100 protein-coding genes, 1 tRNA gene and 1 pseudogene (1 of these 102 running past the window's edge) are annotated in these 114663 nt (G+C 65.9%); 51 read left to right on the forward strand and 51 right to left on the reverse strand.

Annotation, left to right across the window (positions count from 1 at the left end):
* Positions 1-82 precede the first annotated feature (82 nt).
* The 10 genes from hemP to LNV28_RS08870 all read left to right on the forward strand — a co-directional run bounded on the left by hemP (position 83) and on the right by LNV28_RS08870 (position 11780).
* On the forward strand, positions 83-364 hold the full coding sequence (gene hemP, locus LNV28_RS25070) for a hemin uptake protein HemP (RefSeq protein WP_318013838.1): 282 nt from the start codon (positions 83-85) through the stop codon (positions 362-364).
* A gap of 166 nt (positions 365-530) precedes the next feature.
* Positions 531-2801 carry a TonB-dependent hemoglobin/transferrin/lactoferrin family receptor gene (locus LNV28_RS08830; protein ID WP_263518617.1) on the forward strand — a complete coding sequence of 757 codons (2271 nt, stop codon included), beginning with the start codon at positions 531-533 and terminating at the stop codon, positions 2799-2801.
* A gap of 42 nt (positions 2802-2843) precedes the next feature.
* Positions 2844-3947 carry a hemin-degrading factor gene (locus LNV28_RS08835; protein WP_263518619.1) on the forward strand — a complete coding sequence of 368 codons (1104 nt, stop codon included), beginning with the start codon at positions 2844-2846 and terminating at the stop codon, positions 3945-3947.
* Positions 3944-4846, forward strand: a complete 903-nt coding sequence (locus tag LNV28_RS08840; RefSeq protein WP_263518620.1) for a heme/hemin ABC transporter substrate-binding protein — start codon at positions 3944-3946, stop codon at positions 4844-4846. The genes LNV28_RS08835 and LNV28_RS08840 overlap by 4 nt, the downstream gene beginning before the upstream one ends.
* Positions 4843-5907 carry a FecCD family ABC transporter permease gene (locus LNV28_RS08845; RefSeq protein ID WP_263518622.1) on the forward strand — a complete coding sequence of 355 codons (1065 nt, stop codon included), beginning with the start codon at positions 4843-4845 and terminating at the stop codon, positions 5905-5907. Before LNV28_RS08840 ends, LNV28_RS08845 begins: the two co-directional genes overlap by 4 nt.
* Complete coding sequence (locus LNV28_RS08850; protein ID WP_263518624.1) at positions 5904-6719, forward strand: ATP-binding cassette domain-containing protein; 816 nt, start codon at positions 5904-5906, stop codon at positions 6717-6719. Before LNV28_RS08845 ends, LNV28_RS08850 begins: the two co-directional genes overlap by 4 nt.
* 33 nt (positions 6720-6752) lie before the next feature.
* Entirely contained in the window at positions 6753-7544 is a 792-nt protein-coding gene (locus LNV28_RS08855; RefSeq protein ID WP_263518626.1) for a TonB family protein, read from the forward strand.
* Between the two features lie 114 nt (positions 7545-7658).
* A complete protein-coding gene (locus LNV28_RS08860; RefSeq protein WP_263518628.1) occupies positions 7659-9008 on the forward strand; it encodes a DUF2325 domain-containing protein in 1350 nt (449 codons plus the stop codon).
* Positions 9009-9087: 79 nt separating this feature from the next.
* Positions 9088-10530, forward strand: coding sequence for an aldehyde dehydrogenase family protein (locus tag LNV28_RS08865; protein ID WP_263518630.1), 1443 nt, complete (start codon positions 9088-9090; stop codon positions 10528-10530).
* Between the two features lie 176 nt (positions 10531-10706).
* Positions 10707-11780 (forward strand): choice-of-anchor A family protein, encoded by a 1074-nt coding sequence (locus LNV28_RS08870; RefSeq protein WP_263518632.1) that lies wholly within the window; start codon positions 10707-10709, stop codon positions 11778-11780.
* A gap of 313 nt (positions 11781-12093) precedes the next feature.
* Here the strand turns inward: LNV28_RS08870 and LNV28_RS08875 are convergent, their stop codons facing one another.
* The 4 genes and pseudogenes from LNV28_RS08875 to secA form a co-directional block, all read right to left on the reverse strand.
* A complete protein-coding gene (locus tag LNV28_RS08875) occupies positions 12094-12783 on the reverse strand; it encodes a PEP-CTERM sorting domain-containing protein (RefSeq protein WP_263518635.1) in 690 nt (229 codons plus the stop codon).
* Between the two features lie 54 nt (positions 12784-12837).
* The gene (locus tag LNV28_RS08880) at positions 12838-13374 is read right to left on the reverse strand and encodes an FxDxF family PEP-CTERM protein (RefSeq protein ID WP_263518637.1); all 537 of its coding nucleotides are present in this window, start codon (positions 13372-13374) and stop codon (positions 12838-12840) included.
* Between the two features lie 309 nt (positions 13375-13683).
* Positions 13684-13803 carry an SEC-C metal-binding domain-containing protein gene (locus LNV28_RS25180; RefSeq protein ID WP_411910557.1) on the reverse strand — a complete coding sequence of 40 codons (120 nt, stop codon included), beginning with the start codon at positions 13801-13803 and terminating at the stop codon, positions 13684-13686.
* Between the two features lie 3 nt (positions 13804-13806).
* Positions 13807-16428 (reverse strand): annotated as a pseudogene (secA, locus tag LNV28_RS08885) (preprotein translocase subunit SecA); the annotation flags it as partial.
* Positions 16429-16736: 308 nt separating this feature from the next.
* Between secA and LNV28_RS08890 the strand changes: the two are divergent.
* Positions 16737-17099, forward strand: coding sequence for a hypothetical protein (locus LNV28_RS08890; RefSeq protein WP_263518641.1), 363 nt, complete (start codon positions 16737-16739; stop codon positions 17097-17099).
* A gap of 107 nt (positions 17100-17206) precedes the next feature.
* Here LNV28_RS08890 and LNV28_RS08895 read toward each other — a convergent pair.
* The 6 genes from LNV28_RS08895 to petA all read right to left on the reverse strand — a co-directional run bounded on the left by LNV28_RS08895 (position 17207) and on the right by petA (position 21622).
* Positions 17207-17282 (reverse strand) — tRNA-Thr (locus LNV28_RS08895).
* Positions 17283-17328: 46 nt separating this feature from the next.
* Complete coding sequence (locus LNV28_RS08900) at positions 17329-17946, reverse strand: ClpXP protease specificity-enhancing factor (RefSeq protein ID WP_263518643.1); 618 nt, start codon at positions 17944-17946, stop codon at positions 17329-17331.
* Positions 17947-17982: 36 nt separating this feature from the next.
* Entirely contained in the window at positions 17983-18600 is a 618-nt protein-coding gene (locus tag LNV28_RS08905; protein ID WP_137941068.1) for a glutathione S-transferase N-terminal domain-containing protein, read from the reverse strand.
* Between the two features lie 162 nt (positions 18601-18762).
* Entirely contained in the window at positions 18763-19545 is a 783-nt protein-coding gene (locus LNV28_RS08910; RefSeq protein WP_263518645.1) for a cytochrome c1, read from the reverse strand.
* A gap of 23 nt (positions 19546-19568) precedes the next feature.
* Positions 19569-20981 carry a cytochrome b gene (locus tag LNV28_RS08915; RefSeq protein WP_263518647.1) on the reverse strand — a complete coding sequence of 471 codons (1413 nt, stop codon included), beginning with the start codon at positions 20979-20981 and terminating at the stop codon, positions 19569-19571.
* 44 nt (positions 20982-21025) lie between these two features.
* The gene (gene petA / locus LNV28_RS08920; RefSeq protein WP_263518649.1) at positions 21026-21622 is read right to left on the reverse strand and encodes a ubiquinol-cytochrome c reductase iron-sulfur subunit; all 597 of its coding nucleotides are present in this window, start codon (positions 21620-21622) and stop codon (positions 21026-21028) included.
* A gap of 235 nt (positions 21623-21857) precedes the next feature.
* Here petA and mscL point away from each other — a divergent pair, with 235 nt between their 5' ends.
* Positions 21858-22298, forward strand: a complete 441-nt coding sequence (gene mscL, locus LNV28_RS08925; RefSeq protein WP_263518651.1) for a large conductance mechanosensitive channel protein MscL — start codon at positions 21858-21860, stop codon at positions 22296-22298.
* Between the two features lie 202 nt (positions 22299-22500).
* Positions 22501-24960: a DUF1631 family protein gene (locus LNV28_RS08930; RefSeq protein ID WP_263518653.1), complete on the forward strand. Its 2460-nt coding sequence runs from the start codon at positions 22501-22503 to the stop codon at positions 24958-24960.
* On the opposite strand, the gene pdxA is transcribed toward LNV28_RS08930, so the two are convergent.
* Positions 24957-26018, reverse strand: a complete 1062-nt coding sequence (pdxA, locus tag LNV28_RS08935; protein WP_263518655.1) for a 4-hydroxythreonine-4-phosphate dehydrogenase PdxA — start codon at positions 26016-26018, stop codon at positions 24957-24959. The two genes, LNV28_RS08930 and pdxA, sit on opposite strands and share 4 nt — an antisense overlap.
* Positions 26019-26020: 2 nt before the next feature.
* A complete protein-coding gene (locus LNV28_RS08940) occupies positions 26021-26770 on the reverse strand; it encodes a Nif3-like dinuclear metal center hexameric protein (RefSeq protein WP_263518657.1) in 750 nt (249 codons plus the stop codon).
* 33 nt (positions 26771-26803) lie between these two features.
* On the opposite strand from LNV28_RS08940, the gene LNV28_RS08945 reads away from it, so the two are divergent.
* The gene (locus LNV28_RS08945; protein ID WP_263518658.1) at positions 26804-28012 is read left to right on the forward strand and encodes a S1C family serine protease; all 1209 of its coding nucleotides are present in this window, start codon (positions 26804-26806) and stop codon (positions 28010-28012) included.
* 286 nt (positions 28013-28298) lie between these two features.
* Here the strand turns inward: LNV28_RS08945 and tatC are convergent, their stop codons facing one another.
* From tatC to argB, 13 genes are all read right to left on the reverse strand, one after another.
* Positions 28299-29075, reverse strand: a complete 777-nt coding sequence (tatC, locus tag LNV28_RS08950) for a twin-arginine translocase subunit TatC (RefSeq protein ID WP_263518660.1) — start codon at positions 29073-29075, stop codon at positions 28299-28301.
* Positions 29072-29551: a Sec-independent protein translocase protein TatB gene (gene tatB / locus LNV28_RS08955; RefSeq protein WP_263518662.1), complete on the reverse strand. Its 480-nt coding sequence runs from the start codon at positions 29549-29551 to the stop codon at positions 29072-29074. The genes tatC and tatB overlap by 4 nt, the downstream gene beginning before the upstream one ends.
* 52 nt (positions 29552-29603) lie before the next feature.
* Entirely contained in the window at positions 29604-29843 is a 240-nt protein-coding gene (tatA, locus tag LNV28_RS08960) for a Sec-independent protein translocase subunit TatA (protein WP_263518663.1), read from the reverse strand.
* A 76-nt stretch (positions 29844-29919) separates the two neighbouring features.
* On the reverse strand, positions 29920-30267 hold the full coding sequence (locus LNV28_RS08965; protein WP_263518664.1) for a histidine triad nucleotide-binding protein: 348 nt from the start codon (positions 30265-30267) through the stop codon (positions 29920-29922).
* A gap of 40 nt (positions 30268-30307) precedes the next feature.
* Entirely contained in the window at positions 30308-30700 is a 393-nt protein-coding gene (locus tag LNV28_RS08970; RefSeq protein ID WP_263518665.1) for a DUF4870 family protein, read from the reverse strand.
* The gene (locus tag LNV28_RS08975) at positions 30693-31067 is read right to left on the reverse strand and encodes a phosphoribosyl-ATP diphosphatase (protein ID WP_263518667.1); all 375 of its coding nucleotides are present in this window, start codon (positions 31065-31067) and stop codon (positions 30693-30695) included. The genes LNV28_RS08970 and LNV28_RS08975 overlap by 8 nt, the downstream gene beginning before the upstream one ends.
* Positions 31064-31459, reverse strand: coding sequence for a phosphoribosyl-AMP cyclohydrolase (hisI, locus tag LNV28_RS08980; RefSeq protein WP_263518669.1), 396 nt, complete (start codon positions 31457-31459; stop codon positions 31064-31066). The genes LNV28_RS08975 and hisI overlap by 4 nt, the downstream gene beginning before the upstream one ends.
* Before the next feature lie 26 nt (positions 31460-31485).
* Complete coding sequence (locus LNV28_RS08985; RefSeq protein WP_263518671.1) at positions 31486-31953, reverse strand: NUDIX domain-containing protein; 468 nt, start codon at positions 31951-31953, stop codon at positions 31486-31488.
* Positions 31946-32896, reverse strand: coding sequence for an ATP-binding protein (locus tag LNV28_RS08990; RefSeq protein WP_263518672.1), 951 nt, complete (start codon positions 32894-32896; stop codon positions 31946-31948). The genes LNV28_RS08985 and LNV28_RS08990 overlap by 8 nt, the downstream gene beginning before the upstream one ends.
* Before the next feature lie 46 nt (positions 32897-32942).
* Positions 32943-33614, reverse strand: a complete 672-nt coding sequence (slmA, locus tag LNV28_RS08995; protein ID WP_411969934.1) for a nucleoid occlusion factor SlmA — start codon at positions 33612-33614, stop codon at positions 32943-32945.
* Between the two features lie 125 nt (positions 33615-33739).
* On the reverse strand, positions 33740-34435 hold the full coding sequence (locus tag LNV28_RS09000) for a response regulator transcription factor (RefSeq protein ID WP_263518673.1): 696 nt from the start codon (positions 34433-34435) through the stop codon (positions 33740-33742).
* A gap of 119 nt (positions 34436-34554) precedes the next feature.
* Positions 34555-35289 (reverse strand): HAD-IA family hydrolase, encoded by a 735-nt coding sequence (locus tag LNV28_RS09005; protein WP_263518674.1) that lies wholly within the window; start codon positions 35287-35289, stop codon positions 34555-34557.
* Positions 35290-35298: 9 nt separating this feature from the next.
* The gene (gene argB, locus LNV28_RS09010) at positions 35299-36216 is read right to left on the reverse strand and encodes an acetylglutamate kinase (protein WP_263518677.1); all 918 of its coding nucleotides are present in this window, start codon (positions 36214-36216) and stop codon (positions 35299-35301) included.
* Positions 36217-36352: 136 nt separating this feature from the next.
* Between argB and LNV28_RS09015 the strand changes: the two genes are divergently transcribed.
* Together LNV28_RS09015 and dtd are read left to right on the forward strand one after the other, a co-directional pair.
* Positions 36353-37264 carry a cation diffusion facilitator family transporter gene (locus LNV28_RS09015; protein ID WP_263518679.1) on the forward strand — a complete coding sequence of 304 codons (912 nt, stop codon included), beginning with the start codon at positions 36353-36355 and terminating at the stop codon, positions 37262-37264.
* Positions 37261-37701 carry a D-aminoacyl-tRNA deacylase gene (dtd, locus tag LNV28_RS09020; RefSeq protein ID WP_263518680.1) on the forward strand — a complete coding sequence of 147 codons (441 nt, stop codon included), beginning with the start codon at positions 37261-37263 and terminating at the stop codon, positions 37699-37701. Before LNV28_RS09015 ends, dtd begins: the two co-directional genes overlap by 4 nt.
* A gap of 39 nt (positions 37702-37740) precedes the next feature.
* On the opposite strand, the gene LNV28_RS09025 is transcribed toward dtd, so the two are convergent.
* Positions 37741-38178 (reverse strand): MerR family transcriptional regulator, encoded by a 438-nt coding sequence (locus tag LNV28_RS09025; RefSeq protein WP_263518681.1) that lies wholly within the window; start codon positions 38176-38178, stop codon positions 37741-37743.
* Positions 38179-38307: 129 nt separating this feature from the next.
* Here LNV28_RS09025 and LNV28_RS09030 point away from each other — a divergent pair, with 129 nt between their 5' ends.
* On the forward strand, positions 38308-38775 hold the full coding sequence (locus LNV28_RS09030) for a (2Fe-2S)-binding protein (protein WP_263518683.1): 468 nt from the start codon (positions 38308-38310) through the stop codon (positions 38773-38775).
* On the forward strand, positions 38772-41033 hold the full coding sequence (locus LNV28_RS09035; protein WP_263518685.1) for a xanthine dehydrogenase family protein molybdopterin-binding subunit: 2262 nt from the start codon (positions 38772-38774) through the stop codon (positions 41031-41033). The genes LNV28_RS09030 and LNV28_RS09035 overlap by 4 nt, the downstream gene beginning before the upstream one ends.
* A gap of 13 nt (positions 41034-41046) precedes the next feature.
* Here LNV28_RS09035 and LNV28_RS09040 read toward each other — a convergent pair whose 3' ends face one another.
* Genes LNV28_RS09040 through LNV28_RS09050 form a run of 3 tightly spaced genes read right to left on the reverse strand, consistent with a single transcriptional unit; the run spans position 41047 to position 43086 of the window.
* Positions 41047-41718, reverse strand: coding sequence for a tellurite resistance TerB family protein (locus LNV28_RS09040; protein ID WP_263518687.1), 672 nt, complete (start codon positions 41716-41718; stop codon positions 41047-41049).
* 24 nt (positions 41719-41742) lie between these two features.
* Positions 41743-42618 carry a protease HtpX gene (htpX, locus tag LNV28_RS09045; protein ID WP_263518688.1) on the reverse strand — a complete coding sequence of 292 codons (876 nt, stop codon included), beginning with the start codon at positions 42616-42618 and terminating at the stop codon, positions 41743-41745.
* A gap of 42 nt (positions 42619-42660) precedes the next feature.
* Positions 42661-43086: a hypothetical protein gene (locus tag LNV28_RS09050; RefSeq protein WP_263518689.1), complete on the reverse strand. Its 426-nt coding sequence runs from the start codon at positions 43084-43086 to the stop codon at positions 42661-42663.
* 127 nt (positions 43087-43213) lie between these two features.
* Between LNV28_RS09050 and LNV28_RS09055 the strand changes: the two genes are divergently transcribed.
* On the forward strand, positions 43214-44101 hold the full coding sequence (locus LNV28_RS09055) for a LysR family transcriptional regulator (protein ID WP_263518691.1): 888 nt from the start codon (positions 43214-43216) through the stop codon (positions 44099-44101).
* A gap of 134 nt (positions 44102-44235) precedes the next feature.
* A complete protein-coding gene (locus LNV28_RS09060) occupies positions 44236-44772 on the forward strand; it encodes a GNAT family N-acetyltransferase (protein ID WP_263518692.1) in 537 nt (178 codons plus the stop codon).
* Between the two features lie 376 nt (positions 44773-45148).
* On the opposite strand, the gene LNV28_RS09065 is transcribed toward LNV28_RS09060, so the two are convergent.
* The 9 genes from LNV28_RS09065 to LNV28_RS09105 all read right to left on the reverse strand — a co-directional run bounded on the left by LNV28_RS09065 (position 45149) and on the right by LNV28_RS09105 (position 55512).
* Entirely contained in the window at positions 45149-46129 is a 981-nt protein-coding gene (locus LNV28_RS09065) for a tripartite tricarboxylate transporter substrate-binding protein (RefSeq protein WP_263518693.1), read from the reverse strand.
* A 364-nt stretch (positions 46130-46493) separates the two neighbouring features.
* Positions 46494-47816: a phenylacetate--CoA ligase family protein gene (locus tag LNV28_RS09070; RefSeq protein WP_263518695.1), complete on the reverse strand. Its 1323-nt coding sequence runs from the start codon at positions 47814-47816 to the stop codon at positions 46494-46496.
* On the reverse strand, positions 47813-48112 hold the full coding sequence (locus LNV28_RS09075; RefSeq protein ID WP_263518696.1) for a hypothetical protein: 300 nt from the start codon (positions 48110-48112) through the stop codon (positions 47813-47815). Before LNV28_RS09075 ends, LNV28_RS09070 begins: the two co-directional genes overlap by 4 nt.
* Before the next feature lie 42 nt (positions 48113-48154).
* Entirely contained in the window at positions 48155-48964 is an 810-nt protein-coding gene (locus tag LNV28_RS09080; protein WP_263518697.1) for an ABC transporter ATP-binding protein, read from the reverse strand.
* Positions 48965-49116: 152 nt separating this feature from the next.
* Entirely contained in the window at positions 49117-50445 is a 1329-nt protein-coding gene (locus LNV28_RS09085; protein WP_263518698.1) for an ABC transporter substrate-binding protein, read from the reverse strand.
* Positions 50446-50525: 80 nt separating this feature from the next.
* Positions 50526-51590 carry a branched-chain amino acid ABC transporter permease gene (locus LNV28_RS09090; RefSeq protein WP_263518700.1) on the reverse strand — a complete coding sequence of 355 codons (1065 nt, stop codon included), beginning with the start codon at positions 51588-51590 and terminating at the stop codon, positions 50526-50528.
* Positions 51591-51667: 77 nt separating this feature from the next.
* Complete coding sequence (locus tag LNV28_RS09095) at positions 51668-52597, reverse strand: branched-chain amino acid ABC transporter permease (RefSeq protein WP_263518702.1); 930 nt, start codon at positions 52595-52597, stop codon at positions 51668-51670.
* 135 nt (positions 52598-52732) lie between these two features.
* On the reverse strand, positions 52733-53557 hold the full coding sequence (locus LNV28_RS09100; RefSeq protein ID WP_263518704.1) for an ABC transporter ATP-binding protein: 825 nt from the start codon (positions 53555-53557) through the stop codon (positions 52733-52735).
* A gap of 8 nt (positions 53558-53565) precedes the next feature.
* Positions 53566-55512, reverse strand: a complete 1947-nt coding sequence (locus LNV28_RS09105) for an AMP-dependent synthetase/ligase (protein ID WP_263518705.1) — start codon at positions 55510-55512, stop codon at positions 53566-53568.
* 192 nt (positions 55513-55704) lie between these two features.
* On the opposite strand from LNV28_RS09105, the gene LNV28_RS09110 reads away from it, so the two are divergent.
* Together LNV28_RS09110 and LNV28_RS09115 are read left to right on the forward strand one after the other, a co-directional pair.
* Entirely contained in the window at positions 55705-56469 is a 765-nt protein-coding gene (locus LNV28_RS09110) for a Crp/Fnr family transcriptional regulator (RefSeq protein WP_263568791.1), read from the forward strand.
* A 75-nt stretch (positions 56470-56544) separates the two neighbouring features.
* Positions 56545-58584: a sensor histidine kinase gene (locus LNV28_RS09115; protein ID WP_263518707.1), complete on the forward strand. Its 2040-nt coding sequence runs from the start codon at positions 56545-56547 to the stop codon at positions 58582-58584.
* 57 nt (positions 58585-58641) lie between these two features.
* On the opposite strand, the gene LNV28_RS09120 is transcribed toward LNV28_RS09115, so the two are convergent.
* The 6 genes from LNV28_RS09120 to LNV28_RS09145 form a co-directional block, all read right to left on the reverse strand.
* Positions 58642-60240 carry a di-heme oxidoredictase family protein gene (locus LNV28_RS09120; RefSeq protein ID WP_263518708.1) on the reverse strand — a complete coding sequence of 533 codons (1599 nt, stop codon included), beginning with the start codon at positions 60238-60240 and terminating at the stop codon, positions 58642-58644.
* Between the two features lie 40 nt (positions 60241-60280).
* Positions 60281-63964, reverse strand: coding sequence for an NIDO-like domain-containing protein (locus LNV28_RS09125; protein ID WP_263518709.1), 3684 nt, complete (start codon positions 63962-63964; stop codon positions 60281-60283).
* 42 nt (positions 63965-64006) lie between these two features.
* Complete coding sequence (locus tag LNV28_RS09130) at positions 64007-65104, reverse strand: hypothetical protein (RefSeq protein WP_263518711.1); 1098 nt, start codon at positions 65102-65104, stop codon at positions 64007-64009.
* A gap of 10 nt (positions 65105-65114) precedes the next feature.
* Complete coding sequence (locus tag LNV28_RS09135) at positions 65115-68735, reverse strand: hypothetical protein (protein ID WP_263518713.1); 3621 nt, start codon at positions 68733-68735, stop codon at positions 65115-65117.
* A gap of 101 nt (positions 68736-68836) precedes the next feature.
* Positions 68837-69460: a PEP-CTERM sorting domain-containing protein gene (locus LNV28_RS09140; protein ID WP_263518714.1), complete on the reverse strand. Its 624-nt coding sequence runs from the start codon at positions 69458-69460 to the stop codon at positions 68837-68839.
* Positions 69461-69842: 382 nt separating this feature from the next.
* Positions 69843-70454 carry a GNAT family N-acetyltransferase gene (locus LNV28_RS09145; RefSeq protein ID WP_263518716.1) on the reverse strand — a complete coding sequence of 204 codons (612 nt, stop codon included), beginning with the start codon at positions 70452-70454 and terminating at the stop codon, positions 69843-69845.
* A gap of 232 nt (positions 70455-70686) precedes the next feature.
* Here LNV28_RS09145 and LNV28_RS09150 point away from each other — a divergent pair, with 232 nt between their 5' ends.
* The 8 genes from LNV28_RS09150 (at position 70687) to LNV28_RS09185 (ending at position 82526) form a co-directional block, all read left to right on the forward strand.
* Positions 70687-71628, forward strand: coding sequence for an ImuA family protein (locus LNV28_RS09150; RefSeq protein WP_263518718.1), 942 nt, complete (start codon positions 70687-70689; stop codon positions 71626-71628).
* On the forward strand, positions 71585-72991 hold the full coding sequence (locus LNV28_RS09155) for a DNA polymerase Y subunit UmuC family protein (protein ID WP_263518720.1): 1407 nt from the start codon (positions 71585-71587) through the stop codon (positions 72989-72991). Before LNV28_RS09150 ends, LNV28_RS09155 begins: the two co-directional genes overlap by 44 nt.
* On the forward strand, positions 72988-76254 hold the full coding sequence (locus tag LNV28_RS09160) for an error-prone DNA polymerase (RefSeq protein WP_263518721.1): 3267 nt from the start codon (positions 72988-72990) through the stop codon (positions 76252-76254). Before LNV28_RS09155 ends, LNV28_RS09160 begins: the two co-directional genes overlap by 4 nt.
* Before the next feature lie 192 nt (positions 76255-76446).
* Positions 76447-77070 carry a PEP-CTERM sorting domain-containing protein gene (locus LNV28_RS09165; RefSeq protein WP_263518723.1) on the forward strand — a complete coding sequence of 208 codons (624 nt, stop codon included), beginning with the start codon at positions 76447-76449 and terminating at the stop codon, positions 77068-77070.
* 107 nt (positions 77071-77177) lie between these two features.
* On the forward strand, positions 77178-79562 hold the full coding sequence (locus tag LNV28_RS09170; RefSeq protein WP_263518725.1) for a M4 family metallopeptidase: 2385 nt from the start codon (positions 77178-77180) through the stop codon (positions 79560-79562).
* 155 nt (positions 79563-79717) lie between these two features.
* Positions 79718-80155, forward strand: a complete 438-nt coding sequence (locus LNV28_RS09175; RefSeq protein ID WP_263518726.1) for a PaaI family thioesterase — start codon at positions 79718-79720, stop codon at positions 80153-80155.
* Positions 80156-80343: 188 nt separating this feature from the next.
* Entirely contained in the window at positions 80344-81909 is a 1566-nt protein-coding gene (locus tag LNV28_RS09180; RefSeq protein WP_263518728.1) for a methyl-accepting chemotaxis protein, read from the forward strand.
* 164 nt (positions 81910-82073) lie between these two features.
* Positions 82074-82526 carry a GyrI-like domain-containing protein gene (locus LNV28_RS09185; RefSeq protein ID WP_263518730.1) on the forward strand — a complete coding sequence of 151 codons (453 nt, stop codon included), beginning with the start codon at positions 82074-82076 and terminating at the stop codon, positions 82524-82526.
* 19 nt (positions 82527-82545) lie between these two features.
* Here LNV28_RS09185 and LNV28_RS09190 read toward each other — a convergent pair whose 3' ends face one another.
* Complete coding sequence (locus LNV28_RS09190; protein ID WP_263518731.1) at positions 82546-84549, reverse strand: SDR family oxidoreductase; 2004 nt, start codon at positions 84547-84549, stop codon at positions 82546-82548.
* A 227-nt stretch (positions 84550-84776) separates the two neighbouring features.
* On the opposite strand from LNV28_RS09190, the gene LNV28_RS09195 reads away from it, so the two are divergent.
* From LNV28_RS09195 to LNV28_RS09205, 3 genes are all read left to right on the forward strand, one after another.
* Positions 84777-85577 (forward strand): phasin family protein, encoded by an 801-nt coding sequence (locus LNV28_RS09195; RefSeq protein ID WP_263518733.1) that lies wholly within the window; start codon positions 84777-84779, stop codon positions 85575-85577.
* A gap of 32 nt (positions 85578-85609) precedes the next feature.
* A complete protein-coding gene (locus tag LNV28_RS09200; RefSeq protein WP_263518735.1) occupies positions 85610-86857 on the forward strand; it encodes a patatin-like phospholipase family protein in 1248 nt (415 codons plus the stop codon).
* A gap of 133 nt (positions 86858-86990) precedes the next feature.
* Entirely contained in the window at positions 86991-87605 is a 615-nt protein-coding gene (locus LNV28_RS09205; protein ID WP_263518737.1) for a PEP-CTERM sorting domain-containing protein, read from the forward strand.
* 240 nt (positions 87606-87845) lie between these two features.
* Here LNV28_RS09205 and LNV28_RS09210 read toward each other — a convergent pair whose 3' ends face one another.
* Complete coding sequence (locus LNV28_RS09210; RefSeq protein ID WP_263518738.1) at positions 87846-89333, reverse strand: carboxypeptidase M32; 1488 nt, start codon at positions 89331-89333, stop codon at positions 87846-87848.
* Between the two features lie 64 nt (positions 89334-89397).
* Positions 89398-89892: a YqaA family protein gene (locus LNV28_RS09215; protein WP_263518739.1), complete on the reverse strand. Its 495-nt coding sequence runs from the start codon at positions 89890-89892 to the stop codon at positions 89398-89400.
* 24 nt (positions 89893-89916) lie between these two features.
* Here LNV28_RS09215 and LNV28_RS09220 point away from each other — a divergent pair, with 24 nt between their 5' ends.
* From LNV28_RS09220 to LNV28_RS09255, 8 genes are all read left to right on the forward strand, one after another.
* Positions 89917-90777 (forward strand): substrate-binding periplasmic protein, encoded by an 861-nt coding sequence (locus LNV28_RS09220; protein WP_263518741.1) that lies wholly within the window; start codon positions 89917-89919, stop codon positions 90775-90777.
* A 120-nt stretch (positions 90778-90897) separates the two neighbouring features.
* Positions 90898-91995, forward strand: a complete 1098-nt coding sequence (gene dusB / locus LNV28_RS09225) for a tRNA dihydrouridine synthase DusB (protein WP_263518742.1) — start codon at positions 90898-90900, stop codon at positions 91993-91995.
* Entirely contained in the window at positions 91992-92231 is a 240-nt protein-coding gene (locus tag LNV28_RS09230) for a helix-turn-helix domain-containing protein (RefSeq protein ID WP_263518744.1), read from the forward strand. The genes dusB and LNV28_RS09230 overlap by 4 nt, the downstream gene beginning before the upstream one ends.
* A 61-nt stretch (positions 92232-92292) precedes the next feature.
* On the forward strand, positions 92293-93882 hold the full coding sequence (purH, locus tag LNV28_RS09235; RefSeq protein ID WP_263518746.1) for a bifunctional phosphoribosylaminoimidazolecarboxamide formyltransferase/IMP cyclohydrolase: 1590 nt from the start codon (positions 92293-92295) through the stop codon (positions 93880-93882).
* A 204-nt stretch (positions 93883-94086) separates the two neighbouring features.
* On the forward strand, positions 94087-95496 hold the full coding sequence (locus LNV28_RS09240) for a coniferyl aldehyde dehydrogenase (protein ID WP_263518748.1): 1410 nt from the start codon (positions 94087-94089) through the stop codon (positions 95494-95496).
* Positions 95493-96032 (forward strand): hypothetical protein, encoded by a 540-nt coding sequence (locus tag LNV28_RS09245; protein ID WP_263518750.1) that lies wholly within the window; start codon positions 95493-95495, stop codon positions 96030-96032. The genes LNV28_RS09240 and LNV28_RS09245 overlap by 4 nt, the downstream gene beginning before the upstream one ends.
* 2 nt (positions 96033-96034) lie before the next feature.
* A complete protein-coding gene (locus LNV28_RS09250; RefSeq protein ID WP_263518752.1) occupies positions 96035-97702 on the forward strand; it encodes a GMC family oxidoreductase in 1668 nt (555 codons plus the stop codon).
* Between the two features lie 64 nt (positions 97703-97766).
* Entirely contained in the window at positions 97767-98249 is a 483-nt protein-coding gene (locus LNV28_RS09255; protein ID WP_263518754.1) for a low molecular weight protein-tyrosine-phosphatase, read from the forward strand.
* 231 nt (positions 98250-98480) lie between these two features.
* On the opposite strand, the gene LNV28_RS09260 is transcribed toward LNV28_RS09255, so the two are convergent.
* Positions 98481-99182: a class I SAM-dependent methyltransferase gene (locus tag LNV28_RS09260; RefSeq protein ID WP_263518756.1), complete on the reverse strand. Its 702-nt coding sequence runs from the start codon at positions 99180-99182 to the stop codon at positions 98481-98483.
* 103 nt (positions 99183-99285) lie between these two features.
* Between LNV28_RS09260 and LNV28_RS09265 the strand changes: the two genes are divergently transcribed.
* From LNV28_RS09265 to LNV28_RS09290, 6 genes are all read left to right on the forward strand, one after another.
* The gene (locus tag LNV28_RS09265) at positions 99286-100167 is read left to right on the forward strand and encodes a LysR family transcriptional regulator (RefSeq protein ID WP_263518758.1); all 882 of its coding nucleotides are present in this window, start codon (positions 99286-99288) and stop codon (positions 100165-100167) included.
* Between the two features lie 205 nt (positions 100168-100372).
* Positions 100373-102034 (forward strand): M28 family peptidase, encoded by a 1662-nt coding sequence (locus tag LNV28_RS09270; protein ID WP_263518759.1) that lies wholly within the window; start codon positions 100373-100375, stop codon positions 102032-102034.
* Between the two features lie 6 nt (positions 102035-102040).
* Positions 102041-102358 carry a hypothetical protein gene (locus LNV28_RS09275; RefSeq protein ID WP_263518761.1) on the forward strand — a complete coding sequence of 106 codons (318 nt, stop codon included), beginning with the start codon at positions 102041-102043 and terminating at the stop codon, positions 102356-102358.
* Between the two features lie 42 nt (positions 102359-102400).
* Positions 102401-103045, forward strand: coding sequence for a lysophospholipid acyltransferase family protein (locus LNV28_RS09280; protein ID WP_263518762.1), 645 nt, complete (start codon positions 102401-102403; stop codon positions 103043-103045).
* On the forward strand, positions 103045-104106 hold the full coding sequence (locus tag LNV28_RS09285; protein WP_263518805.1) for a phosphatidate cytidylyltransferase: 1062 nt from the start codon (positions 103045-103047) through the stop codon (positions 104104-104106). Before LNV28_RS09280 ends, LNV28_RS09285 begins: the two co-directional genes overlap by 1 nt.
* A gap of 85 nt (positions 104107-104191) precedes the next feature.
* Complete coding sequence (locus LNV28_RS09290) at positions 104192-105019, forward strand: substrate-binding periplasmic protein (protein ID WP_263518764.1); 828 nt, start codon at positions 104192-104194, stop codon at positions 105017-105019.
* A gap of 113 nt (positions 105020-105132) precedes the next feature.
* Here the strand turns inward: LNV28_RS09290 and LNV28_RS09295 are convergent, their stop codons facing one another.
* Entirely contained in the window at positions 105133-106707 is a 1575-nt protein-coding gene (locus LNV28_RS09295) for a methyl-accepting chemotaxis protein (protein ID WP_263518767.1), read from the reverse strand.
* Positions 106708-107134: 427 nt separating this feature from the next.
* Here LNV28_RS09295 and ruvC point away from each other — a divergent pair, with 427 nt between their 5' ends.
* Positions 107135-107683, forward strand: a complete 549-nt coding sequence (ruvC, locus tag LNV28_RS09300) for a crossover junction endodeoxyribonuclease RuvC (RefSeq protein WP_263518770.1) — start codon at positions 107135-107137, stop codon at positions 107681-107683.
* Between the two features lie 213 nt (positions 107684-107896).
* A complete protein-coding gene (locus LNV28_RS09305) occupies positions 107897-108511 on the forward strand; it encodes a LysE family translocator (RefSeq protein ID WP_263518772.1) in 615 nt (204 codons plus the stop codon).
* A 13-nt stretch (positions 108512-108524) separates the two neighbouring features.
* Here the strand turns inward: LNV28_RS09305 and LNV28_RS09310 are convergent, their stop codons facing one another.
* Together LNV28_RS09310 and LNV28_RS09320 are read right to left on the reverse strand one after the other, a co-directional pair.
* Positions 108525-109037, reverse strand: a complete 513-nt coding sequence (locus LNV28_RS09310; RefSeq protein ID WP_263518773.1) for a PEP-CTERM sorting domain-containing protein — start codon at positions 109035-109037, stop codon at positions 108525-108527.
* Between the two features lie 62 nt (positions 109038-109099).
* Entirely contained in the window at positions 109100-112138 is a 3039-nt protein-coding gene (locus LNV28_RS09320; RefSeq protein ID WP_318013839.1) for an ExeM/NucH family extracellular endonuclease, read from the reverse strand.
* A gap of 368 nt (positions 112139-112506) precedes the next feature.
* On the opposite strand from LNV28_RS09320, the gene LNV28_RS09325 reads away from it, so the two are divergent.
* Both LNV28_RS09325 and LNV28_RS09330 read left to right on the forward strand, forming a co-directional pair.
* Entirely contained in the window at positions 112507-114294 is a 1788-nt protein-coding gene (locus LNV28_RS09325) for an ABC transporter transmembrane domain-containing protein (RefSeq protein ID WP_263518774.1), read from the forward strand.
* Between the two features lie 85 nt (positions 114295-114379).
* Positions 114380-114663: the 5' end (the start) of an ABC transporter ATP-binding protein gene (locus LNV28_RS09330; RefSeq protein ID WP_263518806.1), read on the forward strand. It continues 1435 nt past the right edge of the window; only the first 284 of its 1719 coding nucleotides appear in the window; its start codon is at positions 114380-114382; its stop codon lies off the right edge, out of view.

A 114663-nucleotide genomic window follows, 5' to 3' on the forward strand; every position in this document is an offset into this window, starting at 1 on the left:
CGACTGCGACGCGCACAGGATAGTCGCGGCTGCGCTCGAAAGAGATTGCAATTACGAATCGTTCTCATTTAAGATGCAAGCCATGTCATCCTCTTCCATCCGTCCCGCCAGCCTGCTGGCTGCCAGCCTGGCGCTGGAAACCGAAGCCCCGGGCACGCTGTCGGCCACGCGGCCCACGCCCGCCGTTTCGCCTGCATCGCCCGCTTCGCTGGCAGCCCTGTCGTCGGCACGCCCCGGCGCTGCGCCGCGCCGCCTCAGCAGCGAAACCTTGCTGGCCGACCGCCGAGAGGTCGAGATCGAACATGCCGGACAGATCTACCGGCTGCGCGTCACCTCGCTGGGCAAGCTGATCCTGACCAAGTAGCGCCGACGCCGCCCTCCACCGTCCCGCCTGCCCACCCGAACGACTTCCTTTTTGCCGCTTTCTTTCCAGATCCCTTCGCTTTTTTCATTTCTGTTTCGCACCAGCCAGCCTCGCCCCGCGCCAGCCCGCCCGTGCCAGTCCCTTTTCCAGACAAGGACTCACGACCATGCTGCGCACGCACGCTGCCGCCTCGATTTCCTCGCGCCCATTTTTCTCTGGCGCTGAAGTAAGCCATTACCCAAGCACGCTACGACCCATCGCCCTGGCGGTGGCCCTGATGGCAACGCCTGGGCTCGGCCTGGCCCAGAGCGGCTCGCCGAAGCCCGACCAGGCGACGCAAGCCGGCGCGGTGACGGCCTTGCCCGAGATCACCATCAGCGCCACCCGCACCGAGCGGGCCAGTGACAAGGTGCCCAACACCGTCACCGTGATCGACCGCGCCGCCCTGCTCAAGCGTGAGGCGCGCAACCTCAAGGATCTGCTCGATGACGAAGTCGACCTGGCCGTGCGCAGCGCCGCCACCCGCTTCAGCGCCGCTGGCAGCTCGCTCGGCCGCGCCGGCAACGAGGGCCTGAACATCCGTGGCTTGGAGGGCAACCAGGTGCTGATGATGGTGGACGGCATCCGCCTGCCGCAGGCCTTCAGCTTCGGTGCCTTTGCCAGCGGCCGCGCCGACCAGGTGGACCTCGATGCGCTGAGCCGCGCCGAGGTGCTGCGCGGCCCGGCCTCGGCCCAGTTCGGCAGCGACGGTCTGGCCGGCGCCCTGAGCCTGAGCAGCCTCTCGCCCGAAGACCTGCTCAAGGACGGCAAGACCCAGGCCGGCCTGCTGCGCAGCAGCCTGGCCACGGTGGACCGCTCGCAGCGGCTCAGCGGCGCCTTTGCATTCCAACAAGGCGAATGGCAGCACCTGCTGCAGCTGAGCCTGGCGCGCGGCCATGAAACCCAGAACCGCGGCGAGCGCAAGGATCTCAACAGCCTGCGCACTGCGCCCAACCCGGCCGACATCCACAGCGAGAACCTGCTGGCCAAAACTGCCCTGCGCCTGAGCCCCAGCCAGCGCCTGCAAGCGACGCTGGAGTTGCGCCAGCGCCGCCAGGACACGGAAGTGCTGTCGGGCCGCGCCCCCGTGGTCAACGACAAGACACCCTCGGCCGTGATCGACCTCGACGCCCAAGACCGCCTGAACCGCCGCCGCGTCTCGTTGGAACACCGCTACGACGACCTGAACGGCGAATGGCTGCAGTCCCTGCACAGCCAGATCTATGTGCAGCACAGCGAGACCCGCCAGCGCAGCGTGGAAGACCGCCACCAGTCGCCCGACCGCATCCGCGAAGGTTACTACCGAGAGGAACTGATCGGCTTCAGCAGCCAGGCGCAGACACAGCTCAGCGGCCAGCGCCTGAGCTACGGCATCGACCTCAGCCGCAACCGAATCAGCGGCCTGCGCGATGGCACCGTGCCGCCGGCCGGCGAGAGCTTCCCAAGCAAGCCCTTCCCCGACACCGACGCCAGCCAGATCGGCGCCTTTGTGCAAAGCGAGATCGAGACCGGCAGCCTGAGCCTGATTCCGGGCCTGCGCTACGAGCGCTATCGGCTCAGCCCCAAGAGCAGCGGCTACAGCGGCGCCGTGGTCAGCCTCAGCGACCAGGCGCTGACACCGCGCCTGGGCCTGGTCTGGCGCGCCAGCGAAACGGTCCAGCCCTATGCGCAATGGGCGCTGGGCTTTCGCGCACCCACGGCCGATCAGGTCAACAACGGCTTTGCCAACCCCGTGCATGGCTATGAAAGCATCGGCAACCCGGACCTGAAAGCCGAACGCGCGCAAAGCCTGGAGCTGGGCCTGCGCGGCCGCGTGGCCGAGCAGTTGCGCTGGCAGCTCAGCGCCTACCGCAACCGCTACCGCGATTTCATCAGCCAGCAGGTGGTGCGCGGCAGCGGCAAACCCAAAGACCCGCTGATCTTTCAGTCGATCAATTTGAACCAGGCGCGCATCCAGGGCGTGGAGGCCCGTGTGTTCTGGCAGGCCCAGCCCGGCCTGGAGCTGAGCGCCGCCCTGGCCCGCAGCCGCGGCCACAGCGAGCAAAACGGGGAGCGCAGCCCGCTCGACACCGTGCAGCCCGACCGCGCCCAGCTGGGCGCGCGCTGGGAGCGCGGCGACTGGAGCTGGAGTGCCAACTGGCAGCTGGCCGCCGCCAAGCGCGCCCAGGACAGCAGCGTCGCCAGCCAGTTCCTCACGCCCCGCTACCAGGTCCTGGACCTGGGCCTGGGCTGGCGTGTCCAGCCCGGCTGGCGCCTGCAGGCCCAGCTGAACAACGTGGGCAACAGCCGCTACTGGCGCTGGGCTGATGTGCGCGGCCTGGCCGCCAACAACACCGAGCTGGACGCCTACACCGCGCCCGGCCGCCAGCTGCAGGTCTCGCTGGCCGCCGAGTTCTGAGCCCGCGCCCTTTTCCACACCCAACACCCGGAGAGTTTCACCATGCAAGCCAGCTTCAGCCGCCTGCGCCAGGCCTTTGGCCACGCCCGCCTCAGCCCCGCCGCCGGCCAGCCTGCCCGCCACCGCGACATCGCCCTCAAGCTGCAGATCAGCGAAGGTGAGCTGGTCGCCGCCCATCTCGGTGCATTCACCGCCGAGGAGTCCCCGCTGCGCGCCCAGCGCTTGCAGCCGCTCTGGCCCGAGCTGATCGAAGCCTGCGAGGCCCTGGGCGAGCTGATGGCGCTGACCCGCAACGAGTCCTGCGTGCACGAGAAGACCGGGCCCTACCGCAGCGCCAGCGCGCAAGGCGGCGTTGGCCTGGTGCTGGGCGGGGCCATCGATCTGCGCCTGTTCTACCGCGCCTGGGCCCATGGTTTCGCGCTCAGCGAGCGCCTGGCCGATGGCGCCGAGCAGCGCAGCCTGCAGTTCTTCGACGCCAGCGGTCAGGCCATCCACAAGATCTTCTTGCGCCCGGAGAGCAATCAAGCGGCCTACCAGGCCCTGCTGCAGCGCTTCGCGCACGAAGACCAGGCGCCCGGCATCCAGATCGAGGCCGCGCCTGCCGAGCCGGCGGAGAAGCCCGATGCCGAGATCGACCTAGCCGGCTTCCACGCCGCCTGGGCCTCGCTGCGCGACACCCATGATTTCTTCGCCCTGCTGCGCCGCTTCGGCCTCAGCCGCACCCAAGCCCTGCGCCTGGCTGAGCCGCAGTTTGCCCAAGCCCTGCCCCTGGCCGCGGCCCAGGAGCTGCTCAGCCGGGCGGCGCAGGAGGTCGTGCCCCTCATGGTGTTCACCGGCAATGCCGGCGCCATCCAGATCCACAGCGGCCCGATCCAGCGCGTGGCGGTGATGGGCCCCTGGCTCAATGTGCTGGACCCCGGCTTCAATCTGCATCTGCGCGAAGACCACATCGCCCAGGCCTGGCTGGTGCGCAAGCCCACGGTGGACGGCCTGGTCTGCTCGCTCGAGCTGTTCGACGCCCAGGGCCGCAACATCGCCATGCTGTTTGGCGAACGCAAGCCCGGCCAGGCCGAGCGTTGCGACTGGCGCACCCTGCTGGAAAGCCTGGCTGACCGTCAGGCCGCCGCTGTGGAGTCCTGCCCGTGAAGCGCCGCCAGTTCAGCGCCGGGGCAGGCCTGGGCCTGCTGATGGCCGCCGGGGCGACGCCTCTGTGCGCTGCGCCCAGCCCGCAGCGCCTGATGAGCATCGGCGGCGCGCTGACCGAGCTGGTCTATGCCCTGGGTGCGGAGGCCAGCCTGGTCGGCGTGGACAGCACCTCGCTCTACCCGCCGCAAGCCCAACGCCTGCCCAATGTCGGCTACGCCCGCACCCTGGCCACCGAAGGCCTGCTGGCCCTGCAAGCCCAGCTCATCATCGCCACCGAAGACGCCGGCCCACCGGCCGTGCTGCGCCAGCTGGAAGCGGCCGGCATGAACCTGCAGGTGCTGCGCGCCGAGCACCGCTTCGAAGGCCTGCTGGCGCGCACGCGCCGCCTCGGCGAGCTGCTGAACAGGCGCAGCGAGGCAGCCGCCCTGTGCGAGCGCCTGGAGCGCGACTGGCAGGCCAGCCTGCGCGGGGTGGCCCAGCGCAGCGCCCTGCCCGGTGGCGGGCGGCGCTCACCGCGCGTGCTCTTCATCCTCTCGCACGGCATGGGCCAGGTACGCATCGCCGGCCAGGATACGGCTGCCGATGCCATGCTCAGTTATGCCGGCGCACGCAATGCCTTGCAGGGCGTGAGCGGCTACAAGCCCTTGACGCCGGAAGCGGTGATCGCCGCCGCCCCTGAGCACATCCTCCTGACCGAGCAAGGCCTGGCTGCGGCCGGCGGCCTGGAGGCCTTGCTCAAGCTGCCCGGCCTGGCCCAGACCCCGGCCGGCCAGCAGCGCCGCGTGCTTGCGCTGGATGCCCTGGAACTGCTGGGCTTTGGCCCGCGCCTGCCCCAGGCCCTGAGCCGGCTGGCGCACGGCCTGTACCCCGAGCCCGGCCGCGCTGGGGCCGGCGCATGAATCCCTGGCTGAGCACGCCCGCCCAGCAACGGACACAGCGGCCACAGCTCTCAGCCACCGGACTGCTGGGCCTGGCCCTGCTGCTGGGCAGCGCCCTGGCCCTGCATCTGGGCGCGGTGCAGATCGCACCGGGCGACTGGCTGCTCTGGCCGGGTGGCGAAGCGCCGCTGAGCGGCGGCGCCCATGTGCTCTGGCATCTGCGCCTGCCGCGTGTGGGTTTGAGCCTCGCGGTGGGCGCGGCCCTGGGCCTGGCCGGCTGCCTGAGCCAGGCTTTGTTTCGCAACCCCATGGCCGACCCCGGCCTGCTGGGCATCAGCGCCGGCGCAGCCGCCGCCGTGGCCCTGTGCCTGACCCTGTTCGCCGGCCTGCAGTTCCAGCTGCCGCCGGCCTGGCGGATCTGGCTGCTGCCGGTGGCGGGCTTTGCCGGGGCGCTGGGCGTGTGCTGGGCGCTGGAGCGCCTGGCGCGCTGGCTGGCGCCGGGCTCGGTGTCGGCCCTGCTGCTCTGCGGCCTGGCGGTACAGGCCCTGGCCTTCGCCCTGGTGGGCTTGTGCAGCCATCTGGCCACCGATGAACAGCTGCGCGCCCTGAGCTTCTGGAGCCTGGGCTCGCTGGCCGGGGCCAATGGCTGGCTGCTGCTGATGATGGGCGCGGCCCTGCTGGCCGTGGCGCTGCAGGCCCGGCGCTGGGCCCAGCCCTTGAATGCCCTGGCCCTGGGGCGCGAGCAGGCGGCCCATGTCGGCGTCGATGTGCAGGGCCTGCGGCGGCGCAGCGTGCTGGGCATTGCCCTGCTCTCGGCCCTGGCCGTGTCGGCCTGCGGCAGCATCGGCTTCATCGGCCTGATGGCGCCGCATCTGGCGCGGCAGTTGGTCGGGCCCGATCTGCGCCGCTTGATGCCCTGCGCCATGCTGAGCGGCGCCCTCTTGCTGCTGCTGGCCGACACCCTGGCGCGCACCCTGGCCGTGCCGGCCGAGATCCCGGTCGGCATCTTCAGCGCTCTGCTCGGTGCGCCCTGTTTCTTGTGGCTGCTGCGCCAGTCCCTGCGCCACGGAGCTGTCGCATGAGCCGCCTGCTGCAAATGGACCAGCTGGGCCTGCGCCTGGGCTCGGGGCCGGGTGCGCCCGAGCTGGGCCCCTTCAGCCTGACTCTGCAGGCGGGCGAGCGCGTCGCCATCCTCGGCCCCAGCGGCGCTGGCAAATCCAGCCTGCTCCGACTGATAGCCGGCGAGTTGCGCCCGCAGCGCGGCCAGCTGCGCCTGGACGGCCGGCCGCTGCAGGACTGGCCAGCCGCGGAGCTGGCCCTGCGGCGCGCGGTGCTGCCGCAGCAACACGCTGTGGCCTTTGGCCTGCCGGTGGAGCTGGTGGTGTCGCTGGGCCGGGTGGCGCAAGCCACGCGCGATGGCGACCCGCAGCAGGCACAGATCGTCGCCACCGCCCTGCAGCAGGCCCAGGCCGGGCACCTGGCCGGCCGGCGCTTCGACAGCCTCTCGGGCGGCGAGCAGGCGCGGGTGCAGATGGCGCGCGTGTTCGCCCAGGCCTGGGACAGCGAGGCTGGCCTGCTGCTGGTGGACGAGCCCCTGGCCGCCCTGGACCCGGGCCTGGCCCTGGAGCTGATGGAGCGCTGGCGCCGCTTTGCCGCCGCACGCGGCCATGCCTTGGTGGCGGTGCTGCACGACCTGAACCTGGCGATGCAGAACTTCGAGCGCCTCTGGCTGCTGCAAGCCGGGCGCCTGCTGGCCGACTGCGGCGCCGTGCCCGCCGCTCTGCCCTTGCTGGAGCAGCTCTACGGCGTGCGCCTGCGCCTGCTGCGCGATGGCGAGGGTTCGGCCCTGGTGGCCAGCCTGGCGCCTGCGGCCGCGCCGCGGCGCGTGGCCTGAAGCTTCAACGGCCAGCGCCAGGAGCCCATGTCGATGAACAAGCCGCCCGCCCTCGCCACACCGCGCCGCCCGGCTGTGCTGGGCCTGGTGCTGACGGCCCATCTGAGCGGTGTGTTGGGCCTGGCCTGGGCCTTGCACGGGCGGCCGGCCAACCCGCCTGCGGTGCGGCCGATGACGGTTGCCGTGTCGCTGCTGCCGCAGAGGATTCCGCAGGCGAAGGACTCGGCTCCGGCGCCCCGACCTGGGCGGGCGCCGAGGCCACCCCTGGCTGCCGCAACCACCTTGCCCGTGTTGCAGGCGATGCCACAGGCCCCCTCTCTCGTCAGTGCCCCTGTGACGCTCGAAGCCGAAGCCAGCAAGGCCCGTGCAGACCTGCCTCTGCTGGCCGCAGTGGCCCAGCACGTGGCAGCCAGCCCTGTCAGCGCCCGGCCCAAGCCCGCACATCCGGTCGACACCGGCAGCCCGGCGCAGCTGCCGGCCGAGCATGGCGATTGCGCCGCGCGCCAGGCCGCCCGGCTCTACCCGGCGGCGCTGCGCGAACGCGGCATCGAGGGCCAGGTGCTGCTGCGCGTGCAGGTGGCCGAAGACGGCCGGGCGGCCGAGGTGCGCGTGCAACGCGGCAGCGGCTGGCGCCTGCTGGATCAGGCCGCACAGGCCCTGGCCCTGGCCTGCCGCTATGTGCCGGCCCAGGCGCGCACGCAGGAGCAGCTGCAGGCGCTGAGCAGCTGGGTGGAGGTGCCGGTGCGTTTTGCCTTGCAGCATGGCAGCAGCACTAGCAACAGCGGCAACCCCACAAGGCCGACAAGCCCAGAAGCGCCGCACTGAGCACCGCACTGAACGCCGCAGCAGCCCAGACCTATGTCGCTTTTCCCCGCTGAGTTCTCTCACCCCGTTTTCCCATCCCCCCTCGACTTGTCCCTCGCCCACAAGGAGACCCGCATGTGTGACAGCCCCAATGTCTTCTCCGCCCTGATCGAGGGCGAAGCCCAAACCGGCTCAGCCGCTCCCGCCCTGCTCGGCGGACTGGCCCGCAAGCCGGCGCTGCCGAAAGAACCCGCGGCGGAGGAGCACCGCCTGGGTTCGCGCCGACGCCGGCTCTGGGAGCTGCCCAGCCAGGCCTTGTGCCCGGTGATCGGCGTCTGCCTGCCCATGCCCTTGCTGCGGCGCCGCCTGGGGCGCCTGCCCGGCATCAACCCGCGCGCCAACGATTACGAACTGCACTGCCTGGCCATCGACGCCTGCGGCCAGCGCAGCGATGTGGCCGAGCTGCTGCAGCGCGAGCTGGACCAGCGCTTCATCCGCACCCTGCGCCTGGCCGCTGCCTGCAAGACCACCCTGGCCCTGGCCGCCTGGTGGGCCACGGCCGCGCAGGGCCAGCCCCTGCGCGAGGGCGAGCCGCCGCTCGACGTGGCCGCCTGCTTCTGGGCCACCCTGACCCACGCGCGCTGCGAGCACAGCCTGCAAGAGCAGGTCCTGCGCGACATCCACATGCTGCAACACCAAGTGGGCGCCGCCAACCGCGCCGATCTGGGCCGGCTGGAAGCCCTGGCCGACGAGAACGCGGTGCTGGCGGCCGAGCTGGCGCGCGTGCAGCAGCGCAGCCAGCGGGTGCTGCAGGAGCGCGCCGCAGCGCAGGAGCGCCAGGCCGCCGAGCTGGTGCAGCTGCGCGCCCAGCTGCTGGGCCGCGACACCTTGCTTGCCAGCCTGCGCGACGACATGCAGGCGCTCGAAGCCGCTGCGCCGGGACTGCGCCACCGCCAGGAGCAGGCCGAGCAGATTCGCCAACAGCTCACTCGCATCCAGGATCTGGAGCGCGCCTTGCTGCGCGCCCGGCAGGACGCAGCACGGGCCGAACAGCGCCAACGCGAAAGCCGGGCCGAGCTGCAGCGCCTGCAAGCAGCCACCACGCCGGCCGAGGACGAACTGCGGGCCGAGCCCCTGCCAAGCAGTGCCGCAGCAGATCTGGCCGAACGCGCCGTGCTTTGCGTCGGCGGCCGGCCCGGCGTGGTGCCCATCTACCGCCAACTGATTGAGGGCACAGGCGGCCGCTTTCTGCACCACGACGGCGGCGAAGAAGACGCCGTCGCTAAGCTCGACGCCAGCCTGGCCGCCGCCGACCTGGTGATCTGCCAGACCGGCTGCATCAGCCACGACGCTTACTGGCGAGTCAAGGACCACTGCAAGCGACATGGCAAACGCTGTGTCTATGTCGAGTCCCCCAGCGGTAGCAGCCTGGCGCGCGCCTTGGACCAACTGACGGAGCCGGCAGGCAGGTCTCTCCAGGCTTGACTTCGAGGTACGAGACACGTTAATTTGGTTTAATATATTTATAATATTCCAAACCAAAACTGCCGAACAGTCCACCCTCATGAACCCAAGCTCCTACGCCAACTACATCGCCGGCCAATGGCTGGAAGGCCCCAACCAGCGCGCCAACATCAACCCTTCGGACACCCGGGATCTGATCGGCCATTACAGCCAGGCCGATGCGGCCCAGGTGGAACTGGCCCTCGCCAGCGCGGCCGCCGCGGCGCCAGCCTGGGGCCTGTCGACACCGCAGCAAAGAGCCGACGCACTGGACACCATCGGCCAGGAACTGCTGGCCCGCAAGGACGCACTGGGCGAGCTGCTGGCGCGCGAAGAAGGCAAGACGCGCGTGGAAGGCATCGGTGAAGTGGCGCGGGCTGCTGCCATCTTCAAGTTCTTCGCGCAGGAGGCTTTGCGTCAGCGCGGCGACAAGCTGGCCTCGGTGCGACCCGGGGTCGAGGTGGAAGTGACCCGCGAGCCTTTGGGTGTCGTGGGCCTGATCACGCCCTGGAATTTCCCCGCAGCCATTCCGGCCTGGAAGATCGCGCCGGCCCTGGCGTTTGGCAATGCCGTGCTGTTCAAGCCGGCCGAGTTGGTGCCGGGCACGGCCTGGGCACTCAGCGAGATCATCAGTCGCGCCGGGCTGCCGGCGGGTGTGTTCCAGCTCCTGATGGGCCCGGGCGCGGTGGTTGGCCAGGCCATGCTCGACGACGCGCGCGTGCAGGGCTTGAGCTTCACCGGCTCGGTCGGCACTGGCGCCCGGGTGGCCCAGGCCGCCGTGCAGCGCGGCGCCAAGTTCCAGCTCGAAATGGGCGGCAAGAATCCCTGGGTGGTGCTGGACGACGCCGACCTGGACCTGGCCGTGAACTGCGCGGTGCAAAGCGCATTTTTCTCGACCGGCCAGCGCTGCACGGCCGCCTCGCGCCTGATCGTGCACAAGGCGGTCTACGCCCAGTTTGTCGAGAAAATGGCCGAGGCCACCCGCGCGCTGCGGGTCGGCCACGCCCTCGCGCCGGACACACAGATCGGCCCCGTCATTGACGAACAGCAGCTGAATCAGGACCTGCGTTACATCGCCATGGCCCGCGCCGAAGGCGCACGCCCGGTCTGCGGCGGCGAACTCCTGAAGCGGGACACCCCCGGACACTTCCTGAGCCCCGCCCTGTTCGTCGACTGCGACAACGCCATGCAGCATTGCCGCGAAGAGATCTTCGGCCCTGTGGCCAGCGTCATTCCAGCAGACAACTACGAGCATGCGTTGGCCTTGGCCAATGACACCCCCTTTGGACTGTCCAGCGGCATCTGCACCCGCTCACTCAAGCATGCCAGCCATTTCAAGCGGCATGCCCAAGCCGGCATGGTGATGGTGAACCTGCCGACCGCCGGCGTCGACTACCACGTGCCCTTCGGCGGCCGCAAGGCTTCCAGCCAAGGTGCGCGCGAGCAAGGCAGCTACGCCGCCGAGTTCTTCAGCAGCGTGAAGACCAGCTATCTGCTGCCGTGACCGGGAAGGCGACTGGATGGCGGCTCGAATTTGCCTCGATCCGTGCAAAGCGCACAAACCAATGAAATACCACTTAAGCCCGGGGATACCCTGAGCCTCGCCCGCTTCATAGAATTTCCCTGGCCTGCAAAACCTTTCTTTTTGCAGGATTGCCCATCACAAAACAAGGGATTCAAGTGAAGCAAGCGACGATCAAGCTCAAGAGTGGCATTCAATTGGTTTCCGCAGCAATGCTGCTGTTGGGCGCCAGCGCCGCCCAAGCCGTCCCCACCATCGACTTTGGCGCAGCCAAGGGTTTCAGCGCCTTCATCCTGGGCAATGTCGATGCGGCCAATGACATCGAAGGCCGGATGGCCGTCGCCGGCAATTTGAACGCCTCGGGTCTGTCGATCAACTACCGCACGCCTTCCACAGTCAGCGGCCCGGCGCTGGTGGTGGGCGGCAATGTGAGCTTCAACGGCGGCCGCATTTACAGCAATGCCCCGGCCGGCGTGGACTCGACCAAAGGCTCCCACCTGCCCTATTGGGACCAGAGCCTGAGCCAGTACGGTAATAGCTATGGCGTCTTTGGTGGTAGCAAGACCGGCTCCTCGGCGGACCTGGACCTGCGCAAGCAAGCCGGGCTGATCGACTTCAACGCCGCAGCCGCCACCTTGCGCAACACCACCACCCAGCTGGGCAGCCTGAGCGCCACCGGCAAGACCCAGATCAGCAGCTACAGCGAGAACGGCAAGGCTGTGATCAGCGGCATCAGCTTCATCGGCAGCGGCGCGGACTTTGAAGTCTTCAATGTCAACACAGCCACCTTCCGCAACCTGAGCCTGAGCGGCATCAAGGCCGGCGCCACCGTGGTGATCAACTACACCGGCACCGACGCCGTGCTCTTCGCCGGCGGCCAGCTGACCCAGAACGTCGGCATCGGCGGCCTGGACGCCTGGGGCAATCCGGCCACCCAGCTGGATACGCTGAACGCCAACGTCCTGTTCAACATCAGCCAGGCCACCGATCTGACCGTGGGCAGCTTTGTCGGCGGCAGCATCCTGGCGCCGAATGCCTTCGTTTATGGCGGCGAGCAACGCACCGGCGGCGGCCATGTCGAAGGTCAGCTGATCGCGCTGGGCCTGAAGAGCAATCTGGAAATCGGCTACTCGCCGCTGGTCTCGGCCGTGCCGGAGCCAGGCAGCTTTGCCATGCTGCTGGCGGGCCTGGGCGTGATTGGCTTCATCGCCCGCCGCCGCAAGACCGACTGATCACCAAGCCCATCCTGCGCTGCAAGCGACAAGAGCTCCTTCGGGAGCTCTTTTTGTTTGTCCACGCACAGCGCGTTTCTTCATGCGCTGAAGTGCTGCAGCGGCATGGACGCGTGCTGCAATCGCAACCATACGCATCGGCAACACTGCGGCGTGGCGCACGAGCCTGAAGAGACAAGACAGGCGCCAGCGGCAAACGCTTCAACCTCGATCTTGTTGGTCCGCAAGGTCAAGGCCCCTGCCAGACGAAAAAAAGGCCGGTCAGCAGACCGGCCTTGATGCCTCGAAGCGCGTAAAGCGCTGCGACTTGGGCTCAGCGCTGGCGACGCCGCGCCATGAAACCCACCACGCCAAGACCGGCCATCAAGAGGGCCAAACTGCCCGGCTCAGGGACGGCGGACACGGTCAACAGATCCTGATAGGTGCCGTTGCTGAGCTTGGTGATGGTGTACAGATCCGGCCCGGCATAGCCCAGAGCGGCTTGCAGATAGCCATTGACACTGGCCACGAAGGCAGTGTTGTCAGCACCGGTGCCGCTGCTCAAGGCCTTGACGAAAAACGCGCCTTGGCCACTCGCCACATTGAGTGCATTGCCCGCGCTCTCGTGGGTGATCTCCCAGACGGCGGTCTGGAAGGCTGCCTGTTCCGTGCTGCTCAAAGAGCTGCTGAAGCTGGTGGCGAACAGGCCTTGCAGCAGCTTGGTTTCAGCACTGCTGAAGCTGCCTTCGGTGTAGGTCTGAAAACCGCGGCGGCTGCTGGCGTGATCCTGGGCCAGTTCCACGCAGTAGGCATAGAAGCTGGCGCCTGCGGCGTTCTCGAAACGCAGGGCGCCGGTACTGTAGTCATTGGAGCCGCGCTGCACACCGAGGCTGTCAATGTACGAAGTGCTCAAGGCGAGATCGCCGTTGGAGTCGACAAACTTGAGGCTCTGTGTTGAAGCTGTGGCGCCACCGACCACCAGGGTCAATGCAAGGGCGCTGAGGACTTTGTTGAAAGCGAACATGATGGTCAGTCTTTCTCGATCAATTCATTCAAGAGAGGTATTCGGGCGCGCGGCTCAGGCTTTCTGACGGCGGCGCTTCAGGCCGGCCATGGCGGCAAGTGCCACCAAGCTCAAGGCCAGGGTCTGCGGCTCGGGCACGCTATTGCCGGTCTGCAAACGGCCGGAGTAGGCCGCGCCATGCTTGCCGCCAAGGACATCGCCGCTGACGCGCAGTTCCCAGGTGCCCGCACTCAGCAAGACCGGAGCCAAGCTCCACTGCTCGGCGCCATAGTCGGCTTGGGACCAGTCCACGGCCAGCTGTTCCGTAAAGCTGCGACGGGTGCTCATATCGGCCTGCCCTTGTGCGTCGAGCTTGACCAAGTAGACGTCGACCACATCAACAGCCATGGTCGATTGAGTCAGCAAATTGCCGCTGACCAAGCGATTCGAGCTCAGCGTCAGAGTGCGGAATGCGTCGGAAAAGGCCTCACCGCCCTGAGTGCGGATGGCGTAGTTGGCGAACTCACCGTCAACACCCAGGCTGAGCTGAGTTACCGGACCGGCATGCACCTGGGAGGCCAGGCTCAACAAGCCTGCGGCCAGGGAAACCATCGCTCCAACTGCTTTTTTCGTTCGCATCACATTCACCCTCGGTTCGAAACTTTTTGACTTGCAGAACCGGCTGGGCCAGTCCAATCAAGAACCACTTCAATCTAGGTCTAGATGCTAGGGGAAGGGTCGGGGGGAGTCGCCCCCCCGACTCGGTGACACCGACGCGGGCTCGTGTGAAAAGCACGGGAAAAGCGGGCTTTTAGAAAGCCCGCTCTAGGCAGGCCCGGTGCCAAGCCCACGCAGACGAAAAAAAACGCCCCGAGAGCGGGGCGTTTTTTCAAGGCCGGAGCAGTGCCGCCGGCGCTGGCTTCAGCTCAGCTTGCCATGGCAGGACTTGAACTTCTTGCCGCTGCCGCAAGGGCATGGATCGTTGCGGCCGACATGGCCGTACTTGGACACATCGAAGCCATCGGCCGGGTCTTGCGACACCGAACCATCCTCGTTGGGATGGGTGTAGGTGACGTTGCTGACCTGGTCGGCCCGTGCCTCCAGGGCTTGAGCCGCGCGGTCGGCCTCTTCCTGGGACTGGATGCGCACATTGAGCAAGGTGCGCGTGACTTCCATCTTGACCACATCGAGCAACTGCGAGAACAGCTCGAAAGCCTCGCGCTTGTACTCCTGCTTGGGGTTCTTCTGGGCATAACCGCGCAGATGGATGCCCTGGCGCAGATAGTCCAAGGAAGCCAGATGCTCACGCCAGTGTTGGTCAATGCTTTGCAGCAGGACCATGCGCATGAAGGGCGTCAGCTGGTCGATGCCGACACGCTCGATCTTTTCGTTGAAGGACACATCGCCAGCCTTGACCACGGCTTCAACGATTTCCTCGTCGGTGATGGCGTCGCTCTTCTCGACCAGTGTCTTGAGGGCCATGTCGAGCTGCCATTCGTCACGCAGCACGCGCTCCAGACCAGCCAGATCCCATTGCTCTTCCAGGCTTTCGGCCGGGACGAAGGTGCGCACCACATCGGTCAGGCTGCTGGCGCGCAGATTGGCAATCTGGGCGACCAGGCTTTCGGCTTCAAGGATGTCGTTGCGCTGCTGGTAGATGACCTTGCGCTGGTCGTTCGAGACATCGTCGTACTCGAGCAACTGCTTGCGGATGTCGAAGTTGCGGCCTTCGACCTTGCGCTGGGCGCTTTCGATCGAACGGGTGACGATGCCGGCCTCGATGGCCTCGCCCTCGGGCATCTTCAGGCGGTCCATGATGGCGCGCACGCGGTCGCCCGCGAAGATGCGCATCAGCTGGTCGTCCAGCGACAGATAGAAGCGCGAACTGCCCGGGTCACCCTGACGGCCCGAACGTCCACGCAGCTGGTTGTCGATGCGGCGGCTCTCGTGGCGCTCGGTGGCGATGATGCGCAGGCCACCCTGGGCCTTGACGGCCTCGTGCAGACCGGCCCATTCGCTCTTGAGCTTTTCGATGCGTTCGGCCTTGACCGAATCCGGCAATGCAGCGTCGGCCTCGATCACCTTGACCTGGTTCTCGACGTTGCCGCCCAGCACGATGTCGGTGCCGCGCCCGGCCATATTGGTGGCGATGGTGATCACGCCGGGGCGGCCGGCCTGGGCCACGATCTCGGCTTCCTTGGCGTGCTGCTTGGCGTTCAGCACCTGATGCGGCAGCTTTTCCTTGTTCAGCAGGGCCGAGATCAGCTCGGAGTTCTCGATCGAGGTGGTGCCCACCAACACCGGCTGGCCGCGCTCGTGGCAGTCGCGGATGTCGCGCACCACGGCCTCGAATTTTTCCTTGTTGGTCTTGTAGACCAGGTCCAGTTCGTCACGGCGCTGGGTCGGGCGGTTGGGCGGGATCACCACGGTTTCCAGGCCGTAGATTTCCTGGAATTCGTAAGCCTCGGTGTCGGCAGTGCCGGTCATGCCGCCCAGCTTGCCGTACATGCGGAAGTAATTCTGGAAGGTGATCGAGGCCAGGGTCTGGTTCTCGCTCTGCACCGCCACGCCTTCCTTGGCTTCCACAGCCTGGTGCAGGCCATCGCTCCAGCGACGGCCGGTCATCAAGCGGCCGGTGAACTCGTCGACGATGGTGACCTCACCGTTCTGCACCACATAGTGCTGGTCACGGTGATAGATGTGATGGGCCCGCAGGGCCGCATACATATGGTGCATCAGCGAGATGTTGGCCGCGTCGTACAGGCTGGCGCCTTCCGGCAGAAGGCCAATCTCGGCCAGCAGCCGCTCGGCGTTGTCATGGCCGTCTTCGGTCAGGTAGATCTGGTGCGACTTCTCATCCACGGTGAAGTCACCGGGTTCGATCACGCCCTCACCCGTGCGCGGGTCGAGCTCACCGATCTGCTTCTTCAGCAGCGGGGCCACCTTGTTGATGGCCAGGTACACATCGGTCTGGTCATCGGCTTGGCCGGAAATGATCAGCGGCGTGCGGGCTTCGTCGATCAGGATCGAGTCCACTTCGTCGACGATGGCGAAGGCCAGCGGGCGCTGCACGCGGTCGGCCACATCGTGGACCATGTTGTCGCGCAGATAGTCGAAGCCGTACTCGTTGTTGGTACCGTAGGTCACATCGGCGGCATAGGCAGCCTGCTTCTGCTCGCGCTGCATATTCGGCAAATTGATGCCGACCGTCAGGCCCAGGAAGTTATAGAGCTGCGCCATCCATTCGGCATCGCGCTTGGCCAGGTAATCATTGACCGTCACTAGGTGCACGCCCTTGCCGGTCAAGGCATTCAGGTAGACAGGCAGCGTGCCCATCAAGGTCTTGCCTTCGCCGGTGCGCATTTCAGCGACCTTGCCCGCGTGCAGCACCATGCCGCCGATCAGCTGCACGTCAAAGTGACGCATCTTCAAGGCACGCTTGCTGCCCTCACGGACCACGGCAAAAGCCTCGGGCAGCAGTGCATCCAGGGACTCGCCCTTCGCCACACGTGCCTTGAACTCGCCGGTCTTGGCCCGCAGGGCCTCGTCATCGAGGGCTTCGAACTGGGGCTCCAGCGCATTGATCTGCTGGACAACGCGGCGGTAGCCCTTGAGCAAGCGCTCATTGCGGCTACCGAAAATCTGGGTGAGAAGCTTGGGCAACATGCAGCGTGATGGTTTGTTCGTTGAACGGGAGCTCGCCAGGGCGGGCTCCTCGGAGCGGCTGTCGCTGCCGGCGTGCATCGTGAAATTCGCGCCGCGAGACTGGGCCAGATTTGGTCTTCTTGCTGTTCTTTTAGAGCAATGCCCGGTCCATATGGGGCGCGGCGGCGGGCTTGCAAGCACGCCAACGCGCAAATTCCCTGAAAGTCCAGGCACAAAAGCCCGTCAGTTTAGCATTCGCCATCCCGGCTTCCGCCTCGCAGCAACCCGGGCAAGCCCGCAAGCACGGGGGCGGCCACTACACTGGCCCCATGCGTCCGCTCTTCCGCCCTCTCCCACCCAGCCGCCACCGCAGCGGCGACAAGGGAACAAGCCAGGTGCCCGACCCCTTGCCGATTGCACGTGCGCTGGCTGGGCACGAAGGCCTGGCGCGCCTGGGTCGCCTCTTGCACGAGTCGAACCGGCGCATGGCGGTGATCCTGCCCGCCCTGCCCGGCACCCTGAGCCGCTTTATCAAGCCCGGCCCGGTGGACGAAGAAGGCTGGAGCTTGCTGGCCGCGAACGCTGCAGTGGCGGCCAAGCTCCGTCATCTGCAACCGCACTTAGAAGCGATGCTGGCCGAGCAGGGCATCCACCCACACCAAGTGCGCATCAAGGTGCAGCAGCAAGGCTGAACGCAGGGCCGAGAAAGACGGCTCCGTCCTGCTGGAAATCACCGAGAGACGAAACGGCAGACGAAAAAAAACGAGCCAGCTTGCGCTGACTCGTCTTCATGTTTTCCTGGTGCCGGCTATCGGATTCGAACTGATGACCTACCGCTTACAAGGCGGTTGCTCTACCAACTGAGCTAAGCCGGCACTAGCCCGCCAGTATAGCCGACTTTCCTAAGGATCGATCAAACTTTTATTTGATTCGAGTCAAAGTGGGGCGGCCACCGCTGGGGCCCGGACCTTCCGGCTCACCATCGTCGCTCGCCGCCGCAGCGGAATCCGGTGTGGCGGGCGCAGGAACCGACGCAAGTACCGGCGCACTGGGCGCCTCGACCGGCTGTGCCGGCTCGACAGGTGCCGAAGCAGCCGCCTCAGCGCCGGGCACAGCCGCTAAACGCAAACCGCGTGGCGGCTTCGCAGCAGCGGCCACGGCCTCGGCATCAGGCGTCGAGGCAGCTGCAGGCGCGGCAGCCTCGGGAGCCGGGAAGGCCATGCCCTGACCGTTCTCACGGGCATAGATGGCCACCACATGATCGACCGGCACGATGATCTCACGCGCCGTCCCGCCGAACCGAGCCTTGAACTGGATGGTCTCGTTGCCGAGGTCCAGGCTGCTGGTCGCATCAAAGCCGACGTTCAGCACGATCTCGTTGTTGCTGACGTACTCCATCGGCACCTGCACCATGCGGTCGACGTGAACCGCGATGTAAGGCGTGAAGCCGTTGTCAGTGCACCAGTCGTGCAAGGCGCGAATCAGGTAGGGACGGGTCGAGCTGCTGCCCGGGCCGCCCTTGTCTGTGCTTTGATCCATGTCGAACTCTTGTGCTCGCTTCGCTGCGTTCAGCGCTTACTTGCGCATCACCTTTTCGGACGGCGTGAGCGCTTCGATGTAAGCCGGGCGCGAGAAGATGCGCTCAGCGTACTTCAGCAGCGGCAAGGCATTCTTCGACATGTCGATGCCGTAGTAGTCGAGGCGCCAGAGCAGGGGCGCAATGGCCACGTCGAGCATGGAGAAATCATCGCCCAACATGTACTTGTTCTTCAGGAAGATGGGGGCAAGCTGAGTCAGGCGATCACGGATTTGCGCGCGGGCCTTTTCCAGCTGCTTGTCGGTGGCCTTGACGGCTTGGCTGCGACCTTCCAGCACATTCACATGGGCGAACAGCTCCTTCTCGAAATTCAGCAGGAACAGGCGCACACGAGCACGGGCAACCGGGTCGCCGGGCATCAACTGCGGGTGCGGGAAGCGCTCGTCGATGTACTCGTTGATGATGTGCGATTCGTACAGAATCAGGTCGCGCTCGACCAAGATGGGCACTTCGTTGTACGGGTTCATCAGCGCGATGTCTTCGGGCTTGGCGAACAAGTCCACATCACGGATCTCGAAGTCCATGCCCTTCTCGAACAGCACGAAGCGGCAGCGATGCGAGTAGGGGCAGGTGGTTCCAGAATAAAGCACCATCATGGCGGCAGGCTCCGAGAGGTCAGGTGAAAAGGCTGCGGATCACATCGAGTCTTGCAGTGAGCCGCACAAAAGACAAACGCAGCGGGCGCTCCGGACGAGCCACCCACTGCGTGTTGGACCCAGCCGCCGCTCGCGCAGCCGCCGGGACCGGGACGAAAAACGTTACTTCACGTCTTTCCAGTACGAGGCATTCAGGCGCCAGGCAAACACCGTGAACACCGACAGGAACAGCAGCACCAGCACACCCAGGCGGAAGCGCTGGGCTTGCGCCGGCTCGCCCATCCACTGCAGGTAAGCGACCAAGTCGCCGACGGCGCTGTCGTAAGCGCGGGCATCCAGCGTTCCGGGGGTCAGTTGCTCGAAACCCTTGAAGACATGAACGGTCTTGCTGTGGTCATGCGGATCGGTTTCTTCAGCAAACTTGGCGGCGCGCTGACCTTGCAGTTCCCACAGCGCGTGCGGCATGGCCACGCTCGGGAAAGCCAGATTGTTCCAACCCGTGGCCTTGCTTTCGTCGCGGTAGTAGGTGCGCAGATAGGTGTACAGATAGTCAGCACCCGAGCCCTTGGCACCGTCGGCACGCGAACGCGCGATCACGGTCAAATCGGGCGGCGTGGCACCAAACCAATCCTTGGCCTGCTTGGCATCCATCGAGACCTTCATGGTCTCGCCCACCTTCTCGCCAGCGAAGAGCAGATTGCTCTTGATCTGAGCTTCCGTCAGACCCAGATCGCGCAGGCGGTTGTAGCGATTGAAAGCTGCCGAATGGCAGTTCAAGCAGTAGTTGACGAACAACTTGGCGCCGTTTTGCAACGAGGCCATATCGGTCATCTTTTCCTTGGGGAACTTGTCCCACTCGATGCCGCCTGCGGCCGCATGAGCGCCGGAGACCAGACCCATGCCCAGAGACAGGGTGGTCAGCAGCGTAGCGATGAGCTTCTTCATTCTCTTGACTCCGATGCTTGTGTTCAGTGGGCGTGGAAGGTCACGCGGTCAGGCACGGCCTTGGGCGTACCGAGCTTGCTCCACCAGGGCATCAGCAGGAAGAAGCCGAAGTAGAAGATGGTGCCGATCTGAGCGATCAGAGTGCCGATGTCGGTCGGCGGCTGGATACCCAAATAACCCAGCACCAGGAAGAACACCACGAACACGGCGTACACATGCTTGTGCCAGTCCGGGCGATAACGGATCGACTTGACCGGGCTGTGATCCAGCCAGGGCAGGAAGAACAGAATCACCACCGCACCGCCCATCACCACCACGCCCCAGAACTTGGCGTCGAAGATCTTGAGCAGGAAACAGGCCGCAGCAGCGATCACCAGCACGGCCAACTTAGCCTTGCTACTGAAGCTGCCCTTGATCACGGCCAGCAAGGCGCTCAGACCGATGATGCCCACCAGCACATTGACCATGGTGTCGGTCGTGGCGCGCAACATCGAATAGAAGGGCGTGAAATACCAGACCGGCGCGATGTGCGCGGGCGTCTTCAGCGGATCGGCCGGGATGAAGTTGTTGTACTCCAAGAAGTAGCCACCCAACTCCGGCGCGAAGAAGATGATGCTGGTGAAGACCATCAAGAACAGGCTCAGCGCATAGATGTCATGCACCGTGTAGTAGGGATGGAAAGGCACGCCATCCAGCGGGTGACCCTTGGCATCCTTCGGCGCCTTGGGGCCCTTGATTTCTACGCCATCAGGGTTGTTGGAACCCACTTCATGCAGCGCAATGATGTGCGCCACCACCAAGCCCAGCAGCACCAGAGGCACGGCAATGACGTGGAAGCTGAAGAAGCGGTTCAGCGTGGCGTCGCCCACCACGAAGTCGCCGCGGATCAGCAGCGCCAGGTCCGGGCCGACGAAAGGCACGGCCGCGAACAAGTTCACGATCACCTGCGCGCCCCAGTAGGACATCTGGCCCCAGGGCAGCAGATAACCCATGAAGGCTTCGGCCATCAAGCAGAGGAAGATGCCGCAACCGAAGATCCAGACCAGTTCGCGCGGCTTGCGATACGAACCGTAGATCAAGCCACGGAACATGTGCAGATAAACCACGACGAAGAAGGCGGATGCGCCCGTCGAGTGCATGTAGCGGATCAGCCAACCCCAGGGCACATCACGCATGATGTACTCGACCGATGCGAAGGCCAGGGCGGCATCGGGCTTGTAATGCATCACCAGGAAAATGCCGGTGACGATCTGGATCACCAGCACCACCAGTGCCAGCGAGCCGAAGATGTACCACCAGTTGAAGTTCTTCGGAGCGTAGTACTCCGAGAGATGCTCTTTGTAGAGCTTGCTCGCGGGGAAACGGTTGTCCACCCACGTCAGCAGTTTTTCGCCGGCGCCAGCGCCAGCGGGAGCTTCTTTGAATTCAGCAGCCATGTTGACCTCTGTCCTTTAGCCTTGTGCGACCTGATGCCGGAGCATCAAGCCTTCTTGTCTTCGCCAATCAAGATCTTGGCGTCGGACAGGTACATGTGAGGGGGCACTTCGAGGTTGTCGGGCGCCGGCTTGTTCTTGAACACGCGGCCAGCCAGGTCGAAGGTCGAACCGTGGCAGGGGCAGAGGAAACCGCCATGCCAGTCGTCCGGCAGCGAGGGCTGCGGGCCGGCCTGGAACTTGTCGCTGGGCGAGCAGCCCAGGTGCGAGCAGATGCCCACGCCGACGAAGAACTCGGGTTTGATCGAACGGTGGCCGTTCTTGGCGTAATCCGGTGTCGGATACGCCTTGCGATCCGAATTCGGATCGGCCAACTGGCCTTCGGTGCCGTTCAGCGCAGCCAATTGCTCGGGCGTGCGACGGACGATCCACACGGGCTTGCCGCGCCATTCGACGGTCATTTTTTCACCCGGCTTCAAGCCGCTGATATCGGCTTCCACGGCCGCACCGGCGGCCTTGGCGCGCTCGGACGGAGTGAAAGTACTGACGAAAGGTACGGCGGTGGCAACGCCGCCAACGGCGCCGGCGCAACTTGTGGCGATGAGCCAGGTGCGCTTGCCGTGGTCCACTTGCTGGTCACTCATGAGGATCCTCAAACGAGACTTCTGATCGGGGGCAACCCGGGATTCTAACGGACGCTATCAGCTCTCACTATCGGCAAGCGCGCCCGAAACTGTTTTCCGCGCCACAGTATCAGCGTTTTACCGGTTTTCGTCCGCGGCTGCGTCGACAATCATGGCCGTTGCGCGCCGTTCTGGCGTTCAGTTTGTTTTTTGTCAACACAGCAAGCGGCCCGGCGCCGCTGACGGAGAGATATCAATGAGTTTTTTCTCGGAATTCAGGGAATTCGCGGTCAAGGGCAATGTGGTTGATCTGGCCGTGGGCGTCATCATTGGCGGCGCCTTTGGCAAGATCGTTGACTCCGTGGTCAAAGACTTGATCATGCCCATCGTCGGCAAGGTGATTGGCGGCCTGGACTTCTCCAACTATTTCGTGGTGCTGGGCAGTGTGCCGGCCGATTTCAAGGGCGCGCAAACCTATGAGGCGCTGACCAAGGCCGGCGTGCCTCTGTTCGCCTACGGCAGCTTCCTGACCGTGCTGCTGAATTTCGTCATCCTGGCCTTCATCATTTTCCTGATGATCAAGCAGATCAATCGCCTGAAGCGCGCCGAAGCGCCAGCCGCCGCGCCGGCCGAAGCGCCCGTCACGCCCGAAGACATCGTGCTCTTGCGCGAAATCCGGGACTCACTCAAGCGCTGAGCCCGTGCACCCCTGAGGCCTGGCCTCACCCCCTGACGCCCGGACCGCCTGTAAGCAAAAGTTTCACAGGCACCGGGCGTTAGCTATTTGGCAGCCACGGACTCAGGTCGGCGCCCAACTGCACGGCAATTGGCCGCTTATGGCGCGATACTGAGTTCATTCTTTGTGGCACGCTGGCGTCACCCTCCTCCACTCCACCTTCATGAATTCGCCCGACCTCGGACTCAACCCTCATCTGGAGGCTGCACTCCAGCGCATACGGACAGCCGCCGAACAGGCTTCGGAGCGCTGCGCCGAGGGTCTGGGCCTGGCGGCGCTGTCGGCCGGTCAGGCCAAACGGCGCGACCTTTTGTTGGCAACCCAGCTCCTGTTCCGCAAGCAACAGGCCTTGTTCGGCCAGCGCTTCGCCCAGGATTTGCGTCAGCAGCTGAATCTCGAGCAGGCACCCAAGGCCGAAGTGGCAAGCGCCGGGAAGAAGGACTGGACCGAACTGTCACTGTTGGATGACGACGCCGTGGACAATATGGTGGTCGGTGACCGCATCGGCCTGGCAATCGGCCATCAGAGTGAGTGGGAGCTGCGCGAAGTCGAGTCCTATGTCGCCAGTCTGCGCGCCGGCGAACGCAACCCTCTGCGCCCCGAGTTGGTGGCCCGAGCGCTGCTGAGCGCCGTGCAAGCGGTCTGCGAGGAGCCCGACAGCCGCCAGGTTTTGGTCGACGAGATGACGCGCTCAATGACCCAGGAGATGCGCGCCTGCTATGCCGACATCGCCGAGCTGTTCCGCAGCCGCGGCCTGCGGCCCCAGGATTTGCGCGTGCGCGGCAGCGAAGCGGCTGGCAGCCACAGCACCCGCAATCAAGCGCTGTCGGGCCATTCGGTCAACGGTGAACTCGATTCCGGCTCGGGCGGTCCGCGCTCACAGTTTGGTGGCGCCTATGCTGGCCATCATGGTGGCGGCAACAGCACCAGCGGCTGGCAGCAGCAGCAAGGACAAGTGCCAGGCGGCCGCGGCATGTCGGGCGGCGGCGGTGGCATGGGTGCGGTCGACGGCCAGCTCATGGATCTGCTTCGCCGTTTGGCACAGGCGCCAGCTCCGTCCGGAGCGATGAGCCCGGACGGCACTGCCTTTGTCGCCGGCGCGAGCAGTTCTGGCTTTGGCGGCAGCGGCATCAGCGCCGCTGCCGGCTCAAGCTGGAGCGAAGACTTCGGCAGCTCCGCCTGGCAAGGCGTGCAAGCGCCCAATCTGATCCAGATTCACCGGGACGAACTGCGCCAGGCCGCCACCGGGCGCCTGGACCACATGGTCATCGACGTGGTCAGCAGCCTGTTCGACCAGGTGCTGTCCGACCCCAAGGTGCCGCCGCAGATGGCGCGCCTGCTGGCGCGGCTGCAGTTGCCAGTCCTGCGCGCGGCGCTCGGGGACTCGACCTTCTTCTCGTCGCGCCGCCACCCCGTGCGCCGCTTCGTCAACCGCATGGCCTCGCTGGCCTGCGCCTTCGACGACTTCAGCGAAGCGCCGGGCAGCGATTTCCTGGCCCATGTCCGGGATTTGGTGCAGGAAGTGGCCAGCGGTGATTTCGACCGCATGGATGTCTACGAGAGCAAGCTCGACACCCTCGAGCGATTCATCCAGGAACAGGTCACCGGCAGCCTGAAGTCGCAAGGAGAGGCCGGCCAAGTCGGCGACCTGGCCGAACTGCTGGACCGCAAGGAAGTCGATCTGCGCCTGCAGCAGCGCTACACCCAGCAATTGCAAACGGCTCTTGCGGCCGTACCCATGCAGGACTTCCTGCGTGACTTCCTGGCCCAAGTCTGGAGCCAAGCCATCGTGCTGGCCGCACGCGACCCGCGCGGCGCGGCGGACCGCAATCAGCGCTTCCGCCAGCTCGGCCGCGATCTGGTGATGAGCGTGCAGCCCAAGGGCGGCACCGCACAGCGGCAGGCCTTTCTGGGTCAGCTGCCGACGCTGATGCGCACCCTGGGCGAGGGCCTGGACCTGATCGCCTGGCCGGAAGCCGCGCGCAAGGACTTCTTTGCTGCCTTGCTGCCGGCCCACGCCGAGTCCTTGAAGGGCGTGCCGGCCACCGCCCTTGAAACCAATTTGCTACTCAAGCAACTGGACAGCGTGTTTGGCTGCGCCCCGCCGGAAGAACAAGACTTGCCGGCCTCGCAAGCCCCAGTCACCGTGCCACAAGACTTGGACATGGGCAGCCGTCTGAGCGCGCAAGAGGCCAAGAGCCTGGGCCTGGTCAGCGAAAGCGGGGTCGACTGGGACGGCACGGTGGACATCGTGCTGGGCGAAGAAGGCGAAGCTCCCTTGCAGGCGGTGGACATCAGCATTGACGGCCTGCCGGCCGCCACCGAGGCGCCCGAACCCAGCCAGGGAGAGCTGCTGATCGACCATCTGCAACTCGGTTTCGCCTACCAAATGCACACCGGCGACAGCTGGCACAAGGTGCGCCTGGCCCATATCAGCGCAGGCCGCAGCTTTTTCATCTTCACCCAAGGCGCCAAGCATCAGGAGACGGTCACCATGACCGCCCGCATGCTCAAGCGCCTCTGCGAAGCCAAGCGCCTGCGCGCTTACGAGCACGCCTACCTGATGGAGCGCGCCATCTCGCGCGCCCGCAAGCAGCTCGCCGCCATCGGCAGCAAGAGCTAGGCGCGACCGATCAACAGGCGCGCCATGCGAATGGCAGCCGCCATGCTGGCGGGGTCGGCCCGGCCCGTGCCCGCGAGGTCAAATGCCGTGCCGTGATCGGGACTGGTGCGCACAAATGGCAGGCCCAGGGTGACGTTGACGCCCTGCTCCACACCCAAGTACTTGACCGGTATCAGGCCATGGTCGTGGGTCATGGCCACCACCACATCGAATTCGCCCGCATGCCCAGGCGCATGGCGCGCCCGCATGAAGACGGTGTCCGGCGCATGGGGGCCGCTGACCTCCATGCCCTCGGCGCGCGCCTGGGCAATGGCCGGCGCAATGTGCAAGATTTCCTCGTCGCCGAACAAGCCACCCTCTCCCGCATGCGGATTCAACCCTGCCACGGCAATGCGCGGCCGGGCGATCCCGACGCGCTGCAAGGCCGCTTGCGTGATGCGCAGGGTCTCCAGCACGCGAACGGTGTTGATCTGCTCGATCGCCTGGCGCAGCGAACAATGGATGGTCACCAGCACCGTGCGCAGCTCCTCATTGGCCAGCATCATGCGCACCGGCGGCAGGGACGCGCCAGGCGGCACCGAGCGCGCCTGCAAAAGCTCGGTGTGGCCGGGAAAGTCGACCCCGGCCGCATGCAAAGCCTCTTTGTGAATTGGTGCCGTCACCAGACCCGAAGCCTGCTTCGCCTGGATCTCTAGCACTGAAGCCTCGATGCTCAAGGCCGCGGCCGCGCCCGCCCGGGCTGATATTCGGCCCAGAGGCTCAGCGGCCAAATCAACGGGCAAGCCTGCCGGCTGCCAGACCGGCAAAGCATTCGGCGGCCGCTGCACAAACTCCTGCAAGTTACCGAGCACTGCCACCGGCCGCGACAAACCCATGAAAACCAAAGCCCGCCTCAGCACGGACACATCGCCGACCAGGCACAAGTCGCTGAATCCAGACTCAGACAGATCCGCCGCCCAGGCGGCCACCGCGACCTCGGGGCCGATGCCGCAGACGTCGCCCATGCTCAGCAGCAGCGGCAAGCCGGCTTGAGGATGTGCGCCGAAATTCTTGGCCATATTCATGCGGGATTCGGCAGATCAATGAACTGCTGACTCACACCAAACCGATCCGCCAGATGCCGCCCCAGGGCCTGGACGCCATAACGTTCTGTCGCGTGGTGCCCAGCGGCGATGAAGGCCACACCGGTCTCGGCGGCCAGATGGGCCTGCGGCTCGGAAATCTCGCCGGTCACGAAGACGTCGACACCGGCAGCGATGGCGGCTTCGAAATAGCCTTGAGCTCCGCCGGTGCACCAGGCCACGCGCCGCAGCTCGCGGCCATCGCCGGGCGCCAAGATTGGCGTGCGACCCAGCCCCTGCTCAATCTCCGAGCCCAACTGCTGCAAGGACTGAGGCTGCGGGAGCTGGCCGACAAAACCCAGGTCTTGCTCACCAAAACGGCCGTCCGCCTGCCATCCCAGCACGCGACCGAGTTGCGCGTTGTTGCCATGCTCGGCATGCGCATCGAGCGGCAAGTGATATGCCAACAGGCTGACATCGGCGGCCAGCAGGCGTGCCAGACGCTGCTTCATCCAGCCGGTGATGCGGCCGTCCTGGCCACGCCAGAACAGACCATGATGCACCAGGATGGCATCGGCGCCGGCTTCAATCGCCGCCTCGATCAAGGCCAGGCTGGCGGTCACGCCGCAAACCAGATGGCGAACCTCGGCGCGGCCTTCGACCTGCAAACCGTTCGGCCCATAATCCTTGAAACGATCGACATTCAGCTCCATATGCAGATGTCGTTCGAGGCTGTGTCTTGATGTCATCGGTGGGCCGCCTGGGTCAGAGGAGTTGTTTACGTGCGCAGACTTTGGTTGATTTTCGCTCAGGCCACCACGGTGGTGCTGGCCCTGCTGTTTGTCGTCAGCACGCTGAAACCACAGTGGCTGGGCGATGCCAGGCTGGGCGGCCAGAGTGGCAACAGTGACAACAGCGCCAGCTTGCCGCTGTTCAACACGGCCCAACCTCGCCCGCCCGCCACCGCAGCCAGTGGCGCCACGTCTGGTTCAGCACGAAGCGGTTATGCGCTGGCCGCGCGCCGCGCCGCACCGGCCGTGGTCAGCATCACCGCCAGCAAAGCTCCCAGCCGCGCCAATGAGAACGCCGACCCCTGGTTCCGCTTTCACTTCGGCCCCCGTGGCCGCGGCCAGCAGTCTGAGCGGCCTCAGACCGGACTGGGCTCGGGCGTGATCGTCTCTGCCGACGGCTATTTGCTGACCAACAACCATGTGATCGATGGCGCCTCGGACATCGAAGTCATGCTCAGCGATGGCCGCCAAGCCCGCGCCACCCTGGTCGGCAGCGACCCGGAAAGCGATGTGGCGGTGCTCAAGATCGCGCTAGAGCGCCTGCCTGTGATCCAGCTCGGCAATGCCGAAGACCTGCAAGTCGGCGATGTCGTGCTGGCCATTGGCAACCCCTTCAATGTCGGCCAGACGGTCACGTCCGGCATCGTCAGCGCCCTGGGTCGTAATCAACTGGGCATCAATACCTTCGAGAATTTCATCCAGACCGATGCTGCCATCAATCCTGGCAATTCGGGCGGCGCCCTGGTGGACGCCGAAGGCAATCTGGTCGGCATCAACACCGCCATCTTCTCGCGCAGCGGTGGCAGCCTGGGCATTGGCTTTGCCATTCCGGTCAGCACGGCGCGCCAGGTGATGGAGTCATTGATACGCGACGGTCAGGTGGCACGCGGTTGGATTGGCGTGCAGACCCGTGAACTGACGCCTGAGTTCGCTGAAGCCTTCAAAGTCACGGTCAAGCAAGGGGTGCTGATCAGCGGCGTGGTGGCTGATGCTCCCGCGGCCAAGGCCGGTCTCAAGCCGGGCGATGTGCTGACCCGCGTCGGCGAAACGCCCGTGGCCTCCCCTGCCCAGTTGCTCACCGCCGTCTCGGCGCTCAAGCCCAAGACCGGCACCCAAGTCACCGTGCATCGTGCGGGTCAGCAACTGGACATCGCCATCACCGTAGCGCAACGACCCAAGCCGCAGGCAGAGCGCGAGTAGGGAGGCCAAGGGCCTTGGGCTGCTCTCGGCCCAGAACCGTCGTTCGCTGAGATTTGAATACGAACGCAGAGTCCGCGGAGGTTCGCAGAGGTCGCAGAGGTCGCAGAGAGAGAAGAAGAGCGAGGATTGTGTTCTCAGCGTCCTCTGCGGTCCTCTGCGAACTCTGCGAGCTGATACTTCTCCGCGAACGACGGCTCAATGCCGATTGCAGCCGTCACCCCGTTCCGAGCCAGCCAAAAAAAAGGCGCCCCAACCGGGCGCCTGATTTGGCCAGAACTGCAAGCAATCACTCTGGGCTGTCCGGTGCTTTGGAGTAGCGAATGAAATAACCGGCCGCAAACAGGCCCAGCTCGTAGAGGATGCACATGGGAATCGCCAGCGCCAGCTGAGACACCACATCGGGCGGCGTGATGACCGCTGCAATGACAAAGGCCAGGACGATGAAGTACTGGCGGAAATCACGCAGCTTCTGCACCGACACCAGGCCCATGCGCGCCAACACCACCACCACCACCGGCACCTCAAAGGCAGCTCCGAAGGCGATGAACATGGACATCACAAAGCTCAGATACGCCTCGATATCGGGTGACGCCGTGATGCTCTTGGGTGCGAAGCTCTGGATGAACTTGAACACCTGGCCGAACACGAAGAAATAGCAAAACGCCACGCCCACGATGAACAGCAAAGTGCTGGAGAACACGAGGGGCAGGACCAAACGCTTTTCGTGCGAATACAAGCCCGGGGCGACAAAAGCCCAGACCTGGTAGAGCACCACCGGCAGGGCCACCAGGAAAGCCGCCAGCAAAGTGATCTTCAGCGGCACCAGGAAGGGAGAGATCACATTGGTCGCGATCAAGGTCGTACCTTTAGGCAGCTGCGCCACCAGGGGAGCGGCCAAGAGGTCGTAGAGCGCAGCGGGGCCCGGATAGAAGGCCAACACACCAAACACCAGCAGCACGGCCAAGCTTGCGCGCACCAGGCGGTCACGCAGCTCGATCAGGTGGGAGACAAAGGGCTGCTCGGTGCCCGCGAGTTCGTCCTCGGGCTTGTGGGAATCGGTCATGGAAATCGGCGTGCAGAGCTGGGGCGGAAGCGCGCCACGCGGGCGGCACCGGACTGGGCATGACGGCGCACACCTTGGCGCTGCTTGTACCACTGCGGCGTGGCGCCGCGTTTGACCCGCCAGTTCTTCTTGGGGTGGCTGTAGCTGGGCGGCTCGGCATGTTCCGAGCTCAAGCTCGGGGTGCGGCCGCTGACATCGGCCCAAGTCTGGTCGAAGGCCTGAGTGGCGGAATGGATTTCTTGCTGCACGCTGTCTTGGACATCACGAGCAGCCGTCTCCATCTCCGTCTTCATTTTCTTGAGCTCTTCCAGCTCCATGGAACGGCTGACCTCCGCCTTGACATCGGACACATAGCGCTGTGCCTTGCCAATCAAATGGCCGATGGTGCGCGCCACGCGCGGCAGGCGCTCGGGGCCAATGACGATCAGGGCCACGCCACCGATCAAAGCCAGCTTGTCAAATCCGAAATCGATCATGCGAAGGTCAGGCGCTCAGCCGGCCGGCGAAGAGACAACAAGGCGCGGGCGCTCAAGAACGGGTCTTGGCTTCGACGTCGACGGTGTTGGCATCCTGCGCCTTGGCGCTGTTGCTGACCTGCTGGGCCGGCGTGGCTGCGGTATCGCTGCTGGAACCGTCCTTCATGCCGTCCTTGAAACCCTTGACGGCCGAGCCGAGGTCAGAGCCGACGTTCTTCAGCTTCTTGGTGCCGAAAACCACGATGACGATCAACAGCACGATCAGCCAGTGCCAAATACTGAAGGAACCCATTATTTCTCTCCTGCGATGGAAGCGGCCATTCTAGTTGGCGCGCATGACAGTTCTGCGAGCGCGGACTTGAGCGACCTCAACCCTTGGCCCAGGGACGGGGCCCACCCATGACATGCATATGCAGGTGATAGACCTCTTGCCCGCCATCTGGGCCGGTATTGATGACAGTTCGGAAGCCATTTGTGACACCCAGCTCGCGCATCAGCTTGGGCGCTAGAACTGTCATACGGCCCAGCAGCTCGGCATGGGCCTCGGTGGCCTCGGCCAGAGAGGACAGATGCAGTTTCGGGATCAGCAGGATGTGAACTGGCGCCCATGGGTTGATGTCATGAAAGGCCAGGATGTGCTCATCCTCATAAACCTTGCGGCTGGGAATCTGGCCCGCGGCGATCTTGCAAAACAGGCAATTGGGATCGTGTGACATGAGCGTAAGGATATTCAAGAAGCGAGCAAAACAGGTTCGATCAGGCCATGGCTCGGCCGGCATTCATGGCCAGCCAGCCGCGCAGGACGCGATACAAGAACCAGATCGACACTAGGACCCAGGCGATCCAGCCAGGGACCAGAAACAAAGTCCAGAGTGGCGCCGTCAGCAGATACAAAAAGCCGGCCCAGGCGACCGAGCGCAAACGCCAGCTGAAGTGACTGGCCTGCCAGCTGCCAGCGGCATCACCGCGCTTGAGCAGGTCGATCACCACAGCAATCAGCAACAGCAAGACACTGGCCTGCACGCCCGGCAGCACCGCCCCGACCGCCACCACGGTGTGCAGAAGATAGCTGATCAAACCCACGGTGCGCAGGCTGCGCTCCTGCTGCGCGTCCAGCAGCACGGTGTTGGTGTTGGTGTTGTCAGTCATTGGGCTCCTCCTCGCCTTTGGCCTTCTGGCCACGGGCGGCGAATTCCTGCAAGCCGGACAAGCCTTCGCGGCGCGCCAGCTCGTTCAAGACATCGGCCGGCTTCAAGCCGAAAGCCGAGAGCGCAATGATGGAGTGGAACCAAAGATCAGCGACCTCATAGACCACCTTTTGCGCATCGCCATCCTTGGCGGCCATGACGGTTTCGGTGGCCTCCTCGCCGACCTTTTTCAAGATGGCATCCAGGCCCTTGTCAAAGAGCTTGGCCACATAGCTGGTGGCCGGGTCGCCGCCGTTGGCGGGCTTGCGCGACTCGATCACGGCGGCCAGTTTGGCCAGGGTGTCATTGCCTTGCGTGGAGGGGTTCATTTGTAAATCCGCTCCGGGTCCTTGAGCACAGCGTCCGCCGCCACCCAGGCTCCGTTGTCAAAACGTTGGAAGAAACAGCTGTGGCGTCCGGTGTGGCAAGCGATGCCGGGCTCGTGCCCGTTCTGCGTGATCTTGAGCAGCAGCACATCGTTGTCACAGTCCAATCGCATCTCATGCACGGTCTGGGTGTGGCCGGATTCCTCGCCCTTGTGCCAGAACTTCTGGCGCGAACGGCTCCAGTACACCGCCTCGCCCTGGGCCGCCGTGCGGCGCAAGGCCTCGCGGTTCATCCAGGCGAACATCAGCACGTCGCCGCTGTCACGCTCCTGCGCGATCACGGGCAGCAGCCCGTCGGCATCCCATTTGATTTGATCCAGCCAGTCGTCAGTCATGCGCAGCAGTGTAGTGGCGGGCTGGCTCAGACCTGGTGCGTGGGGCCGGTGTGCGAACGCTCGGCGGCAAACCAGTCCAGCACCGGAATCGTGCCCGGCAGCACCGGCCGCACCTCGACCGGCAGCGCCTGCCAGGCCATGGTCTGCTGCTCGCGCATCTGGAACTCGCCCTGCCAGTCGAAGACCTTGCAGAAATGCAGGCGCACGCGGGCATGGGGGTAGTCCATCACCAGCTCTTGCCAAGGGTGAGCGGCGCCGATGGTGATGCCCAGTTCTTCTTGCAACTCGCGGCGCAGGGCTTGCTCCACCGTCTCGCCGGCCTCCAGCTTGCCGCCGGGGAATTCCCAGTAGCCGGCGTAGACCTTGCCTTCGGGTCGCGAGGTGAGCAGGAAGCGCCCTTCCCGACCATGCGCATCGCGCTCGACCAATACGCCCACGGCCACCTCGACCGGCACGCGGTCGGTGGGCGCCATTCCGGTCAAGGACTCAGACATGATCGAGACCCTCCGGCGCCTGGCCCGCAATCACGGCCGGCGCCTCCTGCACCGGCGCGCCACGCCCGGCCAGATCGCGCGCAAACTGCGCCGCCACCCGGCCCGAGCGAGAGCCGCGCTCCAGCGCCCAGACCAAGGCCGGCTGGCGCGCCGCGGCGATTTGTGCCTCGTCCAGGCCGTGATAACGCAACCATTGCGCGGCAATCGCCAGGTACTCGTCCTGGCTGAAGGGGTAGAAGCTCAGCCACAGGCCGAAACGCTCGGACAGGGAAATCTTTTCCTCCACCGCTTCGCCGGGATGGACCTCACCGTACTCGGTGTGGCGGTAGCCCAGGTTGTCACGCATCTGCTCGGGCAGCAGATGGCGGCGGTTACTGGTGGCATAGATCAGCACGTTATCGCTGGCCGCGGCGATGGAGCCGTCCAGCATGGACTTGAGCGCCTTGTAGCCCAGCTCGCCTTCGTCGAAGCTGAGGTCGTCGCAGAAGATCACAAAACGCTCGGGCCGCTCAGCGACCAGGTCGACGAGATCCGGCAGGTCGACGAGGTCGTTCTTGTCCACCTCGATCAGGCGCAAGCCCTGCGGCGCGTACTCGTTGAGCACGGCCTTGATCAGCGAGCTTTTACCTGTGCCGCGCGCGCCGGTCAGCAGCACATTGTTGGCCGGGCGGCCCTGCACAAACTGTTCGGTGTTCTGACGCAGGCGGGCTTTTTGCGGCTCGACCTCCAGCAAATCATCGAGTCGGATGCTGGCTGCATGGCGTACCGCTTCCAGCACCGGCGCGCCGCGGCGACGGCGGTAGCGGAAAGCGGCGCCAGCCTGCCAGTCGGGGGCGGCCAGGGCCTGGGGCAACACGGCCTCCAGTCGCCCCAGCAGCGCCTCGGCGCGGCTGAGCAAGCTGTTCAAAGGGCTGGCGGGGGAAAGCGAATCGAGCAGTGACATACAGGCAGTTTAAGGGCGCGCCGCTACCGCCCTGTGGACCGATGACTCAGCGTGCCAGCATGCGCAGAGCCGCTTCCATCTGCTCGATCGGGCTGCGCTTGAAGCCCGAGCGGGCATAGCGCTGCAGTCGGCCGATGACGAAGCTGACCAGCACCGAAGCTTGCGCATTGGCCTCCACCGTCGGCGTGCTGCTGCCATTGGCCTCAGCGGCGGCGCGCAAGACCTGGCGCAGAGAGCTCTCGATGCGGTCAAAAAACTGGTTCATGCGAGCGACCAGGCGTTCGTTCTCGTAAACCAGGGCGTCACCGACCATCACCCGGGTCATGCCAGGGTTGCGTTCGCCGAACTGCAAAAGCACGGCGACGATCTTCTGCGCCTGCACCGTGCCCGAGCCTTCGCGCTCGATGATCTGGTTGACCAGGGAAAAAACGCTGCCCTCAATGAACTCGATCAGGCCCTCGAACATCTGCGCCTTGCTGGCGAAATGGCGGTACAACGCGGCCTCGCTGACGTCCAGCTTGGCGGCCAGGGCGGCGGTGGTCACGCGGTCGGCACCGGGCTGCTCCAGCATGCCGGCCAGGGTCTGCAGGATCTGCACACGACGCTCGCCAGGGCGGGGCCGCTTGCGCGCAGGCGGTGCGGTGCTGACGGTTTCGGCGGACTCAGTCGATGGCGCCTCGACGGGCACGGCAGTGGATTCGGGCACGGAGGCTGACATCGGTCGGTCGGTTGAAAAAGTGGCCGACCACGCGGGCCGGAAACGCGACTCAGCAGGCGAGGCTCAACCCACTGCGCGGCCGATTCTGGCACAGCCGAACCCCGCTCCCGATGTCAATCGGACCTTCAGTCGCGCAACCAACCCAGACGACGTGCTTCGTAGATGGCCTCCACCTTGGAGCGCACATGAAGCTTGCGGTAAACCCGCTTCACATAGGTCATCACCGTGTGCGGCGAGACCTGCATGAACTTGGCGATCTCATCGAAGGTGAAGCCCTTGGCGGCCAGGTGCAGGACTCGTGATTCCTGCTCGGACAGGGCCACGGCGTCTTCGTCCGTGGCCAAGGCATGAGCAACCGCCGCACCAGAGCCAGACGCCGCCGTATGTTGCGGCAATGCTGGTGCCAGACGCAGCAGCAGACGGCGCGCAATCACCGGGCTGATCGGGCTGCCGCCGGCGCGCAAGCAGCGCAGTTGCTCGGGCAGATCAAGGGCCAGGCTGTCCTTGAGCAAATAGCCGGTAGCCCCGGCCTCGATGCTGGACAGCACATGCTGCTCATCGCCGAACACCGAGATCACCATGACCTCGCATTGCGGCCGCGTCTGCGCGGCATGGCGGATCAGCTCGATGCCGCTGCCGCCCGGCAGATCGAGGTCGACCAGGAGCACGTCAGGGTTCAGGCGGTCAAACAGCTGCCGACCTTGGGCCAGATCGGTGGCCATGCCGAGCAGGCGGATATCGGTCACCGAGGCCAAGGAACGGCTGAAGGCGTCGCGGAAACTGAGCTGGTCTTCGACGATCAGAACGGAGAAAGCGGACATGGAGGCCCCGGGTTGAAGCGGCCGATTCTGCACGGCCGCTGCGGGCGCGGCAAACTCAAATCACTGACTGAGCCTTCTTTGACCCAAACACCACGCTCCGCAGCACACAGATCAGCGATTCAGCCACAAGAACCTGACGTCGGATCCCCACGGCATGCCGTCTCCAACGATTTCAATTGGGCCAGGCTGCGCACCCGCTGATCGACATAGACTGGTCGACGGCGCAAACGCGCCCCCGCCTCGGGGCCTATGGTGGCGCGCTGGAGCCAACGCTGCATCCAGACCGTGGACATACCGACGCCGCGCGCCACCTTCTGGTGCACCAGGGTGTCTTCCACCAGCGTGCACTGGCCGGGCTGCAGGCGCAGGCGGGCCAGCAGATGGCGGAACATGCGCGCATCGGGCTTGGGTCGCAGCTGTCCGAACATGCGCATCTGTTCCATGGCGACCACGCCTTCGAAGTCACGCGACATGCCCAGCGCCGCCAGCACCCGCAAGGCATAGGCCAACGGCGCATTGGTCAGCAGGAACTTGCGCCCAGGCAGGCGGCGCAAGGCCGCCAGATCATGGGCATGACTGTGCAGATGGTCTTCCAGGCCCGGCAAGGCATGGGTCTGCGCCAGGAAATGGGCTGCCGACACGCCATGGTGCCGCTCCAACCCGAGCAAGGTGGCGCCGTAGCGATGCCAATAGCGGGCACGCAGCTCACTGGCCTCGTCACGCGGCAAGTCCAGATACTCGGCGATGTAATCGGTCATCGCCACATTGAGCGCCCCGAACACATGGCCGGAGGCCTTGTGCAGGGTGTTGTCGAGGTCGAAGAACCAGACCCGGGAACTGCGCCGGTCAGCCATGGGGCGGTCTCAGTGAGACCGAATCATGGTTCCGTACGCTTGGTCCGACAGGATCTCCAGCAGCATCGCATGCGGCACGCGGCCGTCGATGATGTGGACGGCGTTGACGCCACTCTTGGCGGCGTCGATGGCGCCGGCGATCTTGGGGATCATGCCGCCGCTGATGGTGCCGTCCGCCACCAGCTCGTCGATGCGGCGCGGGGTCAGCTCGGTCAGCAGCTGGCCATCCTTGTCCAGCACACCGCGGATGTTCGTGAGCATCAAGAGCTTCTCAGCCTTCAGCACCGTGGCCAGCTTGGCCGCCACCACATCGGCATTGATGTTGTAACTTTCATTGTTCTCGCCGAAGCCGATCGGGCTGACCACGGGGATGAACTGGTCGTCCTGCAAGGCTTTGACCACGCTGGGGTCGATGGAGACGATGTCGCCGACCTGGCCGATGTCGTGCTCCTTGCTCGGATCGTCCTTGTCTTGAATCATGAGTTTCTTGGCGCGGATCATGCCGCCGTCGCGCCCGGTCAGGCCCACGGCCTTGCCGCCGGCGGCATTGATCAGGCCCACCACATCCTGCTGCACCTCACCGGCCAGCACCCACTCGACCACGTCCATGGTCTCCGCATCGGTGACGCGCATGCCCTGGATGAAATGGCCTTGCTTGCCCAGCTTGCTCAAGAGGCCTTCGATCTGCGGGCCGCCACCGTGCACCACCACCGGGTTCAGGCCCACCAGCTTGAGCAGCACCACGTCCTCGGCGAAGTCTTTTTGCAGCTCCGGGTCGGTCATGGCATTGCCACCGTACTTGATGACGATGGTCTTGCCGTGGTACTTGCGGATATAGGGCAAAGCCTGGGACAGGATCTCGGCCTTTTCACGCGGGGCAATGTGGGCCACATCGGTGCTGGAGGTGGCGGTCGTGTCGTTCTTCATGGCGGGCGCGCAGGCAGCACACAGGAGTTTGAAACTGGCGCGATTGTAGGGTCGCGGTGTTGGGTCGCGTGTGGGGTCGCGAACCTGGCTGACACGGCTTAAGCCAGGCTTCAGCCAGGGCAGCCACAATGCCGCCATGCAAGTCGCCTCCTACCTGAAACTGTCCATCGCCGTCGCCCTGGTGACCATCGCCTTGAAAACCGGCGCCTGGTGGTGGACCGACTCGGTCAGCCTGGCCGCCGATGCGCTGGAATCCCTGGTCAACCTGGCAGGCGCCATCTTCGCCCTGGCCATGGTCACGGTGGCGGCCAAGCCGCCGGACGCCGAACACCCGTTTGGCCACCACAAGGCCGAGTACTTCTCCAGCGGCTTCGAAGGCGTGCTCATCATCGCCGCGGGTCTGGGCATCATCTGGGCCTCGGTCCACCGCCTGCTGGACCCGCAGCCGGTCGAGGGCCTGGGCCTGGGCGTGGCCCTGGCCATCATCAGCTCAGCCCTGAATGGCGGCCTGGCCTGGGCCATGCTCAAGAAGGCGCGCGAGCACCGCTCCATGGCCCTTGAGGCCGATGCCCGCCATCTGTTCACCGATGTCTGGACCTCGGCCGGCGTGGTGCTGGGCTTGGTCGGCGTCATGCTGACCGGCTGGCAATGGTTGGACCCGCTGCTGGCCGCCGTCGTGGCCCTGAACATCTTGCGCGAGGGCGTGCACCTGGTCTGGAAGTCCAGCCACGGCCTGATGGACCAGGCCCTGGATCCCGAAGAACTGCAAGCGGTGCAGCAGGTGCTGGACCGCTTCGCCCAGGCCCAGCACATCCGCTTCGACCACATCGCCAGCCGCAGCGCCGGCCAGCGCCGCTATCTCGACCTGCACATGCACATGCCCGCCAGCTGGAGCCTGGGCCAGGCCGCGGCCGAGCGCAATGCGCTGGAGCGTGCGCTGATGGCCGCCGTGCCCGGGCTGCGCGCCAGCATTCAGCTGCTGCCCAGCGATGTGGAGGCGCATTTCGATGACCCACAAGATGAACCGATCCTGGAGAAGCAAGCATGATCGCCGTGCTGCAACGGGTGCAACACGCCCAGGTTGAAGTAGATGGCCGCATCACCGGCGCCATCGGACCGGGCCTCTTGATGCTGGTCTGCGCCGAGCCCGGCGACAGCGAGGCCCAGGCCGACAAGTTGATCGCCAAGGTGCTCAAGCTTCGCATCTTCAGCGACGCGGCTGGCAAGATGAACCTCAGCGTGCAAGACATCGCCGGCGGCCTGTTGATCGTTTCGCAATTCACCCTGGCCGCCGATTGCAGCAGCGGCAATCGCCCCAGCTTCACCGGCGCTGCCGGTGCCGAGCAAGGCCGCCGCCTCTACGACTACTGCCTGGCTGCAGCGCGGCGCCAGCACTCCCAGGTCGAGGCCGGCGAATTCGGCGCCGACATGAAGGTCAGCCTGCTGAACGACGGGCCGGTGACGATTCCGCTGCAGATTCGCTGAGGCGCAGGATGGGCCGAGGGGCCGAGCTAGCGGCGGGAGTCAACGGACCCGCTGCCGCGCGCGTCGCGTCGCGCCGGCGACCGGGTCGGGCGGCGCCACGGCTGATGCGATCTGCAGGCAACGGCCCGCTTGCCACTCGGCGTTCAGGTCTTGCATCAGCGACTCCAGTTCCAGCCTTTGGGCCGTCAAAACGGCCTGCATGGCATCGATCTCGGCCAGCCGAGCCTGCATGCTCTGCAGGATCTGATCATGCGGCAGCCCCTCGCCCTGGGCGGGAATGAGGCTGCGCAAGGATTCCAGCGAAAAGCCCAGGCCTTGCGCGGTCTGAATCAACAAGAGGCGCTGAACGCTCGCCTCGTCATAGACCCGATAGCCATTGGGGCCCCGACTGGCCGGCGGCAGCAAGCCGCTCGACTCGTAGAAGCGAATGGCGGAGGCCGCCAAGCCGCTGCGCTTTGCCAAATCACCGATCTTCATCCGCTCACACCCACGCTTTGCCCATGCGACCGAAGAATTTCAGCCGGGCACTTGACCTTGAAGCCAGCTTGAAGCTTAGCATCGGCGCCAAGCCAGCCCGGCCCCCACTCTTTTCCTGATGAGCCCCGCATGAGCACACAGTTGACCGTCAATGGCCAAGGCCACAGTCTCGATGTCGAAGCCGACACCCCCTTGCTCTGGGTGCTGCGAGACGAACTGGGGCTGACCGGCACCAAGTTTGGCTGCGGTGTGGCCAGCTGCGGTGCCTGCACAGTGGACATCGACGGCACGGCCACCCGGTCCTGCGTGATGCCCGTCGGCGCCTTGCAGGGCAAGCACATCCGCACCATCGAGGCCGAGCCCGATCGCATCACCGCCGCCCTGCAGGCAGCCTGGATCCAGCTGCAAGTGCCGCAATGCGGCTACTGCCAGAGCGGCATGATCATGGCCGCGACCGCGCTCTTGCGCAGCACGCCCAAACCCAGCGACGCCGACATCGACGCCGGCATCAGCAACCTCTGCCGCTGCGGCACCTACCAGCGCATTCGCGCGGGCATCCATGCGGCCGCGGCGCAAGTGCGCGGGAGCGCGGCATGAAGCGCCGCGGCTTTCTGATTGCCGGCGGCTTGCTGGGCGGCGGCTTGCTGCTAGGTGTGGGTTTGAGCACCCCGCCCTCGGCCAGATCCAGGTTGGGTGACAAGACCACGCTGCCGACCGAGGGCGGGCAGATTGCCCTGAACGGCTGGGTCAAGCTCATGCCGGACGGCCGCGTCATCGTCGCCACACCGCGGGCCGAGATGGGCCAGGGCGTGCACACGGCCTTGGCCATGTTGGTGGCTGAAGAGCTCGATGCCGATTGGAGCCAGGTCAGCACCGAGCAGGCGCCGCTGGCTCAGATCTATGCCAACACCGCCCTGCTGCTCAATGTGCTGCCCTTCAGCTCGGACGATGACAGTCTGCTGGCGCGCCTGGCGCGGCGCTCGGTGCAGCGCGTCGGCTATCTGCTGAGCCTGCAGGTCACGGGCGGCTCGTCCAGCGTTCGCGACGCCTGGGAACCGATGCGCCTGGCCGGCGCCACGGCCCGCGCCCTGCTGGTCGACGCTGCGGCTCAGCGCTGGAACGTGGCGTCCGAGAGCTGCCAGGTGCAGGCCGGCGTGGTGCGCCACCCGACCAGCGGACGCCAGGCCGGCTTTGGCGAGCTGGCCGCCGATACCGTGAACATCGCCCCGCGCCGGGACGTCGCAATGAAAGACCCGAGCCAATTCCGCCTGATCGGCAAACCCATGCCGCGCACGGACATTCCGGCCAAGGTCAACGGCCGCGCGCAGTTCGGCATCGACATGCAGCCCGAAGGCCTGCTCTACGCCGCCATCCGCCATTGCCCGGTGCTGGGCGGCAAGGTGCGCCAGGTCGACAGCGCTGCCGCCAAGGCCCGCCGCGGCGTGGCCGATGTGCAAGTCTTGCAGGAGCGTTCGGTGGTGGTGCTGGCCGACCGCTACTGGCGCGCCAAGTCGGCGCTGGATGCGCTCAAGATCGATTGGGACGAAGGCCCCAATGCCCAGCTGGATTCCAGTCTGATCCGCGCCCAACTGCAGGTCGCACTGGACGCCGGCGCCAAGGGCAGCGGATTTCGCCAGCAAGGCGATGCCGAAGCTGTCTTGAGCGCAGCCGGCCGCAAACTGGAAGCGAGCTACTACGCCCCCTTTCTGGCCCATGCAGCCCTGGAGCCCATCAACTGCACGGCCCAATTCAAGGATGGCCATCTGACGGTCTGGTGCGGCACCCAGGCCGCCTCGCTGGCGCGCTGGAAAGCGGCACAAGTAGCCGGTATCGATAGCGAGCAAGTGACACTGCACGTGCCCCTGCTGGGCGGAGGCTTCGGCCGCCGCCTGGAGCTGGACATGATCGAGGAGGCGGTGCTGCTGGCCCTGCAAACCCAGGGTCGGCCGGTCAAGCTGCTGTGGTCGCGCGAGGAAGACATGCAGCACGATATGTACCGCCCCGCCGCCATGGCCCGCTTTGTCGCCGCACTCGATGAACAAGGGCGGCCGCAGGCCTGGCTGAACCGTGTGGCGGCGCCCTCCATTGGCCTGTCCACCACCGAACGCCTACTGCCCTCGATGGCGGCCGATTCCCCCGACAAGAACCAGATCGAAGGCGCCTTCGACCTGCCTTACGCCATTCCCAATCTGAGCGTGCGCCAGCTGCGGGTCAAGACGCCCGTGCCGGTGGGCTCCTGGCGCAGCGTCGGCCATTCCTACAACGCCTTCTTCACCGAAGGCTTCATCGACGAGCTGGCCTATGCGGCCAGGCAAGACCCCTTCGAATACCGCCGCTCGCTGCTGGCCGACAAGCCGCGCCACCGCGCGGTGTTGGAACTGGCCGCGACCAAGGCCGGTTGGGCTCAGACCTTGCCGGCCGGAAGGGCCCGCGGCATTGCCTTGCACGAGAGCTTCGGTTCCTGGTGTGCCCAGGTGGCCGAGGTCTCACTGCAGGACGGCCAAGTCCGGGTGCACCGTGTGGTCTGCGCCATCGACTGCGGTGTGGTGGTCAACCCAGACACGGTCGAAGCGCAGATGCAAAGCGCCATCGTCTACGGCCTGTCCGCCGCCTTGTACGGCGAGATCACGCTGAAAAACGGCCGCGTCGAGCAGAGCAATTTCCCCGACTACGAGGCCATCCGCCTGGCGCAGATGCCGCAGATCGACGTGCACATCATGCCCAGCAGCGCGGCACCCGGCGGCGTGGGTGAGCCGGGCACGCCGCCGATCGCGCCGGCCGTGGCGAACGCCTTGTTTGCGCTGACCGGCCGGCGGATTCGCGATCTGCCGCTGCGGGCGGACCTGTTCGCCTGAAAGCGCCTTCCCCTCAGGCTGCGCTGGCCTGGGCTTCGAGTTCGGCCTTCAGGCCTTGGGGCAGTTGCAGTTGGCGCGCCAACTCATCGAGGTAGGCGCGCTCCATAAAGCTGGTTTCGTCAGCCACCAAGAGGCTGGCCAAATACATCTCGGCGGCCAGCGCCGGGCTGCTGGCGGCTTGCGCCACCTGGGCCGGATCCAAGGGGCGAGCCAGTTCGGCCTCCATCCACTGGCGCAGGGCCGGCTCGGCCTGCAGGCGCTGCAGCTCGGTCTCCAGCAGGCCGCGCTCGCGGGCGTCTAGGTGGCCATCGGCTTTCGCCGCCCCGATCATGGCCTGCAACAAGGCGCGGCCATGCTGCTCAGCGGGCGGCGCGCTCAGCTGCGGGGCAACAACTGCCGCAGGCTGCGGAGCGTGCGCTTGTTGCTGCTGTTGTTGCTGCTGCTCTTGCCAGGACTGGTAGGCCTTGTAGGCCACTGCGCCCAGTGCGGCGAGGCTGCCGTACTTGAGCGCCTTGCCGCCGAAGCTGCGGCCGCGTTTGCTGCCCAGCAGCAGGCCCAACGCACCGCCCGCCGCGGCGCCACCGCCGATCTGACCCCAGTCCGGCGCACGCGCGCCGCCGCTCTTGCCGTCCAGCAGGCCCAGGCCCGACTTGAACAGCTGCTCCAACATATTCTGTGCACTCATGGAATAGGTCTCCTGATTCGTTCTTCAAGCGGTCTGCTGCAGGCGTGCAATGCGCTCTTCCATCGGCGGGTGGCTGGAGAACAGCGCCATCATGCCGCCGGGGCGTGAGCTGATGCCCATGGACTGCATGGCCTTGGGCATCTCGCCCGGATCCAGGCCGCCCAGGCGAGCCAGGGCATTGACCATGGGCTGCTTGCGACCCATCAGCTGGGCGGCGCCGGCATCGGCACGGAACTCGCGCTGGCGCGAGAACCAGGCCACGATCATGGCCGCGACCACACCGAGCAGCAGGTCCATGACGATGGTGGTCACGTAGTAACCGATGCCAGGGCCGTCGTTCTGGTTGCGCAGCACGATTTTGTCGACGAAGTAGCCGACGATGCGCGAGAGGAAAACCACAAAGGTGTTCATGACGCCCTGGATCAGCGCCATGGTCACCATATCGCCATTGGCCACATGGGCCACTTCATGGCCAATCACCGCCTCAACCTCTTCGCGCGACATGGACTGCAGCAGGCCGGTGGACACCGCCACCAGGGCCGAGTTCTTGAACGCGCCGGTGGCGAAAGCATTGGGCGCACCTTCATAGATGCCGACCTCGGGCGTGGCGATGCCGGCCTTCTCGGCGAAGCGCTCCACCGTGGTCACCAGCCAGATGTGGGTGGTGTCGTTCGACTGGTTGATGATCTGCACGCCCGTGGTCCATTTGGCCATGGGCTTGCTGATCAAGAGCGAGATGAAGGCGCCGCCAAAGCCCATCACCATGGCAAAGCCCAGCAGCGATGTCAGGTTCAAACCATTGGCCGTGAGGAAGCGATTCAGGCCCAGCAGATGGACCGCCAAACCCAGCACCAGCATGACGCCGAGGTTGGTCATCAGGAACAGAAATATTCGTTTCATGGTGTCAGCACTCCAAGATTCAATAAAAGCTCAGCGCAGGCTTCAAGCCGAGGGCAGCGAGCGCGGCGGCACCAGCGTCGCCGCCTTGCTTTGCATCAGTTTGAGCAAGAGGCTCAGGCCACCGCCCAAGAGCAAGAGCAGGAAGATGCCCAGCCCCCAAATCAGCCAGACCAAGGGCGAGAGCCAGTCGCCCAGCACCGGCATGGTCTCCAACACACCCTTGAGCAGAGGCGCGAACAGGTCCACGAACTCGGCCAGGCCTTGCAGCAAGCCCTCGGGCACCCAAGGCGCCAGCCAGCTCGGCAGCTGCAGATCGGACAGGCGCGCGCCCAAGGTGGGCAGCCCTTCGGCTTGCGAGCCCAGGGCCGCCACGGTCCACAGGGCCAGGCTGTGGAAGGCCCAGCTCGCCAGCGACCACAGCGCCGCCAGCAATCCCAGCACCAGCCAGGTCAGCAGGTAATAGGCCATTGTCTTTCCCCTTTTTCAGAAATCGAGATGCGCACATTCTCTGCCTGTCGACACTTCCAAACAAGCAACGCTGGCTTACTATTAACTTCTGTTTTTAAGAAGTCAACGCCATGTGCTCGGAGCCTCCATGCTGAATTTCAGACATTTGCATTACTTCTGGGTTGTGGCCCAGGAAGGCGGTTTCGCACGCGCGGCGGAGCGGCTGGACATGGCCATCCAGACCATCAGCACCCAGGTGCGCGAGCTGGAAAAGTCACTCGGCCACCAATTGCTCAAGCCGGCCGGCCGCGGCGTGGCGCTGACCGAGGCGGGCCAGGCCGCATTTGCGCGCGCCGAGGAGATCTTCCGCCTCGGCAGCCTGATCACAGAGGAAGTCCGGCAGGCTGCGCAAGGCCCGGCGGCGCGACTGGCGGTGGGCCTGACCGACGGCATTTCCAAGTTGGCCGCCCATGCCCTGCTGGCGCCGGTCTTGGGCACCGAGTCTCTGCGCCTGCTCTGCCACGAAGGCGAGGTGGACCCTCTGCTGGCCGAGCTGGCCATGCACAAGCTGGACCTGGTGCTGGCCGGGCGACCGGCGCCGCACAAACCCGGCCTGCGCCTGAGCAGCGAGCTGCTGGCCCAGGCACCGGTGGACTGGTACGGACCAAAGAGCCTCGTGCACGCGGCCGAGTTGCGCGACTTCCCCCACTGCCTGAACCGCCTGCCTGTGCTCTTGCCCACCGCCCACTCGGCCTTGCGCGCCACGCTCGATCACTGGTTTGCCGAACAGGGGCTGCAGCCGCGCATCGTCGGTGAATTCGAGGACAGCGCCCTGTTGGCCGTGTTCGCCTCACGCGGCCTGGGCGTGTTCCCGGTCAGCCGTCTCGGTGCCGAGGACCTGGAGCGTATGCACGGCCTGCGCCTGCTGGGCCGCTGCGAGGACGTGAAGGAAGAAATCCATGCCATTCGCTCGCGGCGCGGCCAGCATCATCCGCTGGTGCTGCAGCTGCTGGCGGCGGCACGCGCGGACTCGTGAGCGTGCGCAGGCCGAGCCGGCTGTGGACAACACGAGCCTGGAGAGGGACTGACTGTGCTGGAATGGTGTCAGCAAGCGTGCGGATTCAGGCTGCCGCCTCCCGCCTTCCATGTTCTGACGACGGTTGAATAACGATGAAAACCCCGGCGACTCTGCGCACCCTGGCATCGACCGATGCCGCCGCGCTGCTGCACTTCGAACTGCACAACCGTGATTGGTTCGAGCATCACGTAGAAGCCCGAGCGGCCGATTTCTACACGCTGGGCGGCGTGCAAGCACATATGGCCGAGCTGCTGACCCTGCTCGACCGCGGCGAGGCGCATCCCCTGCTGATCGTGAGCGCGCAGGGCGAGATCCTGGGCCGCGCCAATCTCAAGGCCATGGAAGCCAAGCGCGGCAGTGGCGAACTGGGCTACCGCATCGCTCAAGCCCATGCCGGGCAAGGTCTGGCTAGCTTGGCTGTTCGTGAACTGATGCGCCTGGCGCATCAGCGCTGGGGCCTGCGCCACCTGCAGGCCTACGTGGCCGTGGACAACCCAGCCTCGGCGCGCGTCTTGCTGAAGAACGGATTTGAGCGGGCCGAATGCCACCCCGGCATGGCCCGTGTGCAGGGGCGGCAGATCGACTGCCACCGCTACGAGTGCGCGCTGGGTGGCGCGGGGCCTCTTTAGGACAGAAAGCCCGAGCTTTGGGCTTGATGTCCTCAGCTTGGCCGCGTGCAAGCGGCCTGCCTCAGTCGCCTTGTAGGCTGAGCCCGCGCATAGAGCAGCACCTGCGTGCTGCTCTATGGCTGGCGAGGGCCGGTCCGCATGCTTGCGGACAGGCCGCGCCCTCGCAGGGCTCTGAGCCCGCGCACGTGACAGCACCTGCGTGCTGTCACGTGGCTGGCGAAGGACCGACCGCATGCTGCGGTCGGGCGGGCCCCTCCTGAGGCGAGAAAGCCCAAGCAGTTGGGCTTTCTGTCCTCAGTCGCCTTGCAGGCCGCGCCCTCGCAGAGCTCGGGCCCCTCCTGAGGCGAGAAAGCCCAAGCAGTTGGGCTTTCTGTCCTCAGTCGGCATATTGCCCCGCTGCCTTGATGACGGTGCCCCATTTGGCGATTTCGGCTTCGACGAACTTCTTGTGCTCGGCACCGTTGACCCGGGCATCGGTGACGATGACAGCACCCAGGGCTTCCTGGCGCTTGTGGAAGTCGGCGTCGGCCAAGGCGGCTTTCAGTGCGGCGGTCAGCTTGTCCAGCACCGGCTTGGGCGTGCCCTTGGGGGCGTAGACGCCGTGCCAGATGTTGACGCTGAAGCCCTTGAGGCCGACTTCATCAAGGGTCGGAAGCTTGGCCAGAGCGGGGGCCGTCAAACGCTTGCTGCTGGTGACGGCATAGGCCTTGACCTTGCCGCCTTCGATCTGGCTGGTGGTGTTGGTGGTCTGGTCGCACATCAGGTCGATCTGGCCGCCGAGCAGGTCGGTCATGGCCGGGCCCGTGCCCTTGTAGGGCACCGTGGTCATGTCGATCTTGATGGTGCTCTGGTACAGCAGGCCGCACAGGTGCGAGGCCGAGCCCAGGCCGGCATTGCCGAGGTTGACCTTGCCCTTGTTGGCCTCCAGCCACTTGGCCAGCTCGGCATAGCTGTTCGCCGGCATCGAGGGCTTGGCGATCAGGGTCATGGGCACTTCGTTGATCAGGCCCAGGTACTCAAAATCGTCCAGGGTCTTGTACTGCATATTGCGGTACAGCGAGGGCGAGGTGGCCATGCCGATGTGATGTAGCAGCAGGGTGTAACCATCGGGCGCCGCTTTGGCGACCTTGGTGGCCCCCAGCGTGCCACCGGCACCGCCGACGTTCTCGATCACGATGGTCGCGCCCAGTGGCTTGCGCAGGGCCTCGGCCAGGTCGCGGGCGACCTTGTCGGTGGGGCCGCCGGCCGAGAAGGGCACGACGATATTGACGGGCTTCTCCGGGTAGCTGGCGAGGGCGGCGCCCGAAGCCAGGGTCAGCAGACTCAGGGTCAGCAGGGGCAATGCGGTCTTGTTCATGTCAACAGTCCTCGAATGGCGAGTGGGAGGACTGTCATCCTAGGCGGCAGGTCGGGCCTCGCGACAGCGGAAACTACGTAATCCGCGAGGCTCCGCCAGTAAAGCTTGGGAATTTTTGTAGCGAGCGGCTGCAAGGCTAGGCTGAGTCCGGACTGATCCAGTCCTGAGGACTGGATCAGCCTGACGAAGGACTCGGTCTCTGGCCGAGGCGGACGGAGCGCAGGAACCGGAACGTACTCCCTGTACGTGAGGATTCCGACAACGCAGTTGCGGCGAGACTCATATTTGCGTAGCGAATGTGATGTCGGAGCCAACACCGGACCAACGACGCATGGCGGGCGCGCAGTAAAAAACTCCCAAGCTCTCAATCGAGCCGGCGCGCGTCTTCAATCACCCGCCCGTCATTGGGTAGGCTACCCGGGGGCAGCAGCTGCACTTCGGCGCGCAGCTTGGTGATGTCACGCAGGGCTGCGGCGAGCTGCTCGGCCAGGCCTTCGCGGGGCTCACCCTCGGGCAGCTCGAGCTTCAAGGTCAGGCGGTCCTGCGCCATTTCGCCCTCGACCACCAGGCGCGCCCGGCCGGCCTGCGGAAAACGGGTTTGCAGCTCGGCCAGCTGCGAGGCGTGGATGAACATGCCGCGCACCTTGGCCGACTGGTCAGCCCGGCCCAACCAGCCGCGAATGCGCTGGTTGCTGCGGCCCGTCGGGCACGGGCCGGGCAAGACGGCGGAGAGGTCGCCGGTGCCGAAGCGGATCAGCGGGTAATCGGGATTGAGCGTGGTCACGACCAGCTCACCAACCTCGCCCGCGGCCACCGGCTCGCTGCCACCGGGCCGCACGATCTCGACGATGATGCCTTCGGCCAGCACCAGGCCCTCGCGCGCCGCCGTCTCGTAAGCGACCAAGCCCAGGTCGGCCGTGGCATAGCACTGATAGCCGGCCACACCGCGCTCAGCCAGCCAGTCGCGCAAGCTGTTGGGAAACGCCTCACCGCTGAGCAAGGCGCGCTGCAGGGAATCGAGGCGCAGGCCGCTCTCGGCCGCCTTGTCGAGCAGGATTTTCAGAAAGCTGGGCGTGCCGACATAGGCCTGCGGGCGCAGGTCACGCATGGCCTGCAGCTGCAGCTCGGTGTTGCCGACGCCGCCGGGGAACACGGTGCAGCCCAGGGCATGGGCGCCGCCTTCCATCATGGCGCCAGCAGGGGTCAGGTGGTAGCTGAAGCTGTTGTGCACCAGGTCACCGGCGCGCAGGCCGGCAGCGAACAGGGCGCGCGCCACGCGCCAGTAATCGGCGGCCCGGCCCTCGGGCTCGTAGAGGCCGCCGGGCGACTGAAACACGCGAGCCGCGCCGCCGCTGCGCACGCAGCCGCGCCAGCCGATGGCGGAGAAACCACCCAGCGCATCGTAGGGATCCGACCCTTCAAGGCCCTGCCGCTCGCGCAGCGCCTGCTGGCTCGCCGCCAACTCGGGCTTGCGAGTCACAGGCAGGCGCGCCAGGGCGGCACGGTTGCAAACATCGGCCGGGTCCACGCCGGCCAGCAAGCCGGCGTAAGCGGAGGTCTGCGCCTTGGCATGGCTGAGCTGCAGGCGCAGGGCCGCCATCAGCTGAGCCTCGCGCTCGGCCGGTTCGCGGGTTTCCAGCGCGTCGAAAAACTCGCCGCGTTCGGGAGAGGGTGCCGTCAAACTCATGGCGTTTCGTCCGTCCAGCGGCTAAGCCGGCGTTTGATCTCGTCCAGCAGACTGCGCACCTCGGCAGCGCTCTTGCATTGGCGGGTTTCCCACTCGGGGCTGCGCCCCGGGCGCTTGACCAGCCGGGCCAGCAGCAGGCCGGTCTGGGCGCTCAGTTCCAGCACCGGCTGGCCTTGCAGGCTGAAGGCATCGCCGCGCGCCTCCAGCGAGCGCAGGTCGCGCAGATTGCGCTTGAGCGTCAGCAAGGCCTCCTCGGCCTTGAAGGGCGGGAGGGCGAAGAAGGCGTCTTCATTCATGGCCGGACTTCTGAATTGAAAGGAAACAGGCGTGCCCATGGTTCAGGCCAGCCAGCGCTTGCGGCGCTTGTAGCTCTTGACGTCCTTGAAGCTCTTGCGATCACCGCCACCGGTGCCGAGGTAGAACTCCTTGACGTCTTCGTTCTCGCGCAGGGCCTGCGCGGCGCCGTCCATGACCACGCGGCCACTTTCCAGGATGTAGCCGTAGTCCGCATAACGCAGCGCCATATTGGTGTTCTGTTCGGCCAGCAAAAAGGTCACGCCTTCCTTGCTGTTGAGGTCTTTGACGATCTCGAACACCTCTTCGACGATTTGCGGCGCCAAGCCCATGGAGGGCTCGTCCAGCAGCACCATGCGCGGATTGGCCATCAAGGCACGGCCAATGGCGCACATCTGCTGCTCGCCGCCCGAGGTGTAGGCGGCCTGCGAGCTGCGCCGGGTCTTGAGGCGGGGGAAGTAGTTGTAGACCTTCTCCAGCGTCTCGGCCACGGCGGCGCGGCCGTCGCGCCGGGTGTAGGCGCCGGTCATCAGGTTGTCCTCGATGCTCAGGTGGGCGAAGCAGTGGCGCCCCTCCATCACCTGCACCACACCGCGGTTGACCATCTCGGCGGTGGACAGCTTTTCGATGCGCTCGCCGCGCAGCTCGATGCTGCCCTTGCTGACCTCGCCGCGCTCGCCGGCCAGCAGGTTGGACACCGCCCGCAGCGTGGTGGTCTTGCCCGCGCCATTGCCACCGAGCAAGGCCACGATGCGGCCTTCCTGAACCTGCAAGGACACGCCCTTGAGCACCAGGATCACGTGGTTGTAGATGACCTCGATGCCGTTGACGTTGAGGAATGGGGTGGGGTGCATGGTGGGGTGAATCGTGAATCGTGAATCGTGAATCGTGAGTTGGGGGCTTGGACAGCGCTTCATGCCCTCGCGAACAGACAGGAAACGTGAGAGGAATGGCGAGGCATTCACGACTCGCCATTCACCACTCACGAATCACCCGTTCATCGCACTCAAGACTGGCAATCCGCCGGAGTCCGCCGCTCCAGCTTCTTCTCCGCCGCGTACTTGTCTGCGGCCTGCTTGACCATGGGCTTCAAGATCTGCTCATCGGCCTGCATCCAGTCGGAGCTGAAGTTCCACTTGGCGCCGTCCCAGGTGTGCACGCGTGCCCAGCTGGAACCCATGTGGTCGGCGCAGGAGGTGGACAGCGGGCGCAGCACACCGGCCAGGCCCAGGGCGTCGAGCTTCTTCTGGTCCAGGGCCAGGTTCTCCAGGCCCCAGCGCACCTGCTCGGCCGTCATGATCTTGCCCTTGCCGTAGCGCTCCTGGGCGCGGCGCACCGCCTCGATGCCCAGAGCCTGGATGATCACGCCCCGGGTGTAGAGCACCGAGCCGACTTCGTCCTTGGGGCCTGCGCCCTGGCCCTTGTCATGGACATGCTTGAGGATGTCCTGGATGACCTTGGGGCTCTGGCCCGAGGTATTCAGCGCCAGCGCGTTGTAGCCCTTGGCGCCCTCGCCCACGTCCTTGACATCGGGCTCGGCTCCGGCCCACCAAACTCCGTACATCTTCTCGCGCGGGTAGCCGGTGGCCTGGGCCTCTTTCAGGGCCGTCGAGTTCATCACGCCCCAGCCCCAGAGCAGCACATAGTCGGGCCGCTGCTGGCGCACCTGCAGCCAGGCCGACTTCTGCTCCACACCCGGCGCCGTAACGGGGATCTTGATCAGATCGAAACCGTGCATCTTCTGCCGCTCATCGAGCAGGGGCATGGGTTCCTTGCCGAAGGGCGAGTCGTGATACACCAGGGCGATCTTCTTGCCCTTGAGCTTGTCGAAGCCGCCCTCTTTCTTGGCCAGGTGCTGGATCAGCATGTCGGCCGCCGTCCAGTAGCTGCCCATCAGCGGGAAGTTCCATTTGAAGACATTGCCGTCCTGCGAGGCGGCCAGGCCATAGCCCAGGGTGATCAGGGGGATCTTGTCCTTGATGACCTTGTCGGTCAGCGCGAAGGTGATGCCGGTGGCCTGCGGGTCGAAGAGCGTGGCGCCCTTGCCTTTCAGGCGCTCGTAGCACTCGACACCCTTGTCGGTGGCGTAGCCGGTTTCGCATTCTTCGTATGTCAGCTTGACGCCGTTCACACCGCCGTCGCGGGCGTTGATCATCTTCAGATAGTCCTGCTTGCCATTGGCCCAGGGCGTGCCGTTGGGGGCATAGGGCCCGGTGCGGTAGACCAGCAAGGGGAAGAACTGCTCCTTGGCCTCAGGCGCGGCTTGGGCCGGGCTCGATAACAGGCCCGAAGCAGCGACAGCCAAAGCAAGAACGATGGACGGCTTCAGTTTCATGCGTGTCTCCAGTCGATGCGCACTCAAGCGGTGCGTTATGGGTTGAACAAAAAGCAGGCGCGAGAAATCAGTGCGAAGGATCAATGTGGGAAAGGCCAGAGCCGCAGCTTTTCCTTGCCCGTGGACCACAAGCGAGCCAGGCCATGCGGCTCCTTGATCAGGAAGAACACGATCAGGGCGCCGAACACCATCAGTTCCAGATGCGAAGCGGTCTCGGTGCCCATGGGGATGCCCAGCCAGTGCGGAATCTGGTTCAGCAGCAGCGGCAAAAAGATGATGAAGGCCGCGCCAAAGAAGCTGCCCATGATGGAGCCCAGGCCGCCCAGGATGACCATGAAGAGCAGCTGGAAGCTGCGGTCGATGGAGAAGGCCGCCGGCTCCCAGGAACCCAGATGCACAAAGCCCCAGAGCGCCCCGGCCACACCGACGATGAAGCTGCTGACGGCAAAGGCGCTGAGCTTGGCGTAGACCGGGCGGATGCCGATGACGGCCGCCGCCACATCCATATCGCGCATGGCCATCCACTCACGGCCGATGGCGCCGCGCACCAGGTTCTTGGTCAGCAAGGCGAACACGCAGACAAAGCTCAGGCAGAACAGGTACTTCTGCGCCGGCGACTCGATGGCCAGGCCGAAGACGCTGAGGTCCGACACCGAGACATTGCCCGAGGACGAGTTGTTGGTGAACCACTTGATGCGCAGAAAGGCCCAATCGCAGAAGAACTGCGCCGCCAGCGTGGCCACCGCCAGATAGAGGCCCTTGATGCGCAGCGAGGGAATGCCGAACAGCACGCCAACCACCGTCGAACAGGCTCCGCCCAGCAGCAAGGAGAGGATCAGCGGCATGCCCTCGATGCGGACCTGGAAGTTGTAGGCCGCATAGGCGCCCACCGCCATGAAGGCCCCGGTGCCCAGCGAGATCTGGCCGCAGTAGCCGACCAGCACATTGAGGCCCAGCGCCGCCAGCGACAGGATCAAGAACGGAATCAGGATGGCCCGAAACAGGTACTCATTGCCCAAGAGGGGCAGGCCGACAAAAGCCAGGGCCAGCAGTGCCGCCATGGCCCAGCGGTCCTGGCGGATCGCCAGGATGGCGCTGTCGGCGCGGTAGCTGGTTTTGAATTGGCCGTTTTCGCGGTAAATCATGGGAGTCGATTGCCTCTTGGGTCCAGGAGCGAATGGATGACTGGCGCTTCAGTAATGCACCCTTCACGCTTGACGAATCACACCCGATCAATGATCTTTTCGCCGAACAGCCCCTGCGGCCTGAACAGCAGGAACAGCAGCGCCAGCACATAGGCGAACCAGATTTCAATGCCGCCGCCCAGGGCGGGGCCGAGGTAGACCTCGGAGACCTTTTCGCCCACGCCAATCAGCAGGCCGCCGATGATGGCGCCGGGCACCGAGGTGAGGCCACCCAGGATCACCACCGGCAGCGCCTTCAGCGCCACCAGCGAGAGCGAGAACTGCACACCCAGCTTGCTGCCCCAGATGATGCCGGCCACCAAGGCGACGAAGCCGGCCACGCTCCAGACGATGACCCAGATGGTGGACAGCGGAATGCCGATGGACTGGGCGGCCTGGTGGTCATCCGCCACGGCGCGCAGGGCCCGGCCGGTGGCCGTCTTCTGGAAGAACAGGGCCAGCAAGGCGACCATGGCCGCGGCAATCAAGGCCGCGTAGAGGTCTTCCTTGTTGATCAGCACCCCGCCTTCAAAGCTCTTCTCGAACAGAAAGATCGGGTCCTTGGGCATGCCCACATCGATCTTGTAGATGTCCGAGCCGAAGATCATCTGGCCCAGGCCTTCGAGGAAGTAGGTGATGCCCAGCGTGGCCATCAGCAAGGTGATGCCCTCCTGGTTGACAAGATGCCGCAAGGCCAGGCGCTCCACGCCCCAGGCCACCGCCACCATCACCGCAAAGGCCGCGACAAAGGCCAGCAGATTGGCCAGCAGCGGGCTGCTGATGCCGGTCCAGAGCGGGATCCACTCGGCAAAGCGCGCCATCGCCAGGGCCGCGAACAGCACCATGGCGCCCTGCGCGAAATTGAACACGCCCGAGGCCTTGTAGATCAGCACAAAGCCCAGCGCGATCAGCGAATACAGCATGCCCGTCATCAAGCCGCCGAAGATTGTTTCTATGACGAATCCCATGGTGTTGGCTACTGCGCAGCCCTCATGCGTCGTTGCGCGGTGCTCGCCATCCTCACGTACCCAAAGTACGTTCCGGTGGCTGCGCTCCGTGCGCCTTGCCTGAGACCTGCTCGCTACGCCACTCCTTTCGATTGTTCAATGCGAGGTGCCCAAATAGGCGCGGATCACGTCTTCGTTCTGGCGCACCTCGTCCGGCGCGCCATCGCCAATCTTCTTGCCGTAGTCCAGCACCACGACGCGGTCGCTGATGTCCATGACCACGCCCATATCGTGTTCGATCAGCACGATGGTGCTGCCGAACTCCTGGTTGACGTCGAGGATGAAGCGGCACATGTCCTGCTTCTCTTCCACATTCATGCCAGCCATGGGCTCATCGAGCAGCAAGACTTGCGGCTCCATGGCCAGGGCGCGGCCCAGGTCCACGCGCTTTTGCAAACCGTAGGGCAGGCGGCCGACCGGGGTCTTGCGATAGGCCTGGATCTCCAGGAAATCGATGATGCGCTCGACCTTCTCGCGCTGGGCGATCTCCTCGCGCTCGGCCGCACCCCAGCCGAAGGGGTTGCGCAAGGCCTGCTGGAAGATGTTGCAGCGCATGTGCAGGGTGCGGCCGGTCATGATGTTGTCCAGCACGCTCATGCCTTTGAACAAGGCCAAGTTCTGGAAGGTGCGGGCCACGCCCATCTCGGCCACCTGGCGCGAGCTCATGTGTTTGAAGGTCTGGCCGCGAAAGCTGATCTGGCCCTGCTGCGGCTGGTAGACACCGTTGATGCAGTTGAGCATGGAGCTTTTCCCCGCGCCGTTGGGGCCGATGATGGAGCGGATCTCATGCTCGCGCACATCGAAGCTGATGTCGGTCAGCGCCTTCACGCCGCCGAAGCTCAGCGAGATATTGCGCACCTCAAGAATCACCTCGCCGGTCTTCTTGGCCGGAGTGTTGTTGTCGCTAATGCTGCTGTCCATTGGATCCATCAGGCGGCACTCCTCACGGCCGGGTAGGTCTGGGCATCTTTGATGCACAGATCGGCGGACACCTTGCCGCTGCGCCCGTCCTCGAACTTGACAGCGGTCTCGATGTACTGCGAGTTGCGGCCGGCGTACAGCGCCTCGATCAGCACGGCGTACTTCTCGGCGATGGCGCCGCGCCGCACCTTGCGGGTTCGGGTCAGCTCGCCGTCGTCGGCGTCGAGTTCCTTGTGCAGGATCAGGAAGCGGCTGATCTGGCTGCCGGCCAAGAGCTCGTCCTGGGCCAGGTCGGCATTGACCTGTTGGACGCAGTCGCGGATCAACTCGTAGACCTCGGGCTTCTGCGCCAGGTCCGTGTAGCCGGCATAGGGCAGGTTGCGGCGCTCGGCCCAGTTGCCCACGGCGTCGAAGTCGATGTTGATGAAGGCGCAGACGCGGTCGCGGCCGTCGCCAAAGGCCACCGCCTCCTTGATGTGGGCAAAGAACTTGAGCTTGTTCTCCACATACTTGGGCGCGAACATGGCCGCATCAAAGGCGCCGCCGGACAGGCGGCCGACATCCTTGGCCCGGTCGATGATCTTCAGGTGGCCATGGGCGTCGATGAAGCCGGCGTCGCCGGTGTGGTACCAGCCCTCGGGCGTCAGCACCTCGGCCGTGGCCGCTTCGTTCTTGTAATAACCCTTGAGCAAGCCCGGCGACTTGACCAGGATTTCGCCGCTCTCGGCCAGCTTGATCTCGACCCCCTCGATAGGCACGCCCACGGTGTCGGCACGCGCCTCATGGTCGGGCTGCAGGCAGACGAAGACGGCGGTCTCGGTCGAGCCATAGAGCTGCTTGAGGTTGATGCCGATGCTGCGGTAGAAGCTGAACAAATCAGGGCCGATCGCCTCGCCCGCGGTGTAGGCCACCCGCACGCGCGAGAGGCCCAGGCTGTTGCGCAAAGGCCCGTAGATCAGCAGATCGCCTAACTGGTATTTCAGTCGGTCCAGGGCGCCGACCGGCCGGCCGTCCATCAGGGCCGGGCCGACCCGCCGGGCCAGCGCCATGCAGCGGGCGAACAACCAGCGCTTAGGTCTTGATGCGTCTTCCATGCGGATCATCACGCTGGTCAGCAAGCCCTCGAACACCCGCGGCGGCGCGAAGTAATAGCTGGGGCCGATTTCCTTCAGATCGATGCTGACGGTGCTGGTCGATTCGGGGCAATTGACCACATAGCCGCAAGCCAGCCACTGGGCGTAGCTGAAGATGTTCTGGCCGATCCAGGCCGGTGGCAGGTAGGCCAGCACCTCTTCGCGGCCCGTCAGACGGTCGAAGCGGGCGCCGGCCTGGGCGCGGTCGATCAGGCTGGCATGGGTGTGGACGACGCCCTTGGGGTTGCCGGTGGTGCCCGAGGTGAAGAACATGGCCGCTTCATCGCTGCTGCGGCCCAGCGCCACCTCACGGGCGAAAAAGTCCGGGCGGCTCAGGGAGTCCTGGCGGCCGCGCTCGAGCAGTTCGTCGAGCGAATGCAGCCCCGGCTCTTCATAGGCGCGCAGGCCGCGCGGGTCGTCGAACCAGATCTGGCGCAGCTGCGGGCAGTGCTCGCGCAGCTCCAGCATCTTGTCCACCTGTTCCTGGTCCTCGACCACGGCGAAGGCGACCTCGGCATTGTTGACAGGGAAGACGAACTCGGCCGCCACCGCATCCTGATAAAGCGGCACGGGAATCGCGCCCAGGGACTGGGCCGCCAACATGGCCGCCGACAGACGCGGCCGGTTTTCGCCGACCACGATCAGGTGCTGGCCGCGTTGCAGGCCGGCAAGCGCCAAGCCGTGGGCCAGCTCGCGCACCAGCTGCGCCAGCTGCGCCCAGCTCAGGGTCTGCCAAATCCCGTATTCCTTCTCGCGCAAAGCCGGCGCATCGGGGCGCTCGGCGGCGTGAGCCAGCAAGAGGCGAGGAAAGGTCGCATCCACGTTGTATGTCTCCTGTGCCGTGCATGCGGCCCTGCAAGAAGCAGGGGCTGCCGACATCTCTTGACCGCATGGTAGGCCGTCACTTTGACGCCGTGTTGTCGTTGTAACGACAATCCAAGGGACACCCCGAGCGGTACTTTCCCGGGGGTGCCGTGTAAGGCCTGCGTCAACTTGCAAGGTGGACACTGCCGCATGAATCCAGCGTCAGGCCCACGCACCGCTTCAGAAGCGGCCATGCCCAGCATCCCCTTGCGCCAGCGCGCCCGCCCGGCCAGCACCGCCGAGCTGGCCGCCATTCCCTGGCTGGCCCTGCTGGATGAACCGCAGCGCGAGCGCGCCGTGCAGCAGCTGCAAGTGGCCGAAGCCGATGTGGGCGAGCGCGTCTGCCGCATCGGCCGGCCGGCCACCTTCTGGTTCGGCGTCATCGACGGCCTGCTCAAGATGAGCAATGACGACTCCAGCGGCCAGGCCATCACCTTCACCGGCGTGCCGCCGGGCGGCTGGTTCGGCGAGGGCACCTTGCTCAAGCGCGAGAGCTACCGCTACAACATCCAGGCGCTGCGGCGCAGCGTGGTGGCCGGCTTGCCGATCGAGGCCTTTCACGAGCTGCTGGAAGGCAGCATCGCCTTCAACCGCTTCATGCTCAACCAGCTCAACGAGCGTCTGGGCCAGTTCATCGCCGCACGCGAGATCGACCGCATCTCCGACCCTGAGCTGCGCGTCGCCCGCAACCTAGCCGCCCTCTTCCACCCGCAGCTCTACCCCGGCGTCGGCAGCCTGCTGCGCATCACCCAGCAGGAGCTCGGCTATCTGGTCGGCCTGTCGCGCCAGCGCGTCAACCAGGCGCTCAACACCTTGGCCGCGCACGCCTTGATCCGCATCGAGTACGGCGGCTTGCGAGTCCTGGATCTGCAGGGCTTGCGGCGTTTCCCGCAACTGGGGCCAACACCGGGCTGAAAGCCGGGGCCAGAGCAAGCGCTGCTGCTATTCCTGGCCGAGGGAATCGGGCACCGCCGGACTTGGAGCAAGCGGATGACGAAGATGCAGCAGGACCGCCACAGCGCCGAGACAGTTCCCTTTGCCGCCCCGGCCTCGGCCGAACTGGCGCGCATCGACCAGCATCTGGATCTCGGTGAGAACCAATCGGCGCAAGCACTGCTGCAGGCCTTGCGCGCGCAGCCGGGCTTGCAAGCCGGCGAGCTCCTGCGCCTGCAGGTGCGCGAGCTGCGCCTGAACCTGAACCAGGAGCTGCGCCTGGACCAGCTCGATCAGGTCTTCGACCTGGTCGAACGCGCGGAACAGCTCGGCGATCCCCTGACACTGGCCGAGGCCTTGTGCTGCCTGGCACGCTTCCAGAGCCGCGCCCATGTCATCACCCTGGCCCTGCAATCGCTGGGCCGCGCCGAGGTGATCTACACCACGCTGCAGGACGAGCAGGGTCAGAACCGGTGCCTGATGCTGGTGTGCAAATTCCTGCATGACGAGGCCATGCATGAGGAAGCGATCCGCCGCCTGGAACCCTGGGTGCTCGATGAACAGCGTCTGGCCCAGCTGAGCCCGGACGACCGCTACACCCTGACCATCAGCCTGGCTGCGGCCTACTCCTTTGTCGACCGCATGGCGGAATCGACCGTGCTGCAGGAGCGCGCCTACGAAGACTCGAAGCGCCGGCAGATCCCCAGCCGCATGTTCCGCGATGCCGTGAACCTGGCCAACAAACGCCTCTGGGAAGGCCGGCTCGACGCGACACGGGCCTTTCTGGACGAGGCCGAAGCCTTGCTGCTGGATCATGAGATCAGCGACGGCCAGCGCAGCTTTTTGCTGCAGAACCAGGCCCTCTACCTCTGGAAGATGGGCCGCCATGAAGAGGCCATCGCGCGCTTTCACCAGGCCCGCGACAACGCACGCCGCCATGCACAGTGGCCGATCCTGAACCGCGCCCTGATGCGGCGCGCCGAATGCGCCGAGGAGGCCGGCCTCTGGGCCGAGGCCTTGTGTGCGCGCCGCGAGCAAGTCGAGCTGGCCGAGACCCAGCTCAAGACCCTGAAGCAGAGCACGGGCAACAGCCTGATGCGCATGCTGGGCCATGTACGCACCCAGGCGCAGAACGACTATCTGCGCCAGCATGGCAATGCCCTGGAGCGCGAACTGGCCGAACGCAACCGCCAGCTGCAGGCCACCCTCTTGAATCTGCAGGGCGAGATGCAAGTGCGGCGCCAGGCCGAGACGGCGCTGCAAGAGGCGCGCGACGCGCTGGAACTCAAGGTCGAGCAACGCGGCCGCGAACTGGAGCAGGCCATGCGCTTGCTGCTGGAGCGCGAAAAGCAGGCCGCTTTAGGCCATCTGGTCGCCGGCGTGGCCCATGAGCTGAACACGCCCATCGGCAACGCCTTGCTCGCCACCAGCACCCTCAGCGACGGCCTGCTCGCCCACCGCCAGGCCTTTGAGGAAAACCGCCTGCGCCGCTCCGACATGAACCAGCTCCATGCCGAGCTGGAGGACGGCCTGGGCATTGCCAGACGCAGCCTGGCACGCGCCGCCGACCTGGTCAGCCGCTTCAAGGCCCTGGCGCTGGAACAGAGCAGCGCTCAGGTGATCGAGTTCCAGCCACAGCAGGTGATCGAGAACACCCTGGCCGTGATGGCGCCCGCCCTGCGCGCCGAACAGGTCGAGCTCGACAACAGGGGTCGGCCCGGTCGCCTGCTGCGCAACGACCCGGGCGCACTCGGCCAGGTGCTGGCCCAGCTGATCGAGAACAGCCTGGTCCACGGCTTCCGCAACTGGCCCCCGCCACATCGCCTGACATTGACAGAAGCCGTGCAAGAGGGCCATTACGTCCTGCGCATCGAAGACAACGGCCGGGGCATGGCCACCGAGCATCTGGCCCGGGCCTTCGATCCCTTCTTCACCACCCAGCTGGGCCAGGGCTCATCGGGCCTGGGCCTGCACATGGTCTACCGCCTTGTGACCCTGGGCTTGCAAGGCGAGATCAGCCTACACAGCGCACCGGGACTGGGCTGCAGGGTGACGCTGAGTCTGCCCTTGCGTGTGGACGGATCAGGCCAGGTTTGACGGCACGGCGGCTGAGCTTTCGAACCGCCTATCGCCTTCAACAGGTCGCCTTCTTGGTCAACGTTTCTTGGCCCGGTATTGTTCGTCGACGATCAACTCATTCGTGCCCGGGGGCAAGACCTGGAGCGACTTCAGGAACTCGATCAGGGCGTCTTGATCGGCCTTGGAGGCGGACTGAAAGGCCTGCCTCGAAGCCAAGGCCTCGCCGGCGTGCCCAAGCACCGCCTGGCGCATGGTGGTGAACAAACCATGGTGGAAGTAGGGGCCCGAATTCGCCACGCCCCAAAGACGCCGGGTCAGGAAGCGCCGATTGCCGCCGAGGAATTTGGGCGCCCACACGGGCCAGTTCATGTCCAGGCTTTCCTGCACCATCTCGTCATTGGGGTCGGAAATGTCGTGCAGCTTCAGATCGGTGTAGGCCGGGACCCACAGCACATCGTCTTGCGGATGGGCTGGCTTGAGACGCGGTTGCGGCAGGCTGTCGTCGTTCAAGGCCACGCGAACCGCCTTGGCATCGCCGGCCTTCATATTGCCGGGCGGGTTGAAGGGGCCGGGCTCCACAAAGGTCCAGTTCTGGCGGCTCAAGGGCAGGCTGGGCGTGTGGCAGGACGCACAGGCAAACTGATTGTTGAACAAGGCCTGGCCCCGGGCGATGGCCTGCTCGATCTCCGGCTTGTTCGGGATGACCTGGCCCGGCACCGCCATCACCGCCTGGAACAGGGTGGCGGCGGTGACATCGGCACGCGTCAGCTCATTGCTGTAACCATCGCCATCCGGGTCGGTGTTGGCACCAAAACGCTCGATGGTCTGGATGCCATGGTGGTGGTTGAAGGAGGTGTTGGTGAAGTCACGCAGCGACACCGAATTGCCCGCCTGGTGCCACGGCCGGATGACCAGGGTCGGTGGATCCAGAGGCGTGGCGGTGATCAAGCTCAGGCGCGGCAGGCCCTGAACCTCGCGCACATCCCACAGGCCATCTTCCTTGCGAGTCAGGCGCCCAAAGTTGACGCCCTTGCTGATCAGCAAGCGGGTCTCGCCACGTTTCATGCTGTCGCGGATGCGCTGCAGATCGGTGCTCATCTCACGCGCCAGCATTTCCACGTAGCCCGACCCAAACAGGCCCGGCGTATGGCGGGAGTTGCCCACGCTGGACAGCGTGACCGGCTCGCCCTTCTCGTCCAAGGCGCCGCGGGTGGGCGTGGTGTCGGAGCGGTCAAAGGTCACCGCATCGAAGCGCTGGCCCAAGACGAACACATTGGTGACGAAATCGCCGCTGCCCCCAGCCACGCCAAAAGGCTGGTTGTGGCAGCCCATGCAGGAGTTGGCATCAGGCCCTGAGATGCGATTGAAACCGCGCGCCCCGGTCAGGCTCAGCGTGGGGTCCGACAGACCCCGCCCGTTGCCCTTGGTGCGCGGGCGCCCGCCGCCCTCTTCCGTCGTCCAATTGGCCGAGAACACACGCCGCCCATGCTCGAGGAGCTCAGTCAGCGGGATCTTGAACTCCTCGTCGTCCTGGAGGTGCTGCGCCAGGCCGAGCTCATTGCCGATGCCGGACTGCAGCCTGGAGGCATCGATCAAGCTGACCGCCCCCCAGGCCAGCGAGCACAGCAGCAAAACAGCAGCCGGCAGGGCCCATCGACGCAGATGTTTCATCATGGGTGTCTCTTGCTCAAGCTCATCTCAAAAGTTCGCGGCTTCAGTTGTTCTTGGGCTGCACATCGGGTGACACCAGCTCCACATTCAACAACTGGGCCTGGTTCAAGGACCCGCTGGGCGCGCTGCTGCTGCCGCGTGCCACCAGCGCCCCCTGGCGCCAGACCTCGACCATCAGCCCACCCGCTGGCACACCCGAAAGCGTGAAGCGACCTTGTGCATCGGTATTGGTCATGCCACGGTAGCTCCGCAGCGTCGAAGAAAACACACGCACCTCGGCATTGGCCAAATCAACCGCGCTCAGCGCGCTTGCGCTGACCGCCTGTCGCCCTGCGGCTGTACTGCTGCTGGCCCGCAGCTGGGCTGGCGCACTGGCGGCGAGCAAGGCTTGGCCACCTGCGGCACCATTGAGAGTCGAAGCCAGGGCCGGTGCTGCCGGCAAGACGGTGTTGACGCGATAGCCGCCCTGGGCTGTCGGCGTGAACACCAGGTAGGCCCGGTCGAGATCGAACAAGCTGGTCGAGGTGAAGTACTCGTATACCGCTGTGGCCGAGGGAATTTCCAGAATCGGCGTGGCGCTGAAGTCGACCTGCTGGAAGGGTGCCGAAGGCCCCGGGGTCAGACCGGCGATCGAGCCTGTATTCAAGGCGGTGATGCCCTGGTAGGCGAAGACGATGCGGCCGTCGCGGAACAGCTGGATCTGCAAGGTATTGCTGCCGCCCTGGCTGTAATGACGGGTGCGGTCGTAGGTGACGACAAAGCGGTCCGGCAGCTGGTCATTGATCCACACGCCACCGCCACCGATCAAGTCGTCGAAGAAGGCCGAGATGCGCTTGCGGTTGTTGAATGCGGAGACGTTTTCCGTGTAGGTGTTGTCCGCGGAATCAAAGGTGATGTAGCCATTGCTGCCAACAAAGGCCACCGTTTCGTTGGCACCGTAGAAGGGGAAGCTGAAGGGCAAGGTGCGTTGCGTCGAGCAGTCGTCGCAGGTGGTCCACAAGACCCCGTAGTTGCTCACGAATGCAGCCTCAATCAAGGTGATGGTGCCAACATCGGTCGTGCCCGCAACCACCGCGGCGGTCGTCGCTGATGAACCGTGTCGCGGCAGTCCGCCGCTGGGCGTGTACTCTGCCTGCACCACCAGATCACCCAGCACCGTGGGTACACCGATGATTTGGAAACGTCCATCAGCATCGCTGGTCCCCGAGCGACCGCCGGGCGCCGTCAGCTGTACACCCTGCACAGCCCGCCCCTGAGAATCCAGGACCTGACCGATCACACGCGTCAGTGGGTCCGGCGCCACCTGCACCTGGACGACCGGCGCGCTGCCTTCGTTGCCGCCGAGATCGCCGGCCACAGCGCCCAAACTCAGGCTGTTGACGCCGACCGGTACTGTCAGCGTGTATTGATAGGGCGCGCTGGTGCTGGTGAAGACGGTCTGGTCGTCAACGGTGAAGCGCACCGCCGTGACCGTGATGTCATCCTGGGCGTCGACCGACACAGTCAGAGGCGCACCTTCGTAAACCAAGCTGCCTGCAGCGGGCGAGGTGATGGCGGCCGTGGGCGGCACCCCGGCCAGGTCCACGCGCGGCTGGTACTGGCCGATGTAGAGACGGCTGTCCCCGCTGCTGCCGCCGCGCGAAAGACCACCACGATCACCGACCAGGTAGATGAAGCTGTCGTCCACGGCTATGCCCATGCCGTTGTCATCGCGCGCGGTGAAATTCAGGATGGCACGCGGCTGCAGGGTCTGGGGATTGGTGATGTCGACGATGGGCACGCCGTTGACAAAGAAGACATCGGCGCCGAGCGCGAAGTTGCCCGACAGCACGACGTTGTTCAGGAGTCCGCCCAAATTTTGCTGGGTCCGGGAGAGCAGCACTGGCGCGGCCAGATTGCTGATGTCCACCGAAGTCATGCTGTTGGCATAGTCGGCCACAAAAGCGGCATTGCCACGCAAAGCGACGCCGCGGGCGTCGCCTGTGGCCACGGTGCCGCGCAAGACCGGTGCGGAGAGATTGCTCACATCCACAAGCTTGAGTCCGGCACCACCGGCAGCCACAGCAGCCAGATTGCGGGTCGGGTCCAGCTCCAGGTTCCAGGCGGTACCGCCCAAGCTGATCACGCCGGCCTGAATCATGGCGCCAGGATTGGCCACGCTGATGATGTACAGGCTGCTGCCAGCGGCCACATAGGCGGTGGTGCCTCGCACCTTGACGCCCATGGCATTGCCCACGCCTGCGAACGTACCCAGAAGCCGCGGCGCAGTGGGCTGCGAAACATTGACCACCTTCAGACCCGCTGAAGTGGCGAGGTAGGCAATATTGCCTGCCAAGGTCACGTCGTTGGCTGTGGCGCCAAGATTCAGTGCCGCCACCACGCTGGGGCTGCGGCGGTCGACACTCAGATTCACCACCTGCAGGCCGGTGGATCCCGCAGCCACAAAGGCATATTCACGGTTCACCGCCACACCGTTGGCATAGCCGGGAATCGCCACAAAGGACAGCTGTGTCGGTGCGAAGTCTTGCACCACTCCGCTGACCTGGAAGCTCTTGCCATTGTTGCTGACCGTGATCGTGCAGGTGCCGGCCTGGCTGGCAAACACCCGCCCATCGGGCGAACCAAAATTGCAGCTGGCCAGATTGCTGCTGGCATACGTGGTCTGGCGTTGGGCGCTGGTCAGGTTGATGTCATAGCCATCGATCATGGTGCCGATCACTGTCAGCTGCACGCTGGCCGTGCCGGTGATGGAGTTGACCACCAAGGTGAAGTTGCCGGGTGTCACACGCAGGCTGCGCAGCGCTGCTGCCAGGTTGTAGCTGGCGGGATTGGTGGGGTCGCTGCCGGTCGCCAGCTCGACACCGTCGCGGACGCCGTCGCCGTCGCTGTCCGCCACCAAGGGATTGGTGCAGAAGCCGCGCGTGCACTTGAGTTCATCACCGTCGGAAATGCCATCGCCGTCGCTGTCCGGATTGCGCGCATCGGTGCCGGCGCGAAACTCCTCGAGCGCATTCAGGCCGTCGTGGTCGAGGTCCAGCAAGGCATCGGCCGGGCTGTTGGGGTCCATGCCCAGGCGCAACTCCTCGTCATCAGGAATCCCGTCGCCGTCGCTGTCGGCCCCGGTGAAGGCCACGCGCAGCTGCAGCAGGCCTTGCGAGCCTTCGTTGCTGGCTTGTACGACCACAACACCGCTGCGTACGGCCGTCACCAGGCCCTCGGGACTGACCGTTGCAATGGCGGGATTGCTGACGGCATAGCGTGTGCCGCTGCTGGCCGAGCTGATGTCGTTCGAGTCGCTGCTGTTGGGATAGGTGGCCATCACGCGCAGCTGCGTGGTCGCGCCCACATTGGGCAAGGTCTGAACGGCCGCCGTCACCTGCACCGATGTCGGGATGGGCGTGGTGGGGCCGAGCGTGATGGGCGGCAGGTTGATGGAGCCATTGGCCGGGATGGTGAAGGATGCCGACTCGCCGTAGGTCGTGGTGCCGCCATTCACGCAGGTGGCGCGCGCCCTCACCGTACCGAAGTTGGCAGGAATATTGGGCAGCACCCAGGTGCCGTCGGCCTTGGCCTGCACATTGCGATTGAGGACACTGACGGTGCAGCCCTCATTGAGGCCGGTCGGAGGCGGGGTTTGACTGTTTGCAATCAGCGGCTGCAAACCCAGAGTCACCAGGCCGAGACCGGACCAGCACAAGACACGGAGATTTCTCTTCAGTGATTTCATGATCATCCCGACAGTCAAAACCAACGTTTCTTTGCAAACAGCCTAGAGGCCAGGCTTTTTTTCGAAATGTGCGAACGGATGCTCATCTGCCGCCGCCATGGCCAACTCCTTGCGCTCGAAGAGCCGGGTGGATGCATTGACCAAGCCGACATTGACGAGACGCCAGCCATCACGTTCCTTGGAGAAGAACATGCTGTTGACACCCCCGCCGTCGCGCTGCACATAGGCAACTGCCACCGGCCCCAGATCCCAGACAAAGCGCAATGACAGCTGACTTAGGCCTTTCAGAAAGGCCTGGCCGTCCGGGCTGTCGCGGTAGGACTGCATACGCGCCCAGGAGGCTTCGCTGACAAAGGGGCGCAGCAGCTCGAACTTCCCTTGCTGGCCGGACTGGGTCATGCGCGCGATCAGCGCACCCACCTCTTCATTCACGCCCGGCTTCTTGGCAGTCAGCGCCGATGCGCCCTGCATGTGCAAAGCACTCACCGCATCGCTGGGGCTGGCGCCCAAGCTCAGCTTGTAGGGCAGGCTGTTCAGGGTCGCAGCCGAGCACAGCTGGGCTTGCTGCGCCTGGCCGGGGCCGACCGAAGACAGGTACCACTGCTGAATCAGCTGCGAAGGAATGCTCATGGGCCGCTGGGGCAAAAAGCCCAATTGGCCATCGGGCCTGCGCTTGAATGCGAAGGCCGCGGCAAAGGGCTTGCCACCGCCAGCGGGCTGCAACTCGACCCAGACCATCTGGACATCGTCAAACTCGAAGGCATAGGTCAGGCGCAAGGGTTTCAAGGCCTTGAACTGCGAGCGGTAGGCGTCCACCTGCGACTGCACGCCCGCCGCAGAACCTCCCGGCTCGTCGCTGGCCAACAAGCCGTTGAGGGCGCTTTTGTCATCGGACTGCAAGGCACTCAGCACTTTGTAGACCGCCAACTCCAGCCCCTTGGACGTGGGGCCAGGCAAGGCCGCGCTGCGGTATTCCTTGCCACGCACACCGAGGCAGGCTGCCGTCACAAGCTCCTTGGACTCGACGCGAAACAGCAAAGGCAAGCCCAGCTGCCCGAAGTCCTGCGCGGAGGCCATCGGTGCCGCTGCGGCCGCCCCGAGCAGCAGCGCCAGCAGGCGCGTGGCCCTGGCGAAGTTCAAACGCTTGCTATCAGTACGCACACTTGGCCTCACTGAAGCTGACCGTGCAGCTCAAGAAGTCTTGCGAATATTCAAAGGTGCTGGACGACCCGTCGATGTCGTAACCGACCGAGAACTTGCCATTCACCTTGAACCCGACCGGGTCGAAGGTCATCAGGCCGCCATCCAGGCCACTGCTGCACTTGGGCTGGTTGTAGGTCACCTTCGAGATGTGAATGGGCCAAGAGGCGCCGCCACTGAAGCTGGCACTGGCCTTGAACGTGGTCTTCTCGCAGCCGAGGATGCAATCGACGGAGAAGGATCCGCTGCCCGCGATCTTGGCCGTGATACTCGGCGTGATGCTGGTGTCCAGGCCGGCAAAGATGCAGCCAGAGCGGTCGGCAGCGTCGTCGGAGCAACCATCCTTGCGGTAGCCGAGCTCACCGGCGATGCTGGCCGTACCGCCGATGAAGACGCCACCGTTGAGCTTGGCCTTGATCTCCACGGACGCCACACCGATGTTCACCGGACCGCTGGCCCAGTCGACAAACGGCGGGCCCGGTGGCGGCCAGATGCGCCCCTCGATGCTCAGGCTGCCGAAGTTGCCGGCCATCTTGGCGCTGCTCTTCTTCGACACGCCAGTGGTCTTGCCGCAGCACTCGTTCTCCTTGATCTGCAAGGAGGCTTCCTGCATCACATTGGCCGTGATGGTGACGCTCAACTTCTCCAGCGCCTTGAAGCCGTCGTTGAACTTCTTGGTCACATCGTTGGGGAAGCCCAGCTTCTGCGTGTAACTGGTTTCCGTGGTGTTGATCTTGATGTCAGAGAAATCACCGTTCTTGCAGACCTTGCACTTGTCATCGGGCTTCGGGCTTCCGTTCTGCCCGGCATCCGCGACACAACTGGCGCCTTCGCATTTCTTGCAGGTCGGGCAGGTACCGGCCGAGCCTGAACTGTTGGGGTTGCCGCCGCAGTGCCAGCCCGCCTTGATCACACCCGCGCCGACATCGGAGGTGATGGAGGAGCCATCCGGGCTGACCGTGGCAGAGCCGATGGCCACAAAGCTGGCGAGATCGTGGTCGTAGGAGTACATCTCGGTCACGGCGCGTGGTGCCAAGCCGTCGACGTTGGGAATGGTCATGCGCGCCGGCGGATTGAAATGGGTGCCGACCGGCTGGATGGTCACGACAAAGCGCGGCTGCTGACCAAAGCCCGGCGACATCGGCACCTTGTCCATATTGACCGGCGTGACGAACACGCAGCCGCTGCGCGAGCCACCCGGGAAGGTGGCCGAGCCGGGTGCAATCTGCAGGGCAAAGCCGGGCGCCTCGGGAATGGTCAGGGTGCCGCCGGTGGTTTCGTTGACGCAGACACGGTTGCTGGGATTCAACTCCGGCAGATAGATCGGCATACCCAGAACATTGTTCTGACCGGGTACGGTGATCATGTCGAAATCCAGGGTCGGCCAGAGACCTGGGCGCGCAGCCGTGCCGCCGTCCACCATCAGCTTGAAGATGCCGACCGGAACCGGTTGCATCAGGAACTGGCCTTGCGCATCGGTGCGCACGGCCGTCGCCATTTCCTGGGGAATGTTGCTGGCGTTGCCCTGGGTGATTTGCAGCAGACGCAAAGTGGCGCCAGGAATCGGCTGGTTGCTGTTGTCCAGAACCACGCCGGAGATGCGGGTCTCGCTCGCCGGGCCGGGCACCAAGCCGGTCGCAGCAAAGGCCGCGGCGTAGCCTGGATTGCCGGCAAAGCTGAGCTCGACCACATTGTTGTTGACGCCCGGATTGGGACCCAAGGCCAGGGTGGCCGCCACCCGGCCGTCACCGTCACTGGTGGTCTGGAAACGCGTGGCACCATCGGGGCCGAAGCTGCCATGGCCGTCCTTGACCTCGAAGGTCACTGGCACATTGGCCAAGCGGTTGTTCTTGGCATCGGTGACGATGGCGATGAAGGGCAGCGGCAGCGCTTGACCGACCACGCCCGTCTGGTTGTTCCCGGAATCCACGACCACCAGATTGGCGGCACCGGGCAAGCCACTGGCCGAGAAGTCGGCGGTGGTGCTGACTCCTGCCGCACTCGCTTCCACGAGGTTGTTGCCCGCGCCAGAGCGGCTGCCAAGCTGAAGGAAAACGCGCGCCTGGCCCTGAGCGTCGGTGTTGACGGCCACGGCGCTGAGGCCAGTGCCGGCATTGCCGCTGGGGCTGACCAGCCCGTCTTGTGCAATCACGCGGAACACGACGGGCTTGCCCGCCATGCCCTGACCCTGGCTGTTGACCAGCTTGACCACCAAGGGAGCCGGCAATTGGCTGCCGACGCGGGCCGACTGGTCGTTGCCGGAAAGCACCGTCAGGCCGGCCTGAGCACCGGAGATGCGCTGCACAGTGGACGTGATGGTGGTCCGGTTGCCGGCGCGATCGGTCGCCACCGCCTGGATCTGGTTGCTGCCCAGGCTCAGCGGCACATTGCGCGCCACAAAGCTGCGGTTCATGACTTCCGCCGCCACGCCATTGACCGTCACCGTGGCCTGCTGCGGGTTGACCGTCCCCACAACGATGTCGTTGACCATGCCGGTCACTGTGGCGGTCGCCGCAGCGGTGCTGCCATTGCGCGCGGGTGAATAGATCTCGACACGGGGCGCGGTCGTGTCCAGGGTCACCTGGATGGAGGCCGAGGTGGTGCTGCCATTGCTGTTGGCGGCCACTGCCGTCACCGTGTTGGGACCTTCATTCAGGGGCACAGAGGCTGAAAACTGCTTGCCGCTCAGCGGCACCAGAATGCCATTGACCTTGACCTGAGCCGCACCATCACCGACCGATCCAACCAAGGTGATGACCGGCGTATTCAGATACGCGCCATTGGCTGGAGAACTGATGCTGACGCCGCTGGCCGTGCCATTGACAGCCACAGTGAAAGGCTCGGAATACACCGTTTGGCCATAGCCCTGGAAGGCGGCCGCGACTCGGTAGCGCAGCAGGCCCGGCGTATTCTCCAGCACCGTGGTGCGCAAGCTGAAGGTCTGATCGCCCGCTTGGCTGTCGCCGTCGCGCCCCTCGTCATTGAGGATGCCCAGCGTTCCGATCACCTGGTTGGATGCATTGACCTTCTGCAAGATCACCGAGCCGGCAATAACGCGCGGGTCATTGATCCTTGCGCTCACCAAGGCGCCCATGGCCGTGCCGACAGTGCTCACCGCTGGGCTGATCAGGGCCCCGGTGACGGTCGGCGTGGCTTGCGCGCTTTCCACCGTCACAGGCAAAAGCGCCGACAAGGTGCGCTTGATTTCCCGCTTGTAGCCGGCCGAGACCTGAAGATTGACCACACCCGCCGTCGCCTCCTGAAGACTGACGCGCAAGCTGTAAACCTGATCTCCGGCGACAGCATCGCCCTGCAGGCCATCGTCGCGCAGGGCCCCCAAGATCTGGTTGTTGCCGTCGGCCTTGATCCGCGCCAAGCTGGCACTTCCGGCGATGTAGTTGGGGTCAGTGATGCTGACCGTGACCAGCACCGGCGTGGCGACGCCCACCGTGATCTTGTTCGGCGCCAAGGCCGGTGGCCCCATGGTCCCGGCCTGCGCAGGCCCCCAGGCCATCAGGCAGCTCAAGAGCAGCGCACCGGCGGTACCCAGGCCCACCGCACGCTTTTTCATGATTCGGATCATTCTTGCCTCCCCGGTTGGACCGGAACACGGCTGCACACGACTGCAAGCTCAATCAAGCCGCATTCGGTGCAAAACCAGCAATTAATCAGTTACCTAAACAGACCAGAAAAATGGCGCCGCCGCGCCACAGCAGCCGCCAGCAAGGCCAGGGCCACCAACGCCCAGCTCTGCGGCTCGGGGACTGAACGACTGAATTCGACGGTCAGGTCGTCCATGACCATGGAACTGCCCAAGCTGCCCCCCTGGATGACCACACGCGCAATCCGACCGGCCGAATCGGAGAAGCTCACAAATTCATTGTTCAAGCTTCCGACATCGCCGCTGAGCAGCAGATTCGAAGAGAACAGGCTGTGCACCGAACCCAACAGGCCACCGCCAGCGTCGTAGGCAAAAAAGCTGAGCTTTTCGAAATAGGTGAAATAGGCGCCGACACTGAACACCGGTTGCGCAAACAGGATTTCAAGTGCACCGCCGTCATCCAGCACCGCGGTGTCACCCGAGCGCGGCGGAAACTCATCCACATTCAGCGATCGCCCCACCTTGAGCGCCAGGGCATTGAAAAAACTCAAACCCGACCACTGATTCGAGAGGCGGTCCTGGTCCTGAAGATCGTCAAAACCATAGACCACAGGCGCCGCCTGGGCCGACTGCGCAAGCAAGGACAAGAGAAACAGCGACCAACCTGCAGCCCAGACGCGAACCAGCTTCTTCATGTATTTCTCCTGAGCAATCACGCGGACGCCCCATGCACCGACAGCAGCGAACGATGCACGCTTGCGGCCCCGATCCGCTTGCAGCGAGGGCCATCAGCAAGTTGAAAACAGCCACACTCCGCAGCCGCTATCCGCACACAAGCTCACCTTAGCAGCGGCTTGTGACAGATTTTTGAGGGCGGCTCCCGCCCCCCTAATTCGAATATTCAGCGCCATCACAGGACGGTCTCGGGCGGCTAGCCCGGACGCATCACGAGGGGTGCAGAAAAGTGGGGACTGAGACGGCCGCCGTCAATGCCCTGAGGCGCGGCGAGGAGTTGAGGCCGCAGGTCAGAAGTGAGGTCTGGGATCAAGGCAGCGCAGCACGCGCCGTCAAACCATGTCAGGCATTCAAGACACCAAAGGCCGAGGCTGACACACCCTGCGCATCTTGCTGCTGTCGTTGGCGGCAATGGGCCAGATGCGCCGGTGTCATCTCGAACAGCAGGCTGGGCGCCTGCCCGGGCAGATCGGCCAAGGCGCCCTTCAGGCGCATGCCCAGCCGCTCCAGGGTGCGGCGCGTCGGCAGGTCGGTCGGGCGCACCAAGGCCAGAACGGCCGGCGCATGCAGGTGCTGAAACGCCAGCTCCAGCGCCAGCTGACCCATCTCCGTGGCATAGCCCAGGCCCCAGGCCTGAGGATGGAAGAGCAGGCTCAGGCACAAACTCTGCCGGCCGTCGACCGACTGCCACATCAAGCCGCCGAAACCCAGCAGCTCGCCGCCCTCCTGCGCACCGGCCGACAGGGCCCAGCAACCAAAACCCCAGCGCTGCCAATGCAGCTGCCAAGTCTGGAGCTGCTCCAGGCTGCTCTGGCGTGAAGCCGGGCCGGGCTTGACCCTTTGGGTCAGCGCATCGGCCTGAATCTGCTGCAAACGATCCAGGTCTGCCACCGTGGGCGCGCGTAAAAACAGCCGCCCGCTCGCCATGGGACCCCAAGCCTCGTTCAATGCCATGAATGCCTGCCCTTCAACGGTCAAAACCAGTGAAAACCCTAGGCCACACCTTAGCGGCAAAGACCGCCCAGCGAACACCCCCCGATCACAGGGGCGCGCTATCCGCACAAATCGGCGTAGGCGCGCCACAGGCCACTTCGCTTGGCGGCCGCCACATCGAGCTATACACTGTATAAAAAAACAGTCATGATCCATCCCTCGCTCTCGCAGCCACTCATCTGTTCACCCCCTCATGTTCGCCCCGCTCGTCAATGCCAGCCCCGCGTCCTGGCCGGCTCCGCTGTCCGCGGCGCCGGCCCTGGGCGAGCGCGAGGCGCGCCTGCTGGAACAGCAGGTCTGGCGGGCCAGCAGCCTGGGCGCCAGCAGCAGCCCCTGCCTGAGCAGCGGTTTTGCCGCCCTGGACGCCGAACTACCCGGCGGGGGCTGGCCCACGCACAGCCTCAGTGAAATCCTCTGCCCGCCGGGTTTGCATCTGGAGTGGCGCTTGCTGCTGCCGGCGCTGCGCGGGCTGCTGGCCGAGCCGCTGACCCTGGCCGCAACTTCGCGCGGCCGAGGGCGTGCGCGCAAACCCAGCGCCCCGCGCGCGCAACAACAACGGCCGCTGCTGCTGATCAACCCACCGCTGATTCCGCATCTGCCGGGTTTGCAGGCCGCCGGCCTGGCGCCGCAGCAGCTGATCTGGCTGGCACCGGAGACCCCGCAGCAGCAGCTCTGGGCGGCCGAGCAGGCGATCAAATCCAATGCCGCCGCCGCCCTGCTGCTCTGGCTGCCCCAGCTGCGGCCCGAACAGCTGCGGCGGCTGCAGACCCAGGCCCTGGGCCTGGACGCGCCGCTGTTCCTGTTCCGGCCCGAGGCGGTAGCGACGCAGTCCTCGGCCGCTCCGCTGCGCCTGCATCTGGACCTGGCCCTGGGCGCGCGCAGCCCGCAACAAGAGCTGGCCGATCTGCAGCTGCGCATCCTGAAACGTCGCGGCCCGGCCTTCGAGGGCCTGCTGCAACTGCCCGCCCTGCCCTCGGGCCTGGAGCGGGTGCTGACGGCCACCATGCTGGCGCGCGGCCTGGGGCGCCCAACGCCGGCACCGCACCAACACCCTGTCTTGCAGCCGCCGCACCCGGCAGCCCCCTCGCGCCATGCACTGGCTCGCCCTGCTCAGCCCGCCCGCGCCGCCGGATGAGGCCGCGGACCGCAGCAGCCCCCGGCCCGAACAAGCGCCCACCACCCCAGCCCTGGCCTGGTGGGCGCTGCAGTTCTCGCCGAGGGTCGCCGCGCTGGAGGAGGCCGTGGTGCTGGAGGTGGCCGCCAGCCTGCGCCTGTTCGGCGGGCCCGAGGCCCTGCACCAGCGGGTGGCGGAGCGCATCGGTGAAGCCGGACTGAGCCTGGCCGCCCTGGCCTGGGCGCCGACAGCGCTGGCGGCCCTGGCGCTGGCGCGCGGGGCGCTGGCGCAGCCGGGGGCGGCGGGGGCACCGGGTGGGGCCTGCGTGCGGGCCGATGGCCTGTCCGCCCCGCTGGCCAGCCTGATGGACCCGCTGCCGCTGTTCACCCTGAGCGCCGCGCAGGCACAAGCGCCCATGCTGGCGCGCCTGGGCTGCCGCACGCTGGGCGATGTGCGCCGCCTGCCGCGGGCGGCCCTGAGCCGGCGTTTCGGGCCAGGCCTTCTGCGCGCGCTGGACCAGGCCTATGGCCAAACGCCGCAAGCCCATGCCTGGATCAGCGCGCCCGAGCAGTTCCGGGCGCGGCTGGAGCTGCCGCAGCGCCTGGACAATGCCTTGGCCTTGCTGCACCACGCCCAGGAACTGCTGCGCGAGCTCTGCGCCTGGTTGGCGGCGCGCCACGCCGGCATCGAGGCCTTCGAACTGGCCTGGGCCCATGACGCCATGCGGGCGCGCGACATCGGCCCGGGCGGGCGGCTGCTCGTGCACAGCGCCGCGCTGACGCGCGATTTCGGCCAGCTATCGCGCCTGTTGCACGAGCACTTGCTGCGCCTGGAGCTGGCCGCGCCGGTGGCCGAGCTGAGCCTGCAGGCCGGCGAGGTGCGCGCTCTGGAGGAGCGCAGCGCTAGCCTGCTGCCGGCCGGGCCCGAGCAGGCCAAGGAGCCGCTGGAGCAGCTGCTGATGCGTCTGAGCATCCGCCTGGGCGCGCAGGCGGTGCGCTGCGGCCAGCTGCAACAAGACCACCGGCTGGAACAGATGCAGCGCTGGGTGGCCTGGAACGAAAGCCCACCCAACACGGCGGCCACAGCCGCTGCGCCAGACACCCTGCCGCTCTGCCCACAGCCGACCTGGCTGCTGGCGCCGCCGCTGCGCCTGAGCCTGCGCCAGGACCAGCCGGTCTACGGCGGCGCGCCGCTGCAGCTGCTGGCCGGGCCGCAGCGCATCGAGGGCGGCTGGTGGCAGCCGGCGGCCGACGGCCAGAGCTCGCAGCACCAGCAGCGCGATTACTTCCTGGCCAGCAGCCCGCAGGCCGGCCTGCTGTGGATCTTCCAACAGCGCCTGAGCAGCGAAGAAGAAGGCTGGTTTCTACACGGGCTGTTCGCATGAAAAAAACAAGCCTGCTGCCCGCCTATGCCGAGCTGCATGCACTCAGCAACTACTCCTTTCTGCGTGGCGCCTCCACGCCGGGCGAGCTGGTGGAACGCGCGCATGAGCAGGGTTATGCCGCCCTGGCCCTGACCGACGAATGCTCGCTGGCCGGCGTGGTGCGCGCCCATGTGGCGGCCCAGGCCTTGCCGCGCGACCCGGTGACCGGGGAGCCCGAGCTGAAGCTGCTGATCGGCGCAGAGTTCAGCGTGCGCCGACTGGCGCAGGCGCCGCCCGGGCCGGCCGGGTCACCAGACTCCACGCCCGACCCGCTGATGTTCAAGCTGGTGCTGCTGGCGCGCCATCTCGAGGGCTACGGCAATCTCTGCCAGTTCATCACCGGCCTGCGCCGCAGCGCTGCCAAGGGCAGCTACCGCCTGAGCTGGGCACGGCTGCAAGAGGCGGCGCAACGCGGCGAGCTGGCCGACTGCCTGGCCCTGCTGCTACCGCTGCGCGAGGCCAGCGACGAAGAGCTGCTGATCCCGGCGCGCTGGCTGCTGCGCCATTTCACCGGCCAGGCCTGGATCGGTGTGGAGCTGCTGCGCGAGCTGGGCGACGAGCTCTGGCTGCAGCGCCTGGGCCAGCTGTCCGAGCAGACCGCGCTGCCCCTGGTGGCGGCCGGCGATGTGCACATGCACCGGCGCTCGCGCAAGGCCTTGCAGGACGTGCTGACCGCCACCCGGCTGAACCGCCCCATCGCCGCCTGCGGCCACCAGCTGCAAGCCAATGCCGAACGCCATCTGCGCAGCCGCCTGCGCCTGGGCCAGCTTTACCCGCCGGCCCTGCTGGCCGAAACCTTGCGGGTGGCGGCGCAATGCCAGTTCTCGCTCAAGGAGATCCGCTACCAGTACCCGGCCGAAGTCGTGCCCGAGGGCGCCACGCCGAGCAGCCATCTGCGCGCCCTGACCGAGGCCGGCGCGGCGCGCCGCTGGCCCCATGGCCTCAAGCCCAAGCTGCGCGCGCAGATCGAGCATGAGCTGGCCCTGATCCAGGAGCTGGGCTACGAGCATTACTTCCTGACCGTGGCCGACATCGTCGCCTTCGCGCGCAGCGTGGGTATCCTGTGCCAAGGCCGCGGCTCGGCGGCCAACAGCGTGGTCTGCTACTGCCTCTTCATCACCGAGGTCGACCCGGCGCGCAGCAGCCTGCTGTTCGAGCGCTTCATCAGCCGCGAGCGCAACGAGCCGCCGGACATCGACGTCGATTTCGAACATGAGCGGCGCGAAGAGGTGATCCAGTACCTCTACCGCAAATACGGCCGCGAACGCGCCGCGCTGACCGCCGTGGTGATCAGCTACCGGCCGCGCAGCGCCATCCGCGATGTCGGCCGCGCCTTGGGCCTGGACGAGGCCCTGGTCGAGAAGCTGGCGGGCGACCACCATGGCTGGAGCGAGGAATCCCTGCCCGACGATCGCCTGGCCCAGCTGCAGCAGGAGCTGGGCTTTGACCCGCAGGATCTGCAGATCCGCCAGCTGGTGCGGCTCTCGCGCCAGCTGATGGGCATGCCGCGCCATCTGAGCCAGCACCCGGGCGGCTTTGTGCTGACGGCCGGCCCGCTCTCGCGCCTGGTGCCGATCGAGAACGCGGCCATGGCCGACCGCACCGTGATCGAGTGGGACAAAGACGACATCGACGCCCTGGGCCTGATGAAGGTCGATGTGCTGGCCCTGGGCATGCTCAGCGCCTTGCAGCGCAGCTTCGCTCTGATCAGCCGCTTGCGCGGCTACCCGGCAGCCCATCCCTTCGGCATGAGCGATGTGCCGGCCGACGACAAGCCCACCTACGACATGATCTGCCGCGCCGACACGGTGGGGGTGTTCCAGATCGAGTCACGCGCGCAGATGTCCATGCTGCCGCGCCTGCGGCCGCGCTGCTTTTACGACCTGGTGATCGAGGTGGCCATCGTGCGGCCCGGGCCCATCGAAGGCGGTATGGTCCACCCCTATTTGCAGAACCGCGCCCTGCCGCCGGACCAGATCAAATATCCCAAAGACGATCTGCGCGCCGCGCTCGAGCGCACCTGCGGCATCCCCATCTTCCAGGAGCAGGTGATGCAGGTGGCCATGATCGCCGCCGGCTTCAGCCCCGGCGAGGCCGACCAGCTGCGCCGCGCCATGGCCGCCTGGAAGCGGCCCGGCGACCTGGCCCGCTTCCACGAGAAGATCCTCACGGGCATGCGCGAACGCGGCTACGAGGACGCCTTTGCCGAGGCCATCTTCCGCCAGATCAAGGGCTTTGCCTCCTACGGCTTCCCCGAGTCGCATGCGGCCAGCTTCGCGCTGCTGACTTACGTGTCCTGCTGGATCAAGCGCCATGAACCGGCGGCCTTTCTCTGCGCCCTGCTGAACTCGCAGCCGCTGGGTTTCTACACCCCCAGCCAGCTGGTGCAGGACGCCCGCCGCCACCGCATCGAGGTGCGGCCCAGCGATGTCAACCACGGTGGCTGGCTGAGCAGCCTGGAGCATCCCGAGGCGCCCGAGCCCGCCGAGCGCCTGGACGACGGCGTGCAGCCGGCCGTGCGCCTGGGCCTGCATCTGGTCCACGGTCTGAGCCGGGCGGCGGCCCTGCGCATCGAGGCCGCGCGAGCCGCTGAGGGGCGGTTTGTGGACACGCAAGACCTGGCCCTGCGCGCAGCCCTGGACCAGCAGGAGCTGCAGCAGCTGGCCGCGGCCGATGCCTTGCAAAGCCTGGCCGGCCACCGCCGCCAGCAGGTCTGGCAGGCCTCGGCCCTGCGCGCCCAGCCGCCGCTTTTGCGCCAGGCCTATGCCGCCGAGGAGGACCTGGACCTGCCGGCGGCCGCCGAGGGCGAAGAGGTGGTCTGGGACTACGCTGCCCTGGGCCTGAGCCTGCGCAGCCATCCGCTGGCCCTGCTGCGGCCCCGGCTGGCGCGCCTGGGCTACCGCAATGCGCAGGAGCTGCGCGCCTGGCGCAGCGGCCAGTCGGTCCAGGCCTGCGGCCTGGTCACCGTGCGCCAACGCCCGCAAACGGCCAAGGGCGTGCTCTTCATCAGCCTGGAAGACGAAAGCGGCAGCGTGCAGGTGATCGTCTGGCCGGACGTCTACGCCGCCTTCCGCCGCACCATCCTGGTGGCGCGCCTGCTGGCGGTACAGGGCCAGTGGCAGTTCGAGAACGGCGTGCGCAATCTGATCGCCCGCCGCGTGCAAGACCTAACGCCGCTGCTGGGCCGTCTGGGCAAGGACGTGGGCAGCCGAGATTTCCATTGAGCCGTTGCGGCTGCACACACACCAGCACAAATCTCGACGCCCCGCAATCCGGTGATGCCGCATCCCGCGTTCCCAGGACAGGCGGCCCGTCCCTAGTGCTTCCCCCCTTTCCGTGACTTGCATCACGTGCGAACGTCTGATGTACGAGAACCTTCAGGGGTTCATTCAATCCATTTCATCGAGGGATACTGAATGCAGACTGCACATCGCCTGGCTGTCACGGCCGCCGTGCTGGCCGCTCTGGCCACACCGTCGTTCGCCGACACCACCACTTACACCAGTTCGGCAGCCTTTCTGGCCAGCCTGAGCGGCACCAGCTACACCGAGGCCTTCACCGGCCTGAGCAGCCCGGACGCTGGCGCGGCCCTCAACTTCATTTCGGGCGGCTTCAGCTACAGCATCAGCTCCCCCGGCAGCCTGTACGCTTCGGGCGAAGTCCTGGGCACCAGCCTGCCCGATGAAGCCCTGACCATCACCTTCACCAGCGGCAATGTCACCGCCGTGGGCGGCAACTTCTTCAACGTCAATCTGTCTGACGCCTTCCAGCAAGCGTCTGTGAAGCTGACCCTGAGCGACGGCACGACGACCACCTTCACCCCGGCCAGCGCCGCCGACAGCTTCCGTGGTTTCGCCTCCACGCAGGTCATCAACTCGCTGACCATCAGCGCCCCCGGCGCCACCCTGTACGCCAGCGTGGACAACCTGACCGTGGGCGCGGTCACCCCGGTGCCGGAACCCAGCAGCTGGGCCTTGATGGGCCTGGGCCTGGCCGGCATGGGCGTCTTCGCCCGCCGCCGCCTGAACAAACAAGACTGACTGTCCGATGGGCTCGGGCGCCCGACTGGCGCCCACTTTGATGCCGTCGATTCTTTCGTTCCATCCATGTTGACGATGCGGTGCCTGCACCGCAATCCGGAGTGCATATGACCCGAAACCACAAAAAGCTGTCCCTGCTGGCCCTGTCCCTGGGCTTGGCCCTGGCCAGCCAGGCTCAGGCGCAAAACGCCCTGAACGGCCAACGCGAAGCCGTTGACCGCCTGGCCACCGCCACCGGCAGCAGCGCCGACATTTCCTACAACGCCGCCACCGGCGCCGCCCGCTTCGTGCGCGTGCCGGCCGGTGCCAAGCTGGCCGCCCGCGCCGGCGCCGTTGGCGATGCTGCCAAGCAGACCGCCACGGTGCAGTTCCTGAACGAATACGCCGCCCTGTTCGGCATCCGCGATGCCGCCAGCGAGTTGTCGGCCCCGGCCATCAGCAAGGACCGCCAAGGCTCCACCCACCTGAAGTACCAGCAGGTCTACCAAGGCGTGCCAGTGTTCGGCGGCGAGCTCAAGGCCCACTACGACGCCTCGAACAATCTGGTGGTCGTCAACGGCAACTTCATCCCCGGCATCAACGTCAAGGCCTCGCCCAGCCGCACCGCCGATCAGGCCAGCCAGATCGCCATGGCCGCCATCAACGCCGAACTGACCCGCCCGACCCGTCTGTCGGCCAGCACCCCGACTCTGATGATCTTCCGTGAAGGCCTGGCCAAGGGCGTCGAAGGCGCCAACCACCTGGCCTGGCAGGTCGAAGTGGGCAACAAGCACGATGTGCGCGAGTTCGTCTACGTGGACGCCCACACCGGCAAGGTGATCGACAAGATCAGCGGCATCCATGAAGCCATGAACCGCCGCGCCTTCGACGGCCAAGGCAAGCTGCCGCCGGTGCCCAATTACCCGAACAGCCCGTTCTGGGTGGAAGGCCAGGCTTTCCCGACCGGCACCGTCGAAGCCGACAACATGATCTCCGCCTCGGCTGACATCTACAGCATGTTCAAGAACGCCTTCGGTCGCGACGCCTTCGACGGCAAGGGCAAGACCATGGACTCGATCTTCAACCGCGGCGATGCCTGCCCGAACGCCTCCTGGAACGGCACCTACATCTCCTTCTGCCCGGGCACCACGACCGACGACGTGACCGCGCACGAGTGGGGCCATGCCTACACCGAGTACACCCACGGCCTGATCTACCAATGGCAACCGGGCGCCCTGAACGAGGCCTACTCGGACATCTGGGGTGAAACCGTCGACCGCATCAACAGCCGCGGTACCGACACCCCCGACGCAGCCCGCACCGACGGCGCCTGCACGGTCTTCACCAAGGTCGGCGGCGTACCCGGCACCGACAACTCGGTTCGCTGGCTGATGGGCGAAGATGCCACCGCATTCAGCGGCGCCATCCGCGATATGTACAACCCCACCTGCTACGGCCACCCGGCCAAGGTGACGGACACCCGCTACCGCTGCACCACCGCCGATGCCGGCGGCGTGCACAGCAACTCCGGCGTGCCCAACCACGGCTACGCCCTGTTGGTGGACGGCGGCAGCTACAACGGCCAGACCATCTTCTCGATCGGTCTGACCAAAGCCGCCCACATCTACTATCGCGCCCAGAGCGTCTACCAAGGACCGGCCAGCGGCTTCGCCGACCACGCCGATGCCCTGGCTCAGTCCTGCGCCGACCTGAGCGGTCAAAACCTGAACGACCTGAAGACCGGCGCCCCCTCGGGCGAGCTCATCAACGCCCAGGATTGCGCCCAGGTCGCCAAGATGGCCCAGGCCGTCGAGCTGCGCACCGCTCCGGCGCAGTGCAACTTCGTGCCCCTGCTGGCCAAGTCGCCACCGGCCCTGTGCCCCACAGGCACCGTGGCCCCGATGCTGTCGGACAGCTTCGATGGCGGCAAGGCTGGCGGCGTGCGCTGGCAAGTCAGCTACCAAGGCAACAACCCTGAGTTCACCCCGCGCAACTGGGGTGTGGTCACCAAGCTGCCCAGTGGCCGCTCGGGCTATGCCCTGTTTGCTGCGGACCCGAACATCGGCACCTGCGCTGCAGGTGGCAACGAAGCCGGTCTGCAACGCATCGAGAGCCCTGAAATCAGCATCCCGGCCGATGCCACCGCTCCGAAGTTGACCTTTGATCACTGGGTCGCCACCGAGTCCAAATGGGACGGCGGCAACCTGAAGATCAGCATCAACGGCGGCGCCTGGCAGCTGATCGCCGCCTCGGACTTTGTCTACAACCCTTACAACACGACCCTGAGCACGGTCGCCCAAGGCAATGACAACCCGCTGGCAGGTCAACCGGCCTTCTCAGGCACGGACGGCGGTTCGGTGAGCGGCTCCTGGGGTCGTTCCATCGTCAACCTGTCGCGCTTCGCCAAGCCCAACGACAAGGTCAAGCTGCGCTTTGAGCTGGCCACCGATGGCTGCGGCGGCGTCACCGGCTGGTATGTGGATGATGTGAAGGTCTACCGCTGCACACCGTGATGAAGCGCTGATCCGGGCGCGCCAGCGCCTGGTCATCACTTCTTCCCTCACAAGGGCTTCCTCCGGAAGCCCTTTTTTCATGGCCCGCCCTGCGCGAGGTGGGAGCCGGTCAGAATCGGCTTCCCTTCTTCCATGGTCCCAATCCGCCCCGCACCATGAGCATCACGTCCGCCCCAGCACGCCCCAGCCAGGCCGAACTTTCCGACTTTCTGGCGGCCGAATTCCCGCAAAGCAAATGCAGCATCGAATCCCTGGCACCGATGCGCGCGACCGTGCGCCACCCGGTCAGCGAAGCCGAGCTGCGCCCCGGCGGCACGGTCTCGGGGCCGGTGCTGATGACAGTGGCCGATGTGGCGCTCTATGTCGCCATCCTGGGCGAGATCGGCATCGTTCCGCTGACCGTGACCACCAGCCTCAACATCAACTTTTTGCGCAAGCCGGCCGGTGACCGCGACATCCTCGCGGTCTGCACTTTGATGAAGCTGGGGCGAACCCTGGCGGTCGGTGAGGTCAGCTTGTACTCCGAGGGCAGCGAGGACCCGGTGGCCCATGTGGTGGGCACCTATGCCATACCACGTGCAGCGCAGCGCTGACTTCCGCCAGCCCGGCCAGTTGTATTCGCACCCTTGCAAGGATTCACGGTCAAGTTGGCGGCCCCTGAGCCGAAGACCCGATGGGCGCACCAAGGCGGTTCAATAGGTCCGCGCCCACCCCAATAGCCATTCGTTTGATGAAGTACGCAGCACCCACTCCCGGGGCGGCGAACCGTGGAGTACAGACGATGCGCAAGAACCTGCCGGTCACGCAGCGGGAATACGATTTCCCGTCCGACGCAACCCTGATGTCCACCACGGACATCCAGTCCAAGGTCAGCTATGCCAACAGCACCTTCGTCGCCGTCAGCGGCTTTGAGGAAAAAGACATCCTCGGCCAGCCGCACAACCTGGTGCGTCACCCCGACATGCCCGAGCAAGCTTTTGCCGATATGTGGGCGACCCTGAAGCAAGGCCAGTCCTGGACCGCGCTGGTGAAGAACCGGCGCAAGAACGGCGATCACTACTGGGTGCGCGCCAATGCCACGCCGGTGGAACGAAAGGGCAAGATCGTCGGCTATATGTCGGTGCGCACCAAACCCGGCCGGGCCGAAGTCCAGGCCGCCGAAAAGCTCTACCAATCCTTCCGCGAAGGCAGGGCCGGCAGCCAGGCATTCCACAAGGGCTTGATCATCCGCAGCGGCCTGCTCAACATCGTGTCGCGCAGCCTGCAGACCCTGTCGGTGCGCTGGCGAGTTCGCATTGGCCTGATCATGACCCCACTGCTGAGCCTGGCGGCTGCAGCCACGCTTGACCTGGCGCCGGGCTCGCTGCTGACCTTGGCGGCCGTGCTGACCGTCTCCACCGCCCTGAGCGCCTGGTGGCTGACGGCCCAGGTGACGGCACCGCTTGAGCTGCTGGCCGCCCAGGCGCGCGGTGTCGCCGCCGGAGACACCCAGTCCAATGTGCAAATGAACCGGGTCGATGAGATCGGCATGACCATGCGGGCCATCAACCAGCTGGGCCTGATGTTCCGCTGGATCGTGGACGATGTCAGCGAGCAGGTGCTGACCGTGCGCAGCGCCAGCGGCGAAATCGCCCAGGGCAATAACGACCTCAGCGCACGCACCGAACAGGCGGCATCCAGCCTGGAGGAAACGGCCGCCTCCATGGAGCAGATGAGCGCCACGGTACGCAACAATTCAGACACCGCCCAGCAAGCCACCCTGGTCGCCCAGGAAGCCAGCGCGGTCGCCGCACAGGGCGGCGAGGTGGTGGGCCGGGTCAACCGCACCATGGAAGGCATCACCACCTCCAGCCGCAAGATCAGCGACATCATCAGCGTGATCGACGGCATCGCCTTCCAGACCAATATCCTGGCCCTCAATGCAGCGGTCGAGGCAGCGCGCGCCGGCGAGCAGGGTCGCGGCTTTGCCGTGGTGGCCGCCGAGGTGCGCAGCCTAGCCCAACGCAGCGCCGAGGCTGCCAAGGAAATCAAGACCTTGATCAGCGACAGCGTCGAGAAGGTCGAACATGGCGCCCGCCAGGTCGGCGATGCCGAGCACACCATGGGCGAGATCGTGCAGCAGGTCAGCCGGGTCAGCCAGCTGATCAACAGCATCAGCGGTGCCAACCGGGAGCAAAGCACCGGCATCAGTCAGGTCAGCGAAGCCGTTACCCATCTGGACCAGGTCACGCAGCAGAACGCCGCGCTGGTCGAGCAATCGACCGCGGCGACCGAAAGCCTGCGCAACCAGGCCGACCAGCTGGTGAGGGCCTTGGCGATCTTTCGCGACGACAGCGGGCGCCGCTGAGGCGCAGTGCGCAGCCCTCAGCCGAACTCGCGGCGGCGACATCCCGGCCGAGAACTCGATGCGCGGCTGACGCACACACGCGCACATCGAAGCCTGCCTTGTCGCGAACAGCGAGGACACTGCGCGCTTTGCTTCAAGCCTTGCTTGAAAAGGAACGCGCGCCCATGCCTCAACTCGAAACCATCAGCAGCTTTGCCCTCCAGGGCCTGAGCTGCCGCACCAGCAATGCCGCCGAGATGGACCGTCAGAACCCGGAGCGCGGCCGCATCGCTCCCTTGTGGCAGGCCTTTGCCGCCGCCGGCCTGCACGGCGATGTGCACGGCGCCTACTTCGATTACGCCGACCGCCACCATGGCGAGTACAGCGTACTGGCCGGAGTCAAGGCAAGTTCAGGCCAGGGCACGGCTGCCACCAGCGCCAGCTCGGTGCAGGTGCCGGGCGGGCTCTACCTGGTGTTCGAAGCCCAGGGGCCGCTGCCGGAGACCCTGATCCGGGCCTGGGGCGAGGTCTGGGCCTATTTCGAGCAGGCCGAGGCCCCGCAGCGCGCCTATGGCGTGGACTTCGAGCGTTACCTCGGGCCCAGCCACGCGCAGATCTGCATCGGCCTGGCGGCCTGAGCCGGAGCGGCGTGGCCGCTCAGAAGTGAATGCCCTTCATCATCTGCTGCAGGGCGATCGCCTCGGCCGAGAGCTGCGGCTTGGAGCCGGGCTTGGCGCCCTTGGCCGCGTCGCTGTCAGGGAACATGCGGAAGCTGGTGTTCATGACGATCTGCGCGACACGCGGCACCAGTGCATGCATCAGCTCGCCGGTGATGCCCAGACGGGTGGCAATGCGCACCGGCTTGGCAATGCAGGCCTGCGCCACCATATCGGCCGCTTCCTCGGGCGCCAGGGTGGGCACGTTCTTGTAGATCTGCGTCGGCGCGATCATGGGTGTGCGCACCAGCGGCATATTGATGGTGGTGAAGGTCACGCCCAGGTCCGCATATTCGCTGGAGGCGCAGCGCGTCCAGGCATCGAGCGCGGCCTTGCTGGCCACATAGGCCGAGAAGCGCGGTGCATTGGTCAGCACGCCGATGCTGGAGATATTGACCACATGGCCCTTCTTCTTGGCCACCATGCCAGGCAAAAGACCCATGGTCACGCGCAGGCAGCCGAAGTAGTTCAGCTGCATGGTGCGCTCGAAGTCATGGAAACGGTCGTAGCTGCTCTCGATGGCGCGGCGGATCGAGCGGCCGGCGTTGTTGATCAGGAAATCGACACCGCCAAACTGCTCGCTGATGGCGGCAATCATGGCCGCGCAGCTCTCCTCGTTGGCGATGTCGGCCGAGAAGGCGTGCACCTGGGCTTGCGCGCCAGCGGACTCACGGATCTCCTTCACCGCCTCGGCCAGCTTGATCTCGTCGCGGGCGCAGATCAGGGTGATGGCGCCGGCTTCGGCAAACTTCTTGGCCGCCGCCAAGCCGATGCCCGAGGAGCCACCCGTCACCAGCACCACCTTGCCGGCCGTGGCGCCGCGCAGGCTGCGGTCAATCGACAGATCGGGATCGAGGTGGCGCTCCCAATAGTCCCAGAGCCGCCAGGCGTAGTCATGCAGATTGGGGCAAGCAATGCCCGAGCCCTTGAGCGCGGCCTCGGTCTCGCGGCAGTCGAAACGAGTCGGGTAGTTGATGAAGGTGAACATATCGTCGGGCAGGCCGAGATCCTTCATCACCGCATTGCGAATGCGCCGCACCGGCGCCAGGGCCATCAAGCCCTTCTTGACGCTCTTGGGAATGAAGCCGAGCAGGGCCGCATTGATGAACAGATTCATCTTGGGCGCATGCGCGGCCTTGGAGAAGATGTCCAGCACATCGCCGACGCGGTAACCCACCGGGTCCACCAAGTGGAAGCAGGCGCCGCTCTTGCGTTCGCGGTGGGCGATGTGGTCGAGCGCGTTGACGACGAAATCGACGGGCACGATGTTGACGCGCCCGCCTTCCAGGCCGATCGAGGGCATCCAGGGCGGCAGGATCTGGCGCAGGCGTTGAATGGGCTTGAAGAAGTAGTACGGCCCGTCGACCTTGTCCATCTCGCCGGTGCTGGAGTCGCCCACCACCATGGCCGGGCGGTAGACCGTCCAAGGCCGCTTGCACTCCTTGCGCACGATCTTCTCGCTCTCGTGCTTGGTCATGAAGTAGGGGTGATCGAGGCCTTCGGCCTCGTCGAACATGTCCTCGCGGAACACGCCCTCGTAGAGGCCGGCCGCGGCGATGGACGAGACATGGTGAACATGGCCGGCCTCGATGGCCTGGGCAAACTCGACCAGGCTGCGCGTGCCGTCGACATTCACCGCGACTTGCGAGGCCTCGTCGGCCTTGAGGTCGTAGACCGCGGCCAGATGGAAGACATGATCGATCTGACCCTTGAGTCGCTTGATGTCATCGATCGCCACACCGAGCTTCTTGCCCGTTAGGTCACCAAAAACGGGCAGCGCCCGGGGGCTGTTCTTGGCCAGGCCCCAGAAGGCCAGCAGCTCGGGCAATTTGTCCCGGCTCTCCTCGCGCAGCAGGAAGTGAACCGTGCTACCGCGGCGGGCCAGCAACTTCTTGACCAAGCGCTTGCCAATGAAGCCCGTGGCCCCGGTGACGAAATACTGCATGTGCATGTCTCCTGCTGATGGAATCGCAAAACTCTTGTAAGCGGATTCTTGACCAAGTGAAAGCCGCCGCCGCTGCGCGCTTTCCCGCACAAGCGCTGATCCAGCTCTTAGGTAGAGCGTACTGCCTAGCTTTCCCCGGTGCCAAATGCCAGCGGCGCGATCTATAGTGAAGTTGTCGCTGGCAAAGGCTGGCGAAAATCCAACCAACGCCCCCAAGGACTGACAACATGGTCAAGAAGCTTCAGAAAATGGCAGCCAAGAAGAACTCCGCTTCCAATGGAGCCTTTGGCGGCGCCCTGCCCGCCGGCCTGCTGGACAGCCAGCTGGCACAGAGCGTGCGCGACTCCGCACAACAAATCTGGGCCGCCGGCCTGGGCGCTTTCTCCAAGGCTCAGGGCGAAGGCGGCAAGGTGTTTGAAGCCCTGGTCAAGGAGGGTCTGAACTTGCAGAAGAAGACACAATCCGCCGCCGAAGAAAAGCTCGGTGCCATGGCCAGCAAGGTCAGCGGCATGGCCGGCGACGTCGGCAGCAAAGCCGGCCAGCACTGGGACAAGCTGGAATCCATCTTCGAAGAACGTGTCGCCCGTGCGCTCAAGCGCCTGGGTGTGCCGGCTGCCAAGGACATCGACGAGCTGATCGAGCGCATCGACGCCCTCAGCGACGCCCTGGGCCTGAAGGTTCCGGCCAAGAAGGCTGACAAATCCGCCAAGGCCGCACCCAAGGCCAAAGCAGCTGCCAAGCCGGCCGCCAAGCCTGTGGCCACCAAAGCCCCGACGAAGGTCGCAGCAAAGGCCCCGGTGAAGGCTGCCGCCAAGAAGGCGGCCGTCAAGGCTCCGGCTCAGCCCTTTGCCAAGGCAGCACCGAAGGCAGCCGCCAAGCCGGCAGCCAAGGCCGCGGCCAAGCCCGCCGCCGCTGCACCCAAGGCTGCCGCAGCGAAGACCCGCGCCAAGAAGGCCGCCGCTCCGGTGAGCGCAGCAGCGCCCGCCGCCCCGGCCGCTGGCAGCGCCGAGACCGGTACTCAAGCCTGATCTTCAACCCGCTTCGCTGACCCCAGCCCCGCATGCCCAATCGCCGCCCGACCTCGCCCGCCCAGGCTGCCAAGCAGACGCGCCGCTCCGGCCGTCCCCGCATCGGCCTCGCTCTGGCAGGCGGCGGGCCCTTGGGCGCGATCTATGAAATCGGCGCGCTTTGCGCGTTGGAAGAGTCGATCGAGGGCCTGGACTTCTGCGACTGCGACTCCTACATCGGCATCAGTGCAGGCGGCTTCATTGCCGCCGGCCTCGCCAATGGCATGAGTCCGCGCATGCTCAGCGCGGCCTTCATCGAAAACAGCGTCACCGCGCCCGACAGTTTCGACCCCGCCGAGCTTATGCACCCGGCCTGGGGCGAGTTCGGCGAACGCCTGCGTCTGCTGCCCGGTCTGCTGAAATCAGCCGTTTGGGACCACTGGATGGAAGGCCGCTCCTTGCTCGGCGCCTTCGAACGCCTGGGCCGCGCCCTGCCGACCGGCCTGCTTTCGGGCGACGCGCTCGAAGCCCAGGTGCGCCGCCAGTTCGCCCTGCCCGGGCGCAGCAATGATTTCCGCGAACTCGGCAAACGCCTGGTGCTGGTGGCCACCGACCTGGACAGCGGCGAGGCCGTGCCCTTCGGCCTGCCAGGCTGGGACGATGTGCCGATCTCGCGCGCCGTGCAGGCCAGCGCAGCCCTGCCGGGCTTGTTCCCCCCGGTCAAGATTGCCGGCCGTCACTATGTGGACGGCGCCCTCAAGAAGACCCTGCATGCCTCCTTGCTGCTGCAAGAAGGCGTGGACCTGCTGATCTGCCTGAACCCACTCGTGCCTTACGAGTCTGACCGCGATGGCGTGCCGCCATCCAGCGCCGAGGCTGGCGGGCAGATTCCGCATCTGGTCGACGGTGGCCTGCCCCTGGTGATGAGCCAGACCTTCCGCTCCCTGATCCACTCCCGGCTGGAGCTGGGCATGAAGCGCTACGAGCACACCCATCCGGCCACCGACATCCTCTTGTTCGAACCCGACCACCGCGATGCCGAGATGTTCCTGGCGAACACCTTCAGCTACTCGCAGCGCCGCCATCTGGCCGAACATGCCTTCCAGACCACGCGTGCGCGCCTGCGCCGCCGTGCGCCCAAGCTGCAGGTGGCCTTGCAGCGCCATGGTCTCAGCCTCAAGCTGGACGTGTTGCAGGAACCGGGCCGGCGCCTGTTGAGCGAACCCGCCGCCACCCGCACCGAAACCGCCTTGCGCCGGCTGCGCGCCGCCCTGAGCCTGCTGGAAGCCCGGCACGCCTGAGCATTTGGCGTGACCGGTTTCACGCCCGGGCCGCGCAGCCCCTGCATGCAGGGGTATTCCCGCAGGTGCCACTCCGCAAGAATGACTTCCAAGGCCTCCGCACCGGCGGCCCAGCACCCAGGAAGTCTCCCTCATGCACAAGAAGCTCATCTCCGCCCTGCTGCTCGCCACGCCCCTGTTGAGCCTGGCCGACGGCGGCAATCTGGTGCTCAACGGCAGCTTCGAATCGGTGCTGATCAACTCCAGCAATCGCTGGGAGATCTTCAGCAACATCAGCGGCTGGACTGGCGGAAGCGCCGGCATCGAGGTGCGCAACAACGTGGTCGGCCTGGCCCGTGATGGCGTCAATTTCGTGGAGCTGGACACCACGGCCAACAGCAGCATGTTCCAGACTGTCGCCACCCAGGCGAATCAGCGCTACACCCTGAGCTTTTTCTATGCCGACCGGGTGAGCAATGGCCAGGCCAGCAACGGCCTGGACTGGAGCCTGGACGGCACCCAATGGACCACGGTCAGCGGCGGCAATGGCGGCAGCAGCCACGATTGGAAGCAGGTGCAGTTTGACTTCACCGCCAGCGGCGCCACCACCCTCTACTTCCGTGCCAGCGGCCTCAGCGATCAGCTGGGCAGCTCGCTCGACCAAGTCAGCATCACCAGCGCTGTGCCAGAGCCGCAAAGCTACGCACTGATGCTGGGCGGCCTCGCCGCCATCGGATTCATGGCCCGCCGTCGCCAGCGGCAGGCCTGAGTGGCAGCCACGCCTCGCGCGTGGTCATGCAAAGAGAGAGAGAGCGAAAGTAGAAGAACCAGGACGACGTTGGAACAGGGCGGGCGGCGAGGTCCACAAATCGCCGTCGCAGCCCAGCGAATGGACAAGAACGCAAGCGAAGACAGAAGACGCACTGTTCAGGGCGCCCCGGCCACGGGGCGCCCTCTTTTTTTGCGGCTTCGATCGAAGCCCAGCGGACCCAGCGAAGGCTGAGGTCGATCAGCCCAGGTAGCGGGCTTGCAGATGCGCCTTGAAATGCGCCGGGTTCAGGGTCTCACCGCTGGCGCGGCGCACCAGCTCGGGCGTCTCGAAGCGGCTGCCTTGCAGCCAGATGTTCTCGCGCAGCCAGTCGAACACCGGGGTCAGGTCACCGGCAGCGATGCGGGCGTCCAGGTCCGGCATGGCGCGGCGCATGGTGGCGAACCACTGGGCGGCATACATGGCGCCCAAGGTGTAGCAAGGGAAGTAGCCGATCAGGCCGCAACCCCAGTGCACGTCCTGCATGCAGCCGTCCTTGTAGTTGCCGCGGGTGTCCAGACCCAGCAGCTCCATCATCCTGGCATCCCACAGGGCCGGGATGTCCTCGACCTCGATCTCGCCCTCGACCAGCGGCCGCTCAATCTCGTAGCGCAGGATCACATGGGCCGGATAAGTCACCTCGTCGGCGTCCACGCGGATCAAGCCCGGGTTCACTCGGGTCAGCAGGCGATTCAGATTGCCAGGCTCAAAGGCCGGCTGTTCGCCCAGATGGCGGCTGACCAGGGGGCTGAGCAGGCGCGCAAAAGCCGGGTGGCTGCCCAATTGCATCTCGAAGGACAGGCTCTGGCTCTCGTGCAAGCCCATGGAGCGAGCCTGGCTCAGCGGCTGGCCCAGCCACTCGCGCGGCAGGTTCTGCTCGTAACGGCCGTGGCCGGTCTCGTGGATGGTGCCCATCAGGCTGGGCAGGAAATCGTCCTCGCGGTAACGCGTGGTCATGCGCACATCCTCGGGCACGCCGCCGCAGAAAGGGTGGCTGCTCTCGTCCAGGCGGCCGGCCTCGAAATCGAAGCCCATCAAGCGCATGGCATCCAGACCCAAGTTCTTCTGCGCCGCTTGCGTGAAGGGGCCGACCGGCTTCAGGGTGGTCTCCTGCGCCTGCTTCTCCCGCACCTGGCGGATCAGGCCCGGCAGCCAGCTGCGCAGGTCGCCAAACACACGGTCCACCTCGGCGCTGCGCATGCCGGGCTCGTACAGGTCCAGCAAGGCGTCATAACGCGACAATCCCGTGCCATCGGCCAGCAGCGTGGCCTCCTCGCGGGTCAGGCGCACCACCTCGCGCAGATTCTCGACATAGCCGGCCCAGTCATTGGCCTGGCGTTGCGCGCGCCAAGCATGCTCGCAGCGTGAGTTGGCCAAGGACTTGGCTTCAACCAGGCTTTGCGGCAAGGCGTTGGAGGCGCGCCAGGCGCGGCCCATCTCGCGCAGATTGGCGCGCTGGTCGGCCTCCAAATTCTCGGCAGCGGCTTGCTCCAGCAGGCCTTTCAGCTGCGGCTCGGTGGCCAGCTGATGCAGCAATCCGCCCATCTCGGCCAGAGCCAGCGAGCGCGCCTCATTGCCCTTGGGCGGCATATTGGCCGACTGGTCCCATTGCGCGATCGATTGCAAATGGCCCAGGCGATGCAGACGCTGGTGACGCTGGAACAGTTCGGTATAGGCAGGCGTGCTCATGAGGCGATTCACGAAGAGTTGGAACTGGAGCGCATTGTCCACGCTCGGACCTGCGCTTTCGAACTCAGGGGCTGGCACCCGGAAAGACCCAGACCAAGGCCACGGTCATCAACACATAGCGACAGAACTTGCCCACGGCCATATACGCCACACAGGGCCAGAAAGGCAGACGCAGCCAACCGGCCACCGCGCACAGTGGATCACCCACCACCGGCAGCCAGCTCAGCAGGCAGGCCTTGGCGCCGAACTGCTGCAACCAAGCCAAGGCGCGCGGATTCGGTGGCTTGCTTTTCAGCCGGCTCTCATAGGCCAGCACGGCGCCCCGGCCCATCCACCAGCTGATCGCACCCCCGGCCGTGTTGCCCAGGGTGGCGACCAGCACGGCCGGCCAGAACATGGACGCATCGGCCTTGACCAACAAAAACACGGCCGGCTCCGAGCCCATGGGCAGCAAGGTGGCCGAAACGAGCGCAATCAGGAACAATGCCGGCAGGCCCACAGCGGGCAGCGCGGCCAGGGCAAGCAGGCCGTGAATCAAGCTTTCCAGATAGGCTTCCATCCAACGCATTATCCTGACCGGCCGATGAACGCCACTGCCTCCACCCCCATGCGCCCGAGCCGACCCCTTGCGCTGCGCTTGCAGGCACGCTTGTTTTTGGCCCTGCTTGCCGGCTTGGCCTTGCCGAACACCGCAGCAGCAACGCCGGCCGAAGCTCGCTGCACCACCTTGGTGGCATCGGGCAACCCGCAGTACCCGCCCTATCTTTGGCGCGATCCGGCTGACGAAAACCGGCTGACCGGCGCCAACGCCGACCTGATGCAATTGCTGGCCCAGGAACTCGGTGTGACCATCGAACTGCGCTATGTCGGCCCCTGGGGTCGCGTGCAGGAAGAAGCCAAAGCCGGGCGCATCGACCTGATCGCCGGAGCTTTCTGGACCCAGGCTCGCACCGAATACATGGACTACTTCACCCCGGCCTTTCACCAGACCCGCTCGGTGATCTGGGTCGGAGACAAGTCGCGTCTGAACTATTCGCGCTGGAGTGATCTGGTCGGGCAGCAGGGCGTGACCGTGATCAACAACAGCTTCGGCGAGGCCTTTGACCGCTACGCCAAGCAGTCGCTCAAGATCAGCCAGGTGGCCAGCCTGGAGCAGGCCATCCAGATGCTGCAGCGCGGCCGTGCGAGCTACTTGATCTATGAAGACAGCCCGGGCCAGGCCTTTCTGGCCAAGCTCGACATCCACAACGTCAAGATGCTCTCACCGGCCGTGGCCAACGAGAACCTGCATCTGACGCTGTCGCACAAATCACCCTGCAACACTGGCGAGTTGCGCGGCCGCATCGCCCGCGCCATGCACAAGCTCGGCGGCGCCAGCGTGTTGCCCGAACTGCTGGAGAAAAACATCCAGCTTTGGCGCCAGCAAAGCCCGCTGGTGAAGTAGCTCACGGGTCGTCGCTACGGCAAAAGCGTGCGACGGTTATAATCCTGCCTCATTTTTGGGCAGATGGATTCGCCCAAAAAACGCTCACCCCGCTGTTGTTCCGCTACCCCGCCCGCCTCCATGCCTGCCGCCCTGCCGACGCTACGCCTCGGCGCCCATTCCCTGCCCAACCGACTGTTCGTGGCGCCCATGGCCGGTGTCACCGACCGGCCGTTCCGCCAGCTCTGCCGGCGCCTGGGCGCGGGTTATGCGGTCAGCGAGATGGTGACCTCGCGCAAGGACTTGTGGAACAGCCTCAAGACCTCGCGCCGCGCCAACCACGACGGTGAAGCCGGCCCCATCGCCGTGCAGATCGCCGGCACCGACGCGCCCATGATGGCCGAAGCCGCCCGCTACAACATCGAGCGCGGTGCCCAAATCATCGACATCAATATGGGCTGCCCGGCCAAGAAGGTCTGCACCAAATGGGCCGGCTCGGCCCTGATGCAGGACGAACCCCTGGCCACCGAGATCATGGCCGCCGTGGTCGAGGCCGCCGCCCCCTACGGTGTGCCGGTGACGCTGAAGATGCGCACCGGCTGGTGCGAAACCGAAAAGAACGCCCAGCGCCTGGCCCTGGCCGCGCAGGACGCCGGCATTGCCATGGTCACCGTGCACGGCCGCACGCGCGAGCAGGGCTACAAAGGCCTGGCCGAGTACGACACGGTGGCGGCGGTCAAGGCCGCGCTGCAGATCCCGGTGGTGGCCAATGGCGACATCGATTCGCCTCAGAAAGCCAAGGCCGTGCTGGAGCGCACCGGCGCCGATGCCCTGATGATCGGCCGCGCCGCCCAAGGCCGGCCCTGGATCTTTGCCGAGATCGATCACTTCCTGCGCACTGGCGAGGAGCTGCCGCCACCGCGCGTGCAGGACGCCAGCGACTGGCTGATCGAACACCTGCACGACCACTACAGCCTCTACGGCGCCCTGGCCGGCATGCGCAGCGCGCGCAAGCACATCGGCTGGGCCGTGCGCGGCCTGCCCGGCGGCGAAGAGTTCCGCCAGCGCATGAACCTGCTGGAGAGCTGCGAGGCCCAGGTCCACGCCCTGCGCCAGTGGTTTGCCGAGCTCGCCGACCAGCATGAACGCCTGCCCATGTCGACGCCGCCCCTCGGGGACGACGGCGACGACAAAGACGACGACGCACAAAAAGAACACGCACCGAAAGCTTCCGCATGAGCACCACGCCCACCCCGATCGACCAATGCGTTCGCGAGAACCTGCAGGCCTATTTCAGCGACCTGGAAGGCGAGGAGCCGCATTCCATGCATGAGATGCTGATCAAGCTGGTGGAAAAGCCGCTGCTGGAGGTGGTGATGCAAAAAGCCCTGGGCAACCAGAGCAAGGCCGCCGAATGGCTGGGCATCAACCGCAACACCTTGCGCCGCAAGCTGACCGAACACCAGATGCTGTGAGCGCGGTCATCGCCTCGCCAGCCGCACCCCAAGAATCCACACTCCCCGACGAGCACCTGCCATGACGCCTTCGCCCACTTTGACCGCCTTGATTTCCGTGTCCGACAAGACCGGCATCCTCGAATTCGCCAAGGCGCTGCACGCCCTGAACGTGCGCCTGCTGTCCACCGGCGGCACGGCCAAGCTGCTGGCCGATGCTGGCCTGCCGGTGACCGAGGTGGCCGACCACACCGGCTTCCCCGAGATGCTGGACGGCCGCGTCAAGACCCTGCACCCCAAGGTGCACGGCGGCCTGCTGGCGCGTCGCGACTTCCCGGAGCACATGGCTGCTGCGGCTCAGCACGGCATCACCATGATCGACATCCTGGCCGTCAACCTCTACCCCTTTGAAGCCACCGTGGCCAAGCCCGGTTGCACGCTGGAAGACGCGATCGAGAACATCGACATCGGCGGCCCAGCCATGGTGCGCAGCGCCGCCAAGAACTGGAAGGACGTCACCGTGCTGACCGACGCCGGCCAGTACGCCCAGGTCTTGGCCGAGCTGAAGGCTGAAGGCAAGACCAGCGACAAGACCCGCTTTGCCGCGTCCGTGGCCGCCTTCAACCGCATCGCTCAATATGACGCTGCGATCAGCAATTACCTGAGCGCTTGCAGCGAAGACGGCAACCAGGCCGCCTACCCCGGCCAGATGAACAGCAGCTTCGTCAAGGTGCAAGACCTGCGCTACGGCGAGAACAGCCACCAGACCGCCGCGCTCTACCGCGACCTCTACCCCGCCCCCGGTTCCCTGGTCACCGCCAAGCAGCTGCAAGGCAAGGAACTCAGCTACAACAACATCGCCGACTCCGACGCCGCCTGGGAATGCGTGAAGAGCTTCGATGTGCCCGCTTGCGTGATCGTCAAGCACGCCAACCCCTGCGGCGTGGCCGTGGCTGCCAACGCGGCCGAGGCCTATGCCAAGGCCTTGAAGACCGACCCGACCAGCGCTTTCGGCGGCATCATCGCCTTCAACCGCGAAGTGGACGGCGCGGCTGCTGCGCACGTATCCAAGCAATTCGTCGAAGTGCTGATGGCCCCGAGCTTCAGCGCCGAAGCGCTGGAAATCTTCAAGGCCAAGGTCAATGTGCGCCTGCTGCAGATCGACCTGCCCCCAGGCGGTGCCACCCCTTGGCTGCAAGGCCGCAATCTGGGCGACAGCAAGCGCATTGGATCCGGCATCCTGCTGCAAAGCGCCGACAACCACTTCCTGAAGAAGGAAGACCTGAAGATCGTCACCACCCTGCAGCCCAGCGCCCAGCAGCTGGATGACCTGATGTTCGCCTGGACCGTGGCCCAGTATGTGAAGAGCAATGCCATCGTCTTCTGCGGCGGCGGCATGACCCTGGGCGTGGGCGCCGGCCAGATGAGCCGTGTCGACTCGACCAAGATCGCTGCCATCAAGGCCGCCAACGCCGGCCTGGAACTGAAGGGATCGGTCGTCGCCAGCGACGCCTTCTTCCCCTTCCGCGACGGCGTGGACGTGCTGGCCGATGCCGGCGCCACCTGCGTCATCCAGCCGGGTGGCTCGATGCGCGACGACGAAGTGATCGCCGCTGCCAACGAGCGCGGCCTGGCCATGGTCTTCACCGGCGTGCGTCACTTCCGCCACTGATCGTCCATCACCCTGCAACCGGTCAGCTTGCATGCGGCCGGCCCTGTCCTTCATGAGGCCGGGCCGGCCGTTCTGCTTGTGCAGCCGCCCGTCTTTTGTGCAACTAGACGCCATCCTCTAGCCAAGGGCTGACTCGCTAGGCAGGGCTTGCGCTTGCGGTTAGCCTTGGCGGCAAACATGAAAAGACCGCCAGGAGACCATTCAATGGATCAAACGCTGCAAGAGCGTCTGCATCTCGTACTGGAACAGCAGCGCGCCGCATTCAGGGCGGAGATGGCGCCCAGCCGCGAGGTCCGCCTGGACCGGCTGGAGCGCGTGCGCCGCATGACGGCCAAACACAGCGAAGCTCTGGTGAAGGCGATCTCGGCCGATTTCGGCCACCGCGCCCGCCAGGAAACCCTGCTGGCCGACATCTTCACGGTCGAATCAGGCGCCCGCCATGCGCAAAAACATCTGCGCGACTGGATGCGCCCGCGCCGCCAGCCCACCGCCCTGCATTTCCTGCCGGCCAGCAATCGGCTGATGCGCCAGCCCCTGGGTGTGGTCGGCGTGGTCGCGCCCTGGAACTACCCCTTCTACCTGGCCCTGGGCCCGGCCGTGGGGGCCCTGGCCGCGGGCAACCGGGTGATGATCAAGCCCTCGGAGCTGACGCCCCGCACCGGTGAGCTGATGGCCGCCATGGTGGCCGAGTTCTTCGCGCCCGAGGAAATGACCGTGCTCAACGGCGACGCCGAGCTGGCCCGCGCCTTCACCGCCCTGCCCTTCGATCACCTGTGCTTCACGGGCTCCACGCCGGTCGGCCGCATCGTCGCCCAGGCGGCCGCGCAAAACCTGACCCCGGTGACGCTGGAGCTGGGCGGCAAATCGCCGGCCCTGGTGGACCGCAGCTGTGACCTCAAGCTCACCGCCAGCCGCATCGCCCACGGCAAGCTCTTCAATGCCGGCCAGACCTGCGTGGCGCCTGACTACCTGCTGGTGCCCAAGGACCTGGTCGAGCCCCTGGTCCATGAGATCAAGCTGGCAATGCGCCGGCTCTACCCCAAGCTGGGCGGCAACCCGGACTACACCCACATCGCCACGCCGCGCCACCTGGCCCGTCTGCGCGGCCTGCTCGACGATGCGCGCGCCAAGGGCGCCAAGCTGATCCCCAGCCATGAGGAAAAGCCCGGCGGCCGCGCCCTCGTGCCCCATCTGCTGCTCGGCGTGAACGAACAGATGACGGTGATGCAGGAGGAGATCTTCGGCCCCCTGCTGCCCATCGTGCCCTACGTCGAGGTGGACCACGCCCTGGCCTATATCAACCGCCACGACAAGCCCCTGGCCCTGTACTGGTTCGGCCGCGATGCGGCCATGCGCGAGCATGTGCTGAGCCAGACGCAGGCCGGCGGCGTGACGGTCAACGACTGCATCTGGCATCTCGGCCAGGAGGAGCAGCCCTTCGGCGGCGTCGGCGCCAGCGGCATGGGGGCTTACCACGGCGAGTTCGGCTTCCGCAGCTTCAGCAAAGAGAAGCCGGTCTTCCACCAGTCGCGCTGGGCCGGCACCCGCCTGTTCTTCCCGCCTTACGGCAAAACCTTTGATCGCCTGCTGGGCCTGCTGAAGAGAATTGCATGAGTTCAACGGCTTCCTCCCCCGCTCTGCCGCAACGCCGCCGCTTTTTGAAGTTAGGCCTGGGCGCCACCGTGCTGCTGGCCGTGGCCGGCGCCGGCACGGCCTTGCTGAGCAAGCCCGGCCTGGTCGAGGGCCGCTTGAGCGCGCCGGCGCGCCAGCTGATGCGGGCCATCACCCTGGCCGTCTGCGGCGACCTCTTGCCCCCCGAGGGCCCGGCCCGCGAAGCGCGCCTGAGCAGCCATCTGGAACAAGTCGACCGCCAGATCGCCGGCTTCCCGCCGGCTCTGCGTGCGGAGCTGGGCCAGCTGCTGACCCTGCTGGGCACAGCGCCCGGCCGCATCGGCCTGATGGGTTTGCGCAGCCCCTGGGCCGAGGCCTCGACCGCCGAGGTCCAGGCCCGGCTGCAATCCATGGGCCGCTCCGGCCTGGCCTTGCGCCAGCAGGTTTTCCATGCCCTGCGCGACCTGAACTGCCTGGTTTTCTTCAATGACCCGGCCAGCTGGGCCCTGGTCGGCTACCCCGGTCCGAGAACGAGTTGAACATGAGCAGCAACAGCAACACCGGCGCGATTGCAGGCATTCCCGATCCGATCGCCGACGGCCTGGCACGCGGCTGGACGGTGCTGGGAGGCCCGCACGGCGCCTTGCCCGCCAGCCTGGACTGCGATGTCGCCATCGTCGGCAGCGGTGCCGGCGCCGGCATCACGGCCGAGATGCTGGCGCGCGCCGGCCTCAAGGTCTTGATCATCGAAGAAGGCCCGCTCAAGTCCAGCCGCGACTTCCGCCAGCGCGAATCCGACGCCTACACCCAGCTCTACCAGGAAGGCGGCGGCCGCAAGACGGCTGACCAAGCCATCCCCGTGCTGCAAGGCCGCTGCGTGGGCGGCAGCACCACGGTCAACTGGGCCGGCTCCTTCCGCACCCCGGCCGAAACCCTGGCCTTCTGGGGCGAGCGCTTCGGCCTGAGCACGCTGAGTTTCGACGCCATGACGCCCTGGTTCGAGCAGGTGGAGAAGCGCCTGAACATCTCGCCCTGGCTGGCGGAACCGAACGCCAACAACCAGGTGCTGCGCCGCGGCCTGGAAAAGATCGGTATTCCTGCGCCCACCATCAATCGCAATGTCAAAGGCTGCTGGAACCTCGGCTCCTGCGGCCTGGGCTGCCCGACCAACGCCAAGCAGTCCATGCTGGTCACCACCATCCCGGCCGCCCTGGACCTGGGCGCCACCTTGCTGGTGCAGACCCGGGCCGAGCGCTTTGAGCTGCAAACCAAGCTGGGCAACAGCGACGAGCGCGAGGCCGAGGCCCTGATCTGCCAGCCCATCCAGACCGACGGCAGCCCGGCCGGCGCGCCGCTGCGCGTGCGCGCCAAGCATTTCGTCGTGGCCGGCGGGGCCATCAACTCGCCCGCCCTGCTGCTGCGCTCGGACGCCCCCGACCCCTTCAATCTGCTCGGCCGCCGCACCTTTTTGCACCCCACGGTCGCCAGCTGCAGCGTCATGCCCGAGGCGGTGAACGGCTGGGCCGGCGCGCCCTTGGCGCTCTACTCCGACCATTTCCTCAGCACCCAGCCCATGGACGGCGTGATCGGCTACAAGCTCGAAACCGCGCCGGTACACCCGGGCCTGGTGCTGACCAATCTGGGCGGCATCGGCAGCGCGCTGGCCGAGCGCGCCCGCGCCCTGCCGCAAACGGCTGTGTTGATCGGCCTGCTGCGCGATGGTTTCCACCCCGACTCCATCGGCGGCAGCGTCAAGCTGCGTCGCGATGGCAGCCCGGCCCTGGACTACCCGGTCAACAGCTATCTGCTGGAAGGTGCCCGCCGCGCCCACCTGACCATGGCCGAGGTGCAGTTCGCCGCCGGTGCAAAAAGCGTGCACCCGGTTCATGAGCTGGCGCAGGACTACCGCAGCTGGGCCGAGGCCAAGGCGGCCATCCAGGACCTGCCCTACAAACCCTACATCACCGGCTTTGCCAGTGCCCATGTGATGGGCGGTTGCGGCATGGCGGCCGATGCCGCCCGCGGCGTGGTTCGACCCGACGGCCAGCACTGGCAGCTGCGCAATGTCTCGGTGCACGACGGCTCGACCTTCCCCACCAGCATCGGCGCCAACCCGCAGATGACGGTCTACAGCCAGGCGGCGCGCATGACGGCGGGCCTGGCCAGGCGGCTGAACGGGCGCGAGGTGCGGCTGATGACTCAAAGCTAAGGAAAACAGTTGGGCACAATGCCGGCTGTTCCGTCAGCCCCCAGCCCAACTGCAGTGCCTTGCCATGCCTCATGACTCGATCCGCGTCTTGTTTGTCTGCATGGGCAATATCTGCCGCAGCCCCAGTGCAGAAGCCGTGTTCCGTGAGCAGCTACGCGCCCATGGCCTGACGCATCGCTGCGAGGTGGACTCCGCCGGTACGCACGGCTATCACGTGGGCGAGCCGCCCGACCCGCGCTCGCAAGCCCATGCGCGGCAACGCGGCATCGACATGTCGGCCCTGCGCGCCCGCCGGGTGAAAGCCGACGACTTCGCGCACTTCGACCTGTTGCTGGCCATGGACGCCGACAACCTCGCCCTGCTGCGCCAGCGCTGCCCAGCCGACCAACCGCAAAGCAAGCTGCGCCTGCTGACCGACTACCGTCAGCGCCAATCAGCCCAGGCCGTGCCCGATCCGTATTACGGCGGCCCTGAAGGTTTTGAACAGGTGCTCGACATCATTGAAGACGCTTGCGAGGGCTTGCGGCAACAGCTTTTTCCAGCCTGAGTTCTTCAGGCTCGCCCCAGTTCAACGCCGGGCTGAGGGCAGCCTCAACACATCTTCTCGCTGCCCAGCGCCTCGGGCGTGGTGATCATGACCAAGGGGCGACGACGGCGGAGCGGCGATTCGTGAGATTCGCAGCCGCGCGGCCGCCGCCTATGGCTGGGACCAGCTCGACAAGCCCCTGATCCGATCAGCAAGCCTGAGGCGGTTGCGGCGCGACTTGCGCCAGCGACGTCAACTCGACTTGCGGGCCACGACGAAGGCGCGGATGTCTTTGCCCCGCGTGCCGTGCCGCTCAACACTCAAGACCTCCAAGCCCTGGCGCGCCAATGCCGCCAACAGCTGCGGCTGCTTGAAACACAGCACATGAGGGGCTTTGCCAATGGCGCGCATCAGCGGCAGCGCGAGGGTGGGGATGAGCGGGTTCATCTCGCCGATGCAGGGCGTCTTGGTGATCAAAAGGCCGCCCGGCCGCAGGGCTTGCACGGCGACGCTGAGGGCCTGATCGAGATCGTCCACCAGGTGCAGCAGATTGAATGCCAGCACCACGTCATAAGCGCCCGGCGCAAATTCAGGTGCGTCGGCATCGGCCAGCGCGAAGCTCAGCTGTGGCAAGGGCTGGCGGGCCAGCTTCTCACGCGCGATTTCAATCATGTGGCTCGACACATCGGTCGCCAGCAAGTGGCGTGTGCCGGACGCCAAACGCAGCGCCGTGCTGCCGGTGCCGCAGCCGAGTTCCAGCACCTCTTGGTCTACCGAGAGCAGGCCCTGAACACGGGCCAGCGTGGCTTCGTAGCCCGCCATATCGGCAATCGGGTCGGCCGCGTACTTGCGGGCGATGCGATCCCAAAAGCGCGCTTTGCGGGCAATAGCGGCCGGGGTGGCGGGCGCTGTTGGGCCAGCTTCGGCGCACGGGGCAAGGGTGGGAGACGACATAGGGGCTGCGGACGGAGTCCGGGATGGAGATGACAGCTGCATACTATCTATGCATGAGTTCGCTGGAAACGCCGAAATCTGCACAGGGCATATACATTGGCGTATGGAAAAACTGGATTGGAACCAGCTCAGGGCGTTCTTGGAGACGGCTGAAACCGGCTCGCTCTCGGCAGCGGCGCGCAAGCTGGGCCTGACCCAGCCGACGCTGAGTCGCCAGGTGGCGGCCATCGAGCAGCGCATGGGCGTGACCTTGTTTGAACGGGTGGGCAAGGCCATGGTGCTCTCCACCACCGGCATGGAGCTGCTCGAGCACGCCCGCGCCATGGGCGCAGCGGCCGACGCCATGGGCTTGGCGGCCACCGGCCGCTCTCAGGCCGTTGAGGGCGTGGTGTCTGTCTCGGCCAGCGACGCGGTGGCCGCGCACCTGCTGCCACCGCTGGTGCGGCAACTGCGCAAGCAAGTGCCGGGCATTGCCATCGAGGTGATCTCGTCGAATGCGCTGAGCGATCTCTTGCGCCGCGAGGCCGATATCGCGATTCGCCACGTCAAGCCCGATCAGCCCGACCTGATCGCTCGCCTGATCCGCGAGGCGACGGCCGGTTTCTATGCCTCCGAAGATTGGGTCCAGGCGAACGGACATCCGCGCAGCGCCGAAGACGCCGCCCGCCTGCCCTTTGTGGGCTCCGATCGCACAGGCCTGTTCCTGGGCTATCTGCGCCAGCACGGGCTGCCGCTCACCGAGGCCAGCTTCAGCTGTTACTGCGATCACTCCATCCCTCAGCTGGCCCTGGTACAGCAGGGCATGGGCATCGGCGCCATGATGGACGAGATCGCCCGGCGTACGCCTGGGCTGGTTCGTGTGTTGGATGAGGTGCCGCCGGTGCGCTTCCCGATCTGGCTGGTGACGCACCGCGAGCTGCGCACCTCGCGGCGGATTCGGGCGGTGTTTGAGGCGCTGGCGGAAGGCTTGGCGGAGGCGCGCTGAACTGGGCCAGGGCTGACGGTCGTCCAGCTCCGGATTGTCGGAGCCTGCCTCGCCCCGCTACCGGCGGGCATGAAAGCCAAGCTCCCCGTCCGAACGCCGGCCGCTGACGCCCTGGACGCCGCCAGGGGATAACCCGCAAGAGGCGGCTGAGACCTACAGGCTCTAATGCCGGCTTGTTCTCCCTAGCTGCAAGCTTGCACGGATCATGGGTTCATTTCTTCGATCGCTGCCCCTGGCTCTCACCCTGGCTTCCTGCTTGGGCGGGGGTTTGCTGCCCACCCAAGTTCAAGCCCAGGCCGCAACGCTGAAGCCGCACGCCCAAGGGCCCGAGGTGGACGAAGCTCCGCTGCGCGCCCACCTGGCCCTGCTGTCCTCCAACCTGTTCGAAGGCCGCGGCACCGGCCAGCGCGGCGGCGAGCTCACTGTGGCTTATCTGGAGACGCAAGCCAAAGTGCTGGGCCTGCAGCCGGCCGTGCCCGGCGGCGGCTACCGCCAGGCCGTGCGCTTGCTGGGCGCCCGCACGCTTCAGGCGCAAAGCCAGCTGCAAATCGAAGGCGGCAAGACGGCAGCGCCGGTGCTGAAGTTCGGCGCCGACTGGGTCTACGGCAGCGGCAATGGCCAGGCGCTCAATGCTTTGGCCGATGAGCTGGTGTTTGCCGGCTACGGCATCAGCGCGCCTGAAGAACGCTGGGACGATTTCAAGGGCCAGGACTTGCGCGGCAAGGTGCTGATCGTGCTGGCCAACGACCCTTATCCCACCGAGGCCGAACCCGGCCGCTTTGCCGGCAAGGCGATGACGATTTACGGCCGCCGCGGCTACAAGTACGAGGAAGCCCTGCGCCGCGGCGCCAAGGGCGTGCTGGTGCTGCACACCGAGGCCTCGACCCTGAGCAGCTGGAGCGTGGTCAGCCAGGGCGCTTTCAGCGAGCAGTTCCAGCTCGACGGCGCCAACCCGGGCCTGCCACTGCAAGGCTGGATCAGCGAGCCAGCCGCCCAGCAGCTGTTCCAGGCTGCCGGACTGGACCTGGACGCGCTGCGCGCCCAGGCCGAGACCCGCGAGTTCCAGCCCGTGCCCCTGGGCCTGCGCCTGCGCGGCGAGCTGCATGCCGCCGTGCGGCGCCTGGAGCAGTTCAATGTGGCCGGCCTGGTGCCGGGCAGCGACCCCAAGCTCAAGGACGAACTCGTCATCTACACCGCCCACTGGGACCATCTGGGCACGATCACGAACGAGCGCGGCGAAACGCAGATCTTCAACGGCGCGGTGGACAACGCCTCGGGCACGGCCGCCCTGCTGGCGATGGCGCAGGCTGCCGTGCGCCAACCGGCGCGGCGCAGCCAGATGTTCCTCTGGGTGGCCGCCGAAGAGCAGGGCCTGCTGGGCAGCGCTTGGTACACCCAGCAGCCGCTCTGGCCCCTGGCCCGCACGGCGGCCGGCCTCAACCTCGACACCCTCAACTTCGTGGGCCGCACGCGCGACATCGGTGCTCATGGCGCCGAGCGCAGCGATCTCGGCGCGCTGGCGGCCCAGGTGGCCCGGCAAATGGGCTTGAGCATCGCGCCGCCGCGCGTCGATGTCGGCGGCTATTACTTCCGCAGCGACCATTTCAGCTTCGCCAAGGCCGGCGTGCCGGCGTTTTCGGTCAGCAGCGGCGGCCAGTACCTCGATGAATCGCCGGCCGTGGCCGAGAAGCGCCGCGCCTACGGCAAGCGCTACCACCAGCCCAGCGACCAGTACGACCCGAGCTGGGACCTCGCCGGCATGCGCGAACAGGCGCAGTACACCTTGCATCTGGGCCGCGCGGTCGCCGACGCGGAGGCCCTGCCGGCCTGGCGCGCGGGCGACCCCTTTGGCGCGGTGAAGCGCTGAAGTGCCATGAATCAGGCAAACCGTCTGAGCCTCCTGCAGGGCCTGCTGCTGGCACTGTTCGTGATGCTGAGCCTGCTGATGTTTGGCGGTGCACTGTTGACCTGGCGATTGCGCTGTGAAGGCTTTGGCTGCATGGGCATCGGCATCGTCTGGATGGCCTGGGCTGTGTTGGTGGCTGTTTGCCTGGTGCTGGGTCTATCCTTGCAGGCCTCTCTGAAGACGCGTTTGCCCGCAGGCGCACAGCGCCTGCTGCGCCTGACACTCTGGTCGCAAGGCGGGCTGACTGCAGGGCTGCTGATCTACTGGATGCTGCGCGGCCACTGAGACGTCTTCCGAGCGAGGCCGGCCAACGGCTACCATCTCGCCATGTCTCTTGCTTCCGCGGCCGGTCTGGCCCTGTCTTCGCTGGCGCGCTTGATCACCGGCGCCCAAGGTCACTGGAAAGGTTGCCCGCCCATGGCGGAGCAGCGCATCTATTTCGCCAACCACCAAAGCCATTTCGATTGGGTGCTGATCTGGGCCGCGCTGCCGCGCGAGCTGCGCGCCCAAACCCGCCCGATTGCCGCCCGCGACTACTGGACCAGCAGCCCGCTCAAAGGCTGGCTGACCCGCGCGGTGTTCAACGCCATCTACGTCTCGCGCACCCGCAGCTCGCCCGATGAAGACCCGTTGGAGCCCCTGATCGAGGCCTTGCGCAACGGTGACTCCCTGGTGATCTTTCCCGAGGGTACGCGCTCCAACAAGGGCGAGCCGCAGGCCTTCAAGGCCGGGCTCTACCACCTGGCCGAACAGTTCCCCGAGGTGCGCCTGATCCCGACCTGGATCGACAACGTCCAGCGTGTCATGCCCAAGGGCGAGATCGTGCCGGTACCGATTCTCTGCACGGTCACCTTTGGCGCGCCGATCCAGCTCAAGGCCGACGAGGACAAGCGCGCCTTCCTGGAGCGTGCGCGCGCGGCCGTGCTGGCCTGCCGCCCGGGCTGCGGCGAAGGGGGCGGGGCAGCATCATGATGAATCCGATTCAATGGCTCAAGTCCCTGGACAGCAGCGGCCAGGTCGCTCTGCTCTTCATCATTTTGTTCGGCGCCCTGATGCTGCTCAGCCTGGCCAGCTTTGTGCTGCAGCTGCGTGCCCGCCACCGCGGCCTCAGCCAGGACGATGACCGGCCGGGCGAGGCGGACAGCCACCTCGACTCCACCCTCTGGGGCGATGCACCTCTGACCTTGGCACCGCGCCGCCGCGGCCTGCGCCATGAACTCGGTTTCCTCTGGGGCGGCGCCTGCCTGTTCTGGGCGGCCTGGATCTCAGGCCCGCTGGGCGCCACCTTGTTGTTCGGCGTGCTGTCTTTCCTGGCCCTGCGCGAGTTCATCACCCTGATGCACACCCGCCGCGCCGACCACCGCAGCCTGATCCTGGCCTTCTTTGTCATCCTGCCCGTGCAGTACGTGCTGACCGGCGGGAGGCATTTCGATCTGTTCTCGGTGCTGATCCCCGTCTACGCCTTTCTGGCGATTCCGGTGGTCAGCGCACTGGCCGACGACCCGGCCCGCTTCCTCGAACGTAATGCCAAGATCCAGTGGGGCATCATGGTCTGCGTCTACGGCCTGTCCCATGCGCCGGCTCTGCTGCTGCTGGACTTCCCCGGCTACCGGGGCCGCGGCGCCTTCCTGCTGTTCTTTCTGGTGATGGTGGTCAGTTGCGGCCAGCTGGCCCAGCTGGTGGCCAGCCGGCGCCTGCGCCGCCGCCCGGTGGCGCGGCGCATCAGCCGCAGTTTCTCAATGCGCGCTTGGTGGATCGGCACCCTGAGCGCCGCCCTGGTCGGCGCCCTGCTCTACTGGATCACGCCCTTCAAGGTCGGCCAGGCCCTGGTCATGGCCTTCATCGCCGCCGGTGCCGGCAGCTTCGGCACCTTGGTCATGAAAGCACTGAAGCGCGACGCCGGCGTGCGCTACTGGGGCAACCGAAGCTCCATCACCGGCGCGGTCGGCCTGCTCGACCGCATCGCCGTGCTGTGCTTCGCCGCGCCGGTGTTTTTCCATTCGGTGCGCTGGTATTTCAAGCTGGCGCTGTAGGGCAGCGCTGGGTGCTCGCCACACACGCTGCTGACTCCAATCGCTACACTTCGGCCACCTTGCAATTAGACGAGGGGAGGCGCGATTGAAACCCAAATTGTTTCGGCGCGGTCTTGCGACATCCATCGCATGGCTGTTTTTCTTTCTGCTTTGGGCCAGCGGCGGCCCTGCGCTGGCCGAACCGCGCACGGTGCGAATCGCCACCGACGATGCCGCGCCACCGTTCAGCCATGTCCAAGACGGCAAGCCCGACGGGCTCTACCTGAAGCTGGTGCGGCGCGCGGCCGAGGCCTTGCCCGGCTGGCGCCTGGAGTTCAAGCCCATGCCTTGGGCGCGCGCGCTGCGCGAAGCTGAGCTGGGCGAAGCCGATGCGCTGCTGCCGCCCTACCACGGCATGGGGCGCGACTGGATCGCACACTACATCAGCCTGCCCTACCGCGAACAGGTGGTACTGAGCTGCTCGTCTACCAGCGGCCTGGGCGCAGGCAGCCATTGGCCGCAAGATTTTGGCGGCCGGCGCATCGGCGTGAACCGTGGCTACCTGATCAGCCCCACGGTGGTCGATGCCGTCCAGCGCGGCTGGGTTCACAAGGTCGAGTTTCGCAACGGCCGAGATGCCCTGGCTGCGCTGGCAACAGGGCAGATCGACTGTTATGCCAACGAGCGAATCAGCATAGAACTCACCCACAAACAAGCCCTGACGGACAAACTCTGGGCCCCGCGCATGCCGGCGCAGCTGAGGCCAGCGCTGGCGCTTTCCGAGCAGCAGGCCTATCTGGTGCTTTCACGGCAGGCGCTCGCCAAGCGGCCCGAGCTGGCTCAGTTTGCCCGCGAGCTGGAGTCACAGCTGAACCTTTTGCATGAAAGCGGCGAGCTGCAGCGCTTGCTGGCCGAGATGGGCGAAAAGCTCTGAGCGCGGGCGCTGGCCACAGGCCCGAGATGGGGCTTGCCGCCGGCACCACAAGCACGCGTAGTTCTGAAGGCTCAGGCCTCAGCCACCTTCTGCCCCCCTCAGCAAGCCTGGGCTCAGGATGCCTGCAGCCGGAAGTAGGCCACCGTCTCATTCAGACGCTGCGCCTGCTCACGCAAGCCATGCGCCGCCGCTGAGGACTCCTCGACCAGGGCGGCGTTCTTCTGAGTGTGCGCATCCAGTTCGCCAATGGCCTGGTTGATTTCGCCGATGCCGCGGCTCTGGTGGCTGGAGCGGTCGCCCATGCCCTGGATCAGCTGGCTGACGCCCGCGATTTGCTGCGACAAGCCTTCCATCGAGGCCCCGGCGGCCTGCACCTGGCCATAGCCATCGGCCACTTTCTCCCCACTGGCGGCGATCAGACCATTGATCTCGCGAGCCGCCAACGTGGCCCGCTGCGCCAGGCTGCGCACCTCGGAGGCCACGACGGCAAAACCGCGCCCCTGCTCGCCCGCGCGCGCCGCCTCGACGGCCGCATTCAAGGCCAGGATATTGGTCTGAAAGGCAATGCCGTCGATGACCGAGGTGATCTCGCCAATGCGCTGGCTGGCCTGGGCAATGCCCTGCATGGTGCTGACCACCTGCTCCACCACGGCCGCGCTGCGGTCGGCCGTGTCTGAGACACCACGGGCCAGGGCACCGGCTTCGTTGACCACCTTGACCGAGTCCTGCACCGCCTCGGTCATCTTGGCCATGGTGGCCGCCGTCTGCTGCACATTGGCAGACTGGCTCTCGGTGCGCTCGCTCAGGTCCTGATTGCCCATGGCGATCTGCGCGGCCGCCGAGGCCACCGAACTGGAGGCGCAGGCGATCTCGCCGATGACCTCGCGCAAGCGAGTCTGCATGGCCGCCATCGCGCCGATCACACTGCTCTGCGCAGCAGGCACGCCGCCCGCTGCCTGAAGCTGGATTCGCTGTGACAGATCCCCCGAAGCGATCTGCCCTGCCACCTGTGCGGCCAGCTCCGGCTCTCCGCCGAGCGTGCGAGTCAACCAGCGCACCACCGATTGCGCCACCAGCGCGCCCACCAGCACGGCCGCCAGCATCAGGCCGATTTGCATCTGCACGGTCTGGCGGTAGCTGGCCTGAGCCGCCAGGTACTCCTGCTCGGCCACCTGCTGCTGCAGCTCGACCAGGGCCTCGATCCGGCTGGAGATAGGGTCAATGGCCGGATACATCTGCTGTGCCGTAAAGGTTTGCAGTTCGGGCAGGGCCTGGCGCTCGAACAGCTGGCGCAGCGCCAGCAAGGGCGCTTCGGCGGCGCGCATGGCGGACTCGACCTCCTGGGCCAGCGCCAGCTCGCTGGCGTCCATCTGAGTGGCGCGGTAGGCCGCCCACTCACGGTTGACCGTGTCCCGGGCGGCCTGCAGGTCCTGCGCGGCTTGCTTCATGTCGTGGCCGCTGTGGGCCGCCTTGTGGGCGCCGTCCACCACCTGAACCGCATAAGCATCGGCCACACGCTTGAGCTGCTTCAAAGGCAGCACTCGGTCTTCATACACCGTGCGCATGCCTTGCTCCAGCGCACCGAGGCGCTGCAGACCCAGGGCCATGGCCAGCAAAGTAAAGGCCGTCAACACGGCCGCGAAGACACGCATGCGCGTGCGCATGCCAAAGCCAACTGCTCTGCTCATTTTTTCTTCTCCCTGAAGAAAGCTCTGTCAAGACTCCTGGCCCAGCTTCATGGAGCGGGCTCAGGGCATGGCCAGCATTCTTCTCAGGCGCGCATCGCGAGGCCAGTCGATAAGCCGGGATTTCCGGGCCCAGTTCCCTCGGAGTAGGCCGTTATGACAAAACCCTCATATGCATTGAAGAGATGCAGCAAAGATGAGATATCCAACCGTGACGGTTTGGTGTCAGGTCTGAGCCAAACAGCCCATCACCGGGCACGCCGCGACAGCTGCGACACTTGCGGCATGAGAATTCTCGGCATCGACCCTGGCTTGCAGACCACGGGCTTTAGCTTCGGCACGGCGCTGGCGCGCCTTCACATTCGCCGTGCGAATGTGAGCCTGCGCAGAACCCCTCCCCACGCGAACCATTCCTGAGACCCTTTTCACCATGCGCATACTCGGCATCGATCCTGGCTTGCAGACCACGGGGTTTGGCATCATCGATGCCGATGGCCCGCGGCTGAGCTATATCGCCAGTGGCACCATCAAGACCAACGCGGTGGCCACCGGCGACCTGCCGGCGCGGCTCAAAATCATTTTTGACGGCGTGCGCGAGGTCTGCACGCGCTACCAGCCGCAATGCGCAGCGGTGGAGATCGTGTTCGTCAACGTCAACCCGCAGTCCACCCTGCTGCTGGGCCAGGCGCGCGGCGCGGCGATCACGGGCCTGGTGGCCGGCGACCTGCCGGTGGCCGAGTACACCGCCCTGCAAATGAAGAAGGCCATCGTCGGCAACGGCCACGCCAAGAAAGAGCAGGTGCAGCACATGGTGCAGCGCCTGCTTAACCTGCCCGGCGAGCCCGGCAAGGACGCTGCCGACGCCCTGGGCCTGGCCATCATGCACGCCCACGCCAGCGTCAGTTTCGCGGCCATGAGCCGAAGCACCACGCTGCAGCGGCGCCAGCACGCGCAGTTCAAGGGGAGCAGGACGTATTGAAGGGCGAGGGATGAATCGTGAATCGTGAGTCGTGAGTCGTGAGTCGTGAGTCGTGAATGGTGAGTCGTGAATGGTGAGTCGAGGGGCAGAAGCGATGGCACCATTCATCATTCATCATTCATCATTCATCATTCATCATTCATCATTCATCATTCATCATTCATCATTCATCATTCATCATTCACCATTCACCATTCACCAGAAAGCCCACCCATGTTCGGCATTGCAGACTACGGCGCTTTTGTCGCCGCCATCCTGGTGTTTCTGTTGATCCCCGGGCCCGGCAATCTGGCCCTGATCACCTCGACCAGCAAGGGCGGCCTGCGCGGCGGCATCGCCGCTTCCGCCGGTATCGTCGCCGGCGACCAGGTGTTGCTCTGGCTGGCGGTGGCCGGTGTGGCGGCCTTGCTGGCGGCCTACCCGACCGCGTTTGCCGCTGTGCAATGGCTGGGCGCCGGCTATCTGGCCTGGCTGGGCCTGAAGATGCTGCGCGCCAAGCCGGGCGCGGCACCGATTCTGAACATCCAGCCGCGCCAGTATTTCCAGCAGGCGTTTTTCATCACCCTGCTCAACCCCAAGGCCATCGTCTTCTACATGGCCTTCTTCCCGCTGTTTGTGGACCCGGCGCAAAAGCCGGGCCTGCGCACCTTCGCAGCCATGGCCGCCACCATCGCGGTGCTGGGCTTCAGCTACGGCGTGGTGGCCAGCCTGCTGACCCATCATCTGGCCGCGCGCATGCGCGCCAACCCCAGCATCGCCCGCTGGCTGGAGAAGCTGGCGGGGCTGATGCTGCTGGGCTTCGGCTTGCGGCTGGCGCTGAGCCGCTAGGTCCGCTGCGCGTTCAGGCGCTCAGGGCGCGGCGGCGACGGCTCAGTCCGAGCACCACGGCCAGGCCGGCCAGGCCCAGGGCCCAGCTGGCAGGCTCGGGCACGGCGCTGATGCTCAGCTCGCCCAGGCTGTCCAGGCCGCCCGCGTTGTAGGTGAAATTGCTGCTGCCGAAGAAGGACTGCAGTTGCAGCGTGGCGCCGGGCATCGCGAAGCCGCTGAAGCCGGCGTTGGGACCGATCAGCTGGCCGCCCTCGAACTGGGCGTAGGGATCAAGGGCTTGGCCCAGCTGGAAGGTCTGGCCCAGAAAGCTCAGGCTCAAGCCGGTCAGGGCCACGCTGCCATCCGGGCCCGCCAGGGCGGCTGCGGCATCGTCAAAGCTGAACTGACCGCTGAGCAGCTGGCCGAGCTGCGGGCCGGAAATGACGGTGCCGCTGAAGTTGTAGGTGGCGGCCTGAGCGGTCAGGGCGCCAGTGAGCAAGGCCATGGCGGCTGCGCCGCGGATCAGGGTGTGAGAGAACTTCTTCATGGTCGGTGATTCCAGAAAATGGTGGGCAGGTGGCACGAGGACCAAGCCCTCGCGCCTCAGCATCAGTAGCGGTAATTGACGGGGCTCAGCTGATCGCAGCGCAAGCCTTTGAGCTGCACCAGCGGCCGGCTCTTCTGGAAGCCCGAAGTGCCCTTGGCGTCGATGCCGACCAGGGCATTGCTGCTGACATTGGTGCAGACGATGTGGCCTTGGGCAAAAGGGTCGGCCAGGTTCAGACCCAGGCTTTGCAGCAGGGCGCGTACATCGAGCAGGTCATCGGCGGGGTTGAAATCAGTGATCACATCGCCGGCATCGGTCATGCTGGTGTAAACGAACTGGTCGCGGCCGCCACCGCCGGTCAAGGTGTCGGCACCGGGGCCGCCTTCGATGATGTCGTCACCGGCCGTGCCCACCAAGTTGTCGCGGCCGGCCGTGCCCTTGATGGCCTTGTACAGGTTCAGGCCCAGGACCATGGGGTCGTGGTCGCTGGAGCGGTAGGGTTCGGCGCTGTAATAGCCGGCCGGGTTGAACTCGGTGTTGTAGTCGATGACGGTGGGCTCGTCGGCATTGATGTGCCAGGAGGTGGCGCCGCTGACCTTGGGCACGATGGACGCGCTGCCGAAGCCATGATCCAAGCGGCCGGCAAAACCGTCGAAGACGTAGGAGTAGTCCTCGGGGTCGATGCGACCGACCAGGTCGACGATGGCGCCGCCCTGGGTCAGGATCTCGATCGGGTCTTCCTTGGCATAGGCATTGAAGTCACCAAGCAGGATCACGTCCTGCGTACCGGCCGCCGCCTGGACCTGGCTGACAAAGACCTTGAGGCGCTGCGCCTGCTGCTGGCGGGTGGCGTTGTAGCAGCCTTGCAGATCGTTTTGGTCGGCGTCGGTGCCCGAGGCACCGCTGCAGCTCTTGGACTTCAGATGGTTGACCAGCACCGCAAAATGCTCGCCATTGGCGGCGCGGAAGCCTTGCGCCAGGGTCGGGCGGTTGTTGACCGGGTCGGTGTCGGACAGCGGCGCGCCCACCGGGCTCAGCTTGGCCGGCTTGTAAATCATGGCCACACGGATGGCGTCGTCGCCGGTGTCGCCCGGCAGGGCCACGGAGGCATAGGTTCCGGCGCCGAGCACGGCGTTCAGGCCGTCCACCAGGTTCTGCACGGCCACCTGGCCGTTGTTCTGGATCTCCATCAGGCCGACGACATCGGCATTGAGCGTGCTCAGCGAAGCGACGATCTTGGCCTTCTGGCGGGTGAACTCATTGAGGTTGTCGGCGCCACGGCAATTGGCGGCCGAGCTGGCACCGCCCAGGCTGCAACCCTGGCCAGTCTGGCCCGAGGCCGTCTGGCCGTTGGTGAAGGTGGTGAAGAAGTTCAGCACATTGGCGCTGGCGATGCGCACATTGCCGCCCACGGCCGGCGCGGTCTGCGGGCGCGGGTTGCTGCGCTGGAACTGCGGCGTGCCCACCGGCTGCAGGCGGTACATGGAGGCACCGGTGGCATTGCTGGTGGCGGGGCCGAAGTCGATCACGCCGGTCAGCGACTCGATGGTGTCACCGGCGCGCACCGTGTTGTCCTGGCCCATGAAGGGCACGGGGTTGGGGTTTTGCACCAGGGTGTTGTCATCCAGGATGATGGCTCGGGCCAAGTTGGCCTGGTAGAGCGCCTGGGCATCCGGGCCGGGGCGCAGGATGTTGGTCGGGTTGAGCAAGCGGCCGCCGGCGGCCAGGGTCAGCTGGCCGTAGCGGCCGAGGAAGTAGTTCTGCTGCACGGTGATAGGGCCGCTCAGCGTGACCAGCATGCCTTCATAGGCCTCGAGCGCGCCATTGGGCAAGGTGGCCAGGTTGACGGCCGTGGGCTCGATCTGGTGGCCGCTGCTCAGCACCGTCAAGCCGCTGATGTTTTTCAGCTGGGTGATGGTGCCCTGGCCGGCAGTGAACTCGGTGACCACGCCGCTGAGCTGCAGCTTCTGGCCCACGGCCACGATGGGCGCGGTGCTGGTGAAGACGAAGATACCGTCCGAGGTGGCGGGGTTGCCGTCGCCCAGCGGGTCTTGCAGGTAGAAGCCGGTGGGGCTCAGGTAGGTGACCACGCCGCCGGTGCTGACGGTCTGGTTCAGCAGCGGGCTGCTGGCGCCACTGCCCTGGATGCTGTAGATCGGCGTCAGGCCGGCCACATTGACCTTGAAGCTGCAAACAGCCGTCTGCGCCTCGTTGTTGGCCCACTGCAGATTGAGGCTGTAGCTGCCGCCGCCGACCGAGGCATCCACCTCGACCTCGGCCGTGGCCACGCCGCCATCGGCCTCCGCCGGGGTGAAGGCGCCCAGGGTGATGCCGGCAGGCCAGTTGCCCGAGATGGAACGGGCGTTGACGATGCTGTCGGCGTCGCTGGCCGTCACATTGAAGCGGCTGGTCTGGCCGGCCGTGGCCGAGCTGTCGGGGCAGACCGGCACGATGGGCTGGTCGCCCGGCACGCCGCCGCCGCAGACGTTCGCCGGCGTGGCCGAGTTGCGCAGCAGCGGGCTGCCGATGTCGAAGTCCTGGCTGTTGTTGTTGTCGTCCTTGCAGCCGGCGCTCTTGCGCAGGGCCGAGCTGGTGTTGCTGAGCGCTGGCGTGGGCGCAGTCTCGAAACCATTGGCGCCGCCGTAGCCGACCAGGTCGATGTAGCTGCTGGCGGCCGGATTGGCGCCGCTCAGGGCGGTGCTGTTGGCCACCAGGGCGATCTTGCCGGCGCTGGCGCTGAGGTTCAGGGTGCCGGTGCCGTCTTGCGTGCTGATGTCGGCGCCGAGGCTGCCGCCCGTGCCCTGGCGGATCAGCAGGTAGCGGCCCGGCTGCAGCACGGTGTTGCTCAGATTGCTCAGGGCCGAAACGCTCCAGTTGCCGGTGCCCGTGGCGCTGGCGTACTGCAGCGAGTAGCCGGCCAGGTTGACCGGCTGACTGCCAGCATTGAAGAGTTCGACATAGTCGTGCTTGAAGCTGGGGCTGCCCGTGGTGGCACCACCACCGCCGTAGACCTGGCTGATGACCAGACCATTGCTCGACGCCAGGGCCAGCGGGGCGGCGAACGCAGTGGCCAGCAGGCCGACGAGGGTGTTCAGTTTCATGAGGACTCCGACATGAAAAGAAAAATGGGATCAAGGGAGGGGGAAAGCGGGGTGGCGAACGACACAGCATCCCCGGCGCCCATGCCGCAAACAAACGTTTGCCAGTGCAGTCTTTGGCCAATTCAAGCCGGACGCAATAGATGCTAGTGCGGATAGATGACAACTTGAGACACCCGAAACGCGGGGGCTGCGAGGGCAGGCGCTCACGGGTCTGAGGGCCAGTCCGGGCTGCTGACAAAGCCGGGCGAGCGCGCCTCCTAGAATCCTGTCCAGCCCAGCCAGCCTCGGACGGCGCGCCAGCCCTCCGCTGAAGTGTGCGCCGCCCCTGCCGGCCGCGGCCCGAACTCGCCAACCTCGCTCCCTTCCCCATGACCTTGACCCAGATGCTCGCCGGCTTTGTGCGCCGGCATTGGCCGGCCTATGCCGGTTCGGCCCTGATGCTGGCTGGCATTGCCCTGCTGATCGTCTGGATCCCCCGCCAGGTGGGCCAGGTGGTGGACGGCCTGGTGGCCGGCCGCTTGCAAGGCACAGCCCTGCTGCACGAGCTGGCTCTGCTGGTGGGCGCGGGGGTCTGCATCTACCTGCTGCGCGTGGGCTGGCGCCTGGCCTTGTTTGCGGCCGCCTACCGCCTAGGCCAGCAGCTGCGCACCCGGCTCTATGCCCGGCTCAGCCTGCAAGGCCCGGCCTACTTTCAGGCCAAGCGCACCGGCGACCTGATGGCCCTGGCCACCAACGACATCGACGCCGTCGAAATGGCCGCCGGCGAAGCCCTGCTCGCCGCGTTTGACGGCAGCCTGACCCTGCTGCTGGTGCTCTTGATGATGACGGTGGGTGTGGACTGGCGCCTGGGTCTGGCCACCCTGATTCCTTTTCCCTTCATGGCCTTTGCCTTCTGGCGCATCTCCAACCATGTGCACCATGCCTGGCAAAGCTCCCTGTCCCAGTTCTCCGGGCTGAACCAGCATGTGCAAGAAGGCCTGAGCGGTGTGCGCACCCTGCGCGCCCTGGGCCTGCTGCCGCGCAACACCCGCCAGTTCAGCGAGCTGGCCGCCGGCGCCGGCGAGGCCAGCTTCCAGGCCCAGCGCTGGGAGGCGGCGTTCGAGCCCGCCGTGGGCATGACCCTGAGCGCGGCCATGGCCATCGCCCTGGGCCTGGGCGGCTGGCTGGTGGCGCGCCAGGAGCTGAGCATCGGCCAGCTGACCTCCTTCACCATGTACCTGGGCCAGCTGATCTGGCCGATGTTCGCCGCCGGCTGGGTGCTGTCCTTGCTGGAGCGCGGCCGCGCGGCCTGGGACCGCCTCGGCCCAGTGCTGGAAGCGCCGCTGAGCCTGCAGGACGAGGGCCAGGCTGATCTGCCGCCGGCGGCCACCCTGCGCTTCGAGGCAGTCAGCTTCAGCTACCCCGAGGCTCAGAAGCCGGCCCTGCAGGACATTGCGCTGGAATTGCCACCCGGCCAGACCCTGGGCCTGGTGGGACCGACCGGGTCGGGCAAGTCCACACTCTTGCGTCTGCTGCTGCGCCAGTTCGAGCCCAGCCAAGGGCAGATCACCTTTGGGGGCCAGGTCTTGCCCGCGCTGCGCCTGGCGGCGCTGCGGCGCGCCTTGGCCTGGGTGCCGCAAGAGCCCTTCCTGTTCTCGGCCCGCATCGGCGAGAACATCGCCCTGGCCCGGCCCGAGGCCAGCGCCGCCGAGGTCGAAGAAGCAGCGCGCCTGGCCGCCGTGCACGAGGACATCCTGCGCCTGCCGCAGGGCTATGCCACCGAAATCGGCGAGCGCGGTGTGACGCTCTCGGGCGGCCAGCGACAGCGGGTGGCGATTGCCCGGGCGCTGCTCCATCTCGGTGTTCCAAGCGCCGGGCCAGCCCATTCAGGAGGCATGGGGGTTCTGCTCCTGGACGATGCGCTCTCGGCCGTGGACACCGGCACCGAAACACAGATCCTCGACCACCTGCGCGCCCAGCGCCGCCAGCGCCCCGAGCACAGCGCCATCATCGTCAGCCACCGCCTGAGCGCGGTCATGGAGGCCGATCAGATTCTGGTGCTGCGCGGCGGCCGCATCACCGAGCGCGGCAGCCACGCCGAGCTGCTCGCCCTGGGTGGCTGGTATGCCACGCAGTGGCGCTATCAACAACTGGAGGCCAGCCTTGACGCACTCTGACACCGCCACGGCAGGCAACGACAACAGCAACAGCAGCGCCGAAGCCAGCAAACCCGAGTCCCCCTGGGCAGCGGTCGGCCTGCTGATGGAAGCGGCCCAGCCCGAGCGGCCGCAGCTCTGGCGCGGCCTGGCCTGGCTGATCACGGCCGCCGGCCTGGAAGCGCTGGGGCCCATCCTTGGCAAGCACTACATCGACACCTATTTGCTACCCGGTCGTTTCGACGGGATGGACGTGCAGGCCATGGCCAGCCTGCTGGCTGCCCTGCTGCTGACCGGCTGGGCTGCCAGCTGGATCCGCTTTGCACAGCTCAGCCGCATGGCCGGCGTGGCGCGGCGCTCGGTGCAGCGCCTGCGCGAGCGGGTCTACAG

It is taken from the genome of Paucibacter sp. DJ2R-2 (assembly GCF_025717675.1).
Lineage (GTDB): Bacteria > Pseudomonadota > Gammaproteobacteria > Burkholderiales > Burkholderiaceae_C > Paucibacter_A.

Coding starts and splice junctions, on each gene's coding strand:
- LNV28_RS09200 (WP_263518735.1), top strand. CDS start 85,610: ATGCCCAATCGCCGCCCGACCTCGCCCGCCCAGGCTGCCAAGCAGACG.
- LNV28_RS09145 (WP_263518716.1), bottom strand. CDS start 70,454: ATGGCATTGAACGAGGCTTGGGGTCCCATGGCGAGCGGGCGGCTGTTT.
- LNV28_RS09150 (WP_263518718.1), top strand. CDS start 70,687: ATGTTCGCCCCGCTCGTCAATGCCAGCCCCGCGTCCTGGCCGGCTCCG.
- LNV28_RS09005 (WP_263518674.1), bottom strand. CDS start 35,289: ATGGCTGACCGGCGCAGTTCCCGGGTCTGGTTCTTCGACCTCGACAAC.
- LNV28_RS08910 (WP_263518645.1), bottom strand. CDS start 19,545: ATGAAGAAGCTCATCGCTACGCTGCTGACCACCCTGTCTCTGGGCATG.
- LNV28_RS08860 (WP_263518628.1), top strand. CDS start 7,659: ATGTGTGACAGCCCCAATGTCTTCTCCGCCCTGATCGAGGGCGAAGCC.
- LNV28_RS09000 (WP_263518673.1), bottom strand. CDS start 34,435: ATGTCCGCTTTCTCCGTTCTGATCGTCGAAGACCAGCTCAGTTTCCGC.
- LNV28_RS09255 (WP_263518754.1), top strand. CDS start 97,767: ATGCCTCATGACTCGATCCGCGTCTTGTTTGTCTGCATGGGCAATATC.
- LNV28_RS09090 (WP_263518700.1), bottom strand. CDS start 51,590: ATGATTTACCGCGAAAACGGCCAATTCAAAACCAGCTACCGCGCCGAC.
- LNV28_RS08970 (WP_263518665.1), bottom strand. CDS start 30,700: ATGACTGACAACACCAACACCAACACCGTGCTGCTGGACGCGCAGCAG.
- LNV28_RS08835 (WP_263518619.1), top strand. CDS start 2,844: ATGCAAGCCAGCTTCAGCCGCCTGCGCCAGGCCTTTGGCCACGCCCGC.
- LNV28_RS08850 (WP_263518624.1), top strand. CDS start 5,904: ATGAGCCGCCTGCTGCAAATGGACCAGCTGGGCCTGCGCCTGGGCTCG.
- LNV28_RS09110 (WP_263568791.1), top strand. CDS start 55,705: ATGAATCCAGCGTCAGGCCCACGCACCGCTTCAGAAGCGGCCATGCCC.
- LNV28_RS08975 (WP_263518667.1), bottom strand. CDS start 31,067: ATGAACCCCTCCACGCAAGGCAATGACACCCTGGCCAAACTGGCCGCC.
- LNV28_RS09015 (WP_263518679.1), top strand. CDS start 36,353: ATGCAAGTCGCCTCCTACCTGAAACTGTCCATCGCCGTCGCCCTGGTG.
- dtd (WP_263518680.1), top strand. CDS start 37,261: ATGATCGCCGTGCTGCAACGGGTGCAACACGCCCAGGTTGAAGTAGAT.
- LNV28_RS09270 (WP_263518759.1), top strand. CDS start 100,373: ATGGGTTCATTTCTTCGATCGCTGCCCCTGGCTCTCACCCTGGCTTCC.
- LNV28_RS09325 (WP_263518774.1), top strand. CDS start 112,507: ATGACCTTGACCCAGATGCTCGCCGGCTTTGTGCGCCGGCATTGGCCG.
- LNV28_RS09085 (WP_263518698.1), bottom strand. CDS start 50,445: ATGAAACTGAAGCCGTCCATCGTTCTTGCTTTGGCTGTCGCTGCTTCG.
- LNV28_RS09050 (WP_263518689.1), bottom strand. CDS start 43,086: ATGGCCTATTACCTGCTGACCTGGCTGGTGCTGGGATTGCTGGCGGCG.
- LNV28_RS09190 (WP_263518731.1), bottom strand. CDS start 84,549: ATGCAGTATTTCGTCACCGGGGCCACGGGCTTCATTGGCAAGCGCTTG.
- LNV28_RS09100 (WP_263518704.1), bottom strand. CDS start 53,557: ATGGACAGCAGCATTAGCGACAACAACACTCCGGCCAAGAAGACCGGC.
- LNV28_RS09220 (WP_263518741.1), top strand. CDS start 89,917: ATGAACGCCACTGCCTCCACCCCCATGCGCCCGAGCCGACCCCTTGCG.
- LNV28_RS09185 (WP_263518730.1), top strand. CDS start 82,074: ATGCCTCAACTCGAAACCATCAGCAGCTTTGCCCTCCAGGGCCTGAGC.
- slmA (WP_411969934.1), bottom strand. CDS start 33,614: ATGTCAGCCTCCGTGCCCGAATCCACTGCCGTGCCCGTCGAGGCGCCA.
- LNV28_RS09275 (WP_263518761.1), top strand. CDS start 102,041: ATGAATCAGGCAAACCGTCTGAGCCTCCTGCAGGGCCTGCTGCTGGCA.
- LNV28_RS09035 (WP_263518685.1), top strand. CDS start 38,772: ATGAAGCGCCGCGGCTTTCTGATTGCCGGCGGCTTGCTGGGCGGCGGC.
- LNV28_RS09025 (WP_263518681.1), bottom strand. CDS start 38,178: ATGAAGATCGGTGATTTGGCAAAGCGCAGCGGCTTGGCGGCCTCCGCC.
- LNV28_RS09210 (WP_263518738.1), bottom strand. CDS start 89,333: ATGAGCACGCCTGCCTATACCGAACTGTTCCAGCGTCACCAGCGTCTG.
- LNV28_RS09080 (WP_263518697.1), bottom strand. CDS start 48,964: ATGCACCCCACCCCATTCCTCAACGTCAACGGCATCGAGGTCATCTAC.
- LNV28_RS09285 (WP_263518805.1), top strand. CDS start 103,045: ATGAATCCGATTCAATGGCTCAAGTCCCTGGACAGCAGCGGCCAGGTC.
- LNV28_RS09295 (WP_263518767.1), bottom strand. CDS start 106,707: ATGAGCAGAGCAGTTGGCTTTGGCATGCGCACGCGCATGCGTGTCTTC.
- LNV28_RS09115 (WP_263518707.1), top strand. CDS start 56,545: ATGACGAAGATGCAGCAGGACCGCCACAGCGCCGAGACAGTTCCCTTT.
- mscL (WP_263518651.1), top strand. CDS start 21,858: ATGAGTTTTTTCTCGGAATTCAGGGAATTCGCGGTCAAGGGCAATGTG.
- LNV28_RS09055 (WP_263518691.1), top strand. CDS start 43,214: ATGCTGAATTTCAGACATTTGCATTACTTCTGGGTTGTGGCCCAGGAA.
- LNV28_RS09095 (WP_263518702.1), bottom strand. CDS start 52,597: ATGGGATTCGTCATAGAAACAATCTTCGGCGGCTTGATGACGGGCATG.
- LNV28_RS08880 (WP_263518637.1), bottom strand. CDS start 13,374: ATGGTTTCCCTGGCCGCAGGCTTGTTGAGCCTGGCCTCCCAGGTGCAT.
- LNV28_RS09165 (WP_263518723.1), top strand. CDS start 76,447: ATGCAGACTGCACATCGCCTGGCTGTCACGGCCGCCGTGCTGGCCGCT.
- LNV28_RS09065 (WP_263518693.1), bottom strand. CDS start 46,129: ATGAACAAGACCGCATTGCCCCTGCTGACCCTGAGTCTGCTGACCCTG.
- LNV28_RS08890 (WP_263518641.1), top strand. CDS start 16,737: ATGCGTCCGCTCTTCCGCCCTCTCCCACCCAGCCGCCACCGCAGCGGC.
- tatA (WP_263518663.1), bottom strand. CDS start 29,843: ATGGGTTCCTTCAGTATTTGGCACTGGCTGATCGTGCTGTTGATCGTC.
- purH (WP_263518746.1), top strand. CDS start 92,293: ATGACGCCTTCGCCCACTTTGACCGCCTTGATTTCCGTGTCCGACAAG.
- pdxA (WP_263518655.1), bottom strand. CDS start 26,018: ATGGCCAAGAATTTCGGCGCACATCCTCAAGCCGGCTTGCCGCTGCTG.
- LNV28_RS09070 (WP_263518695.1), bottom strand. CDS start 47,816: ATGAGTTTGACGGCACCCTCTCCCGAACGCGGCGAGTTTTTCGACGCG.
- petA (WP_263518649.1), bottom strand. CDS start 21,622: ATGAGTGACCAGCAAGTGGACCACGGCAAGCGCACCTGGCTCATCGCC.
- LNV28_RS09280 (WP_263518762.1), top strand. CDS start 102,401: ATGTCTCTTGCTTCCGCGGCCGGTCTGGCCCTGTCTTCGCTGGCGCGC.
- LNV28_RS09075 (WP_263518696.1), bottom strand. CDS start 48,112: ATGAATGAAGACGCCTTCTTCGCCCTCCCGCCCTTCAAGGCCGAGGAG.
- LNV28_RS08990 (WP_263518672.1), bottom strand. CDS start 32,896: ATGTCACTGCTCGATTCGCTTTCCCCCGCCAGCCCTTTGAACAGCTTG.
- LNV28_RS09215 (WP_263518739.1), bottom strand. CDS start 89,892: ATGGAAGCCTATCTGGAAAGCTTGATTCACGGCCTGCTTGCCCTGGCC.
- LNV28_RS08905 (WP_137941068.1), bottom strand. CDS start 18,600: ATGATGGTGCTTTATTCTGGAACCACCTGCCCCTACTCGCATCGCTGC.
- LNV28_RS09160 (WP_263518721.1), top strand. CDS start 72,988: ATGAAAAAAACAAGCCTGCTGCCCGCCTATGCCGAGCTGCATGCACTC.
- LNV28_RS08855 (WP_263518626.1), top strand. CDS start 6,753: ATGAACAAGCCGCCCGCCCTCGCCACACCGCGCCGCCCGGCTGTGCTG.
- hemP (WP_318013838.1), top strand. CDS start 83: ATGTCATCCTCTTCCATCCGTCCCGCCAGCCTGCTGGCTGCCAGCCTG.
- LNV28_RS08985 (WP_263518671.1), bottom strand. CDS start 31,953: ATGTCTGAGTCCTTGACCGGAATGGCGCCCACCGACCGCGTGCCGGTC.
- LNV28_RS08875 (WP_263518635.1), bottom strand. CDS start 12,783: ATGTTCGCTTTCAACAAAGTCCTCAGCGCCCTTGCATTGACCCTGGTG.
- LNV28_RS09040 (WP_263518687.1), bottom strand. CDS start 41,718: ATGAGTGCACAGAATATGTTGGAGCAGCTGTTCAAGTCGGGCCTGGGC.
- LNV28_RS08930 (WP_263518653.1), top strand. CDS start 22,501: ATGAATTCGCCCGACCTCGGACTCAACCCTCATCTGGAGGCTGCACTC.
- LNV28_RS09030 (WP_263518683.1), top strand. CDS start 38,308: ATGAGCACACAGTTGACCGTCAATGGCCAAGGCCACAGTCTCGATGTC.
- LNV28_RS09155 (WP_263518720.1), top strand. CDS start 71,585: ATGCACTGGCTCGCCCTGCTCAGCCCGCCCGCGCCGCCGGATGAGGCC.
- LNV28_RS09310 (WP_263518773.1), bottom strand. CDS start 109,037: ATGAAGAAGTTCTCTCACACCCTGATCCGCGGCGCAGCCGCCATGGCC.
- dusB (WP_263518742.1), top strand. CDS start 90,898: ATGCCTGCCGCCCTGCCGACGCTACGCCTCGGCGCCCATTCCCTGCCC.
- LNV28_RS08900 (WP_263518643.1), bottom strand. CDS start 17,946: ATGGATCAAAGCACAGACAAGGGCGGCCCGGGCAGCAGCTCGACCCGT.
- LNV28_RS08865 (WP_263518630.1), top strand. CDS start 9,088: ATGAACCCAAGCTCCTACGCCAACTACATCGCCGGCCAATGGCTGGAA.
- ruvC (WP_263518770.1), top strand. CDS start 107,135: ATGCGCATACTCGGCATCGATCCTGGCTTGCAGACCACGGGGTTTGGC.
- LNV28_RS09240 (WP_263518748.1), top strand. CDS start 94,087: ATGGATCAAACGCTGCAAGAGCGTCTGCATCTCGTACTGGAACAGCAG.
- hisI (WP_263518669.1), bottom strand. CDS start 31,459: ATGACTGACGACTGGCTGGATCAAATCAAATGGGATGCCGACGGGCTG.
- LNV28_RS09195 (WP_263518733.1), top strand. CDS start 84,777: ATGGTCAAGAAGCTTCAGAAAATGGCAGCCAAGAAGAACTCCGCTTCC.
- LNV28_RS09180 (WP_263518728.1), top strand. CDS start 80,344: ATGCGCAAGAACCTGCCGGTCACGCAGCGGGAATACGATTTCCCGTCC.
- LNV28_RS09265 (WP_263518758.1), top strand. CDS start 99,286: ATGGAAAAACTGGATTGGAACCAGCTCAGGGCGTTCTTGGAGACGGCT.
- tatB (WP_263518662.1), bottom strand. CDS start 29,551: ATGATCGATTTCGGATTTGACAAGCTGGCTTTGATCGGTGGCGTGGCC.
- htpX (WP_263518688.1), bottom strand. CDS start 42,618: ATGAAACGAATATTTCTGTTCCTGATGACCAACCTCGGCGTCATGCTG.
- tatC (WP_263518660.1), bottom strand. CDS start 29,075: ATGACCGATTCCCACAAGCCCGAGGACGAACTCGCGGGCACCGAGCAG.
- LNV28_RS09135 (WP_263518713.1), bottom strand. CDS start 68,735: ATGAAAAAGCGTGCGGTGGGCCTGGGTACCGCCGGTGCGCTGCTCTTG.
- argB (WP_263518677.1), bottom strand. CDS start 36,216: ATGAAGAACGACACGACCGCCACCTCCAGCACCGATGTGGCCCACATT.
- LNV28_RS08940 (WP_263518657.1), bottom strand. CDS start 26,770: ATGACATCAAGACACAGCCTCGAACGACATCTGCATATGGAGCTGAAT.
- LNV28_RS08845 (WP_263518622.1), top strand. CDS start 4,843: ATGAATCCCTGGCTGAGCACGCCCGCCCAGCAACGGACACAGCGGCCA.
- LNV28_RS08915 (WP_263518647.1), bottom strand. CDS start 20,981: ATGGCTGCTGAATTCAAAGAAGCTCCCGCTGGCGCTGGCGCCGGCGAA.
- LNV28_RS09250 (WP_263518752.1), top strand. CDS start 96,035: ATGAGCAGCAACAGCAACACCGGCGCGATTGCAGGCATTCCCGATCCG.
- LNV28_RS09120 (WP_263518708.1), bottom strand. CDS start 60,240: ATGATGAAACATCTGCGTCGATGGGCCCTGCCGGCTGCTGTTTTGCTG.
- LNV28_RS09060 (WP_263518692.1), top strand. CDS start 44,236: ATGAAAACCCCGGCGACTCTGCGCACCCTGGCATCGACCGATGCCGCC.
- LNV28_RS09260 (WP_263518756.1), bottom strand. CDS start 99,182: ATGTCGTCTCCCACCCTTGCCCCGTGCGCCGAAGCTGGCCCAACAGCG.
- LNV28_RS09230 (WP_263518744.1), top strand. CDS start 91,992: ATGAGCACCACGCCCACCCCGATCGACCAATGCGTTCGCGAGAACCTG.
- LNV28_RS09205 (WP_263518737.1), top strand. CDS start 86,991: ATGCACAAGAAGCTCATCTCCGCCCTGCTGCTCGCCACGCCCCTGTTG.
- LNV28_RS08830 (WP_263518617.1), top strand. CDS start 531: ATGCTGCGCACGCACGCTGCCGCCTCGATTTCCTCGCGCCCATTTTTC.
- LNV28_RS09175 (WP_263518726.1), top strand. CDS start 79,718: ATGAGCATCACGTCCGCCCCAGCACGCCCCAGCCAGGCCGAACTTTCC.
- LNV28_RS09305 (WP_263518772.1), top strand. CDS start 107,897: ATGTTCGGCATTGCAGACTACGGCGCTTTTGTCGCCGCCATCCTGGTG.
- LNV28_RS09170 (WP_263518725.1), top strand. CDS start 77,178: ATGACCCGAAACCACAAAAAGCTGTCCCTGCTGGCCCTGTCCCTGGGC.
- LNV28_RS09245 (WP_263518750.1), top strand. CDS start 95,493: ATGAGTTCAACGGCTTCCTCCCCCGCTCTGCCGCAACGCCGCCGCTTT.
- LNV28_RS09320 (WP_318013839.1), bottom strand. CDS start 112,138: ATGAAACTGAACACCCTCGTCGGCCTGCTGGCCACTGCGTTCGCCGCC.
- LNV28_RS09125 (WP_263518709.1), bottom strand. CDS start 63,964: ATGAAATCACTGAAGAGAAATCTCCGTGTCTTGTGCTGGTCCGGTCTC.
- LNV28_RS09140 (WP_263518714.1), bottom strand. CDS start 69,460: ATGAAGAAGCTGGTTCGCGTCTGGGCTGCAGGTTGGTCGCTGTTTCTC.
- LNV28_RS08965 (WP_263518664.1), bottom strand. CDS start 30,267: ATGTCACACGATCCCAATTGCCTGTTTTGCAAGATCGCCGCGGGCCAG.